The 115,343-nt window shown below is 33.5% G+C and carries 70 protein-coding genes and 1 pseudogene (2 of these 71 running past the window's edge); 13 read left to right on the plus strand and 58 right to left on the minus strand.

Features of this window, described 5'->3' with window-relative positions:
- The 53 genes and pseudogenes from R6X41_RS04735 to mnmE all read right to left on the minus strand — a co-directional run.
- Positions 1–224: the 5' end (the start) of a DUF2264 domain-containing protein gene (locus tag R6X41_RS04735; RefSeq protein WP_318497935.1), read on the minus strand. 1,006 nt of this gene lie to the left of the window's left edge; the window shows 224 of its 1,230 coding nt (coding positions 1–224); its start codon is at positions 222–224; the stop codon falls past the left edge of the window.
- 30 nt (positions 225–254) lie between these two features.
- A complete protein-coding gene (locus R6X41_RS04740) occupies positions 255–2,480 on the minus strand; it encodes a glycosyl hydrolase (RefSeq protein WP_318497937.1) in 2,226 nt (741 codons plus the stop codon).
- Between the two features lie 2 nt (positions 2,481–2,482).
- Positions 2,483–3,589: a Kelch repeat-containing protein gene (locus tag R6X41_RS04745; protein WP_318497938.1), complete on the minus strand. Its 1,107-nt coding sequence runs from the start codon at positions 3,587–3,589 to the stop codon at positions 2,483–2,485.
- Positions 3,576–3,911 (minus strand): L-rhamnose mutarotase, encoded by a 336-nt coding sequence (gene rhaM, locus R6X41_RS04750; RefSeq protein WP_318497940.1) that lies wholly within the window; start codon positions 3,909–3,911, stop codon positions 3,576–3,578. The genes R6X41_RS04745 and rhaM overlap by 14 nt, the downstream gene beginning before the upstream one ends.
- 6 nt (positions 3,912–3,917) lie before the next feature.
- Positions 3,918–5,291: a BNR repeat-containing protein gene (locus tag R6X41_RS04755; RefSeq protein WP_318497942.1), complete on the minus strand. Its 1,374-nt coding sequence runs from the start codon at positions 5,289–5,291 to the stop codon at positions 3,918–3,920.
- Positions 5,288–6,436 (minus strand): glycoside hydrolase family 88/105 protein, encoded by a 1,149-nt coding sequence (locus R6X41_RS04760; RefSeq protein ID WP_318497944.1) that lies wholly within the window; start codon positions 6,434–6,436, stop codon positions 5,288–5,290. Before R6X41_RS04760 ends, R6X41_RS04755 begins: the two co-directional genes overlap by 4 nt.
- 213 nt (positions 6,437–6,649) lie before the next feature.
- Positions 6,650–6,817, minus strand: coding sequence for a hypothetical protein (locus R6X41_RS04765; protein ID WP_318497946.1), 168 nt, complete (start codon positions 6,815–6,817; stop codon positions 6,650–6,652).
- 225 nt (positions 6,818–7,042) lie between these two features.
- Positions 7,043–10,033, minus strand: coding sequence for a glycoside hydrolase family 2 protein (locus R6X41_RS04770; protein ID WP_318497948.1), 2,991 nt, complete (start codon positions 10,031–10,033; stop codon positions 7,043–7,045).
- 342 nt (positions 10,034–10,375) lie between these two features.
- Positions 10,376–14,404: a two-component regulator propeller domain-containing protein gene (locus R6X41_RS04775; RefSeq protein ID WP_318497950.1), complete on the minus strand. Its 4,029-nt coding sequence runs from the start codon at positions 14,402–14,404 to the stop codon at positions 10,376–10,378.
- A gap of 916 nt (positions 14,405–15,320) precedes the next feature.
- Positions 15,321–19,349: a glycoside hydrolase family 2 protein gene (locus tag R6X41_RS04780; protein ID WP_318497952.1), complete on the minus strand. Its 4,029-nt coding sequence runs from the start codon at positions 19,347–19,349 to the stop codon at positions 15,321–15,323.
- 20 nt (positions 19,350–19,369) lie between these two features.
- Positions 19,370–21,514, minus strand: coding sequence for a polysaccharide lyase 8 family protein (locus R6X41_RS04785; protein WP_318497954.1), 2,145 nt, complete (start codon positions 21,512–21,514; stop codon positions 19,370–19,372).
- A gap of 159 nt (positions 21,515–21,673) precedes the next feature.
- Entirely contained in the window at positions 21,674–24,418 is a 2,745-nt protein-coding gene (locus R6X41_RS04790) for an alpha-L-rhamnosidase (protein WP_318497956.1), read from the minus strand.
- A gap of 166 nt (positions 24,419–24,584) precedes the next feature.
- On the minus strand, positions 24,585–25,391 hold the full coding sequence (gene budA / locus R6X41_RS04795; protein WP_318497958.1) for an acetolactate decarboxylase: 807 nt from the start codon (positions 25,389–25,391) through the stop codon (positions 24,585–24,587).
- A 115-nt stretch (positions 25,392–25,506) separates the two neighbouring features.
- Positions 25,507–27,873 carry a glycoside hydrolase family 3 N-terminal domain-containing protein gene (locus R6X41_RS04800; protein WP_318497960.1) on the minus strand — a complete coding sequence of 789 codons (2,367 nt, stop codon included), beginning with the start codon at positions 27,871–27,873 and terminating at the stop codon, positions 25,507–25,509.
- Positions 27,874–28,245: 372 nt separating this feature from the next.
- Positions 28,246–29,715: a nucleoside hydrolase-like domain-containing protein gene (locus tag R6X41_RS04805; protein ID WP_318497962.1), complete on the minus strand. Its 1,470-nt coding sequence runs from the start codon at positions 29,713–29,715 to the stop codon at positions 28,246–28,248.
- Between the two features lie 127 nt (positions 29,716–29,842).
- The gene (locus tag R6X41_RS04810; protein WP_318497964.1) at positions 29,843–30,652 is read right to left on the minus strand and encodes a 3-keto-disaccharide hydrolase; all 810 of its coding nucleotides are present in this window, start codon (positions 30,650–30,652) and stop codon (positions 29,843–29,845) included.
- Between the two features lie 5 nt (positions 30,653–30,657).
- Positions 30,658–32,049: a glycoside hydrolase family 43 protein gene (locus R6X41_RS04815; RefSeq protein WP_318497965.1), complete on the minus strand. Its 1,392-nt coding sequence runs from the start codon at positions 32,047–32,049 to the stop codon at positions 30,658–30,660.
- Positions 32,050–32,094: 45 nt separating this feature from the next.
- Positions 32,095–34,692 carry a carbohydrate-binding protein gene (locus R6X41_RS04820; RefSeq protein WP_318497967.1) on the minus strand — a complete coding sequence of 866 codons (2,598 nt, stop codon included), beginning with the start codon at positions 34,690–34,692 and terminating at the stop codon, positions 32,095–32,097.
- Positions 34,693–34,787: 95 nt separating this feature from the next.
- Positions 34,788–36,293, minus strand: a complete 1,506-nt coding sequence (locus R6X41_RS04825) for a hypothetical protein (protein WP_318497969.1) — start codon at positions 36,291–36,293, stop codon at positions 34,788–34,790.
- Positions 36,294–36,447: 154 nt separating this feature from the next.
- Positions 36,448–37,389: a T9SS type A sorting domain-containing protein gene (locus R6X41_RS04830; RefSeq protein ID WP_318497971.1), complete on the minus strand. Its 942-nt coding sequence runs from the start codon at positions 37,387–37,389 to the stop codon at positions 36,448–36,450.
- 537 nt (positions 37,390–37,926) lie between these two features.
- On the minus strand, positions 37,927–40,425 hold the full coding sequence (locus R6X41_RS04835) for a carbohydrate-binding protein (RefSeq protein ID WP_318497973.1): 2,499 nt from the start codon (positions 40,423–40,425) through the stop codon (positions 37,927–37,929).
- A 67-nt stretch (positions 40,426–40,492) separates the two neighbouring features.
- Entirely contained in the window at positions 40,493–42,628 is a 2,136-nt protein-coding gene (locus R6X41_RS04840) for a beta-xylosidase (RefSeq protein WP_318497975.1), read from the minus strand.
- Positions 42,629–42,801: 173 nt separating this feature from the next.
- On the minus strand, positions 42,802–44,580 hold the full coding sequence (locus R6X41_RS04845) for a RagB/SusD family nutrient uptake outer membrane protein (RefSeq protein WP_318497977.1): 1,779 nt from the start codon (positions 44,578–44,580) through the stop codon (positions 42,802–42,804).
- 26 nt (positions 44,581–44,606) lie between these two features.
- Positions 44,607–47,774 (minus strand): SusC/RagA family TonB-linked outer membrane protein, encoded by a 3,168-nt coding sequence (locus tag R6X41_RS04850; protein ID WP_318497979.1) that lies wholly within the window; start codon positions 47,772–47,774, stop codon positions 44,607–44,609.
- Between the two features lie 925 nt (positions 47,775–48,699).
- The gene (locus tag R6X41_RS04855; RefSeq protein WP_318497981.1) at positions 48,700–51,471 is read right to left on the minus strand and encodes a carbohydrate-binding protein; all 2,772 of its coding nucleotides are present in this window, start codon (positions 51,469–51,471) and stop codon (positions 48,700–48,702) included.
- Between the two features lie 450 nt (positions 51,472–51,921).
- The gene (locus tag R6X41_RS04860; protein ID WP_318497983.1) at positions 51,922–53,208 is read right to left on the minus strand and encodes a family 43 glycosylhydrolase; all 1,287 of its coding nucleotides are present in this window, start codon (positions 53,206–53,208) and stop codon (positions 51,922–51,924) included.
- A gap of 31 nt (positions 53,209–53,239) precedes the next feature.
- Positions 53,240–53,566, minus strand: coding sequence for an alpha-L-rhamnosidase C-terminal domain-containing protein (locus tag R6X41_RS04865; protein ID WP_318498257.1), 327 nt, complete (start codon positions 53,564–53,566; stop codon positions 53,240–53,242).
- A pseudogene (locus tag R6X41_RS04870) lies at positions 53,564–56,785 on the minus strand (alpha-L-rhamnosidase-related protein); the annotation flags it as partial. The gene R6X41_RS04865 and the pseudogene R6X41_RS04870, both read right to left, overlap by 3 nt.
- 121 nt (positions 56,786–56,906) lie before the next feature.
- Positions 56,907–58,211, minus strand: coding sequence for an alginate lyase family protein (locus R6X41_RS04875; RefSeq protein ID WP_318497985.1), 1,305 nt, complete (start codon positions 58,209–58,211; stop codon positions 56,907–56,909).
- 112 nt (positions 58,212–58,323) lie between these two features.
- Positions 58,324–59,973 (minus strand): GH39 family glycosyl hydrolase, encoded by a 1,650-nt coding sequence (locus tag R6X41_RS04880; RefSeq protein WP_318497987.1) that lies wholly within the window; start codon positions 59,971–59,973, stop codon positions 58,324–58,326.
- A gap of 13 nt (positions 59,974–59,986) precedes the next feature.
- Positions 59,987–62,347, minus strand: a complete 2,361-nt coding sequence (locus tag R6X41_RS04885; protein WP_318497989.1) for an alpha-L-rhamnosidase-related protein — start codon at positions 62,345–62,347, stop codon at positions 59,987–59,989.
- 21 nt (positions 62,348–62,368) lie between these two features.
- A complete protein-coding gene (locus R6X41_RS04890) occupies positions 62,369–62,986 on the minus strand; it encodes a carbohydrate-binding protein (protein WP_318498258.1) in 618 nt (205 codons plus the stop codon).
- A 6-nt stretch (positions 62,987–62,992) separates the two neighbouring features.
- Positions 62,993–64,552, minus strand: coding sequence for a GH39 family glycosyl hydrolase (locus tag R6X41_RS04895; protein ID WP_318497991.1), 1,560 nt, complete (start codon positions 64,550–64,552; stop codon positions 62,993–62,995).
- A 192-nt stretch (positions 64,553–64,744) separates the two neighbouring features.
- Positions 64,745–66,064: a family 43 glycosylhydrolase gene (locus tag R6X41_RS04900; protein WP_318497992.1), complete on the minus strand. Its 1,320-nt coding sequence runs from the start codon at positions 66,062–66,064 to the stop codon at positions 64,745–64,747.
- 82 nt (positions 66,065–66,146) lie between these two features.
- Positions 66,147–67,871 carry a sulfatase family protein gene (locus tag R6X41_RS04905; protein ID WP_318497993.1) on the minus strand — a complete coding sequence of 575 codons (1,725 nt, stop codon included), beginning with the start codon at positions 67,869–67,871 and terminating at the stop codon, positions 66,147–66,149.
- A gap of 260 nt (positions 67,872–68,131) precedes the next feature.
- Positions 68,132–69,322: a Gfo/Idh/MocA family protein gene (locus tag R6X41_RS04910; RefSeq protein WP_318497995.1), complete on the minus strand. Its 1,191-nt coding sequence runs from the start codon at positions 69,320–69,322 to the stop codon at positions 68,132–68,134.
- Between the two features lie 49 nt (positions 69,323–69,371).
- The gene (locus tag R6X41_RS04915) at positions 69,372–70,712 is read right to left on the minus strand and encodes a Gfo/Idh/MocA family protein (RefSeq protein ID WP_318497996.1); all 1,341 of its coding nucleotides are present in this window, start codon (positions 70,710–70,712) and stop codon (positions 69,372–69,374) included.
- Between the two features lie 5 nt (positions 70,713–70,717).
- Positions 70,718–72,085 carry a 3-keto-disaccharide hydrolase gene (locus R6X41_RS04920; RefSeq protein WP_318497998.1) on the minus strand — a complete coding sequence of 456 codons (1,368 nt, stop codon included), beginning with the start codon at positions 72,083–72,085 and terminating at the stop codon, positions 70,718–70,720.
- A 125-nt stretch (positions 72,086–72,210) separates the two neighbouring features.
- Positions 72,211–72,864 (minus strand): fasciclin domain-containing protein, encoded by a 654-nt coding sequence (locus R6X41_RS04925; RefSeq protein WP_318498000.1) that lies wholly within the window; start codon positions 72,862–72,864, stop codon positions 72,211–72,213.
- A gap of 31 nt (positions 72,865–72,895) precedes the next feature.
- Positions 72,896–74,398 (minus strand): RagB/SusD family nutrient uptake outer membrane protein, encoded by a 1,503-nt coding sequence (locus R6X41_RS04930; protein WP_318498002.1) that lies wholly within the window; start codon positions 74,396–74,398, stop codon positions 72,896–72,898.
- 25 nt (positions 74,399–74,423) lie between these two features.
- On the minus strand, positions 74,424–77,525 hold the full coding sequence (locus R6X41_RS04935; protein ID WP_318498004.1) for a SusC/RagA family TonB-linked outer membrane protein: 3,102 nt from the start codon (positions 77,523–77,525) through the stop codon (positions 74,424–74,426).
- Between the two features lie 211 nt (positions 77,526–77,736).
- Complete coding sequence (locus tag R6X41_RS04940; protein WP_318498260.1) at positions 77,737–78,777, minus strand: GntR family transcriptional regulator; 1,041 nt, start codon at positions 78,775–78,777, stop codon at positions 77,737–77,739.
- Positions 78,778–79,388: 611 nt separating this feature from the next.
- Positions 79,389–80,801: a purine-cytosine permease family protein gene (locus R6X41_RS04945; protein WP_318498006.1), complete on the minus strand. Its 1,413-nt coding sequence runs from the start codon at positions 80,799–80,801 to the stop codon at positions 79,389–79,391.
- Between the two features lie 76 nt (positions 80,802–80,877).
- Positions 80,878–82,317, minus strand: a complete 1,440-nt coding sequence (aldA, locus tag R6X41_RS04950) for an aldehyde dehydrogenase (RefSeq protein ID WP_318498008.1) — start codon at positions 82,315–82,317, stop codon at positions 80,878–80,880.
- Positions 82,318–82,338: 21 nt separating this feature from the next.
- Positions 82,339–83,487, minus strand: coding sequence for an alpha-hydroxy acid oxidase (locus tag R6X41_RS04955; protein WP_318498009.1), 1,149 nt, complete (start codon positions 83,485–83,487; stop codon positions 82,339–82,341).
- Positions 83,488–83,496: 9 nt separating this feature from the next.
- Positions 83,497–84,786, minus strand: coding sequence for a class II aldolase/adducin family protein (locus R6X41_RS04960; protein ID WP_318498011.1), 1,290 nt, complete (start codon positions 84,784–84,786; stop codon positions 83,497–83,499).
- A 33-nt stretch (positions 84,787–84,819) separates the two neighbouring features.
- On the minus strand, positions 84,820–86,193 hold the full coding sequence (locus tag R6X41_RS04965; RefSeq protein ID WP_318498013.1) for an FGGY-family carbohydrate kinase: 1,374 nt from the start codon (positions 86,191–86,193) through the stop codon (positions 84,820–84,822).
- Positions 86,194–86,198: 5 nt separating this feature from the next.
- Positions 86,199–87,479 carry a sugar isomerase gene (locus R6X41_RS04970; RefSeq protein WP_318498015.1) on the minus strand — a complete coding sequence of 427 codons (1,281 nt, stop codon included), beginning with the start codon at positions 87,477–87,479 and terminating at the stop codon, positions 86,199–86,201.
- Positions 87,480–87,605: 126 nt separating this feature from the next.
- Complete coding sequence (locus R6X41_RS04975; protein WP_318498017.1) at positions 87,606–89,711, minus strand: bifunctional aldolase/short-chain dehydrogenase; 2,106 nt, start codon at positions 89,709–89,711, stop codon at positions 87,606–87,608.
- 402 nt (positions 89,712–90,113) lie between these two features.
- Positions 90,114–90,347, minus strand: coding sequence for a substrate-binding domain-containing protein (locus tag R6X41_RS04980; protein ID WP_318498018.1), 234 nt, complete (start codon positions 90,345–90,347; stop codon positions 90,114–90,116).
- Positions 90,344–90,763 carry a phage integrase SAM-like domain-containing protein gene (locus R6X41_RS04985; RefSeq protein ID WP_318498020.1) on the minus strand — a complete coding sequence of 140 codons (420 nt, stop codon included), beginning with the start codon at positions 90,761–90,763 and terminating at the stop codon, positions 90,344–90,346. The genes R6X41_RS04980 and R6X41_RS04985 overlap by 4 nt, the downstream gene beginning before the upstream one ends.
- A gap of 38 nt (positions 90,764–90,801) precedes the next feature.
- A complete protein-coding gene (locus R6X41_RS04990; RefSeq protein WP_318498022.1) occupies positions 90,802–91,161 on the minus strand; it encodes a helix-turn-helix domain-containing protein in 360 nt (119 codons plus the stop codon).
- Between the two features lie 255 nt (positions 91,162–91,416).
- Entirely contained in the window at positions 91,417–92,811 is a 1,395-nt protein-coding gene (gene mnmE, locus R6X41_RS04995; protein ID WP_318498023.1) for a tRNA uridine-5-carboxymethylaminomethyl(34) synthesis GTPase MnmE, read from the minus strand.
- Positions 92,812–92,925: 114 nt separating this feature from the next.
- On the opposite strand from mnmE, the gene R6X41_RS05000 reads away from it, so the two are divergent.
- Positions 92,926–94,047: a redoxin domain-containing protein gene (locus R6X41_RS05000; RefSeq protein WP_318498024.1), complete on the plus strand. Its 1,122-nt coding sequence runs from the start codon at positions 92,926–92,928 to the stop codon at positions 94,045–94,047.
- Positions 94,048–94,269: 222 nt separating this feature from the next.
- Here R6X41_RS05000 and R6X41_RS05005 read toward each other — a convergent pair whose 3' ends face one another.
- Positions 94,270–94,923 carry a rhomboid family intramembrane serine protease gene (locus R6X41_RS05005; RefSeq protein WP_318498026.1) on the minus strand — a complete coding sequence of 218 codons (654 nt, stop codon included), beginning with the start codon at positions 94,921–94,923 and terminating at the stop codon, positions 94,270–94,272.
- A gap of 62 nt (positions 94,924–94,985) precedes the next feature.
- Here R6X41_RS05005 and R6X41_RS05010 point away from each other — a divergent pair, with 62 nt between their 5' ends.
- Positions 94,986–95,876: a lysophospholipid acyltransferase family protein gene (locus R6X41_RS05010; protein WP_318498028.1), complete on the plus strand. Its 891-nt coding sequence runs from the start codon at positions 94,986–94,988 to the stop codon at positions 95,874–95,876.
- Between the two features lie 314 nt (positions 95,877–96,190).
- On the opposite strand, the gene glmM is transcribed toward R6X41_RS05010, so the two are convergent.
- The gene (gene glmM, locus R6X41_RS05015) at positions 96,191–97,579 is read right to left on the minus strand and encodes a phosphoglucosamine mutase (RefSeq protein ID WP_318498030.1); all 1,389 of its coding nucleotides are present in this window, start codon (positions 97,577–97,579) and stop codon (positions 96,191–96,193) included.
- Positions 97,580–97,653: 74 nt separating this feature from the next.
- Here glmM and R6X41_RS05020 point away from each other — a divergent pair, with 74 nt between their 5' ends.
- From R6X41_RS05020 to R6X41_RS05030, 3 genes are read left to right on the plus strand one after another with little or no spacing between them, the layout of a single operon-like run.
- The gene (locus R6X41_RS05020; protein WP_318498032.1) at positions 97,654–98,256 is read left to right on the plus strand and encodes an acyl carrier protein phosphodiesterase; all 603 of its coding nucleotides are present in this window, start codon (positions 97,654–97,656) and stop codon (positions 98,254–98,256) included.
- Positions 98,253–99,950: a gamma-glutamyltransferase gene (ggt, locus tag R6X41_RS05025; protein ID WP_318498033.1), complete on the plus strand. Its 1,698-nt coding sequence runs from the start codon at positions 98,253–98,255 to the stop codon at positions 99,948–99,950. The genes R6X41_RS05020 and ggt overlap by 4 nt, the downstream gene beginning before the upstream one ends.
- Positions 99,951–99,980: 30 nt before the next feature.
- Positions 99,981–100,700 (plus strand): hypothetical protein, encoded by a 720-nt coding sequence (locus R6X41_RS05030; RefSeq protein ID WP_318498035.1) that lies wholly within the window; start codon positions 99,981–99,983, stop codon positions 100,698–100,700.
- Positions 100,701–101,085: 385 nt separating this feature from the next.
- Here R6X41_RS05030 and R6X41_RS05035 read toward each other — a convergent pair whose 3' ends face one another.
- Positions 101,086–101,613, minus strand: a complete 528-nt coding sequence (locus tag R6X41_RS05035; RefSeq protein ID WP_318498037.1) for a DUF8685 domain-containing protein — start codon at positions 101,611–101,613, stop codon at positions 101,086–101,088.
- A 174-nt stretch (positions 101,614–101,787) separates the two neighbouring features.
- On the opposite strand from R6X41_RS05035, the gene R6X41_RS05040 reads away from it, so the two are divergent.
- The 6 genes from R6X41_RS05040 (at position 101,788) to rlmH (ending at position 112,753) form a co-directional block, all read left to right on the plus strand.
- On the plus strand, positions 101,788–102,987 hold the full coding sequence (locus R6X41_RS05040; RefSeq protein ID WP_318498039.1) for an OmpA family protein: 1,200 nt from the start codon (positions 101,788–101,790) through the stop codon (positions 102,985–102,987).
- A 160-nt stretch (positions 102,988–103,147) separates the two neighbouring features.
- The gene (uvrA, locus tag R6X41_RS05045; protein ID WP_318498041.1) at positions 103,148–105,979 is read left to right on the plus strand and encodes an excinuclease ABC subunit UvrA; all 2,832 of its coding nucleotides are present in this window, start codon (positions 103,148–103,150) and stop codon (positions 105,977–105,979) included.
- A 16-nt stretch (positions 105,980–105,995) separates the two neighbouring features.
- Positions 105,996–106,685: an LOG family protein gene (locus R6X41_RS05050; RefSeq protein ID WP_318498042.1), complete on the plus strand. Its 690-nt coding sequence runs from the start codon at positions 105,996–105,998 to the stop codon at positions 106,683–106,685.
- 230 nt (positions 106,686–106,915) lie between these two features.
- Positions 106,916–109,654 carry a gluzincin family metallopeptidase gene (locus R6X41_RS05055; protein ID WP_318498044.1) on the plus strand — a complete coding sequence of 913 codons (2,739 nt, stop codon included), beginning with the start codon at positions 106,916–106,918 and terminating at the stop codon, positions 109,652–109,654.
- A gap of 177 nt (positions 109,655–109,831) precedes the next feature.
- Positions 109,832–112,243: an alpha-ketoacid dehydrogenase subunit alpha/beta gene (locus R6X41_RS05060; RefSeq protein ID WP_318498046.1), complete on the plus strand. Its 2,412-nt coding sequence runs from the start codon at positions 109,832–109,834 to the stop codon at positions 112,241–112,243.
- A gap of 36 nt (positions 112,244–112,279) precedes the next feature.
- Positions 112,280–112,753: a 23S rRNA (pseudouridine(1915)-N(3))-methyltransferase RlmH gene (rlmH, locus tag R6X41_RS05065; RefSeq protein ID WP_318498048.1), complete on the plus strand. Its 474-nt coding sequence runs from the start codon at positions 112,280–112,282 to the stop codon at positions 112,751–112,753.
- A 22-nt stretch (positions 112,754–112,775) separates the two neighbouring features.
- Here the strand turns inward: rlmH and R6X41_RS05070 are convergent, their stop codons facing one another.
- Positions 112,776–113,729 (minus strand): DUF4421 family protein, encoded by a 954-nt coding sequence (locus R6X41_RS05070; RefSeq protein ID WP_318498049.1) that lies wholly within the window; start codon positions 113,727–113,729, stop codon positions 112,776–112,778.
- A 238-nt stretch (positions 113,730–113,967) separates the two neighbouring features.
- A complete protein-coding gene (locus tag R6X41_RS05075) occupies positions 113,968–114,267 on the minus strand; it encodes an HPF/RaiA family ribosome-associated protein (protein WP_318498051.1) in 300 nt (99 codons plus the stop codon).
- Between the two features lie 257 nt (positions 114,268–114,524).
- Between R6X41_RS05075 and R6X41_RS05080 the strand changes: the two genes are divergently transcribed.
- Together R6X41_RS05080 and R6X41_RS05085 are read left to right on the plus strand one after the other, a co-directional pair.
- Positions 114,525–115,100, plus strand: a complete 576-nt coding sequence (locus R6X41_RS05080; protein WP_318498053.1) for a non-canonical purine NTP diphosphatase — start codon at positions 114,525–114,527, stop codon at positions 115,098–115,100.
- 185 nt (positions 115,101–115,285) lie between these two features.
- Positions 115,286–115,343, plus strand: the start of a protein-coding gene (locus tag R6X41_RS05085) for a DEAD/DEAH box helicase (protein ID WP_318498054.1). The gene runs 1,805 nt beyond the window's last position; the window shows 58 of its 1,863 coding nt (coding positions 1–58); it begins with the start codon at positions 115,286–115,288; the stop codon falls past the right edge of the window.

Consider the following 115,343-nt stretch of genomic DNA (forward strand, 5'->3'; position numbering starts at 1 on the left):
AAATACGTAAACTTTGATCTATCATTCACGGCATTAGAAGAAACCTCCACTGGCATCGTTTTTTTTAGCTCGTCTTTACTTAATGCCTCTAAAACAGGATCTGCTATTTTCACCAAAGCGTCTACATAAAACGCTCTATCGGATTTATTAGATTGAGCTTGTATGACATTAAACTTAGTTAAAAAGGCAATAAAACATAGGATTGCTATTTTCTTAATTTTCAAAACATTTTAGTTTTAGTTATACATTAATTACTACTTCTCCACATAGAACACACTACTTACAGGTTCTAGCTTTAGGTTAAATCTGGTGTAGTTTTCTCCTTTTCTTTTTATACTTCCAAGTTTTTCCAATGAAGAGATAGATCCATTATTTGGATTCCAAATTTGTACGCTTTCGATTTCTTTCAAATAAACAGTTGTATTAATTTTTTGATCGCTTGAATTAGCAAAATAGTAGATATTCTTACCGTCTTTTACTTTTTGCATATAAGAAAACAATCCCAAATCACTTGTTATTATAGGATTTGCGTCAAAATAAACCGTCGGATTTGGGTGAAGGTCTGCCAAAATTTTAGCTAAATTTGCTTTGGAAGGATTCGCAATAAAAACAGATTTTCCTCCTTTTTTATTGGTTTGAATCTGTGGAATTGTAACAGCAACTGTTCCAAATAATTCTTGAACCAGTTTAATTATTTCTGCATCTTTTCCTCTTTCTGAAGATTTTGATGGCAGCAGGGTGGTTGCTATAACTTGACCACCTTCATCATAAAATTTCTTGATTTTTTGAAGCGCCTTTACAGAGATGACTTTGCCTCCAGGAATAATCATGACTTTATACGCTTGATGATTTGTTTCATTATTCAATTGTAATGTTTCGTCCTGAATTGTATATTTATCTGCTATTAAGAATTCAGGATGTACAAACGTAAAATCTTGACGTATTTCATTGGTTAACATACTACCAATTTCTTGATAATCGGCTTCTGGATATGCCCAAGCTCCAGCTCGCTTTGTATTTTCAGATGCATCAAAATAATAACCTGCTTGCAAGCTTTCTATGGGATATAAAATAGCGATTTCTGAAACGCGTTTTCCGCCTTGCAGCATATAGCAAGAACGACCAACATAATTACTGAAATCTGGTAGAACGGGAGCTAACTTCTTGCTTTCCGCAGAAATTAAAGGTGGAATTCCAATTTTTTTAGGATTGTACCACATGCCGTGTGGCACGGTAAAATTAACACCTCGCACAAACAATTCCATTGTGGTCCGATACAACATATTTTTATCAACAATAGCTTCCTTAAAAGCTCCAAAAACCTCGGTTGAAACGATGGGTCTATCATAATAATCGGCAGCTGAACTGATGAGCTTAAAACCATCACGTCCATGACCATAATCAATAATAGCATCCGTTAAAGGAAGGTCGGTATATCTGAAAAACTTAAAAATATCGCCATGCATATCTACAGGTTGAATACCATAATTCCCTGGTGGATGTCCCGTGTTTTTTAATCCGTATTTTTCAGTCCAACCTTTAACTTGTTTCGGATAGCCTTCCGCTAGTAATTCAGAACGGGTGTTAAAAAAAGCAACACGAGCAGCTTCGGTTTCTTCTCCAATATCGTACCACAAGGCAGGATAGTATACCGTTGGTGAAAACCCATTGACTTCTTCAAATTTTTCATTGAATTTACCCGTCCAAGTTCGTTCTTTTCTCAAAAAACCGACGTCGTCAAAGAACGTGAGTTGAATGGTGTATTTAAAATAAGAGCTAAATCGTTTTGCATATTCATTATAAGTTAAGTCTATAAACTGATTCACCGCTTCTGGATTCATGGCATCTACAGGCATATAACTTTTCCAAAATGTTGCCGGTGTACACATGTAAAATTGAACCGTCCAATCTCCACCTTTTGGCACGTTCCATGTTAATAGTTTGTTTTCAATAAAAGGGGCAAGATCAATACGCTTTTTGGAATTCATTTCCATTGCTACAACAGCCATTAAATGACCTGCCGGAATAAAACTTTTAAAATACGGACGCTGTTTTATTTGAATTTCTATCTTCTCTAAACTTTTACGAACATATTGCGGAAAATCTCGTTCTATCTTTCCTCCTGCAGTACCGCTTGGAAACCCCACGTCATCATACATAACAATGTTCATATCCATTTTTTTTGCCGTTTCTAGAATGAGTTTATATTTTTCAAAATAAGATTCACTTAAAAATTCTGGCGTCATATTATACATCGGTAGAATGGCTAATCCGCTAAAATTCATTTTCTGCGAATCTTTCATTTGCCTCACAATTTCATCATCTTCTAAATCACCATTCATGTGCCAAAAGGGCATAGGCATAAATTCCTTTGAAGGGTCTTTAAAAGCTGCTATTTGAAGTGATTCTTTTGTTTGTGCTTTTGAAAAGCAACACACTATCAACATCAATAAAATGGCCAGTATGTTAGATTTCCTCATATTTAATGTTTTAAATTTTTAATTGAAAATTTTTCCATAGACTCTAATTCAGGTTTACCACCTCTACTTCCACTTCCTGCCACTATATAAATAGCATCCTTATAAACGATAGCTTGCGAGCCGTGTCTACCTCTATTTAGAGCACTAAGCTTTCGCCATGTTTTCGTTTTTATATTGTAAGCATCAACCTGATTATGTGCTTCTTTTTGCGACATACTCTCGCCTCCTATTAAAATTAAATCATCACCTAAAAACGCACAAGATGTTCCCGCACGTTGTATTTCAATATTATTTTCCTTTGGTAAAGAAGTCCAGCTATTAGATTCAATAGTATAAACATCCACTTCAGGAATGGTTAATTGAAAGGTTTGATTGGTTGCAAATGAAGAATTTCGTCCACCCGCAGCATAAATTTTTCCTCCTTTAATGGCCGCATGAAAATGATCTCTTGGCCTTGGCGCATCGGCTAAAATGGTCCATTTTTCAGTTTTAAAATCGTATGCATCCACCCAATGCACGTGCTTGCTGTTATGGCCATCAACAATACCACTAATTATATAAGCTTTGCTATCTTGAACAACCACCCCAGCAGAACCGCGTCGTCTTGCTTTTGGAATTTCTGAACCTTCACGCCATGCATCTGCTTTTGGATTATAAATTAGAATATTAGGCAATGGAATCTCATAAGGATATTTTCCTGTCATAGCCCCAAACATATATATTTCTCCTTGATAGGCTACTGCTTGAAAATGATGAATCTCTACTGGTGGTTTTGCGCCTTCGCTCCACATATTAGTATGAACATCATAAATAGAAACGGGTTTTATATGACGACCACCGAGTAAATAAAACTGATTTCCCACATTCACAAAACTAGATTCATGGCGTGCAATAGGACTATTTATAGTTTTTATGGCATCCCATTTGCCTTTTAAAAAATAATCTTCTGCAGCAGTGTCTTGCGCATAAAAAGTCTGTATTAGTGCAATAAAAAACATCCAACTCATTAAAAAATATCGTTTCATAGGTTCTTGTTTTTCAATTGGTTTTTTAGCGATTTTCAAATTATACTGAATAGTAATAACAATATCTACTTCAGTATATATCATTCTTATCTCCTTTTAAATAGAACACTTCTTCAAGAGGTTTTGACACTGGTGATTTGTCTGGGTTTACTTCCATTATATCTGCCATATAATCCCACCATTTGTTAATAATGGGATGTTGTGATAGTTCTTGAGAACTAACATTCCCATCCACTTTTTGAAAAGCAAAAAGCGTGTTGGTTTCTTCCTCTAAAAAAATAGAATATTCACTTATTCCCGATTCCTTAAGTAGTTGCTCTAACTCTGACCAAATAGCATTGTGTCTTTGGATATACACATCTTTTTGACCTTTTTTAAGTTGCATTCTAAAAGCTAATCTTTTCATTTATCTCTAAATATGTAACAAGTACAAAGCACTTAACGGTTTTTCAGGGATAACAGCTGGTGCATTCTTACGATGACTTTTAGGAGCACTTTCCCAACGAAGAATATATTTTATATTTTCATTGGGTGATTTATCATCCTCAATATTCACTGATAACTTCGGATTATTTGATTGCTTTTTAAAAACTGATTTCGGATATTTAGGCTTAATCGTCACTTCTTTTTTTGTTGGTTCAAAATCATCTAAACCGACTATATATCGACCATTATTCCCTGTTTCATTTTTCCAATCAATTACCAATACGTCTTTTTCTTCACAGGAAACAAAATCGAATCGCCCTCCAATACTCATTTTATCGCCACTACCATTAAATTCCCAACGAAAATCCCAATCACTAATCTGCTTTGTAAACCATTGTCCATTCTTAAATTGAGTGAGATATAACTGAGTTAACCCCTTCTCATCATATTTAATATAACCAATAATAGGCTTGTTATCAGATGTAAGCATTATATTATAAGCTCCGTTATGAAGCCCCCCTTCAGAGGGAACATTATCTACAATTATCTTTTTTATATCTGGTTTAAAAGGCAGATTTAGTAAATCTCCTGCTGCATTTTCCCAGTGCAATAAATCGCGACTAGTAGCATAAGATAATTGATGACAGGTTTCTACCATTGGCGTCCAACGCCACATCCATACATAATGAAAAACACCATTTTCATCTCTTACGTTTTTATAATAGGCCGATCTTGAGGTCTCTTTTTCTTTTCCCTCAAACAAACCTCCTTTGGTGTAACTTTTCCAAGACTTTGTATCTGTATCATATTTGTTCACATAAGTATTACCGCTACCAGAGCCACCATTTCTATAAGTAAAAAGGAGTTGACCATCTTGACCATTGAAAAATTCAGGGTATGTTGCCCGATCTTCATTTTTACCTGTCATGTAATTTACAGGTTTTAGGCTTTGAATATCGTAAGGTTTTTCACTTCTAAAATAAACAATAGGAATCGCATGCATATTTCCACTTACATGAATATATCCTTGATCGTCAAACCCCATAGTAACATAGTTATGAGAGTCCCAAATCAATTGATTTTTTAATATTTTTTTATCCCATTTCTTACTATCCAATTTGCGAGAAGCAATAGTCATAAACCGGTCTTTATTATAATAAGCGACGAATTGTTTGTTATTAATAGTATGTAAATCGAAAGACACTTTATTGGCTGCCCAAACTGAATCTATAAAAACCGTTTCGCTAATTTTTATTTTGGTTGAAGTTTCACTTTCCATACTTCGATTTACTTTTTGTGCATTACATGTTAAAAAAAGTAATATTGAAGACAGAAAACTAATTGCAACTATACTTTTCATTTTTGATACGTTTTCAGTTTTAAAACTTCACTCCCTGCTAACAAAAAGGCTCCTGTTCCATAGTTTTGCCAGCTATCAGCATCTGCAGGTCTAGGGTCGTAACCTATATTTTGTACCCAGCCTACCATACCGTTTTCTTTTTGACAAGTTTCCAATACGTTCCATGCTTTTAAAACTGCTGGTTGAAATTCATCTTTTGATAATAAACCGTTATTAATTCCCCAAGCCATAGCATAAGTAAAAAATCCGCTACCGCTTACTTCCCCATGATTAAAAGATTCTGGAGATAATAAACTCGTTCTCCATAAACCATCTTCTGGTTGCAATGCTTTAATACTTTTAGCCATCTCTACAAATAATTTTTCATAAAATGCACGATGCTTATAGTCTTTAGGCATGTCTTCTAATATCATAGCCAAGCCACCAATTACCCAACCATTACCGCGAGACCAAAATATTTTATTTCCATTTTTTTCTTTTCTATCTTTAGTATTCCCTTTCCATAAAAAACGGCTATCTCTAGCAAACAAATGTTCTTTTTGATCGTATAACAAATCATAGGTCTCCTTATAATACGGATACATTTCATCTAAATAAGAAGTATCACCAGTTACTTTCGCATAGCTCGTAATTACTGGTGGCGCCATAAATAAAGCATCACACCACCACCATAAGGTTTGCTCCATTTTATCTTTAGAAGCATGCTCTTTCCATGCATGAGAACCTTGTAAATGCTTTTGAAGAAAATCTTCTGTAGGCTTTAAATTAACTAAGTTTTTTCTTGTAGTACTAACATATAAATACGCATAAGAAATTGCAATATCATCAGCGTGATGTACTCTATTAAAAGGTTTCCATTCGTTTACATATCCCATGTTTTTTAAAGCTGCCAAAAATATTTGATTCTTTGTTGACTCATGTGCTTTAACAACTCCTGCATAATAAGCGCCATTGGTCCAATCTGTAGGTGCATAGGCATATATGGGATGTGCTTCTTGCCATTCTAGTGCTTTTACCATTTTAGACTCAATATCTTTAGAGGACTCTTGATTATTTTGAGCTATTAATTTACTTGCTTGCAATGCGAAAACTGACATTACAAAGACACCAATAATACTATGTTTTGCCATGAATTTTATTTTCATTATTCTTTAGTTTTTTTTTATAAAATGTTTAATTAATTGAGAAGAAAGCTTACATGATTTTCATTACCTATAAAACTTCTTATACCGAAGATGGATTTTTTTCTTTTACTGAAAAATATGCAAAATGTATACTGAATCATAGGTTGTTGCAGTTGCTCTGAATTTTTAAAAGAAAATCGTTCTTTCATAACTTCTCGATTCAACACCACTTCTTCACCGTAAAAAAAACGTAATGCTTCCCTTTTGTCCATGAATTGTATAACTATCTAACTGTTGATAATCAGATGTATTAAAATCCCAATCACCTTTAAAATTCACTCCATTAGCAAACTGAATTTCTCTTTTAACATAGATTTTTTCATCATTTATATTAAGACTCATTTTGTAATTGCTATCGTCCAATAAAAGATATAATACCACTCTAATTTTTGACTCAAAAAAACAATCAACTACTACCAACTGATAATCAACTTAAAAATCAAATAATAATCAGTCCTACTTTTTATATTAATTAAGTATCATAAAAAAAACAAAAGGTGAATAAAAACAGGCATGGTTATAATTGATTTCTTATTCCCCTTTATAGAATTAGGTGACATGTTCTTTTTAAATTTCCTTACCAATAACTATATACATACGACATTCTTTTGGCGCATCTCCATCACTATTACCTGCCATAATAATACTTTCTCCTGCTTTTGCAGTACGCTTAAAAAGTGACATGGTTACACCTCCCAATTTAACATCGTCTCCGGTATCTTTATAATCTTTAAGTAAAAAATCAGGTCTCGAAACACGGTCGTCATGACCTACATAAATATCCATATCTACTCCTGCAATAAATTGTAATTGGTCTCTTGCCCAATATCTTTTATCTGAATCTGGAGTTCTAATATATTCTGCTCCTCTTAAATAACCCGGAATTACGGTATAGTTATATTCTAAGTCTGTATATGCTTTTTTACCCCAATCCATAGTCGTTCTTAGCATCGCCTTGGCATCGCCTGTATAACTAAACTTAGAAAATAAATTACTTTTATTTTGTTTTTCAGGCTCATATACTGGCATCTCTGGAACGTGAACTGGCAATGGTTCGGCATCGCCTAAAGGTTCGTTATAAACTTGTGGTAGTTCAGTAGTTAAACCGTCCTTCAATAATATTTCCGTAGATGTAATATCTAAGGTTGCCGGTTCTAATCCTTCACGGTTTGCTGTAATAGTCACGGTTCCGGCTTCTAATAACGAACGTACTGCGATACGATTTATTCCTGCTTCTGTATCTAAATACAAATTATTAGTGCTTTTAGCTTTTCCACTATTGTAGCCCCCTCTCCAAATTCCAGGTCCAGAAATTGTAAAATCGACACGATCCGCATCTAATGGACATCTATTTCCTTCTTTATCTACAACTTCAAAATCTACTAGTGTCACATCAGACCCATCGGCTCTCCAACCTTGAGGTCCTGTTATAGGCGTCAATTTAATAGCTACAGGTGCTCCAACGGTGCTTTTTGTTTGAGACACTTGTAATTCATCTTTAATGTAACCTTCAACTTTAATATCTCCGGCTTGCCATGCCACATCAGAAAACTTATACACATAACCATTGTCTGGCTCATTATCTATTCCTATTAATTCACCATTCACATATAATTTTACCGAAGCACAGTTAGAAATAACATACATGTCTTTCTTCGTTCCTTTTTCATAGTTCCAATGCCCTACAACATGCACTTGGGGTTCTGGTCTCCACATCGCTTTTAATGCGTAAAAGGCTTCTTTAGGAAGTCGGACAGCATCTACCTCTCCACTGGCTCTGGTCACTTCTGTTGGACAACGTCCACCGTGCGGTCCATCAGAAAATATCCAATTAGCGCCACCACTATGGTACGATTTTTTACCCATTTTATTCCACCAGTGATCTGCTTGTCTTACCGCAAACTCTTCAGATCCAAACTTATACGTGTTTTTATATAAATTTGGGTTATCCCAAAAATTATCGTCTGGAGATTGTTTGTCCCAAATACGTCTTGGGGCTTCATCTCTCATATATTCACTTTCAATAATTGGAAGATCTGCATATTCACGTTCCCAACCTTCGGTACCAATTTCTATAGACACATAGCCTTCAGAATCATTTTTAACATCGGCCCGTCTGTTACCCATTAAACGTTTTCCATTCGGATCGTACGTATCAATAACCTCTAAAATCTCTTTATAATGTGCTTCCGTTTCTGCCCAGTTACCACCTTCCCAAATAAATATAGATGGGTGATTGCGATAATACACAATCATATCTCTAAAGGCTTTAATACGAATATCCCACGTTTCACCTTCATCTTGAGATTCACCTGAAACACCTGGCATTAACGTTACAAAACCATACTTATCTCCCATAGCGATTTCTGATGGAGAACCTGCAGAATGTCCCCAACGGATGAAATTCCCTCCGGCTTCATCCATAAGTTTATACGTATAATCTCTTAACCAGTCTGGCAAAGCGGCTCCTAAACCAGCCCAAGTATTTGTTGGTTTTTGCCCCCAACCATGTAATTTGGTATACTCACCATTATTCCAAAAACCGGTGTCTTTATTGAAATCGAAACTGCGAATACCCAAAGGTGTTTCGTAATTATCTAAAACAACTCCATTTTCTAAAACCTCGGTAATTACATTATACATATAAGGATGGCGCGTATACCAAAGTTGAGGATTCACGAGTTTCCCTATTGAAGTAAACATAAGTTTTTCACCAGCTGGAACGGTTTTTTCAGTATTCATAGTGTGGACAACTTCACCTTCATTATCCATGATTTTTGATATAACAGTTACGGTCTTCGCTTCTGTATACTCATTTTGGATTTCGGCATTAACTGTTACATCTGCATTAGTATCGCTAATATTTTCAGCATAAACATAAGTCCCGACTGTTTTTAAATTATCGTATAGTGGTAATGTAATGTGTAAAGGATCCATTGTATAAAGAAACACGTTTCTATAAATACCACCATGTGTTGGGTGCCAATGTTCGTGATTCCAAACCAAAGGGTCATTATCTCTAAAATCTTCACCACGATCGTTATTTACTTTAACCGCGATTACATTTTCAACATTGTCTCCAAATTTTAAATACGGGGTTAAATCGTATCCAAAAGGAATAAAACCAGTTTGATTTTGTCCTAAATGAATACCATTTATAAAAACATCTGCAATTTGACGAACAGATTCAAATTCGATAAACACTTTTTTTCCTGTATCCGATTCTGGTAACTTAAAATGCTTTCTATACCAAACGGTACCACGCCATTGATTAATTTCTCCAATGTGATGGCCAATGCTCATATCGTCGAAAGTATCGATGTCATTAAATGTATGCGGACAACTTATCGTGGCCCATTCTGTATCTACAAAACTGGTATCCTGAGCATTTTCAGGATTGTCTTTAATAAATTTCCAATCTGGATTAAAGTTATATTTTGTTCTAACTTCTTTTGAAGCATTCCCAATATCGCCATTTTCACTACCACAAGATGAAACCGCTAAAAGAAAAGCAATACAGTATATATATCGAAAAACACATAAAAAACAATTATTCATATTCGTTAAATCAATTAAATTATAGTCAATACAAGAATTATTTAGAATACTTTTTGTATTGATCTAGCTAAGTTATTAATTTGATATAATTAAGAGTTCTGTACTGTGCTGTTCAAACACCATAAAAGAAAAACATTGAAAATAAATTTTCAATTAAAATACAAGAAGAAACTACGCCATATTTAAATATAACCTCCGAAATAAATCGCAAAATAAAACTCGGGTTTTGATAGTTTCATAATATGAATTTAAAATTCTAGATTAAATTTTAAACCCAATAGATGGTTTTCAATAGTTTAAATAAGTAAAAAAAAGCATTTGGTTTCATCCAAATAAAAAAATTTAGACATCTTTTTCATCAATAAATTTATCGACAAATTGAGTAGGTGTTAAACCGTATTTTTTCTGAAAACATTTAGTGAAGTATTTAGGTCTTCGAAAACCAACCATATATCCTACTTGTGCAACATTTATTTTATTTTGTTCTAATAATTGTGCTGCGCTCTTCAGTCTAATTTCACGAATAAATTCGTTAGGTGTGAAGTTTGTCCATGCTTTTATTTTTGTAAATAGCATAGAACGACTAACACCTAACTCTGAATGAAACTGAGGGATATCAAAATCTTCATTTCCTAAATTATCTTCAACAATTTTAAACGCTTTTTTAAGTAAATCTTCATCTAAAGATGTTACAGCAATTTCACTTGGCACAAAGACATCTTCATTAGAGAACTTATCTTTTAAACGTTGTTTAGATTCTAATAGGTTTTTGATTCTTAATTTAAACTCCTTTAGATTAAATGGTTTACTAATATAATCGTCTGCTCCACTTTCTAAACCTTCGAACTTGTAGATTAAGGACGTTCTGGAAGTTAATAAAATAACAGGAATATGACTTGTTTTAAGATTATCCTTAATTGCAGAACATAATTCTGTCCCAACCATTTCGGGCATAACGACATCGCTGACGATTAAATCCGGAAGGTACTTTTTAGCTTTTTTTAGCGCAATTTTCCCATTTTCTGCTTGAAGAATATTATAATCCTTTTTAAGGAGTTCTTTCATAAAAGAACGAAGTGATTTATTGTCTTCTACGAGTAAAATAGTATATTTTTTTTCTTTAGAAACTAAATCTGATACATCGTCTTCAAACTGTATTTCTGTAGTTTCAAGTTGAGAAACATATTGAGTAACATCGTCACTCATTTTAAAATCCTTTAGAATTTCATTTTCAGAAAGATGTGTTCTACCTAACGGTAATACAACACTAAAAACAACACCTCCACTGTCTTTGTTAAGGACTGTAATAATCCCTTTATGAAGTTTTACAATATTATTTGCTATAGATAAGCCAATTCCGGTACCCTTATTGTAGTTTTTTTCAGGATTATTATGAATTGAAACTTCAAAAAAACGATCGAAAATTTTATCTATATTTTCTTCAGAAATACCAACTCCTGAATCTTCTACTTGTATAGAAATATTATTTTCACTCTTTGATATGCTTATAGAAATACAGCCCCCTTTTGGAGTGTATCTAAAGGCATTAGATATTAAATTATAAAAAACGCGTTCTAATTTATAGCGATCATAATACAGTAAAATTTGATCGTCAGAACTATTAAAATTATAACTATAATTACCATCTTTAGCATACTCTGTAAACGATAAAAATATTTCGTGTAAAAATTTCACTACATTACCTTCGGCTGTTTCTAAACTAGATTGATTATTTTCTAATTTTCTAAAGTCCATTAATCGATTAATGAGTTGTAGTAAATGATTAGCGCTACTTTCTATAACCAATAATTTCTTATACATAGCATTGGTTCCATTGTAACCTGCTAAAATTTGCTGTAAAGGACCTAAAATCAATGTTAAAGGGGTTCTAAATTCATGAGATATATTAGTAAAAAACTCAAGTTTAGCATTATGAATCTCCTTATTTCGTTCTTTTTCTACAGACTCCAAGTTTAACTCATGCTTTAACTCGGATTTAGATTTCAAAATCCAAAATAAAGCTAACAGTGACAATATTATTAAAGTGCCATAAATTAATAAAGCCCACCAACTTTTCCAAGGTGCTGCTTTTACTACAATTTTTAGAGTGGTAGGATCCGCATTCCAAACCTCATCTCCGTTCGCTCCTTTAACTTCGAAAGTATACGTTCCTGGATTTTGTATGGTATAAAATGCTTCTGTATTCTTTGTGTAAATCCAAGAATCATCCAAACCCTTAAGGCGATAAGCAAAATGATTACTCTCTGGGTTTATAAAATTTGGCATCGCATACTTAATCGAAAAATTTGAATTATTATGATCTAATACCACCTCCTTAGTCTTTGAAATGTTTTTTAATAAAATCTCATTCTTATCCCCAATTTCAACCGATTCATTTTTAATTTTCAAATCGGAAAGTATGACTTGTGGCACATAATTATTCTTTACCATCTTTCTTGAATTAAATGATGTGACACCATCTAAACCACCAAAATAAAAATAAAAATCATCTATTTGTATACCTGAGTTAGGGTTAAAACCATAAGTATTTGCCACATCTTTCTGACTATAAATGATTGATGTTTTATCATATGGATTGTAAGCGATTATACCTCTATCACTACTTATCCATAGAATCCCTTGATTGTCTTCTAAAATCGTTAAAATTGTGGTAACGGGATTTACTTTATCTATGATTACTTTTTCAAATTTACCCTCATTAAATTTATGTAATCCTTTTGTATTTGTACCAACCCAAATCGTTTGATTTACATCTTCATAAATCGTTTTAATGTTACTTCCTGTAAAATCATTTATAAAATAATTAGTTATCTTATGGGTACCATCATTATTAAATTGCAATTTATTAAGACCTCCTAAACCTCCTGCCCAAATGTCCTCGTTAGAATCTACTAATATTGTTTTTATAATATTAGTAGAAAGGTATGGTTCCTCGCCTATAGCATTCCCGAAAACAGTATACTTTTTTGATTTAAGATTATATTTAATTAATCCTTTACCAAATGTACCTATCCAAAGCCCACCATTATTATCTTCTTTAATTACATATACTCCTGTATTACTTAAGTAATCCTTTAATTCTTTAGAAATAATATCTTTCCGGATGGTTTTAGATTGAGAGTCATAAACAAACAAACCATAATTTAGGACTCCTACCCATAATAGATTTGGTTCAGTCCGCAATAAAGTCTGAACTGGATAAAAAGGAACCTCTCCATCTCCTTCTATTTTAAATCCATCCAACTTCTTAGTTTTTCTATTCCATATATTAATATCCCCACCTTCAGTTCCAAAATACAGATTTGAATTCCCGTCTGCAATAATCGTATTTACAACGTTATTATTATTGTTATGATTTTTCAGATTTACAAAATTCTCATTCGCTTCATTCCAGATATTGACACCACCACTATAGGTACCTAACCATATAGATTCATTGTTATCCTTAAAAATTGATTTAATAAAATTCTGGCTAAGACCACTAGAATTTACTTTATTCTTCTTAACATCTATAACTTTATTAAAGGGTGTAATTATTTTCACCCCATGGGCAGTTCCTAACCATATATTACCATCGCTAGCACTCTTCAAAACGCGAATATCTGAATTTGCAGAAATTTCGGGATATTCATTAATAATAAATTTTTCTTCAATGGTATTAAAAAGCACAAAACCATTATACTTGGTGGCTAAACCTAATAAATGAGGTTTAATTTCAATAACATCCTGGATAAATAAATCTTGAACTGATTGTTCCCATTTAAAATGTTTAAACACAAACTCAGTATCTTCCCTTTTTATTAATTTAGCAAAACCTGAAGCAGTTGCAACCCAAACCTGATTATTTGAATCCAAAAAAATACGTTGGATGTTTTTGTACGGCAAACCTGAACTGTTACCTTCTGAATAATTTATATTTATAAAATCATCTCTAATTTTACTATATATTGAAATACCATTTGCCGTACCAAACCAGATTTCTCCGTTAGGCATTTCTTTACTACAAATAATGACATTGTTACATAATGAATTAGGTTTTTCTGTCTGAAAATAGCGTTTAAAAACATTCTTAACGGGATCATATTTATTTAATCCATGATACGTTCCAACCCAAATATCTCCAGTTTTATCTTCTAAAACAGATAAAATATCACTATCGCTAATACTTGTAGAATCTGCAGGGTTATTTCGATAAACAACAAATTCGTTACCGTTATATTTATTAAGTCCGTTTCTTGTACCAAACCACATTTGTCCCTGATCATCCTGCTCCATTGCAATTACAGAAATATTAGAAAGTCCGTCTGGCACAGATAAATGTTTAAAATGAAAATCGTTTGCCTGCCCCAATAAACAAATGGGTAGCAAAATCAATATAATGTTAATGAAAAGATACCGCATATAACTCATGATACTTTTTATTCAAAAAAATAGTATACTAAAAAAATCTATAAAATTATATAAACCTAAATAAAAATATATTTAAATTCAACTATTCATAATTAAAAACCCAATAATCTTAATATAACCACTGAATGAGTGATATTCTAATAATAAACATTAGCCCTCATTAAAACTATAAAGACAATTCATCCATTGTATGGACTTTATTTTCTAATTTAATTAACATTTTTTCTTTTATATCTGTTGCTTTCGTTTCAAACGAATTAGTAGATCCTTAAAACCGAATAGAACATGTATTCACTTTTAATATTTCAACAAATCTTGTATACCACTAAACTATTTTTAGTTTTTTCAATAGGACCAGGTACAGGTTTTTCTAGTCTCTAGTGTATAAAAAATAAGGCGTTCCATCTGTTTTTTCAAATAGAGCCTCAAACAGAACCCTTAACTCGCAATTTTGGCAACCGTATATATGTTTCTAAAAAGCTCCTCCTAGGTGCATTTGTTAGAGTCATTTCCTGTTACTGACACATGATATTCACTCATGTCAGCCCTAATACAGAAAAATAATAAAAGTACACATAGTAAAATTTTCACTCTTTCATATTTTTAAAAAGTACTAGTTAATTATCTTTTTCTATTCTTTTTATATACGATTTCTATAGATACTCCTAAAAACAGATAATCTTAACAATCCTCTTTAAAGGCTCCTTCATAACAAATTAGAATATGATTAGACACTAACATTACTTAAACATTTTTATCAGCTTCTAATTCCTGATTCTACACATAGATTACCACTTAGAACCACCGATAGTAATAATATTTATGTACTAATTATTTCCTTTTTACTCTATATTAACTAGTTACTCTCCTTAATTTCTAAAGGCAACCAATTGGTTTTATCTATTTTATCCCCCTTTAATGGCATTTGAATTTTATTTTCTTTATTTTCTAACGTAATTAATGCTTGCCCTTTTATATCAGTCGGTTTTGTTTTTAATAAATCCCAAGGAATTTGCAACTCAAAAGTCTGTCCTTTCATTTTATTCCAAGTATTAATTTTACCACTGGCATGAATATAGTTGAATTGTAATTTAGTAGCATCCGTCATATCTTCTGCTTTAATAATTCCAGTTGCTATTAATAAATTCCCTGAGGATTTACCATTTATTAAAACAGTTGCTTTTCCGTTTATTACTTCAACAATAATCACATCATCGTTCCACAATATTTGTTGTTTATAATTTTTAGGTCTTGGATAATTTTCACCACCAAAAAACATCTCCTCCATAAAAACAACACCAGCAATATTCAATGTATTTTCGTTCCACATTATATAATCGATAGCCGATAAATTCAAATCAAAGATCTGTGGGCCTTCAATTGTATTTTCAGAAGTTAAATACATAGGTTCTGCATGAATATATTGTGTTACAAACTTATCTTCCATGTCCTCTATCCATTCTTCTAAATTCCCATCTACAGTAATTGGTACCGTTTTTTTAATGGAAACTTTAGTTAGTTCTGGTATTTCTAAAAAAGAAATAGACACGCCACAATTAGTTAAAATTTGAGCTAAAAATTCTTGTTGAGAAGCGATAGGTTTTTCAGAAAACTGTAGTGTTGACAACAATATGTCTTTGCCTTCAAAAGGAATCGAAACCATAATAGGATGTGCTTTTTCAACTTTCCAAAACGTAGAATTAGATTCAAAACCTTGTAAAACAACTTTGGCATTTTTTGGTAATGTGCTAAAATAACTTTGTGCTAAAGCTGTTTTGGTGGACATAAAATTTGCAGAGGAAACACCGTTTAAAATAGGTTCTTCATTAATTTTAGTCGCAAAAAAACCAATATCTGAATGACCAATATTCACATCGTTAAACTCATTTGCTACTGTAGGAGACATGACCAATACTTGCCCACCTTTTGTAACCCAAGCTTTTATTTCTTCTATAGTTGCCCCATCAAAAACCAACATATAATCGCCATCATCTGCTTTGGCTCCTTTAAAAACCGATGGTGTCGTTCCTAATAATTTCGACAAATCAGCAGTACTTTTATCTCCTGCAATTTGCACTTTCCCTTTCAGTAATTCTGGTTTTCTATTCGACAAATAATTAATCATATTTACAAACAATCCGCTCGCTTGCTTATTTTTTAAATTATCGATAACGTTTAACTGGCAGGTTAACAATATTCCCTTTCCATAAAACACTTCTGCTAAACTCACTTGTTCTCTTCGAGTACCTCCAGAAAGTGTTGTCCAATTTCCTTGTTCGTATTTATTGTTACTCGATGGACGTGCAAAAACATCATCTGCTACACGATTATCATAAGGACTCCAACCTTGTAATTTATCCGTATTTAAACCTTTAAAAACAGGATGGGACCGGTCATAAATAGGTGCTTCGGTAGAAAAAAACAAATCTTTATTCAATCCTTCCCATCCCATTTTAGCATAATTATGCAAGTTGGATTGATTTGCAGAACTAAACTGAAACTTAATAGGATACCAGTTAGGCGCTTGGTCTTGTTTTAGACTTAAAACAGCACCTCCATTTTTTAAATACGTCTCTATTTCTTTTTTATGCGTTGTTAATTCACGGTTATTAGCATGTTCTGGAAACAACCAAATAACATTATCTTTTACTGTTGGGATTTTTTCAGATGAAAAAGCATCTAATCCGGCTTCTTTCAACCTATCGACTAGTATATCATCTTTATAAACTTGAATTTTTTTAGATTGATGTAGAACGGGTTGAACAAAAGGTTGTATCAAAAGTGTATCTGCAGAAATTTGTTTATTACCCAAAGTTATAGAGGCAGTTAAAGTGCTATTCTTATTTGTTGATGCTAAATTTAAAGCAATACGTTCCTGGCTACCGGGTTTTAAAACCACTTGCTTTGTATATTTATTTTCTAACCAATTCCATGTCACCGTAAATGTATTTTCAGTTTCACTATCATTACAAACGACTAACTCTTTTTTTAATAACTCTGTTGTTGCAACATAGGTTTGTCTAGGCCAGAAGAATGTTGTTACAGGTTGTAAACCATGTCGCATTTTTTGAAGCACAACTTCTGGTTGTGCATATATTTTTGAATGATTAGAAAACTCAAAAACACTGCCATTTTCAATCGGATTCTTATCAAAAGCAAGTAAGCCTGTTCTAAAAGGCATAACTCCTGCAACACCAATATTTCGCATTTCTAAAAACTTCTCTTCGTATAGTTTTGCTTCCTCTATATTTCGATCTAAGACCGATGAAAACTCTGGGGAATTAGACAAACGTTGCTCCGATCTGCCTCCAACCCAAAATTCCCCCATAATTAACGGACGTGTTCCTTTAGATTTCCAGTCTTTCATAATTCTAGTATAATGCTCTTGCATATGAAGCGAAATCATCTCTTGCTCGTCATCAAACCAACCTGCTCCTGAATAATTAATTGGTCTTGAATTATCAAACTTTTTAATATAATCTGGTAAATATTGAATCCATTCGTATGTCCCAAAATTAAAACGCAACATTTCATTTTCTACATCCCAAATAACTACCGATGGATTATTTCTATCTCGCTTTACCCACTCTTCAAATTCTTTAGCGATATTTTTAGCAAACCAATCACCTCCACTAGAATAAAATGGTTTATTAACCGACCAAATAGCCGACTGATCTATTAATAAAATGCCTGCTTCATCGGCAGCATACATAATCTCATTGGGTGGCATGGTGGCATGAATTCTACAAGAATTTACCTCAAACACTTTTTTATGCATTAAAAATGTTTCCCGATGATAATCGATATCTTCAACACTACTTCTGTAATGCGATTGGCCTAGCAAACGCGCAGGAACTCCATTCAACACAAATTGCTTTTCTTCAATCCAAAACTCTCTAAATCCAAAACGTGTATCTACAACTTCCGTTTTTTTACCGTTTTTTAAAGTTGTTCTAAGCACATACAGATTAGGGTGATTGGGGCTCCATAATTTTGGGTTCTTCCAATTTACTTTTAAAGTTTGCTTACTTGTATCTTCTTTTTTAAGATGAACTTCGGGAATTTCTAACGCTACTCTTTCTCCATTAGGCCACTTGAACACTTCAAAACTCACCTTTGCAGTTGTTAGTTTTTTTGCTACTATATCATAATTAATTTCTAAAGTATTTTTTCTGGTCGATGTTTTTACAAATATATTATCTAAATGCACCTCTTCTTGTTCTTCTAAAACAATACTACTTTCTATACCTCCTTTTAATTTATTACCTCCATCTGGATTGTAATTTCCCAATCTTGTAACACCTACTTGGTTGTATATCTTACCACCATCTAAAGCAGCACTTTGATCGCGCACAAAAATAGCAATGGTGTTATTTCCTGATTCTAGAGCCGTTGTAATATCAAAATCAAAAGGTGTATACCCTCCAAAATGATGTCCTATAAGTTTACCGTTTACATAAACTTCACTGAATAACTGAATTCTATTAAGTTTTAAAACATAACGTTTGTTTTTGTGTTTTGAAAGTTTATAGTTTGACAGATACCATCCAGAAACATAATCTCTTTCTCCTCTATCAAAATCATGAGGCAAGGTTACTTTTTCTCCATCCGCAACAGGTTTACCATTTATGATGGGAAAAAAAATCCATGAGTTTTCTAAAACTGCTGAGTTACGTGCGTTTTCAGAAAGCATTTTAAACCCAGGTGCTGTTTGCAAATTCCACTCTAAAGTAGCAGGAGGAATATCATTCCCTATAGTAAGCAACCAAGACGTATCTACCTCGCCTCTTATTTTATTTATATAGGTCGAATCAGGCTGTGCAGACAGTGCCGTGACACAAAAAAAACATAGTAATTGAAAATACTGTTTAAAATCTGAGATCATATGGATATGTAATCTAATTTTTATTTATTCCTTAATAGAAATGTAGTTGATTTTCCTGCCTGATTATTTTGAGGAAATTGTAATGAAACAACAGTTTTATTTTGTTGATTTGTTGCAAATTCACCTTGATAATTTCCATTAAAAATAAGATTTATAGCTTTTATTTTATGTGTCGGGTCACTAACAGAAACTTCCAAACCTACATCTAGCTTTTTAAGCAAAATCACACAAGGTTTATCTACTGAAACACCTCCAAATATTTTTGAATTTCCTGGTTCATAAAAAACAACTCCTGCTAAATTTTCTTTGGTATTTACAACAGATTGTTGTCTTTTTAGATTTAGTATTTCAAAAGGATTGTTTTTATGCAAGTCTAGCATGTCATCTTTTGTAGCATGAGGAACCAAAACATAACTATAATTTTCATCCTTTGGGTTTTCACCATGATTGAACCACATTCTTAATATGCTTTCTGTTAAAATTTCTGGACGGTATCTTTTGGCGACTTTGTTCCAGCTGCCTTCTAGAAAACGAGTTTCAATGTTTACTTTTCCGCCTTCAGGAAAAAGGTAACCCGTTCCATCATGCATAATCCAATCTGGGGATAATGATTGATTTTTTTCTAATTGCCCACTAATCTTTTCATTCTGACTAACCATAAGATCTGGCTTTAAGAATACTTGATTTATAGTTGTAGCTACAGGAAAGTTAGTATTCGCCTGAATGCTGCTACCCAAACACACTATTTTATCTCCAAACATAAACCACGATTTGTGTGCTTTTAAACCATCGCGATCATAATCCATTACAGAAACACCATCTTCTCCATTAGTAACTCCCCCAACAAAAACACCATTCGTTTTAAAATCCCAAGCTTTGATAATTGGTAAAGCTGAAGTATCTTGAATAACTGTAGTTCCGGGAACTTTTTTCCAATTCCAAAAAGGAAACACATTGTTATATTCATCGCCATTAGCATATAGTAAAGTAGCACCATCGCCTAAATAATAGCCTTGAATATTTTCTTTATTTACCGATTCTGTACCAATAACACGTTCGGAACTCATCTTTACAGAAAAGTAAAAATCTGGACGACGGTGCACATGAAAATCGGACTCCCAAAAATGTTTATCTCCAGTTAGAACCTCGGAATTCATAGCATTTTTGTATGCTTCAGTATCATTAGAATCTATGGCTTCCATTTTCTCGATACAAGCCTTTAAACGCAAATATTTACTTTCTGGTTCATCTTTAAAAATTTGTCTACCTGAAGCGTTAACATCCATTTTCTCCTTAAAAATCACCCATTGCTGACCTTCTAAAACGAAATTACGTAAAACTTCAATTTTATTTTTATGGAATTGATAATCTGTATTATTAACTATGGAAAACCATTTTATCATATCTTCTAGATATGACAATCCGTAATTACCAAACTGCAATTGTGCCCCATGTTCGTGATACGAATAATCGGCTTTAATCCCTACACCATTGGCTATTTTCAATTCGTCTTGAATGGCTTTACTCGCAATAGCTACAGAATCTATATCACGCGATAATAAAGAGCGCATCAATACATTACCGGAAAGCCAAACTTTATTTTGTCCCGTCATTTTAATTTTAGCTCGACGTAATAGCACTAAAGATTGCTCTATTTGTTGTTGCGACAATTCATCCTCCATTAAAAAAAGCGTAGGTGCTAATAGTTCAGGAACACCAATATGCTGATCCCACCAATTGGTGCTTAAAAAATCGTGTTCCAGCCAATAATTTAATGATTTTTGAATCTGAGCTGATAAATTTGCATCATGATAAAATTTGGATTCTTTTGTTTGGTATGCCTTCGCTAAAGTTTGCACATGCTCTAAATGCTCTTTTACAGGCCAATTCCCTCTTGCAGTGTTGGTATAATCTATTAGAGTTGGCCAAGCCCCGTCGTCTTGTAATCGTAGCTGTAAATTTTCAACTTGCACAGTGTCAACAGGAAAACTAAGATAATAATCGATTATATTTTGATGAAGTGTTTGTAAGTTTTCAGGATAAGTAACAACTTGTTTTCCTGACTTAGTATGCGATTTATCACAGCTAAAAGTAGAACAAATAATCAGTAACACTAAAATGCTTTTAAAAATATTTCGGAGTGAAAATTTTGGAAAATTTGTCATATATATACTTTTTAAATATTCATTGATGCAAATGATTAAAACAATAACGACTTATATTTTTCGTTTTCAAACTGCATAGAAATTATATAAATAGCCCACAAAAAACTTCAATTAAGAAGAAATTCATGAGCTAAATTTGTTTATTAATCACTTGGTTTATTACTTTTTACTATCCATTTTATAACTAAAAACATAAGTCCCTGAACCTAATTCTGTCGTGGAAGTCGTATCACGTTGAATCAATTCAACACTTTTAATCATTTTTCCTTTTTCACTATTAACAGCTACATTTTTAGACGTTGCGTTTGGCAAAATAACAGTTGCTGTCGTATTTGCAGGAACTACAATCTTATAAGTCATGACTCCTTTTTCAATACTCCATTCTGAAGCTACAGTGCCGTAAAGCGATTCTGTTTCTGCTTTTGCATAGGTTAAACCTCCTCCTGGATGCGGACTTAAAATTGTATGTTTATAACCTGGATTTTTAGAATCTATCTGTAAGCCTGCAATGTGGCTGTACATCCATTCTCCAATAGCCCCATATGCGTAATGGTTAAAACTATTCATACCATCTATAATTGTTCCATCAGGTTTTTGAGTATCCCAACGTTCCCAAATAGTAGTTGCTCCCTGAGTTACAGGATACAACCATGACGGATATTCTTTTCGGTTTAATAACATAAACGCTAAATCGTCTCTTCCTATTTTAGATAATGTAGAACACAGTAATGGTGTTCCTAAAAAACCAGTGGTTAAATGACCAAATTTTTCAACATCGGCAGCAAAATAATCAGCCGATTTTTGAATTAGATTTTCTGGGACTAAATCAAAAGATAAAGCCAAAGCATAAGCTGTTTGCGTGTGCGACATTAACCTCCCGTTTGGTGTAATATATTCTTGAATGAAAGCTTCCTTTATTTTTTCTGCAAGAGCTGCATATGTTTTAGCATCCTCATTATGTCCTAACACCTCAGCTATCTGACTAAATAAAGTTGTTGAATATTTAAAATAGGCAGTCGCGATTAAATCTTTTTCGGTAACAGAACCTGCATAATCTGGATTTTCTGAATGAAACGCCAACCAATCTCCCCAATGCCATCGATCCTGATCCCATAAATAATTATTGCCTGCATTTTTTTTCATGTATTCTATCCACCCTTTCATACTCTCATATTGCTCTTCTAAAACTCTCGTATCTCCATATGTTTGATACACTGACCATGGTACGATAACGGCTGCATCTGCCCAACCTGTTGTGCCTCCCATTTTATTATTCCACATATCAGGAATAACATTTGGTACTTCTCCATTTGGTTGTTGATCTAAAGCCAGATCTTTTAACCATTTAGTATAAAATGATGCAACGTTAAAGTTAAACCCCGCAGTCATACTAAAGACTTGCGTATCTCCGGTCCACCCCACACGTTCATCACGTTGCGGGCAATCTGTCGGAATATCTAAAAAATTATCACGTTGTCCCCATTGAATGTTACTTTGCAATTGGTTAATTAAAGGATCTGAAGTTGTAAATGTTCCGGTTTCTTTCATATCTGAATGAATAACCATCCCTATAATATCGTTTGCTACAGGTGTTGCTCCTTCAACTTTTATAAAACGGAATCCATGAAAGGTAAAATGTGGTTGAAAAACTTCAACGTCATCTCCTTTCAAAATAAAACGATCTGTCGCCTCAGCAGCTCTTAAATTCTTAGTAAAAAAATTCCCTTCCTTGTCTAATACCTCAGCAAATTTTAAGGTAATGGTATCTCCTTTCTTTCCTTGAACTTTAATTTGTGCCCAACCAACTATATTTTGCCCCAAGTCGAAAACCAATTCTCCTGTTGGCGTTGTAATCGTTTTTACAGGTTTAATTTCTTGTGTTATTTTTACAGGCAATCCGTTTGAAGCAACTAAAATATCTTTTGAATGATTTAAAACGGTTGTTTGTTTCCATTTTGAATCATCAAAATTAGCAGTTGCCCATCCTGTCATTTCTAATCTTGCATCGTAGGTTTCTCCATTATAAATATCTGATTTTTGAATAGGTCCGTAACTCGATTTCCAGGTATCGTTTGTTGTAATTGTTTCACTTGTCCCATCCTTATAATTGACATGTAACTGTGCAAACAACCCCAAAGTATCGCCATAATAACTACGCAATCCGTCCCAACCTAAATACCCACGATACCAACCATCGCCAACAATAGCACCAATAGCATTGTCTTTTTTAAGCATTTTAGTGACATCGTAAGTCTGGTATTGAATACGTTTTTTATAACTTGTAAATCCTGGTGTAAATTCCTGATCACCAACTTTTTCCCCATTAATAAACATGTGGTACAATCCTAAAGAGGTAACATACACTCTTGCAGAGCTAACGTCTTTAGAAACCGAAAAATCTTTTCTGTAATATTGACTAGGCAAAGAAGTTTTAGATTTTTCTTCCCCCTTCATGGTAATCCAATCTGCTTTCCAAACGTTCTGATTAAGCACGCCCATTTCCCAAAAAGAAACAGCACTCCAAGCACTTGTTTTGTTTTTATTGTCCCAAACACGAACCTGCCAATACACACGTTCAGACGAATTTAAGTCTCGTCCTTCATAGCTTATATTAGTAGATTGGTCTGATTCTATCTTTCCAGAAGACCATATTAACTCCTTTTCTTTTTCTAATCCAGATTCTGCATTCGACACACGAATTTCGTAGGCAGTTTGAATAACATCATAGGTTTCAGAAACTAACTTCCAACTTAAACGTGGTTTTTCAACATCTATACCTATCGGATTTTTATGATACTCGGTCACCAAATCATCTACTTTAATGTGTTGTGCGAACGCTGAAGATGAGCTACTACAGATTATTAATAGTACATTTAGAAATGCTAATTTTTGAATGCTTTTCATGTAATTATATTTGTTTTTTATTTATTGAAACCAAAAAACTAAATATAATTATACGGTTTAACGTAACTGTTCTGTTCTCTACTGAAAAAGAACTTAAATTTCAAAATACCTGATATTGGCTTTTTTTACGAGTAATCCCATCAAACTAATAATTAAAACTGAACAGTTACTTTTTATTATACTGAAAGGACTTCTCCAAGTTAACGGCATCATACTCTGGAGTCTCAGGTAAATCAAATTGATATTTACTTATTTCATCAAAACCACCAGTTAAATTTGAGGCGTTTGAAAATTCCATTACATGACCTGCAGATTTTTTATCATCGGACACAAAATGCAAATGATATCCTGCCACATTAATTTTACCAATAAACTCCGGACAGAAAAAACCAACCATAGTTCCTGTGATATTTTCTTTATCAAAAACAGGACGATTGGGGATTAAAACATCCAAACCTTGGGTGTATGGTTTTTCTTGTTTTGGAACACCTCCCAATTTTAAGGTTTCAAACGTACCATGAATTTTAAAGGCATAAAAGTAATTTTTAGAGTTAATTTTTTCGTTAAGCTGCTTTCTAAGACTGTCGTAGTTAACGGTATTTTCTAATTTAAAGGATTTATCTTCATTATAAAAAACACTATTGGCATAGGCTATTTTAGCGTTGTCCTCTGCCACAATAACTGTCCCGTCGCCCAAAGCTTCATACAAAATACCATCTAACATGACTAACTCCCCATTTAAAGCATTATAAGATCCTAAACCGATATCTCCTTTTTGTTTTAATTCTGAAGCTGTTAACGTACCATCGTAAATTTTATTTACAAAAGCTTCCCAAATAGAATAATGATAAAACACATTGGTTTCGTTTTTTTGCTGTTGCATGGTTTCTGATTTTACTATAATTTCAGGTTCTTTCTCTTTGCAGCTAAATACAAATATAGAAATGGTCAAGAGGTACATTAGATTTTTCATAAGTTGATTTTATTAAGATTTATTATTAGTTAACAAAAGTAAAACCAATTATCTATTAAAATAAGTCTCAAAATTATCGAGCTATCTGGAATTGGTACATTCCAAAGATTTTAAATTATTTTAAACTAAACGTTTGCTCTAATCGTATATCGTCTGAAGCAGCTCCTACCATCAAATTAAAATCACCGGGTTCAACTACCTTTTTTAAATCTATTCCGGTAAATGACAAATCTTTTTCTGGATTTAGAGTAAACGTCAATGTTTTTTCTTCACCTGCTTTTAACCATACTTTCTCGAATCGCACTAACAATTGTGCAGGGCGTGTTACAGAAGCCACTTTATCTCTAAAATATATTTGTGTAACTTCAGCACCATCTATTTTTCCTGTATTTTTCACTTTTACAGAAAATGTAACTGCTTCGTTTATTCCAAAGATTTCTTTTTCAATGTTTAAATCTGAGTACTCAAACGATGTATACGACAACCCATGACCAAATGCATACACTGGAGTTGGTGGTGTTTCCCAGTATCCTTTATAGAAAGAGTTTGCTTTCATAGAATAATAAAATGGAATCTGACCCGCAGAATGTAGCATGCTAACGGTTAGTTTTCCGGATGGATTTACATCCCCGAAAATCACTTTTGCCAAAGCATCTCCATTCGTTTGTCCTAGGTAAAAGGTATTTACAATGGTAGAGGCTTTTTCTGCAATTTCTGGAATTGCGTAAGGTCTTCCTCCCATTAATACAACGATTACGGGCTTTCCTGTAGCTATAGCATCCATTACTAATTTATTCTGGTTGCTCAGCAAATCTATTGAAGATCGATCTCCTGCAATTCCAGGCCTGTAAAATGCTTCTCGACTCGTTTTTTCATTTCCACCAACACAAACAATGGCAACATCTGATTCTTTAACAAGATCAATGGCTTTGTTTATCGATTCCTTTTCTTCTGCTTCTGTATATTCTATTAAAGCATCCTGTCCATTTATGCTTTCAAATTTGGCAATCTTGCCTCCTTCAGCGTAATTAACTTTAGCCGATTTACCTACGTAATTCGTTATCCCCTTCAAAATATTAACAACATCATCATTTATCATAGAATATGTTCCCATTTCATCCGATTTGGCATTTGGACCAATAACAGCTATGTTTTTAATGGCTTTTAAATTTAAAGGAAGAAGGTTATTGGCATTTTTTAATAAAACGATAGATTCTGTCGCCATTTTTTCTGCCAGCGCCACATGTTTTTCATTACCAATAAAATCACTAACACCTTTTGTTTCAGTAAATGGATTTTCAAATAAACCCAACATAAACTTTAAGCGTAATATTCTTTTCACACTCGCATCAAGTTGTTTCTCAAGCTCTGGGTTTTCCTCTACCACTTCTTTTAGGTATTTAAAAGCCGATGAAGAAGGTAGATCAATATCCATACCTGCAATAAGTCCTAACTTTGCTGCATCTTGAGTTGTTGCTGCTATATGATGGAATTCTTCAAGACGTTTTATGTCATTATAGTCAGATACCACAATACCGTTAAACCCCCAGGTTTCTCTTAACAAATCGGTTAAGAGCCATTTATTCCCATGAGCTGGAACGCCGTCAACTTCGCAATGCGATGCCATCATTCCCAAAGCATTAGTTTGTTCTACAACCGCTTTAAAAGGTGGTAATATTTCATCAAAAAGCACTTTACTTTCAATAGGTGTTGCTGCAAAATTTCTACCACCTTCTACTTGTCCATAACCTGCAAAATGTTTAGGTGATGCAATAACATGGGTTAACCCTGGATTTCCTGAAGTACCTCCTTGTAAACCTGAAATAATTGAAAGTCCCATTTGCGTTGTCAAATAGGTGTCTTCCCCATATGTTTCTTCAATACGCCCCCATCGTGGATCTCTGCCAATATCTAAAACTGGAGTGTGAGCTTCATGTCCACCTCTTGCTCTTGATTCTCGACCTATAACATCAAAGACTTCATTTACAAGCTCTGTATTCCAACTTGATGCCATGGCTAAAGGTGTTGGAAAAACCGTAGAATTACGTCCTGCATGACCATGTAAGCATTCTGTTCCAATAATTGCGGGTATCCCAAGACGTGTTTTGTCTTTTAAATAGTGCTGAAGACTGTTAACCATATCCACACTTTGATCTGGCATGCGTTGATCGAATGTGTTTTCGATAAAACCGATTCCGTTTTTTATCTGCTCTTCAATCGAACTTTCAATAGGCTCTACGCCTTCCTCTACGGCCGCAGATTTACGTATAGATGCCGAATTAAGTTGCATAGTCTTTTCTTCCAAAGTCATCTTTGAAAGAAGGTCATTAACTCTATCATTAATGTCTGCATTCGGATCTTTATAGATCGCTTGATCTTTGTTTGGTTGTTTATCATCAAAACTGTTTTGCTTTTTACAAGAAGTAAATAGTACAGAACTAAATGCTAGGCCTATAAAAATATATAAATACTTTTTTTTCATATGTTTATAATATTTTAATTTCAACTAATTTTAATTTTTTAATTAAAAACAAGACACAATACTGTTAAGGAAAATATCAAAATGAGACTCAATAAGTACTGCGTACTTTGTTGTATAATTTTAATCAATAGCCAAAAAGTGGTTAATATTAATTTACCCGGAGATCAACCGGTTATTCAACTTTTTATTTAATCAATTATTATTGTTTTTTTCAAACCTATATCTTGATTAGAGGCACCCAATTAACACCTCAAAATCACCACTTTCAAGAACCCAATCATGTTTTGTAACACTCAAAAAAAAGAAGGCTCTTTTTTACTTTATTCATGTTTACTTATTTTATATTTAGATATCTACTATTATTATTGATTCTCATTTTACAGAATAAACGATTCTCCGATAACTATACATACTACTTATTTTATTATTGTCTTTAACTTCTAATATCAAATGAATGCTCTTACCACTTGCATTCTCAGGCACTTTTAAGTAGATATTTGGATTATTAAAATTAGGCAAACTTATTTCTTCGTTATAAGTACCTGCTTCTTTATAAATCCACCAATTAAAATCTAGTTGGTCATTATCAGGATCTGAAGATGCCGAAGCATCTACATAAATAGTTTCCCCAGCTTGAACGTCCATCATATGAATTTTTTCTTCAGTATTGCCATTGATTGCTACCACTGGTGGATGATTTGCATTTTTAAAAGGTTCTACACACCAATCCATTCTGCATTTTAAATCATTCCACATCGCTTGCCTCCAACGCCAAACGGCCGTATATTTACCATCGTACATTATACCATCTTCTGGGTTTAACCATTTGTCGGATACCCCATCACCATCAGTGAAAGCCGAATAAGGATAATATTGCAACTCATCTGGTACAACAATTGAATAACCAGGCACGTTTTTAATTTTCTCCATAGAATATCTTCCACTCCATCCTCCCCACCATGGGTTTGAAATATCTGAGAGTCCAGGAACTAAAGCTCCCATCCAAGGTATAGCACCTCCACCTTCCAAAAAATGAAATGTATTATCTACGTTACGATCGGGATACAATGCACCAAGTGCACCATGATTTGTTTGAATGTTTTCATTAGCCCAATTATGTTGCCCTTTTGGACTATATTCATAAGGCTGCCACGTTATTGGTCCTAATTCATTATTAGCAGGACCACCAAAACATCTTGTTTGATAATTACTTCTTATCCAAAATATTTCTGGAAATTGTTGACATATCCAAGCGCCACATTCATCTTGTCCTCCATTATCAAAAACTCTCAATTTTGACACAAAAGCATCTAACTCCTTTTTGGTATGTGATGTTCTATAATCATACAACGCCTGCGCAAGGGTATTGGTCCCTGCATTAGCGATTATGGTTAGAGGTCTGTCATCATTTTTTAGCACTGAATTAATAATTAAATTAGATCCAGCGGTTGCTCTCCCTTCACCAACATCTTGCATACCATTACCAGCTTGTCCGTTAGCAACAATACTCTTTAAATATTCAGGTGTTTTCCAACCATCAGCATGCAATTTTAAATTTGGATATACTTTTTCGTAACCCTCTATAATTTCATAAAAAAGTTCGGGCCTTAAATCTTTTACTGTTTCTGTAGGATTCTTTCGAAAAAACCGACCTGTGACTGTAATTAATCCTTCCAAATCAAATTTATAAGACCCCATCAATAAATGAACAATTTGCTGTTCATCATCTGGATCATGTCCCATATCTGCTAATATAATTAAGCGTTGTCTTGACGATTGAGCCTGTAATATATTTGGAAGAGATATTAATAAAAGCAGTACAATTATTCTTATTTTCTTCATGTATTACGAATTTTAATTTAGTGATTTAAAACTATCAGCTTTATTCTCTTTTTACTGATATTAATACTTAAGCATACTTTTTTTGAGTATTTATATTTTCTCTGAATACCTAAACAATTTAGTTCAATTATCTTTTTTTAGTAAAATTATCAGCAGGTATGAATTCATCAAATTCTTTAATTTGTATGTTACGATAATATATTTCTGCAGTTTCTGATTGGAATCCAATCTTACCTTCACTAACTACAAAATTAGTCGCCATGTTAACAATTTCTCCGTTTAATTTATGGATGGAATATTTACCACCCATAACAATAACTTCGCATTGATTCCACTTATCGTTTAAACCGTTAAAATTTCTGGTTGAACTTGCTAGATGCTCATAAGCCCTTGGTGGTTGTGGTTTTCCGCCATCTTCAATAAACGCAAATTGATTGTTTTCGTTCGCAGTCCAATTATAAGGTGCTAGTCCCCAATAATCACCAGTATGATTTTTATCTGTTTCTGGATTATAACGTACTTGATACTCTATCCCTTTTGGCCAAATTTTATCATCTATAACATGATAATATAATCCCGCATCATATTGAAACTGCGCATAGTTGTTTGCTTTATTCTTCCCCCATTTGTATTCAAACTTAAGGATGTATTTGCTATAGGTTTTGTCTGTGTAAAATAACCCATGCGTTGGGTTATTACCATTTTCAATTTCAGAACCTTCAGGAACATCTTTAAATACATGAATCATATCATTTTCAATCTGAAATACTTCATGTGCTAAATCGGCATCATTGTTCCTGATTTTTATATACCATCCATCCCAGTTTTCACCATTGAATAAGGTAACGAATCCGTCTTTATCAGTATTGGTTTGTTGCGTTTTACAAGCGCAGATTGTAATAGCAATAACACAGAATAATCCTAATTTAAATTTCATAATTTCTATTTTTCAAATTGCCACCAGTTATAGTTGAGCATATTGGCGCCTTGTCCAGAAAACTTAAAATAAACATCGTGTACTCCTTTTACCTTTTTAACAGAAGAATCAACAGTTTTCCAGTTATCTAAGCCTCCAGTTGATGAAATTTCACAACGTCCTATTAATTCACCTTTATCGCTATCCAATCTAATTTCAATTACACCACTATTTTGGGCTGCAATTCTTGCTTGAAAATTATTCGCTCCATTTTCAAAATCGACCCCTGAAACTTTTATCCAATCTCCACTTTCAATATCCGTTACCATTCTACCTCCGTCTTTATCTTTACACACTCCAGTTTCTATCCCTGGTAATAAATAAGATTGTGCGGCCATAGTTTCTGCTTCATTTTTTTCAAATGGATTTACAGACTTTATTTGTTTAGGTCCTTCTTGAGTTGGCACCACTTCTTTTATCGTACCATCTTCATTAAAGAACAATTCATCTATACAAACAGAACGTTGTCTCATTGCTATCTGTTTCTCTACATTCCTATCTGTTGCAACTTTTCTTGTATGGTAACCCAAATACCACTTGTCTTTAAATGAAAACACACTAGCGTGAGAATTGTTATAATTATCTGCCGGTTGTTTTAAAACGGTTCCTTTATATTCCCAACCTTTCATAGGGTTGTCACTCATCATATAATCAATATTCATTCCGTCACCAATATTGGTAAAGTATGAGAAATAATATTTCGTTTTCCCTTTAACTGTACGCTTACTAATAAACCCACCTTCATAAAAACCAGGAGCATCAATTAATACAGCTTCTCCAACAGTACTTACCAAATCATCACCTAATTTAATAATTCTTCCATTTTTTCTTCGCTTTCCATCTTCTTGAATTTTAGTAGGTCCTCCTCCAAAAACACAATAGGCTTGTCCATCATTATCGATAAACACGGTAGGATCAAACAACCATTCTACATTGGAATTTGGTGTGTCTTTAGTAATCAATGGTTTTCCTCCAACACCTACAAAAGGACCTGTAGGGCTATCGCTTACAGACACATTTACACTTCTATTCCCATCACCTGTGTATAAATAAAATTTACCATTTCTTTCTATCACGGAAGGTGCCCATGCTTGTGTTACCCATGGCATATCGTCTGGTGCTTTAAACACTTCTCCATGATCTGTCCAATTCTGTAAATCGTCTGTAGATACACAAGTAATATCATTCATCCAATAACGTTTTTGTTCATCTATATCATGAGACGTCCATAAATACAAACGTCCATTATATTCTAACCCTGTAGGATCTGCGGTATAACGCTGTGATATAACTGGGTTTTGTGCACTACTTATTGTCAATCCTAAAGCGAATACGACTAGAGCTAAACTATTTTTCATTCCTTTGTTATTATTTTGATTCAAAATCATTACTAAAAATTCTATTTAATTAAAAAGCACTTTTCTAGTACCGTATTTTGTTTTAATAAAATACATGCCTTTTGAAAAATTTGAAATATTTACATTATTGCTTTCTCCATCTGAAATCTTAACACCTAAAACTGAATAAACTTGCCATTTACAAGTTTCACTTAAATGGAATTGACCATCAAAGCTTGGAACTGGAAAAACTTTTAAAGTGTTTTTAAACGTGTTGTTATTAATTGATAAACTCTCCGTTTTTCGAAATTCCATTTTATCTAAGTTGAAACCTCGTGCTAAGACATTTATTCTTAAAATATGGATACCTTTCGTTAAAGCGACACTTGATTTTGTAATTGTTTGATATGTATTCCAATCAGATGTGGTTACTAAGTCTAGATCATTAAAGAGCATAATACTTTCATCAAAAAACTCCATACCAATAACACCTTCTATTTTAGATGCATATATAAAGTCGACATCGTACATGGCGTCTTCAAGAACATTAACCGTATATTCTACCCATTCTCCAGTAACAACGCCTACAATACTATATTCATCAGTATTAATTAAACCTACATCTACACCATCTGTCCGGTACTGACCATAATTATTAGTATCGTCGGAATCATGATAACTTAAGCCCTCATCTCCTTCATCGTAATCCTCAGCCTCAACAACACCTGGAATTTCCCTCACTATATCTAGATATGGTTTCTGAATTACTGGAGGATTAGACACAAATTTGAATTCAATTTTATCAATTTCACAACCACCTTCTTCTATATTTAAACGAAATTTAAACACTCCTTTTTCCAATAAAATAGCATCAATAGTTTGAGTTTCGAAATCTGTTAAATTCGCTGTTTTCGTTAAGTTTATATTAGAAAACAATACAGTCTTAGCGTTAATAAATAAACCTCCTATTTTTGAATTTGAAGTTGCTGCCGTATATTGAATATCACAGGCGTAAATCCCTGGTTTATCAACATAAACACTATACTCTAGCCATTCTCCATTTTCGGTATCTGTTAAAACAAATTGCCCTATAGCTTTTTCTGAAATATCTACACCATCTGTGCGGTAAACCTCGCCACTATTTGCTGTATTTATATCGTGATATGCGATAGCTTCTCCTCCTAAATCATAATTTTCAGCCTCAATAATCCCTGGAATTTTTGTTAATTCATTATACGGTAATTGTCCATTTGAAACTAAAGAGCATTCCCACCAATTAAAATCAAATAAAAAACCATCTGCAGTGCCTACAAATTTCAAATAGACATCATGCACACCTGTTGCTCCAGAAAGTGTAGCATTTACTGTTTGCCAAATATTATTGCTACCTGTTACGGGAACCACACAACTGCCTGCTAATATTCCAGTTTCACTATCTAATAAAATCTGGATACTACCTCCATTTACTGCACTAGAAACCCTTGCCGAAAATGTTTCTGCACCATCTCCAAAATTAACATTACCAATTTTTATCCAATCTCCGTTATCTATTTCAGTAACTGCTCTCCCATTATCAGTATCTGTACTTGGGGCTGTTTCTATTCCCGGTAACAAATAAGATTGTGTTGCCATAGTTTCTGCTTCAATTCGCATAAACGGATTTACATACCCAATGTTTTTTGATCCAGTAGAAGTTGAGACCATTCGCTTAATTGAATAATCATCATTAAAATACAATTCATCTACACATACTGAACGTTGCCTTAAATCTTGGACATCCCTATCTCTTGCTATTTGTCTTGTATGATAAGCGATATACCATTTGGATTGAAATTCAAAAAGACTAGCGTGTAAATTATTACCTCCATTTGTCGTACCTAATTGGCCTTGAATTCTTCCTCCATATTCCCAACCACTCATGGGGTTGTCACTAATCATATAATCAATCCCTTGCTGACCATCGTTTCTAAAATAGGAGTAGTAATATTTACTCACACCATTTACAGTGCGTTTATTAAGATATGCACCTTCAAAAAACCCTTCAGCAAGAACTGAAATTGCTGCGCCGTTAACACTAATCATATCATCATTTAACTTTATGATTCTAGCATTATCTCCACCATTATTTCCACCACCAAATACACAATACGCTTGTCCATCATCATCTATAAAAACAGAAGGATCAAAAACCCAACTTACATTTGCTCCTGGTGTCGATTTCGTAATTAAGGCACTTCCTATGGCATCTACAAAAGGCCCAGTAGGACTATCGCTTACCGCCACTCCTATACCACGATTTCCATCTCCAAAATACAAATAGAATTTATTGTTTCTATACACCACACTTGGTGCCCAAGCATGAGTTGCCCACGAAGCCTTTTCTGGTGTTTTAAAAACCTCACCATGATCTGTCCAATTCACCATATCGGCCGAAGACATACACGTAATGTCGTTCATTTGATAAGGGTTCTGACCATCTACATCGTGTGATGCCCAGATATAAACTCGCCCGTTATGTGCTAAAGCTGTCGGATCTGCGGTATATCGTTGCGTAAAAACAGGGTTTTGACATAAACCACTATGCCCTAAAAGAATAAAGATAATGCCAATAAGATTTTTAATACTTTCAAAAATCACATTGTTATTCAATACTCTTTTTATCATGATCTACAATTAGGTTATAACAAAAGCCAATAAAATATCAACCATTACATTTGATGTTTTATTGGCCCCTATCTTAATTATTTCTTTTTAAATAATTACAAAGTAATTTTACTCACAGAAAAAGGTGGTAATACTATCGTTTCGGTACCTTCGCTAACTAAAGTTAATGGGTTTTCGTCTGTGCTTAAATATTTATTGTCTTGAAGACTATTGAAAGACATGGCTTCATGTTTTTGAGAGCCTTCATAAAAATTACCGTCAAGCTCTACTCTAAATGGGACACTTCTAACTGTTTTATTAAGAACAAATATTTCTGTTTTACCATCTTTAGTCACTGCTTTTGCTTCTACAGCATTAACCCCTTCCGCTAATATTCTTGTAGAAACTGTAGTTTCTAAAATCTCGCTATCTTCAAAGACATCACGCAAAATTTCATATACGGCACCATGCCCCGTTTTTCTCATATTACGTAACGATCTTTCAGGACGTCCAAGATTATCCAAAATTTCATCAGAGAAACTGTACATTGGATTTAAAGCAGTTGTTAACCCATACCATTCCGCACGCTCATATATATCTTGATTGTCGAATAAATACAAATAAGCATCTGCTTGACCTAAAAAAGATGCTGCATTTAAACCACAACTCACACCCCATTCCGTTAACCAAATTGGTTTCCCAGGTGCAAATCGCAATACAAAATCGCTAGATTCTTTTAGACCTATACGACTTGAAAGAACTTCTTTGTACGCATCTGAACTCTTAACTTCTGATTCAGAATTTTTTTCTGGATCGATATATTTATGCAATGAAATCGCATCGAAGTAATCTTTTGTTAATGATACCTGTGCATTATAACCTGCTTGACTTTCTCTCCAGCCAAAAGGCACTGATAATTTTAAACTTGGTTTTTCTGCCTTTAAGGAGTCTGCGATTGGCTTAACTGTAAAATAATATTGTATTGGAGTGGCCACTCTACTACTTCTCTGGTCTTCCCAAAAAAGCTCGTTACCCAATTCAATATACTTGACATCAAAACCTTTGGCATCACTATCTCTTAATCTTGCTATAGATTTTTTTGCAGTATCGTAATTAATATTATATGTAAAAAGTGTATTAAAATTTAATTCGTTATGTAACTCTGTCATTCCAGGGAAACCAGTTTTAGTTCCTGCTAAAGCCCAAGTATCCATAACACGTCTATGAAATTCTCCAATATCGTAAGGATCGTTAGGATCGTATTCTGAAATGTCATCTTCCCAATTATACCAATTAGACCAAACACCACTAGGAAAACGCACAGTAACGGGGTCTAAAAATCGAATTATTTCTTGATCGTCTGCCGTCGTAAAATTCCCAAAGTTAGTTCCTAACAGCAAATTATTGGCCAACATTTTAGAACTTGAATTTATACTTAGGGTTGCCGTTATCATTTTGCTGCTATCATACGGGTAACCTGTAGCATCCGCTAAAGGCAAATCTAAATCATCGTACCAATGTGGACCATTATCACTATCATCATCTGTTGGCAAACCGTCATCTGGTCCTGAACATGCACAAATAACAACGCATAGTAACCATATGTAAGGAATATTCTTCATTTTATTAGTTTTAGTTATACTTAATTTTATATAATCAATCGAATTTATTTCATGCATTTGGATACATTAAACAGGAGCATTTTTATAGAAATCTGTCTAAAATAAATTAGACAGATTTATCAATAAAAAATCAAACACGAGACTTTTAAAAATTTTATTTAGAAATCAACATTTTAGAGATATTGTTTTCTGCTTTTAAAATATAGGCACCTTTTGCATAAGTAGATAAATCTACCGATTTACCTTCACCACTTAAAACTTTAACACCTAACATAGAATACACATCCCACTTCCCATCTAAACTCAAGTTAAAACGACCATCGATTGCTGGATTTGGATATGCTTTCATTGTTTTAACTTCTAATTTTTCATCTTCTACGCCCAACACAGATTCCATGGTAATTGTGAAATAATCAAAATTTGGACCTCCATCTAACATTTTGTTCATAATTACATAAGTTCCTGCATTCACTTCAAATGTTTTTCCTGGTTGCGATTCTTGGAATGTTACTCCAGTAGCTCCATCGTTATCCGATTTTGGCAAAACACCAACCTCTTCGTCAAACGTATTAAACAATACTTTACTTACTACATCAAAATTATTTGTATTATAAATAAATGCTTGATGATTCTTACCTGCAGCGGCAAAAGACATATAATTAACTCTGTAAGTATATGTTCCTGACTTAGCAAATTCTACTGTAAAACACTGAAATTCGCCAGATTGATTTCCCGTTACAAATATTCTAGGGTTTCCATCTTCATCTGTATCCTCTTCTAAATCAACATCGGAACCGGCTCTTAACTCTACACTACCTGAATTTCCTACACTTTTATCCCAATAGGTACCAAATGTATTACTACCCGCTGTTGGTTTTCCTGGCTCCCCACCGGTATTAAAACCATTTGGGAATGCATCTCCAAGAGAATCAAAATTTTCAAGTTGGATTTTTGTTGAAGATCCTACTTTCTCTCCTACAACAGTAGCTTTACCACCATAAGGTGTTCCTGAATAAGGAGTTTGTGCATTTACTGTTTGTAGTCCTATAAATGCAAATGCACTTATGAATAATGTTTTGTGTAATTTTGTTTTCATATCTAATTAGTTAAATTTGGTTATCAATATTCCAAAGCTAAGAATAGGAGTTAGTTAAAGTGTTCTGAACTGTACTGATAGATCTATTGAATAGTATAGCCCGTTATAAGTTCGGAGTGATATTTTAAATTTCAATTAATACCTTTGAGATATGAAATACAAGAAATGGAGTTTAGATGAAAAGCTAGAAATTCTATCGCTAGGCTTTGTAAAAACTAGCCGTAAATACCGAGTTAGTACAGGTACTTTTTACAATTGACGAAAGAAACATGATAAGCACAATGAAGTCCTGATAGTTTAGCTTTTATAATTAGTTAAAGGGTTTGAATCTATTTTACTCTAATTTATTATTGAATGGACTGCCTATTATAAGAATAATATATTGTTAGAAATTCACCTTAATGCACTGAACTGTGCTAAAAAACAAGCATTAGCACAAAAAACAACTAGCCGATTAACTCAAAATTAACCGACTAGTTGTTTATGCTTCCAATTCTAATTTTAGAGGCCTTATTTTATAATTGCTAACCTATTTATTTAGTGGAAAACTAATTTCTTAATTAATCCAGATTCGGTTTTTAGAACGTATAATCCTTTAGCAAATTTAGATACATCAACTAAAACGCCTTTGCCTTCTATAAGTTTTATACCATTCACGCTAAACACGGTCCAATTTAATGATTCAGACAATGTAAATTGACCTGATTTACTTGGGTTTGGAAATACCTTAAACTGAGTAATAACATGGTCGTCTATTGACAAAGTACTAGACTTGAATTCCAAATAATCTAAATTATACCCCCCACTATTTATAGTAAGTCTTAAAATCTGTTCACCTTGTTTTAAATCTATATTTTTTAATGTTACTGTTTGATAATCGGTCCATGAGGTTGTTTGTGGTAATGAATACCCATTAAACACATCATCACCTTCTAAACTTGCATCTAACGTTCCTCCTCCATTTTTTCCTGAAGAATAATTAATTACAATATTGTATTTTCCAGCTTCTTGTACATCTACAGTATACTCTATCCATTCACCGATTGCCACGTAACCAACACTAAAACCACCACTGCTTGTAAGACCAATATCTACTCCTTCACCCAAACGAAACGCACCCCCTCTATTCTCTGAGTCGTTATCGTTATAAGCTAAATCTTGACCACCAAAGTCATAATTTTCGGCCTCTACACGTCCTGGAATTGAAACAGCTTCGCCTAAATAAGGCTCTTGTTTTGTCACATAAATAAGTGAGTTCACTTCTTTCGTATTTCCATCATTATCTGTCGCCACAGCTGTTATTTTATAAGTACCTGTCTCTATGGGTGTAAAATTATCTTCATAGGGCGCAGTTTTATCTGTAACATTATAAAGTATATCATTTATCCTAAACTCTACTTTACTAATTGTCCCATCAGGATCGGAAGCTTTAGCCTGTATTTTAATCAATTTTCCTGTATTGTGAGTTGAATACGGCAAAGGTGAAGTCAATGCAATTGTTGGCATAGTATCTTCTTTATCAGTTCCTAAAACAATCGTATTTATGGATAAGGCTGGTAAAGTAATCTCACCTGAACCTTCCTTTATTGTGTCCATAGGATCTGCCTCGAATGGTAAACTACGCTCTTGACCTAAATTATCGAAATGCATGGCTTTATGTATGAAATTTTCTGTGTATTTTTCACCATCTAAGTGTAATGTAAATGGCACCGATTTATCTGTTAGGTTTAATACAAGTACTGTCGTTTTTCCATTTTTGGTAACTACGCGAGCTGTAACCGCTTTCACACCTTCTTCAAGATTTTCTGTTGTCATTATACTTGACAACATCGTACTGTTTTCAAATACATTTTTTAAAATATTGTGAGTTAAGCCGTAAGCTGTTTTCTCTAAGGGATATTTAATATTGTTTCCATCAAATTCGACAAAAGAATTTAATTTCCCATTCACACTAAACCAATTCGCACGTTGATAGATATTTTGATTCTCAGACATAAACAAATAGCAATCTGCCATTCCTAACACAGAAGCAGCATTTGGCCCTCCCGATTTCACCCCCCATTCGGTTAACCAAATCGGTTTATCTCCTGTATATACTCTTACAAAATCATTGGTTGAGGTTTCTAAACTTTTTCTTGCTGTTAATGCAGTGCTATATGCATGATCACTATTTTCTGAATTATCAGGGTCTGATCCAATATAAGTATGTACCGTAACGGCATCAAAATAAGTCAAATCCTGCGTTAATTTAGAATTCCAATTTGGATCAACCCAAGATCCTCTTCTTAGCAAAGGAATAGATACTTTAATATTAGGATCTTTTGCTTTTAAATCTTTTGCCATTGATTTTGCTCTGGCAATATAATCACTTGCATTAGGGATAAAAGAACTGCGCTGGCCAGGATAAAAATTCTCATTTCCAAGCTCTATATCTTTTACCTCAAAACCACGCGCTTTTAAATCCTCATAACGTGTTACGGTTTCAGGACTTTCAGTAGTATCTGCTCCTGCTTCGCTATCGGCACTCATATTAAAAGTCCAAATAACATCAAAGCCTGTACCTTGGGCTATTTCACGTTCTGCATTTAATTGTGTCATACCATCAATACCTACTTTAATGTTATTATTATCAAAAGTATTTATGGCATCTATATGATCTATAGTTGTTTCTTTCGGCTCGTCATCTCTATGTATATAATCAAAAGTTTCCTCTCCAAAAACTCTTGTTTTATCTGCTCTCCAGTCGTACCAATTCGCAAACAAACCATGCGGAAACCTTATTGTTGTAGGATCAAATTCTCTTATAAGATCTTTATCCTTTTCCGAATTAAATCCAAAAATATTGTAGCCTAATAATGGGTTTCTAAATGGCTCTTTATTTTCTGTCTGCACCTCTAAAGTGGCCGTTATATTTTCACTAATTTCGAACGGATAGCTTTGCGCCTGTATCTTAAAGCTAAAAACAACTAGAAACATTAATAAAGCAAAGTGGTTCTTAGGGCTAAGAAAAAGCTTAAATTGAGTAGTTTTAGTCATAATTTTGAAGTTTTTGAAATTTATTTTATCCTAATTTATTTTTTGATAATTACGTAAAAAACGAAACTTATTTTACACTTAATGTTATCGTTTTTAAATCTTTATCTAATGAAGATTTACCAACTGAAATCGTAAAATCGCCAGATTCTACGACCTTTATTAGATTTTTATCTAGAAGAGCTAAATGTTCTGAATTCAATTCAAAAGATATAGTTTTTGTTTCTCCCGGTTTTAAGCTAATACGCTCAAACCCCTTCAGCATTTTATTATAACGCCCTACCGATGCAAAATTATCTCTCACGTACATTTGCACGATTTCATCTCCGAGAACGTCTCCAGTATTTGTAACATCTACAGAAACAGTTGTTTCTCCATCACGATTAATTTTTTGATTTTGTAATTTTAGATTAGAATACTCAAATGTGGTATAACTCAGTCCAAAGCCAAATGGAAACAAAGGGGTTTTATCTGAAAATTTATACAATCCTTTCCCCGAGCCTATAAAATCCGGACGTTCTAAATAGGTTACTGGAATTTGGCCAACAGAACGTGGGAAAGACACCGTTAATTTTCCACCAGGATTATTATCTCCGAATATCGTTTCTGCTATTGCCGTTCCAGAATCCATACCTAAATACCATGTTTCTAAAATTGAAGGAATATGTTCTGCTATGTAATTTATGGCTAACGGTCTTCCATTTATTAAAACCACAACAATAGGTTTTCCTGTTTTATAAATGGCTTCAACCAATTCGTTTTGAACTCCAAATAAATCAATATCATTTCTATCATAACCTTCACCGCATGTTTCTGTAGATCCACCGATTGCTAAAATAACTACATCCGATTTTTCTGCAGCTTCAATAGCTTTTGCAAAACCATCTGTAGATTCACTTTTTAAAGGTGCACCTTCAGCATAATTAATCTGAATCTTTTCACCTAATTTATCTTGAAGTCCTTCTAAAACAGAAGTATAATATGGAGGTATCCCAGCATACCCACCCAATTGGGGATACTTCCCATTTTGATCACGCACTTCTGCTGCATTAGGCCCTATAACAGCAATGCTTTTAATTTTATCTCTATCAAGCGGTAATAAACCACCATCATTCTTTAATAAAGTAATCGCCTTTTTAGCAATTTTTAATGCTACAGCTTGACTTTCTGGTTTACTTACAATAGAATCTGGAAACACCTTACCCATAGATTCAAATAAACCTAATTTATATTTTGCAGTTAAAATACGAGATACACTTTGGTCTACATATTTTACCAATGACGCATCGTTTTTTAAAGTATCTAATAACACGTAATTGATATATGCGGAATTATCAGGGCTTTTACCAATAACTAGATCCATATCTACGCCTGCTTTTAAACCTAAAATAGCAGCTTCTGTTCTGTTCTCAGCAATAAAGTGCATTAAATTTAAACGAGAAACATCGTTATTATCTGACACTATAACTCCATCGAAACCAAGTTCGTCACGTAAAATATCTTTAAGCAACCACTCGTTCATATGACAAGGAATTCCATTAAAATCCTGATGACCTGGCATAATAGACCCAACATTTGCTTCTTTTATTGCAGCCTCAAAAGGAGGTAAAAACACTTCACGCAATCTACGCTCAGACATATCGCTAAAACCTCCATTAATTCCTCTTCTGTTTTCAGGATAACCAACAAAATGTTTTGCAGTTGCCAGAATGTGATTCTCATCTAAATATTCATCACCAGTACCTTGTAAGCCTTGAATAAATGCAACCCCCATTCTAGACACCAAATATGGATCTTCTCCATAAGATTCTTCAACACGACCGTAACGTGCATCTCCAGAGATAACATCTAAATTAGGAGAATAACAGTGGGTTAAATTTGCAGCTCTAGCCTCTTTAGCTATTTGTGTAGTCATTTCTCGTAAAAGTTCTGGATCCCAAGTTCCTCCTAGAGCAATAGCCTGTGGATAAACGGTCGCCCCTTCTAACCAAAGTCCATGTAAACATTCGCTGTAATTCATTATAGGAATTCCTAGGCGTTCGTTTGTTGGAGCATCCTGTGTTAATTCTGCTATTTTTTCTTCAAGTGTCATTTCACTTAACAGAAAAGCTACCTTATCTTGAACTTCATCGTTTTGTGAATTTGAATTGTTTTTACAACCAACGAATAGGAGAACAACTAAACTATAGAGGTATATTTTAAGCATATTAAATTAGATTAATTGAATTAAAATGACTCTCAAAACTAACTTTTTTAATAGTTAATAGAGTACTGAACTGTACTGAAAGCATGTTCTACACTTTTTCTGTTTAACAGAAAAAGCCAAAATCTATACTGTTATAGATTTTGGCTTTTTAAATTCGCTTACTTTAGTTTTGGTTACCAGCCTGGATTTTGTCCTAAGTTTGGATTTTCACTTAAATCTGTTAATGGTATTGGCCATAAATAATCTTTACTTTCATCAAATGAAGGAGTCCCCCAACTTGTATCTTTATAAGGGTCTACATATGCTTTTCCATCCACAGTAGTTATTTTAGGTTCTGCAGTTGGATATCTTGCTATTGCAGCTTCATTCCAACGAAGGCCTAAATCTGGTTGATTTAATTTGCTACCTTGCTTCCATCTTCTGATATCTTCATATCTAAAGCCTTCACTAAACAATTCAACTCTACGTTCACGTCTAATTTCAACGAGTAACGATGAAATACCTTCATTAGCGTATCTTGGATCCATTGGAGGATTCATTGTTAAATGTACCAAATCAACTCTATCACGTAATAAATTAATACTCACATCTAAATCTTCTTGTGTAATTGTTCCTAATTCAGCTAAAGCTTCTGCATAAATTAAGAAGGTTTCTCCTAATCTGAATACAACACCTGGAGTTGAACCACTGTTATGCGCTCCCGCATGAACACTTGCTACATAGGTTTTGATCATATGATATCCTGTACCTGAAGATTTACCTCCTGACATATTCATATTCGCAAACCTTGGATACGGATTTACATCCCATTTATTATATTCATAATAGTCTTTATCTGCTGGAGCCAAAACGGTTTGTCTTAAACGTGGATCACGATTGATAAATACATCTTCAATTTCTTCATCTCCTGCATATTGTGGAGACAATGAAATTGGTAAACCATCTAAACATAAATAATCTTCAACAGCACTTTTTGTTGCGCCTCCAGAATTATAAACATAATATTTCATAATATTATTATTCCGTATTCCCGTTTCATATTTTACCCAATGAATGATCTCTGGATTTCCTGTTAAATCTTGAGAACGGTGTAAATCATTATAAGCAGTAGCTGGATCTCCTGTATCATTTAAGGTAAACCCACCATTATTCATCAATGTTTTTGCCGCATCTGCAGCTTGTTGTAACCACATATTAGCATTAGAACCGCCATGGTATTTTTGCCAAGTACCTTCAAATAAACAAATTCTAGCTTTTAAAGCCAATGCATCCCAATAATTTAATCTACCAGGATCTTCTCCAAGCCCCCAGTCTGTAGGGATATTAGCAACTGCAAAATTAATATCCTCTAATACTTTTTCCATTACAAAGTCACGTGGATCTCTTTCTCCAAATAACTCAGGAGACTCTGTTGTTAATTCAGTATCAATCCATTGGTTATCCCCAAATAAGGATACTTTATTATAATAAAACCAAGCTCTAAACATACGTGCTTCAGCAGCATATTTATTAATTACAGTTTGATCTAAAGAAGTTGCATTTTGGTAGTTGTCTAAACCTACATTTACAGCCCTTAAAAAATCCCATCCTTGATACCCAAATGAATTTCTACCTCCAGGAATTTGTATTCCTGCACGTACATCTTTAGCTCTATTTGCACTTCCTTCTCCCGCTGGAGGTGCTAAATTATCTGTATAAGCATCTAAGTATTGGTAACTTGCAAGGCTACTTCTCCATAAATTATCATGCCCAAATAACACGGTATTTTCACTATCCTTTTTTGAAAGATCATAGATACTGTTGTTGTATACAAGTAAATCATTTTCCGTTTTCCAAAACGTTTCATTACTTAACTCATCTAGCGGATATCTATCCAAGAAATCTTCATTACAACTAATTAAGATAAACGTTGCAAAAAATAGAATTCCTATTTTTTTAATATATATTTTCATTATTAAATGTTTTTTTAAATGATTGATTAAAATGAAACTTTTAAACCTAAACTATAGGTTCTATCAAAGTAATATTGCTGATTTAAACTAGTGTATGTGTTTTCAGGATCTAATGGTTCGTGTATACTTGATGCTTCCCATAAGTTTTGACCTGCTACATAAACTGATACTTTGGTTAAACCAATTTTTTCAACTAAATCTTGTGATAAGTTATAATTCAAGGTTAGATTTTTCAATCGTATATAAGAGGCGTTTTGAACAAAACGAGATTGTGAAACAATATTCTTATTGTTTTCTGTAGAAACCATTGGTCTAGAGAAATAAGCATCTGGATTCTCTGGACTCCAAGTTTCAGTTAAAAAATACTGATCAACATATCCTGTATTGTAAGGATAAAAAGCTGCCCAAGGTGTATTTGGCGGTAAATAATCTCTTGTTAAACCTTGGAAAAACATATCCAAACTAAATGATTTATAAGCTATATTCCCATTTATACCAAAAGAATATCTCGGAGTAGAATTACCAATAATCTTCATATCTCCAGGATTATCAAGTGTTTGATCTCCTCTATCAATTACTCCGTCACCATTTAAATCTGCATATTTCATATCACCTGCTTGCCATACGCCACTATTAATTTGTGTTTGACTTGGAGAGTTAGCAACTTCTTCATTTGTTTGAAAAATACCGGCAGTTTCAAGTCCCCAAATTTCACCAATTTTTTTACCCACGTAGTAATTTGTATAATTACCAGTTGGGTTATCATATTTAGTAATCTCTGTTTGATTATCAGACAATGCTACCGTAACCCCATATTTCCAATCCTGATTAATTTGATCTCTCCAAGAAGCAGAAAATTCCCAACCTCTAGTTCTAAGGTCTGCTCCATTTTCTTGTGGTGCAGAGGCTCCTAAAATTGCTGGTTTAGATACACCTAAAAGCATATCATAGGTATCTCTTTGATATAAATCAAGGGAAAAATTTAATTTATTTTGTAACATATCTACATCTAAACCAAAGTTTGTAGTTGCAACTGTTTCCCAAGTTAATGTTGGACTTACCAAACCTGCTGCTTGTATCATTGGTGTTTGTCCAGAATTCATTATATAATCTGAAGAAGATGCTGACATTGAAGCTATATATGGATAGTAGTTTTGAGACCCATCACTATTCTGTATAACTTGATTTCCTAATTGGCCATAAGAAGCACGTATTTTTAAATTATCTAACCAATCTTCCGTGCTTTCCATAAATGGTTCTTTTGAAATTCTCCAACCTGCAGAAACTGAAGGAAAGAAACCAAATCTATCGTCAGAAGGAAATCTACTAGTTCCATCATAACGACCATTTACTTCTAAAAAATATTTTTCTTTAAAATTATAATTGAATCTAAAAAACATTCCACGTAAAGCATAATGTGCTTGACCACCACCAGTAAATTGCTCTCCGGTAGTTGCATCTAAATCTGTAATACCAGGAGTAATTAAATTATTAGCTCTTGCCAAAACTTGTTGCGTTTTACCATTTTCTTGGTTATAACCCACCATCATTTTGAAATAATTATTTTCTAACTTATCATACTCATATTCTGCATACACATTTGTAGTAAAATATTGACTGTAATTAGTACGGTTTTGAATATAATCATTAGCACTATATCCATTACCAATAATAAGTGAAGAAAGATTTCTATTTTCTAAAAGTTGAATTCTGCTTTTTACATTTTGTTGAGTTCTAAAAGCAACATTGTATGAGAAATCTCCTTTAACGGCAAATCCTTCTGCCAATGTAAGCTCTACACCTTGTGTTAAAACCAAATTTTGATTGGTCCAAGTTTGGCGTCCTCCTTGCTCAATATATGGTAATGAAGAATACGAATCTCCAAAATCCATCCCAATATATTGTTCATATTGATCATGGTCTCCGGGAGTTAAATAATATGGTAAATCAGGAAAGTCTAATGCTGCAATAGGCGACATTCTAGCCACAGAATTTAAACCCGCATCAAATGAATAACCTTGAGGTGAATCATCAGATTGATTAATATAAACCATTCTTTCAGATAATTTTATCCATTTATTTACTTTTATTTCTGCACTTATTAAGGCATTATAACGTTGAAATTTTTGATTTTTTTCCTCATTTGCTAAAAAACCTTCTTTACCAAAATACCCAAATGATGCATAAATAGAAGTTTTTTCAGTTGCCCCTGAAATTCCTAAATTGAATTTTTGTTGTGGTGAACTATTTGTTACAATTTGTTTTTGATAATCATTAAAACCATAAAAACGTAATTCATCATTATATACACCCCACTCATTTTCTTGTGTTGGGTTTTCAGACCATCTTTTTGTACCTTCAATATAATTCTGATCATAAGCTGGTTGCCCCCCTGCATTCACTGCTGCTTCATTCCAAGCAGTAACAAATGTATAGGGATCATTCACTGGGTTTAAATGAAAAATTGGAGTAGCAGTAGACAACTCTGTACTTAAAGTTACTTGTACTTTTCCTTGTTTTCCTTTTTTAGTGGTTACCAAAACAACACCAAATGCAGCACGCGCACCATAAACGGCAGACGCAGCAGCATCCTTTAACACAGAAATACTTTCAATATCTTCAGGGTTTAGCGAGTTAATATCCATTGGAATATTATCAACTAAAATCAATGGCGAACCACCATTAATAGATTCCAAACCACGAATATTAAAGGCTACACTTTGTGAAGGGTCACCATTTTGAACTGTAATATTTAAACCTGCTACAACACCTTGCAAACCCTGTCCTACAGTTGCAATTGGCCTATCTTCTAACACATCACCATTTACCATACCTACGGCACCTGTTATGTTTACTTTTTTCTGAGTACCATACCCTACAATAACGACTTCGTCTAAATTCTCTGAATTTTCTAATAAAGTGATGTTCATTGTTGAGTCTCCTCCTATAGCCTGCTCCACTGTAGTATAACCTACATACGAAAACACAAGAATATCAGATCCTTGCTTTAATGTTAAGTTATAATTACCATCAAAATCGGTAACTGCTCCATTTGATGTTCCTTTTTGAAGAATATTTACACCTGCTATGGGCATACCATCTTCTGAAATTACTGCTCCTGAAACCGACTTCTGCTGTCCTATAGCTGTAACGCTATACAAGGCCATAAAAATGGTAACAAGAAAACAATTCATCTTTTTTAAAATAAATCGATTTTTAATTTTTTGTTTCATACTTAATACAGTTCTTTTGAATTAATAGTTGTTTGATTGTTGGCGACAATTAACAACTATTTAACAATTATAGTATACTGAACAGTACTGATATCATAAAATAATATATACATTTTACGAGAATAAACCTAAACCATTAAACCTCAGTATTTATGCTAAAATATTAGCGTCTTAAAAGAAAAAAACCAATCGTGTCCTAAATAATATTAAATGCTCATTTTTTTCATTGATAAAAAAACGAACCAAAAAAATCTAGGCTTACGAACTTTTATCTAAATTTTTCGTTCACAATCTAAATTTAAAGAACTCGCAACTGAAATTCAGATATGTAGATACATTCGTTTAGCTCAAACAGCTTTAAATTTTACGATACTTTCTCTTCAAATTTTAAGATAAATTTTCGATAGGCCAACAAAAAAAACAAAATTCAACTTACATAGAAAAAGTATCCCCTCAGTACAAGTAATTCTATAAAGTCAACATCGGTATATCTTTTTTGAAAAAAAGACTAATCGTTTAGGACGCTATTAGAAAAAAACTAAACATTCTAAATATTAATTTTGAATGAAGACTATTTAAAATTAAAATAATCCAATTTAACTTCAATTTTATCATCCCCGTTTAACTGAAAGTCAAAGAGGCATTTTTTCTTAAATTATTTTAATAAGGTAGTAGACTCCTCATTTTTAGTATTGATTTCATCTAATTATTCCACTCCAAACGGTTTCACTTCATAAGACAATCTCTCAAAAATTGTTTTTTTTTATTTTACGAACTAACGGAAATATTCTAAAAACGATTCATAACAAAGCCATCTAAAAATATACTTTTCAGACGGCTTTAAAGATTAAAATCAATTCCTGAGAATTGTAATTACGTTTTTATTTTATTTGAAAATTAATTTTTTAGTAGTATGCTTTGATTTTAAGAAATACAAACCTGTCGAAAATTTAGACAAGTCCACTTCATTCCCTTCCCCCTCTAAAACACGCACTCCAAACACATTATAAACATGCCAAACACTAGGTGTACTCAAATTAAATAATCCTGTCCTACTCGGATTAGGGTAAGCAATCAATTCTATTTTAGTTTCTGTAAGAGTCTCTTTTGTAACAGTAAGTAAATTTTTATTAGCAGAGATTTTTGAACCATAAGGTTTAAAAACTCTAATTTTATCTAAATTAAATCCACCACCATCAATATTGAAACGTAATACATGAATACCTGCTGTTAAGTTTAAACCGTATTTAGTGGCTGTTTTATAATCTGTCCAACCCGCTGTTTGCTCTAGTGAATAGTTGGTAAATAGCGGTAGGTTTTCATCTGGAAAAGATGCACCTATTTTAGCGGTATCACTATTGGCAGCATATGTAAATTCAAAGTTATAAGCACCTGTATCCGGAACATTTATGGTATATTCTAACCATTCGCCAGTATCTATCCAACCCACATTATAACCATTTGCATTTGATTGTACATCTACATCATCAGTCCTGTATGTACCTCCAGTATTTCCTAAAGTTAGGTCGTGGAAGCTAATTCCCTCACCACCAACATCATAATTTTCGGCTTCTATAATGCCTGGTACATTTACAATTCCATGGTATGGATTTTGGTTTGAGGCAGAAACTATATTGATTTTATCTAAATTAAAACTCGTACCTTCTATATTTACCAAAAGCGTTTGAAAACCTTGTGCTAAAGTCACACTATTTAAAGAGGTGTCTGTTTGAAAATCTCCCCAACCCGCAGTCTGTGGTAAATTATGACCCGTAAAAATAACAGATTCATTTATTTTTGCACCAATAGTACCTCCTCCAGATTTTCCAGAAGCGTAAACAAATTTAAAATCATAATCTCCAGCTTGCTGCACATTAATAGTGTATTTTAACCATTCTCCTGCTGCGGTGTACCCTATAAATTTCCCACCATTATCTAACCCAATATCTACACCATCTCCAGGTCTTCCAGCTCCTAGTTTATCTTGTGAGTCTGAATCTGAATAGCCAACGCCCTGTCCGCCATAATTATAATTTTCAACTTCTAAAATACCAGGAATTGAAGTTACAGGGTTATTAATTATACTGCCATTTAGTGCAATAGTATTTATTGACAAAGGCGGCAAAGTAATAGCTCCACTACCATCCTTTATAAGCGTTTGAGGATCTTCATTAATTGGAAGATTACGTTCTTGAGCCACATTATCAAACTGCATTGCTTTATGCATAAATGCACCATTATAAGTTGTACCGTCCATTTTTAAGGTAAACGGTACCGATTTATTTGTTAGATTAATAACAAAGACCGTCGTTTTTCCGTTTTTAGTTACAACACGAGCACTTACAGCTTTAACATCGTCTTCAAGTATGGTTGTATTCATACTACTTTCTAACAGCATACTATTTTCAAACACAGATCTTAAAATTTCATGTGTTGCCCCGTAAACGGTTTTCTCTAAAGGATATTTAATTCTAGAGCGTGTGTTTCCATTTACAACGTAATCTTCGAATGTAACAAAAGAATTTAGTTTACCGTTCACACTAAACCAATTTGCTCTTTGGTATATGTTCTGATTTTCCGACATAAACAAATAACAATCTGCCATACCAAGTGCAGACACCGCATTAGGACCGCCAGATTTCACACCCCATTCGGTTAACCAAATAGGTTTGTTTCCTGTATAGATTCTTACAAAAGCATCTGTTGATGTTTCTAAACTCTTTCTCGCTGTTAATGCCGTACTAAAAGCATCATCGGTATTTGCAGCATTATCTGGATCAGAGCCAATATAGGTATGCACGGTAACGGCATCAAAATAAGTTAAGTCTTGGGTGACATCGTCATTCCAATCTGGATTTACCCATGACCCTCTTCTTAATAAAGGAATAGACACTTGAATATTTGGGTCTCTTGCTTTTAAAGCTTGAGACATAGATTTTGCTCTTGCTATGTATTCTGTGGCATTTGGAATGATAGAACTACGCTGGCCAGGGTAAAAACATTCGTTACCCAATTCTATATCTTTTACCTCAAATCCTCGGGCAATTAAATCATCATAACGCGCAACGGTCTCTGGACTTCCATTATTAAAATTAGTGCCATCAGCACTCATATTGAACGTCCAAACAACGTTGTATCCTTGGCCTTGATTAGCTGCCTTTTTATCACTATTTAGTTGCGCTAGACCATCAATACCTACTTTCATATTATTAGTATCAAATATGTTAATGGCATGCAGTTCATCAATCTCAGTCGTTCTTGTTTCTTGCTTTCTAAAAATATAGTCAAAAGTTTCCGTTCCAAAAACCCTTGATTTATCTTGACGCCAATCGTACCAATTGGCAAACAAACCATGTGGAAATCTTATTGTATTTGGATTGAAGGTGTTTATAAAATCTTTATCGGTAGATGAATTAAATCCAAATATATTATATCCTAAAAGCGGGTTTCTAAAAGCTTCTTGTAAATTTGTTTCCACGTTTAAAGTGGCTGTTACCGTATTCGGCAAATCAAACGGATACGATTGGGAGAAACACAGTGTTGGTAACAAAAAGCCTGTAACACATAGAGTTCTTAATGATGAAATAAACAAAAAAGGATTTCCTCTTGTTTTTGTGCACAGTAAAACACGTAATGCTTTAAAATTTAATTTACTCATAATTTAAAAAAATTAGATAGGTTAATGTATTTAATTTCAAATTCTAAAACAGGATACACGTTGTCGTTATTATTTTCAAGAATGCTTAAAAAATTAATAAAAGCTTGCGTAAACTCGAAAACATTGGGGGTAATCTGTTCTCATACTAACACTATAAGTATTAAACCTGTTTAAAAAAACAAATTTTATAAATCAAATACAATCAGAAAGTTAGCACACAAAAACATGTCAAGTGTTATGCACTGTACTGATGTTAAAAAAATAATTATCTTATGTAAGCGTTCCATAACTTTTAGATGCGCTTAAATCCTTAGACAACAAATCTCCTAAAAAAGGTAAGTCCCAACTGGATGAAGGTTATAAACGCTTCATACAATTGGGACTCAACAATAAACTCGAAAATGACTTAAATTCGAACCGTAATGTTTATTTATAAAACGGGAATTTTTTTTATTTAAATTTTAAATAATCTAATTCTGTCTGTAACTTATGATCTCCAGCAAACAAAATATAGATATCTTTTTTTCCTAAAACCTTTTGTAAGGGAATGGAGATTAAACCATTTGACGTTTTATCTAGTTTTACTTCACCAATAATAGGTCCTGTTTGACTATCAATTCTTATTTCTAATTTTCCTTTGCCCACAGTGTTTTTAAGAAAAACATCTAAATCCTTTGATACAGTTTCAAAATTTACATTTGCAAATCTAACACAACTTTCATCCTTTAAATTAGAGACCACAAAACCGTCTTTTTTAGTACCTTTCTTTTTTACATCGGGTGATATTTCATAAAACCATTCGGCTTCAATTTTATCCCAAGACGCATTGTATTGTCCTACTCCATTTTTAAAATGTTGGTCTAAAAAAGCTGTATCTGTAACTATTTTTCCATTATCATCCATATGGCAATAGGTCATTATAGTTTCTCTGTATTTAAAACCATTCTTAAGATAATAACACCAGACGTGATAGAATTGTCCTTTCCAGTTGAAAAAACTTCCATGCGCAAACTGATCTAATTGATGTCCTTTTCCTACAGCTCCAACACTTTCAAACGGACCATAGATATTTTTTGAAATGGCATAATCTCGTCCCCAACTTAAATAATAAGTGTCATTATGTTTGAATAGATAATTTTTATCCATCCATTTAGGTGCTTTTTCCCAGGCTTCTCCATTTATAGTAATTTTCTTAGGCGTTTCGGCAATAGAAATCATATTCTCATTCAGTTTGGCAACGTAATACGAATCAGATTTATCACCATATATGATATATGGCGTCTTGAGCTTGTCGTCGTCCATAAAAATAGTTGGATCATGTAATGGCGCAACCAATGGTACTCCTAAGGCATCGCTATACGGCCCATCTGGAGTATTTGCAGACATAACCCCAATGCCTCTTTTTTGATCGGAAAAATAGAAATAATACTTCCCATTTCTAGTAGCGGCATCGCTTGCCCAACAGTCACCACTACTATCTGACATATAATTATCTTTTGGCGAAATCGTTTCTATTTGCGTCCAATCTAGAAGATTTGTTGTCTTAAAAACACGCCAATCTCTCATATCCCACAATTTATCTTTCGGGCTTGTATCATGACCAGTAAACAAGTAAACCGTATCTTTAAACACGCGAATATGAGGATCTGAAACTCCGTTAACCTTAGTTATTGGATTTTGAGAAAAAACGAATTGAAAGCAGAAAGTTGATAGTAATAAAAAAAGAAATAATTTCAATTTAAGCATGTTTTAAAGTTTTATTTTTACTTTAGAAAGAATTCACGACCAGTTCTATTTGGTTTTTACCGGGTGTTAAACGAATCGTATCGAACTGCGTATTTACTTTTTTTCCATTTAAAATCACTTCTTTTTCTAAAAAAGATTCTAATTTAAATTCTGCGACCATATTTGCTGGTAATTCGATTATATATTCTTCTTTACGTGCATTCACATAAGAATACATGGCTTTAATTTCTCCTCTTATGGTAGGCACTCTAATACTACTATTTTTAAGAGAAGCCAATTGCGGTTGTATGCTTGCGATAGAATAACCCGCTGTTTTAGGCTGAATACCCCATAAATTTCGAGAAATAATATTTGCAGGAACAGCTCCCCAAGCATGATTCCAATCCGAATTTGGTTTATATTTCATATCCCAGGCTTCTAATGTCATTGTTGCTCCAATTCTTATCATATTATACCAACTTCTATCACTTGTAGAAGTCATTAATTGCAACGCATATTCTGCTTCGTTAGCATGATACAAAGCTTCCAATAAATATTGTGAGCCATAAACACTACATGACATTCCTCTAGACTTTATAAATTTTGAAACCGCCGCAACATGTGTTTTGGGAACAATCTGAAAAGCTAACGCCATCATATTAGCATGCAAGGACGCATGGCTTGTACCCTCCCCATCTACATAAATACGCTTTTCTTTATCCCATAATTTTGTATTTATAGCAAGTTTGGTTTGTAAGGCCATCAATTTAAACTTTTCGGCTTCATCCGTTTTATGTAAAATATTGGCGAATTCTGCCATAATTTCTATGTTTTTATAATGAAAACAATTCACAACGGTATTAATGGGTTTAAAAACATAACCATCACGTTCGCCTTCTGCAGTAGCTAATTCCCAACCTGTATTTTTTTGTGCCGGTGGCCAATCTACAATATCTTTTAGTTTTGCTTTTGGGTCTGTAAAACCCAAATCTTTCATAGTCTCTGGCGTTGCTTTTGAGGAACTGATTAAACCATCCTCACGGCGCAAATTTAATAGTGTTTTATGTTTTAATTGCTCATAGTATTTTTCAATTAATTCAGTATCCCCTGTATACATATAATCTGCCTGAACCATTAATACCATATGCAATTGCCATTCGGTTGGCCAAGTAGGATGTTCCATAAAATATTCTATGGTTTGACGTGCAATTGCATATTCACGATCTGTTGTATAATGACTTAATTAATTGAGATACGCATCGGCCTCATAAGGAATCCGCTCACGATCGCCATCTACATAAAGTCCAGCAAAAGTTGTTGCTTTAATAGTGTACTTGCATAAATCCCAAATCTGATTTAGAATTGAATCAGAGCTTTTAAAATCACTTTGTTCGTCTTCCCAATAGCTATGATATGCCAGCTGTTTGAATGCATTAGAATCTAAATCCCCTTTAGCATTCTCAATTTCTGCATACCGGAATGGCATAAGAACAGGAACGTTTTTTGGCAGCGCAACTGCTCCCTTTTTTGTATTGCGCTTATCTGCTCTAATAGGCAAAATATACATCTTTTGATCCGTAGTTACTGGAACTTTAATGTCTTGAAAACGGATACTTCCTTGCGGATTTTGTTTGATTACACCCGCTTCTAGTTGTTCGCCAATACGAATGGTAAGCGTATCATTTTGATTGGTTTGATATTTAAATTGTAGGGTTGCAAAAGCATCTTTACCAAAATCTATAAAATAAGCGTTTCCTTTATTCTGAAATAGTTTTGGTGCTATCGTATCGACTTGAAAACTATTAGACGTAGTCATCCCTGTTACTACATTTTTCATTGTAAAATATTGCATATCAGAATATTTAACCAATCGATTACTTTCATCCCAAACTCTCACTTTCCAGAAATAGGTTTCTCCAGGTTCTAGAGTTTTTCCTTGATGTTCTATATTAATAGATTGTATGCTTTTTACTCTACCACTATCCCAAACATCTCCATTATTATTATCAATATTCATTTTAGAAGATGAAACTAAAATTTGATAAGCCGATTGAGATTCTAACGTATTTGGTAACGTCCAACCATATTTTGGTCTAGAATTATTTATAAAAACACTTTCCGCTTTTCTGATATATTCTACTGTTAAATTATTTGGAGGATTCGAAAACACATCACTATTCTCTTGAATAAGCAACTCACATTTTTGTTTTAATTGATACAATACATCTGCATATTTTTTATTCTTGGCCAGATTCTGAATTTCTTTAGGATCTTTTTTTAGATTGTAAAGAAACTCCAAAGACTTATCGTTTACGTAACGAAAATATTTCCAAGTGTCTGTTCGAACGCCTTCACTTGGTGGGATTTCAGCAAAATCCCATAAATGCTCTATTAAAATTGTATCTCTTTTTATAGATTTAGTTTCCCCATCGACTATTGATTTTAAACTTTTACCTTGCCAAGACTCTGGTCTTTCAATACCTGCTAAATCTAAAATGGTTGCTGGGACATCTGTATTTAGGGCCATGGCTTCAATATCTTGATGCTTTTCAACTCTTGGATCAAAAATAATTAGTGGTACTCTTAGTGAGTTATCATACATGAGCCATTTCCCTGCAAATTGCCGTTCGCCCAAAAAGTACCCATTATCACCCATAAAAATAATGACTGTATTATCTGCTAAACCTTTTTCATCTAATTTTTTTCTGATTTTTGAAATTTCTAAATCAATCCCAGAAATCATGCGATAATAGCCTTTAACACTTTGTTGGTATTTTTCTGGTGTATCGTAACGCCAAGTCCAACGCAACCTATTAAATCCTGCTTTTACAATTTCTGGCTGTTCATTAAAATACTTCGCATCGCCTAATTCAGGCTTCGGCATTATTGTGTTTTGTAAAAGTGAATTCGTTTCTTCTTGCCAAAAATACTGATCTACAGCATTGTCATGTGCATGGGGTGCACTAAAACTTAATTGCAAACAAAATGGTTTCTCTGTACTTATTTCTTCTAAAAAATCAAGTCCTTTTTGTCCTGTGTAACGTGTTAAATGGACTGTATCTTTATTTATCTTTTTGTAATAATAACCACGTTTATCTACATATTTATTATTTCTGTCATAAGTTTCGTAAGCGTCAAATAGTTTGTATTCATCATTATAAATAATACCATATTTACCATAAAAACCCATGTAATATCCATTGTCTTTTAAAAGCTTTGGATACGAATTTTGCATATATTCTTCTCGTACAGCTCCAGTTTGAAAATTGAAATTATGCGTTCGTTCTTGAAGACCTGTTAGAATACTAGCTCTACTTGCTGCGCAAATTGGTGTGGTTACAATTGCATTTTCAAAATAGGTTCCTTCTTTTGCCAATTTATCCATTTCTGGTGTATGGATTAATGTATTCCCTTGATAACCTAAAGCATCAAAACGCTGATCATCTGTTAAAATAAAAATAATGTTTGGCCTTTTAATCGTCTCTTTTTTTACTTTCTGATTTTGGGCATGGACTCCATTACATAGTATTACTACTATAAACGCAGTTAGTAGGATCGTATTAAAAGATATTCTTATATTTTTTTTCATTATTTACTTTTATACTTTTTAATACGTTTAAACCTAGTAAAGTCAAATATCGTATTCCTTCTAAAAGATAGTGTCCTGCACTATACTGATTTTTAAAACTTATAACCTATACCAAACTTTCTTATTTTTTTATCTGTGGTAGTTTTTCTTGTGGTGGATATAACAAGACATCTAACGGATTAAGATTAAGATACGCCTTAAGTTCTTGATCAAGCAACGAAACTTCTAACGCTGTGGATGCTTTTGAAAACAGTGGTTTGGTTCCGTTTTCTAAAGTTTTTGCTGGCCCACCTTTACTAATCTGTTTTTCTGGCCACTCGTCAGGATTTAAGACGTAGTAAGCCAAAAATGTATAGGCTTTTTTAAGGCTTCTACCATCTTCAGTTTCATATTGCCATAAATCCACATCTAATTTTTGCCCCATAAGGGCAATCTCGGTCATTAGCCATAAATTTGTATTTGAATAACTTACCGATTTAGTTCTACCCAGTTCTCTTGGCTGACCGCCATCTGGTCTTATTTGATCTGCAATTCGTGATTGCTTAGCATCTTCTACAACGGCTTTAGCTTCTTCATTTTTTCCTAAGTACATCATTAGTCCAACCACCTGAAACGTGTAATGATTGGCGTGATTTTGTCTAGTATATCCTGCATCTATCGCCATGGGATTTGTAATGAGCCAGTTCAAATATTCACTAAACCAAGTGTACATACCGTGTTTCATTTCTGGAGATAAAACCCCATTGAATTCAAACATTTGAAGAGCCGTAATCACAAAAGACTGATCATCCCATTCATGAACTCCCGCCTTAGTTCCACTCGCAATACCAGGATGTCCCTGACCAAAATTCAGGTTAGGATTTACCCTAGTTTCTGGATTGAGATACCACACTTTTATTAATGCCATGGCTTTTTTAGAATATTTCTCATCTCCAGAAAAATAATAAGACCAAGATAATATATCTATCGCATCGAAGAAATCATCTTTTCTTCTAAAGTCAGTTCCTGCACCTCGCGATATAGGGTTAATGATACCATCTCTAGGAACCCATGGTAAACCATCTACTTTTGTAGAATCTGGCCAGCGGTATGGAGCATAAGAAATATAATCGTGCATATCTTTACTTGGCGGAATCTCTGTTTTGTTTGTTACTGGATCTGCCTTATAATTCATAGCGGTATTACCAGCCTTTATAACAGCTTCATAATTTTCAATAAAATAAGGATCATTGGCTTTAATTTTTTCTTTAACTAAGGCTACGTTCCTATTATTATAATACACAAACTCTTTAGATGCATTGAAAGATGCCTCACTCACTTTTTCAATTGACAAGAGGGCTTTTTTCTTGGAAGAACTACAGGACGTCATGGATAAAGAAACTATAACCAGAAGTAGATACAGACATTTTCGTATTAAATATTTCATTGTATTCATTTTATGGGTTCTTATATTTGACATCTTTTTCTTTTAATTCAATTGATTTGGCATTTCTATTCTCTAATTTATAGCCACCTATAAACATTACTCCGCAACTTTACTAGTCTGCAACCGGAGTTAACTTTATAAAATGAAACCCGCTCCCATGAATATCAACTTTCATCTCTAATTTATTGTTTACCGTTTTTATGAATTCTTCAGATTTCACTACTTTCATCTTCCCTATGTCTTGATATTTCTGTAAATTCTTCTCGATAATAGCTGTCGTTGTTTCTTGATTTTCATCACCATATCGTCGTGCAATATTACGCTGTAAATAGAATTTGGTGTCTTTAGGTGCAATGCCAGCTGCTTCAATGTCTTTATATAATTGGTGTATATAAACGCCGTGATCTTTATCCAATAACTGCTCCTTTATGGACCAGGTTTTAGAGCTTCCAATACGATCTCCAACAAAGGTGAGTTCCATAGTATTCTCTGTTTCTTGATTGGCATCATCATGATGAGAATACACCAAGGCATACAGATTTCCATCTTTCCATGCGGCAATGGTTCCAAATTTTATTTGTTTTTGTGCATCTTTTAAAACAGCTACCCGCTCGCCATTTTCCATTAAACTCAAACAATCCATGATGTTTACCCAAGGTTGAAACAAGCCTTCTACAATTTGATCGTAAGTGGTTATCATCCCTAAATGTTGGTCCCAGTTGTAAATGCGACGCACATTGTATTTATAAGCCACATCGATAGTATGCGCATACAAACCAACAAAGAACTCTGTATTACTTAGGGCATCTCCACGACTCAAGCATTCATTTAATTCACCATATTCATGAATCTCAAGTTCTATATTTTTAAGTGACGGATATTTAGCAATTTCCGCTCTTACCTTTTTCATATTTTCTTCATAGAGAAAAGGCTTGGGAGACCATGCATATACAGATTGGGAAAAGTAATCTATTCGTGTTCCGGTTTCTTCTGTGTAATAATTGGTTCCTTCGGCACAATGTTTCAAGATCTCAAATCCCCAACGGCCACCTTTCTGTCCTTCCTGAGTACCATTCCACATGAGCATATTCCCTGGCCCTATCCAAGGATTTTCGATGATGCTTTCTACAGCTGCGACGGTATAATCATAATGTTTAAAAAATTGTTCTTTGGTTCCCGACCAATGCCCTGGGAATAAATCGGGTTCTGTGCCTACTCTAAAACGCCAAGTACTCACTTCATCCATTCCAAATTCATCCACAAGTGCAGAAACAAATTGTTGAATGTATTTAAACCAAACATCATAATCGTCGGGCGGACTTGTATTCCCGTATTGATGTTTGTAGTTGTTACTCATTTTATTTGGCACATTATCCAGTACAATCCAAGGTGTAAAGCCAACGGAGCGTTGTGCTTTTATATACGCGATAAACGGCTCAAAATCACAAATGGGTTCTCCTTTATCATCAACACCTTTAAACCATTCGCATTCTCCGTTATGTTTTCCACCTAGAGCACGGATGCTGTTGATATAGTTGATGTGTTTTGTGGTCGCTTTTATTTTTTCGGCAAACCCTGGTTTTCCCCATAATTCGGGTGCATTAATAACCCGAACATCCCAAAGATTGTAGACTTCTCCAAGAGGATTATCAGCATCTACTGTGATGGTGTGCATTTCGCTAATCATATTATCCTCCGGTTTTTGCCCAAACACAAAAAGCTGTGATACACTAAAAAGAACTGCTATTATGATTTTTTTCATGTGTTAAAAACGCTTATTTTATCTGTTTACCTTCTGCTACAAAAGTCCAATTTCCGGGAGCCACTTTAAATTTTAAGAAATCAGCATCTTCACTATTCCATGAAACCCCTTTTTGTCCATTAATAAACTTTCCATTTTTCCAAATGACCTGACCTCCAACTTTAACTTGTTTAATATTTCTATTAATTTTCGGAATTCCAATAATAGCTTCTGTTCCATTTGGAGAATTAATAGCTAGTTTAAAAACTTCTTTTTGAGAGTCTATTCTAACTTTTATAGCACCTTTTATACTTGGCACTACGAATTTCACCATACTTAAATGCCCTAAATTAGGGCACACTTGAAATTGACTCCACCCCACTTTGGTTGGCTCAATACCGGCTATATATTTACTAAGTACTGTATTTGAGGCATTCCAAGCATGGTTATAACTTCCTCCCCTTGGAAACATTTCGTATAAAGTGGTTAATCCCTTTTGATTAACTTGTGTTTTGTATTGATCGTGCATTCTTTGTAAAGCGGCTTCATAATATCCTGCTTCACACATGGCTGCTTCGACCATCCACTCAAAATGTGGACTAGAATTCTTAATGGGAATGAGTACATTCTTTACGACAGCTTTTTGTTTATCATCCTCTGCAATTCCTGACAAAACAGCTAATGTATTGGCACGATCATCTTTAAATTTTGTAGTGTCACTACTATAAAACCCCTCTTGCCAAAACACTTGATTATACGCGTTTTTAGTACTTTTCATTCTGTCTTCATACCACGCGATATTAGAAGTTTCACCCAATACCTCTGCCATTTCTTTAGCACTTGCTAAAGCCATATAATACAAAGCGGCCTGAATAGGTTCTTTATCTGCAGTTTCTTTAACGCCCCAATCATTCCAATCCCAACTATCGGGACTGGCACGCACTCTATATTTAGGTAACCCATTTGCTTCCATTTCGAATAAGGAAAGATAATCGTGTACATAAGGATAGGCATGCTCTAAAGTTTCTAAATCTGCTGTATTTTGGTAATACGGCCAAATAGTTTGTGCTATAAACTGTAAACTCTGACTTGGTAATTCTCGAACTCTTAAAGGGCCTAAAGCGCCTATAACTTCATCTTGACTAAAATTTACAGTATTTAAAATGGCTTTTTTAAGGAGTTGTCGTCCCGCATTATCCATAGAATAAAATAAGTATCCCGTTTGGTCTGCCACATCACCTATCCATAATGCACGTTCTCTATCTGGACAATCCATAAAATTATCTCGGGCGCACACAAATAAGGTGTTTCTTCCCATTTCCCAAAGGCGATTGTAAAAGGCATCGTTAGTTTCAAAAGTCCCTGCCATTTCGCCAACGCTCATCCAACGGTATTTTAATGCTTTCACTTTGATTCCTGCCGGAATGGTATAGATAACATCATGTCCATTCATCCAAGAAAAGGATTCAAAAAGTTGATTGCCTGTTTTAGTTGTATATTCTGCGGAAATTTTATTCAACCGATTATCTGTGGTGATATGAATAATTTTGCCTGCTTCACTTTCTACTTCTAAATAAGGGGTGATTTGCTTGTTAAAAGGAAGTTTGCAAACAATCGGTTTTCCATCACTTACAAAAGGAAAATTTAAAGCCTCATTATTCTCATAATTTTGCAATCCATGATCAAATAAACGTGGTACATAATTTTGCTCTAACTGATACCAAGGCCCTGCTGAAACAGCTCCTTTTTCGACTGCTGAATCCCAGTTTTCATCCTTATAATTATTGGTGTACCAAGCTGAATCTGACCAATCGTTTAAATCGTTTCTAGCATTATATTTTACATTGTATTGTACAATTGATTTTCCTGTGTCACCACTTTCTAATGCATAGGCTGGATGTTGTTTTACTTTCCAACTCCTATTGGAATCGAAATGCTGATCTCCTATACCACATTGAAATAAAAGACCTCCTTTTCCGCTATCAATATAAGTTCCTTTATGGGTTTCTCTCCCCCAATACCAAACTAAAATGGCGATGGTATTTTCACCTTCCTTTAAATAACAAGCAATATCTAATTCTTCATACCATGTATTTGTAGGTGTGAAATGATTTTTTCGATCCCAAGTACCTGCTTGACTTGGGCCGCTTGAAGAGCCTCCTTCAAAAACAACCAGTTCCCCGTTTATCCAAAGCCAAAATCTACTATCTACTGCTATATTGGCTAAAACAGTTTCTGGGACAGCATCTATTTGAACCGTTTTTCTAAAACTAACCCAACTATTAGACGGGCCGTCTTGGTGTTGCCAAATCCAATGGGCATTTTGCCAATTTTGGGCATAATTAAACGAAAAACACAATATTGCCAACATTAAAATTACCTGTGCTTTTTTCATATTTTTTTGTTTGATGTAAAACTATTTTTTCAATAATTTAAATGAATGTTTTTCTGTTTTAAGAAGATATAACCCTTGAGCAAACTCCGATAAGTTTATTTGCTTTCCTTCGCCTTCACTAATTTTAACTCCATTAATGGCATATACCTCCCATTTTTGATTCTGACTTAAATTGAATAGTCCAGTGGGACTAGGGTTAGGAAACACCTGAAGCCTATACACTTCATTTTCAACACTTCCAATACTCAAGCTATTTGATTCAGATATAGTAATCTTATCTAAATTAAATCCACTTTGTTCTGTATTTATTCTAAGGATACTTTCTCCTGCTGGCAACTGGACATCATGTTTTATATGCGTTTCAAATGTTGTCCATCCTGCTGTTTGTACAAGGTCAAAATTTGAAAACATATTGCTTCCATCTATATCAATCCCTATTTGAGCACCTGTATTTGCTGCTGCATAGGTAAATTCAAAATCATACGATCCTTCTTTTTCTACATTTACTGTGTATTCTTGCCATTCAGTATTAGCTGTCCATCCTATTGTATAATTAGTTCCTGAAATTAATTGTAAGTCTACATCATCTGTTCTATATACATGTCCTGAATTTCCAGTAGTTGGATCATGGTAACTAATTCCTTCTCATCCTAAATCATAATTTTCGGCTTCTAAAATACCTGGTAAATTTATGGCTCCGTTATAAGCTGTTTGTACTTCCTCCAAGGTTGATTCTTGCCTAAATTCAAATTTTTTAAATTCAAACGGTCCTATTTTTGTGTTTAAGATAACTACCGACCCTAAACCTCCATCTGAACGAGATGTTGTTATTATTTCCTTAGTTTCATTAAACTCAAAGGCCGAGAAGTCAGTAAAATTTTTGTAAGCATTATAGCTAGCTGTAGTTAACGTCCTAGATGGGGTTCCCTTTCTATCAAATCCTGATTTCAACGAGACCAAATCAGGCTTCTTTATTAAATATTGATCTAATTTATTTGTTGATGTAGCAGGTATACCTAATATTTCGGTCTCGTATCGTGTTTTTCCAACCATGGACTTCACGGTCTCTATGCTAGGTGGATCGATCGTATTTGGTCTTTGTCCCCATCTAAATATACCATCTAACCTGTGCTTCTCATTCTTATAAAACATATGCGTAAAAGCTAGGTTCATAGCCGTTGTATGTGCCGTATTACATGTCAGGTAACCACCATCAGGTGATGTCATAGTTGTTACCACAGAATACTCCATAAGATCCAACGTCGCATTGGTATTCCATTTGGGATGATTTAACAGCGGTGCATATAACTTATTATACTTACCCGATATATCTCGAAACTTTGCAATGTTAATTAAAATATAATCTGATACACCCCAAAAATCGTAACGCACATCATTATCGTAACTATACTCAATTAATTCTTTAGCAAAGGAAGCGAAAGGCTCGCCTTTATAGTTTTTTTCTATACCATTTTTATATAAAAACTCTGGATCTCTAGTATGCACACCTATAGTAGCGTTGAGTAATACAGCGCGTACTGCTTTTTCTGTATTCGCATAATGGTCTATAAAATCTTGCTTAGTTCCTCTCCAATGATCTGGCGTTTCAATTTCTGATCCTACTCTAAAACGCCAAGAAAGTACTAAGGCTTCACCATAAGTATCAATTAATTTTTGCATCATGGCTTTAATAAATTCACTATAAGCAATTTTATCTTTTGGAGGTAAAGCATTACCGTAAATTGTTATTCTTTCACTTTCCTTAAAGTCTATGCCATTATAAGGTTGACCGTCTGGAATAAAATTATAACCCTGCTGAAAAGCCCAAGGTACCTGATCGAGTACCAACTGATGAATTTTAGTATGTGAATTTACAATGTTATCCAGCCGAGATATTAAAGGCATCCAATTGTAAACATAAGTACGAGTATCCTCGTCATAAGTCACGGTATCAAATGCTAAGTCTGGCACGTTTACACCATTAACCTTTTTTTTAACACCACCAATCATCCGTACTAGATTAACGTCTACATCAGGTCGTACACCTGCTCCATTTGTAGGGCTTATTCTGTTTGCTACAGACCATATATTATGAAGCGTTTCTTTTTTGTTACCGCCATCAGTGAAATCAGTAAACAGTGTTACTTGAGCTTGAGTAAACGTCAAGAAGAATAAACAAAGCCCATAGAGTAGTTTTTTTTTCATAGTCCATATTATTACAACCACTAACAAATGGAATAAAATCATCCACTTATAAGAACTCGTAAAATAATATTACTTTAAACTATAACTATTCTGAAGTGTACTGAGGTTAATAAATACCATTGAATTTTTATACAAAAAAAACACCATCGAGATCGATGATGTTTTTCATATTCATTGGTATTGAATCGCAATCTATTTAAATTTAAACCCGTCTAGATGTAAAATATCTGCTCCTTTTCCTTCAAAAACAATACTAATATTTTTTACATTATTTAGATTATTTAAATCACACGTAAATGTTTTATAAGTTAAAAAGCCACCTGTATTTGTAATTCTACATGTTCCTAAAAGCTTTCCTTTTTCCTTTTTATTATAGATTTTTATAGTCCCCTCGCTTTCTGATGAAACCTGAAATTCGATTGCTTTTTTATCCGAAAGATTTGACACGTTGGGAAAATATAATTTTGCATTATTTTGAACATTTTGAATCTCAAACCCACCATTAGGGGATTCTTTCTTTTCTAAATTCTGAGACTCCATGAACCATTCTGCCTCAATTTTATCCCAATTGGAATCGTAACGACCAACTCCTGTAGCAAAGTGTTTCTTTAGAAAGTTTGTATCATCTACCATTTCACCATTATCTTTATAATGCAAATACGTTATATACGACTCTCTAAATTTCAATTTCGGATCGATATGAAATTTACACCACGTATGAAACCATTGATTATTCCATGTAAAATAATTACCGTGTGCTTGACCTGTTAACCCATAATTCCCATCTCCTGAATTTCCTACAAAATTATAAGGCCCATAAATAGTCTTAGATGTTGCATACAGAGATCCTGCAGATAAATAATAGATACCATTGCGTTTATGTAAGTTTGGCTTGTCGTTATAAAAACCATCTTTTTTATTAAAAACCACCACTTTGGGTGCTTCATTTAAAGACATCATATCCTCTCCCAGTTCTGCTATATAATATCTTAAATCTTTTTCTTCTGAAGCTAAATGACCAAAAATAACATAGGCATTTCCGTCATCTTCTACTAATACCGTTGGATCATACTCACTACCCGGCGTTAAGTTTTTTTCTAATAAAGGTTTTCCTAAAACATCTTTATAAGGTCCTTCTGGTTTATCTGCAACCATAACCCCTGTATCGTCGTTTCCATTAGAAAAATAGAAATAATATTTTCCGTTTTTAGTTACCGTTTCTGTTGCCCAACATCGAGTAGAACCCGCTCCCATGTACGTTTCTGAAGGATTAATTTCTCGCTCGTAATCCCAAGTCACTAAATCCTCTGAGGACCAAATATGCCAATCAGGCATTATAAAATGATTCGCTTTAGGATCTTCATCACGAGTTGAAAATAGATAAGCTTTATCATTAAAAATATAAATATGCGGATCTGCCATCCCAAAATCTTTAATAATTGGGTTTTGAGCATTAATAATTGAAACGGTACTCAAGAGAGCAAACGTAAAAATGTGTTTTAAAACTTTCATATAAAATGACTTATTTATTGTTAAAGAAAAGACTCGGAAACAACTTATTTTCGAACCTTTTAAATTTGATTTCTATTATTAATTAATTATTTACTTTTTGAGCTTTGCTATAACGCCCTGTTCTATTTATCTCGTCCCATACACGCAATTTCCAGTAATAATCATGATTTGATTTTAAAGGCTTCCCGGCATAGGCTACTCCATTGCTTATCTCGCTTTCTACTTTATCACTATTCCAAACATCACCAATATTATTATCTATATTTTGTATAGACGAAGCTACCAAAATTTGATATGCCGATTGTTTTTCTGAATCGTTTGAAACGTCCCAACTAAATGTCTTATTATTAAAATTAATGTGATTTGGATTTAAAGTATACGGATCTTTATATTCTTCAATAAGCGCATCACATTTATTACGTAAAGCATTTAAAACAGTACGGTGTTCTTCATCTTTTATTAGGTTATTTATCTCTTTAGGATCTGCATTTAAATCATACAATTCTTCAATAGATTTATCTTCTACATATCTAAAATATTTCCAATCTTTGGTGCGTACACCTTCACTTGCGGGAATATCTTTAAAATGCCATAAATGTTCAATAAGGATTGTATCTCTATTTACAGTTAGATCTTCAGAATCTACAAAATGCTTTAAACTTTTTCCTTGCCATGTAGAAGGGGCGGTTATGCCTGCAAAATCTAAAATAGTAGACGGAATATCTATATTTAAGGCCATGGCATCAATATCTTTATGATTATTGACTCTTGGATCATAGATAATTAAAGGTACTTTTATTGAGTTTTCATACATTAACCACTTTCCTGAAATTTGTCTTTCTCCTAAGAAAAACCCATTATCTCCCATAAGAACTATAATGGTATTATCTGAAATACCTTTAACTTCTAATTCTTTACGGATTTTCGCAATTTCATTATCTATACCAGCAATCATACGATAATACCCTTTTACACTATGCTGATATTTTTCTGGTGTGTCATCTCTCCAATACCAACGTAGTCGATTAAAACCATCTTTAACAGATTGTGGTAAACGCTCGTAATATTCATCATCTGAAATTTCTGCATTTGGAACCGTTATATTTTCTAGAACATGGTTATTTTCTTCTTGCCAAAAATATTGTTCTACGGTATTATCGCTTGCATGTGGAGCACTAAAACTTAATTGTAAACAAAAGGGTTTATCTGTTGGTGCATTCTTAATAAATTCAACCCCTTTATGTCCCGTATATCTGGTTAAATGCACAGTATCTTTGTCTATCGTTTTATAGTAATAACTACTTTTATCTGTACGATCGTAACGTAAATCATAATCTTCATGTTCATTATATAAAGAATCTAAATGATTGTATTTTACACCAAATTTACCATACAAACCCGTGTAATACCCCGCCTCTTTAAGTACACGTGGATAGGCCTCCTTCATATATTCTTCTTTTATCTCGCCAGTGGTGAAACTGTAATTGTGTGTACGTTCATGCAAACCACTAAAAATACTTGCTCGACTAGCCGAACAAATAGGCGTTGTTGCCATAGTATTCTTAAAAAACACCCCTTCTTCTGCCAGCTTATCCATTTCTGGAGTATAGGCCAACTCATTTCCAGCATATCCCAGAGCATCCCATCTCTGATCATCTGTTAGAATAAAAATAATATTAGGCTTCTTTTCAACTACGATTTCTTCTACCTTCGTTTTGTTTTTACAGCCTAAAAGAAACATACAGGTAAAACTAAATAACACTAGTTGCTTTACTCCTTTTCTTATGATTTCGAATTTCTCACTCATCCTTATTTTATTAATTTTAATACACTTAATATGCTACACAAGCAGCAACACTGTTTCAATGTAGAACACTTACTATTTATACTTCAATCACATTATGATTTGAAATTTTATGTTGTGAAAAAATATTTTGAATTACTATTAGATAAAACACGACTTAGATTGGTTTTTTATAAAAACCAATCCAAAAGTCCTGTCTAACCAATCTTAAAAACAAACACTTATTCTTTATTGATATTTACTTAATAAAGAATTTTAAATTCCTATATATCAAACCCCGGGTTCCAATTTACAATCTCGTTATTATACATCGCATCCAAGCCCATTTGGATACAAACCGCGGCTCTCGCTCCTGTATACACATTAGACTCGGGCTGTTTATTGTTTAAAATACTTGTTTTAAAGTCTACAAGAGCTTGCTTACTAGGGTCTAAATGGCTTACTTTAATTTCTTCACCATTTTGATACTTAAATTTAGCAGTAGCTCCAGAAACACCGTCAACATCTGTATTTACTATTTTTTTACTTCCTTCAGGATAAAACCAAGCCGTATCATAATCTATTAATAACGTACCTTTATCCCCTAAAACTTTTATTTGATAGCCTTCGTTAGCATTGGTTGTTAAGCATATAAAACTGGCTTTAACACCATCGGGATAACTGTACATAACGTGTATATTATCATAGGTTTCTCGTCCATCTTTCCAATAATTAACACCTCCGAAACCTGTTACTTTTTCAGGGTGTGCATCTAAAACCCAATTCACAAACTCTATTTGATGTGAGGATAATTCAGCCAAAAGACCACCTGAATATTCCTTATACATTCGCCAATTAATTTGACGCTCTAAATCTGGTTTAGAAACAGACCTTCTCCAATCTCCATGTCTATTCCATTGGCATTCGAAAGCAGAAATAGTTCCCACTTTTCCTTCTTTTAGTAATTCTACAACATGTGTATATAACCTTGAACTATGATATTGATGACCCACTTGAAAAATTCTATCACTATTTTTCACTTTAGAAACAAGTGTGTTAATCCCTTCATAGCCTTTTGCAAGTGTTTTTTCACAATACACATGTTTCCCAGCATCTAAAGCTGCTATAGATATTTGGGTATGTAAATAAAATGGTGCTGTAACCAATACAGCATCAACATTTTTATCTTTTAATAATTCATGATAATCACTATACCCTATTGCTAAGCCATTTGTAAGTTTTAAAGATTCGTCTAAATGAAAAGGAATAGTATCGCAGCATGCAACAACATCCATATTATCGATTGTATTTATAGTTTTCAATAACCCTTTTCCGCGAACACCAGTACCAATAATTCCAATATTAATTTTTCGGTCCGTATTAATCCCGTAACTAATACTTCCTAAAACAGAACTACTAACTACTAATGCTGCAGATACAGCTCCTCCTTTTTTTATAAAATCCCTACGTTGCACTTAGCTCTTAATTTTTATTATGAAATCATTTTTATATCCAAAAACAGCCTTATAGTTTTACTTCCCAACCTGGTTCATAACTACGTGACCATAACTTCATAGCCTCACGGTTATACATAACACCTGTTGCCTCATCAATATCAAATTCACTATGTATTCTATAAGCAATGTTAGCATAATGCACTAAAGCCATACTATGACTCGCATCGTCTATTGGCGCTGTTAATTTTGATTTTCCACGAATGGCATCGAAAAAATTCTGTGTATGTGCTGTAGACATATCACCACCACCACCTAACGCTGTTCCAGATTCTATAGATGCCGATGTGTTCTCTTTGACAAGTACTCCATTACGATCGTATAACATATATTTACCTCTATCTACAAATACAACGCCTTCGGTACCATAAATTAATGTCCCACGACCGGCTCCATAGGTATTGTATTTATTCCTAGATTTACCATCCCACTTAATCTCTTTATTATCGGAGAATTTAAAGGTTGCATCCATAGTGTCATACATTTCCCATCCATCATTTAAAAAATGATTCTTTTCTGCATTAACTTGTGTATGTATTGGTGTATTAACCTGTAATGCCCAACGTGCTACGTCTAACTCATGTGTGCCGTTATTACCGGCTTCGGCAGTTCCATAGTCCCATCCGTACCAATGCCAATTATAATTCCATGTTTCAGACGTGTAATCTCTACGCGGTGCTGGGCCTTGCCATAAATCCCAATCTAATCCTTCTGGAATTGCTGCTTTTTTCTGCAATGGCACTTCTCCTCGACCGTTATTATAAAAAGCAACTGCCTTATACGGTGTCCCTATAATACCATTATGAATTTCATTAACAATTTCGATTGTATGTCCCGAAGAACGCTGTTGATTACCCATTTGCACAACCTTATTAAATTGTTTAGACGCAGCAACCAACTGTTCATTTTCATACATATTATGACTACATGGCTTTTCTACATAGACATGTTTCCCTGCTTTCATTGCCATGATAGAACCTGGTGCATGCCAATGATCTGGGGTTGCATTAATTAGTAAATCAACATTTTTATCATCCAAAACTTTTCTAATGTCATTTTCTAATGCTGGATTATAATCGATATGTTTTTTAAATTCTTTTAATCCGTTTATACGCTGACTCTCCATGACATCGCATAAATAAATCAATTCCACATTACTTTGTTTTGATGCAATTGGGGCTGTAAATGCACCCATTCTTCTTCCTAAACCTGCAATAGCAACATTTAAACGTTCGTTTGCACCAATAATATTGTTATAACTTTTTGCAGACATTGCCATTGCAGAGTTTACAACTGTTAATCCTGCACCTGCTAACACTGTTTTTTTAAGAAAATTTCTTCTTGAGGTCATAGCTATTAAAGGGATATAATTTTAATGTTTTTAAATGACACGTGATCACCATGATCTTGTAGAAGAATTTGACCTTGCTCTAATAAGCCAAAGTCGGGCCATTTAGCATATTTACTTTCAGAAACTAATTTTAGAAATTCATCACCTCCTCTTTCATATTCTAAAACCTTCATCCCATTTATCCAATGTTCGACATGGTTATTTTGTGAAATAATATAGGCTGTATTCCATTCTCCAATAGGATGTATTGGTTTCTCTGGATTTGCTTGAATTAGATCGTATAATGAACACACTGTCCTACTTCCTTCATGACTACCTAGTTTGGCATCTGGATGTAAATTATCATCTAGAATTTGATACTCTAAACCTATAGACGAACCTTCACCTTTATTAATATTTGTGTCTACATAATATTTAATACCACTATTAGCACCTGCTGTAAGTTTAAAATCAACTTTCAATTCAAAATCACCATATAATGTTTCAGTTACTATATCTCCTCCAGCAGCAGATTCTGCACCTCCAGAAGATAAAACAGTTAGTTCTCCATCTTTAATTTTCCAACCTTTTTCTGGAAAAACATCTAGTTTAGCACCTTTCCATCCCGTGGTAGTTTCTCCATCCCATAACATTTTCCATCCTTTTTTCGCTTCATCGATGGTTAAATTATTTTTTGTAAGTACGGGTTGTAATGGGGATTTTGCAGTGTATTTATCTAGGTTCTCGGTTAAAATATTTATATTCTTCCAAGAAATAGTTGTCCCTTCTTTTTGATTGCCGTGAATACTATGCACTTGTAAAGCAATAAATCCTGATGCCGTTTTATCGTCTACCAGATAAGTTGCCGGTACACCATTAATCCAAGTTTTAATGGTATCGTTAATCGCTTCTATTCTATAATGGTTCCAGTCATTTTGTTTAAAAGCATTTTGTGCTGCTGGATTATCTTCTAAAGTTGTTAACCATTTTCTTCGACCTTCATCAAAAATCCCTCCACTCCATGCTCGTTTTGAAGGATCTATTTCTATTTGATACCCGTGAACTCTACCATTTTGGTAAAAAGGAAAGCTGTTACTCCTTATTTGAATTCCAGAATTCATAGTTGAATCGACCTTAAAATCTAGTTCAAGTATAAAATTATCGTAGTGTTTAATAGTCGTTAAGAATGTATTAGGCGTATGTGCTACGGTTGTTCCTATTATAACGCCGTTTTCAACTCTATAAGACGCTTCACCTCCTTTTATATCCCAACCGTTTAAGGTATTACCTTCTATTAAGTTGGTCCATGGGAAATTTTTAGTTTTTTCTTGTGAATAACCAGATAAAAAAACAAATATGAATAGGTGTACTACTAAAAAATTAGTTTGTTTCATTGCTTTAATTATTTCTAATTTAATTTTACTCTAGACAATACCCCAAATACTTATTAATCAAAAATGAGCTAACTAATACTTGGGGTATGTACTTCTTTTAGAAGATTTTAATCTATAAATTAAATTTAATCTTCGAAAGGTTCTACCCTAGCGTAACCTTCGGTTAAATGAGCTACAGAGTTACCATTAGAAAATATATAATTATGTAGTTTAACGTCTGTAGTTAATTTACTACCTGTTCCTAAATTAGGATCTTGATTTAATTGCATTACATAATTCCAATCTCTATTAATTGTCATATTTGGATTTCCAAGGTCTTTTGTTAACGTTGGAAAACTATAATTAAAATCTAAAGTAAGAAGGTTATCAGGGCCTTGATCTACATATTGAGGTAGGATATGGTACATTAAAATTTTACGTAACTTTACAGGATCAACTTCTGTTAATTCTAAAGTATCAGACCCAAACTCTCGTTTTAGAATACCGTTAAACTTAGTAAACCCCTCGTCTTTAATTAAGAAATAGGTTCGCTTGTCTGTTTTATTGCTATACTCTTCTACCAAATCAGATAACTCTACAGCTTGAATCATTAAAGAGAATTCGTCATTAGGATTCGTTTTCAACCATTCCCAAGGTGTCTTTTCTCCAAACGTATATTGTGGTACCGTTTCTGGGTTAAATCTAAATTTGTCCTGAGGCTCTAAATCACAACTTGTAAATACAAATGCGATGCAAATTGCTAGAGCGATATGAAGTCTATATTTTATTATTTTTTTCATTTGATTTTTATTTTATCTGAATAATTTAGAATTACCTGTAGGCTTCGTTCTGTGTCAATTTTGGATTATCTACTAAATGTCTGAAGTAAATTGGCCATATAATTGTCTCTTTAGTTTGGCCATTAATAGGTCCCATAACCTCTACAGCTTTATCTGTTCTAACTAGATCCCACCAACGGCTACCTTCGGCGATTAATTCTAATTGTCTTTCATCTAAAATGAAGTCTTCTAAAGCATCCATATTATTAATATTAACATCTGGAAGTGCTCCTGAATTTACTTTAGGTAGTCCACGAGAAATACGAACTTCATCCAATAAGGCTAATGCAGCCTCTGGGTTTCCTAATTTATTTTCAGCTTCAGCTTTTAACAATAACATGTCTGCATAACGAAACAATACAATATCGGTATCATCTTCTGCTGGACTGTAATTTGTTTTAGCATATTTAGAAATTCTTAAATCTTGCTCGTCTGCGACCTCCGTAATACTTTCATAATAGCGGTAATCTCCATACACTAGTTCTTCTTCTCCACTTGCCGGATTTACATTCATAACGTGAGGTGGCACACCTGGATATTTATCTGCCCAAGATGTAGAATCTGTAGGAAATCTTGTTGTCCACAATTCTGTTACCTTAGGTGAAACCCACACTGAAGGCACACCTTGAAAAAATAATTCGTAGATTCCTGAAGCTCTTCTTCCATCTTCAGCAAACGTATATTTAAGAGACATAATTAATTCTGGACCTTCTTCACCTTCGCCTGGAAAAGCAATATCGTTTAAGAATAAGTTTCTCCAAGACGTTCGATCTGTAGTTAGCTGGTATTGATTTAAGGCAATTAACTCGTTTAAGGCCGTATTTGCCTCTTCATATCTATTTAGATACATATATACTTTTGCTTTAAAAGCTAAAATACTTGCCACAGAAAAACGTGTTGGACTTGTTGGCTTTGCAATAAGACGACTCGCTTCTTCTAAATCTGAAAGTGCTAAAGCAAGGACTTCCTCTGGTGTTGATTTTTCTTTAAATGAGTTATCTGAAAAGGTCAAGGCTGCATCTTTAAATAAAGGAACACCACCCCAAACTCTATATGCATCAAAATACGCATATGCACGACAAGCATAGGCTTCACCTAATAAATTCTCATCATATTGAGGAATTTGTGGAATTTTATCGATAGCTGTATTGGCTCTAAAAATAACCTTGTAAAATTCATTCCATCTTAAATAATCTTCGGTTTCGGGAGTTAATGCATTATTGATTAAATCTTCGGTCTGTCCAGAGGGTTGATTTGAAACCACATAATTATCGGCTCTGTACTCTCCCCAATAAAAATGGTTGGTTCTATATGTTTTCTGTAAGGCATCATAAATAGAAATAACACCTAAATCTGCATCTTCATTTGTTTTCCAAAACGTGCCATCAGACACTTCACTTATTGGAGTTTCGTCTAATATATCTTCACATGAAACACCCAACACCATTAGCGTGCTTAAGGCAAATATGGATAGCGTATGTTTATATCTTTTCATCTTAAATATTTTTATTATTAATTAATTAGAAACGGGCATTTAAACTAAAGATAATTTCCGTTTTATTAGGATATCTTAGGTTATCCCAACCTGGTCTAAGTGGGTTACCTTGCCATCCTAATTCTGGATTGTAACCTTCGTAATTTGTAAAAGTTACTAGATTATTTACCACTACACTTAACGATAACATGTCTGCAATTTTTAAGGCATCTAATGTTTCTTTATTAAAATTATAACCTATTCTAATGTTTTGAAGTTTTATAAAATCTGCTTTGCTTACGTAGTTAGACTCATAACCACTTCTGTTTTGGGACCTGCTTGATTCTAAACTAGGATACTTAGCAATATCACCTGGATTCACCCATGCTCCTTCAATTCTATATGGCCCTGGTGTATAAACACTATTGGAAGCTTTATCTCTAGTATGGTCATATCCTCTATAAATATCGTTCCCAAAATTAAAGTTAAAAAGCATTGTAAATGAAAATTCTTTATATGTGAAGCTGTTTCTAAATCCACCTGAATAATCAGATAACCCATTACCTATTATTGTTCTATCATTAGCGTTATCTATAACAAAATCGTTATTTTGATCTTCAAAAATAATATCTCCACCTCCTAATTCTCTGTTACCAAACATCAGTTTATTTACAGTTCCGTTATACGCTTCACCTTTTAATGTGTAGTTAACAAAATTATCGTTTTCATCAAAATTGGCTTTTAACCTAACACCATCATTTGTATAAGCGTTAGACTCATCATACCTGTAAACACCAAGGTTTTTATACCCATACATATTTCCTATCGATTTACCTTCTTCAATATAATATCCATCAACTTCAAAACCATCTTCATCTGCTAACTCTAGCACAGTATTTTCGTTATAAGCAAGATTGAAACTTGAAAACCAACTAAAATTCTTTGTTTGAATAGGTGTTCCTGAAATTTGAAATTCTAAACCTTTATTCTCTACTGAACCAATATTTGCCCTCACAGAAGAAAATCCAGTTTCTTCAGGGATTGGTCTGTCGTATAATAAATCTGTGGTTGTTTTAATGTATCCATCCACAGAAATACTTAAACGTCTTTTAAATAATCCTAAATCCACACCATAATTTTGTTGTGCCGTTTGTTCCCAACCTAAATTTGGATTTCCTAATTGAAAAGCCGCAAATCCATTTGTTCCATCGTAATAATTACCTGGGGCGTATAATGCCTGGTTATCGTAATTCCCAATACGTTCATTACCTGTAATAGCATAACTCGCTCTTAATTTAAATTCTGAAATAAAGTCTACAGATTTCATAAAATTTTCTCCAGAAATTCTCCAACCTGCAGAAACTCCAGGAAAATTACCCCAACGTTTGTCATCTCCAAATCTTGATGATCCGTCTCTACGAAACGTCGCTCCAAGTAAATATTTATCTTTATAATTGTAAGTTGCTCTTGCATATACAGAAGATAAAGAATGTCTAAACCAGTAGGTACCTGTATTATCTAAATTTAATTCTGCTACATTATTAAACGTTTCTATATAATCGTTATTAAATTCGTTCGCTACTAAATCAGAATTTTCTTGTTCCCATTTTTGAACAGATAACCCTAATAAACCTGTAACGGAATGCCCACCTTTAAACTCTTTATTATAAGAAAAGTAATTTTCGTTTTGAATATCGTAAGATAATCGTTGTCTTTCACTTCCTGTAATTCTACCACTTGTAGCATCTACAGTTTGTGAAGGTCTAAATTCATTTAATTTTTGTTGTCGGTAATTAAAACCTAAAGTACTTCTAAACGATAACCCCGGAATTATTTGAAAATTGATATAGTTAAAAGACGACCCTCTAAACTGTCTGTTATTTTGAGTTGCCAAATCTGCCCTTGCAATTGGATTACTTCTTGCAAAACGCTCTCTAACATAAGATCCATCAAAATCAATTAATAATACATCAGGTTGTCTATAAGATAGTTCTCTAAATACTGTAGCTTCAGGAATTCCATCTTGAAATTGGTATGAAAAGGACATCCTAGTTCCTGCTGTAACGACTTTACTAATATCGAAATCAAGATTTAAATTCGAATTCATTCTTTTAAAACTACTTCCTATAATAATACCTTCTTCTGTTAAGAATCCAGAATTCCAATAATATTTAGCTCCTTCACTACCCCCACTAAAAGCAACATTTATTTGGTTCTTGTTTCCTAGTTGTTTTATTTCTTCTTGAATATCGACCACCAATGATGTGCGTATACCTAAAGAGTCTTGTACGGCTCCAGAATTGTCAGTAGATCCTGTTCTTAAACTAATAAATTTATTACGTTGAAGCGTATTAGACACCGGCACTTTATTACTTAAAAAGCTAATACCACTTTGAATACTTACATCTATTTTAGGTTTTCCTAATTTTCCTTTTTTAGTTGTAATTATTACGACTCCATTTGCAGATTTTGATCCGTATATAGCTGCAGATGCCCCGTCTTTTAAGACATCCATCGACTCGATATCGCTCGGGTTTAAGTTATCAATATCATCTACTTGTTGTCCATCAACAACATACAAAGGACCTGTACCTCCTGAAAGTGTAGATATACCCCTAATTAAAATTTCTGAGCCACCTCCTGGTGCTCCATTTGTAATAATTTGCACACCTGCCACACGACCTTGTATCCCTTGTAAGGCGTCTTCTGGAATTGATTCGTTTAATTCTTTTGATTTTACTGAAGCTACAGAACCCAAAACATCACGTTTCTTCACTGTACCATATCCAATAACTACAACTTCATCTAATTGCTCATTGTCTTCTATTAAGCTTACATTAATTGTACTTTTACTTGTTACAGAAATTTCCTTATCTTCAAAACCTAAGTAAGAAAAGACTAAAATTCTAGATCCCGTTTTTAAGTTAAGATTATAGTTACCATCAAAATCACTTACTACTCCGTTATTTGTTCCTTTTTGTATAATATTAACTCCCAACAAAGGTGTTCCGTCTACTGAAGTAACTTTACCAGAAACTGTATTTACCTGAGCTTGTGCCGAGAAACAACATATTCCTAAAAAGAATAACATTACAAGTAAATAAGAATGACTTACCCTAGTGTGATGTATTTTTGATTTTTTTTTCATATTGGATGATTTAATTAAAAATTATTAGTCCTGTTGTTTTTAGCCAAGAACCATAAAAGCTGAAATCGTTTTAACGTTATATTAACAAAGAAATAATTTAAATAAGTCAATACTATTCTGAACAGTACTGATTGATATAAAAAGTTTGATTTGTTAATTTGGTTAATAGACATACTTATACGACAGGTAGAATTCAGCCATTTAAATTCTATTAAACAGAATCTCTATCGATAAAATGAAAAGGGACTTTTATTCCAGTTCTTTCTTTGTTATTAATCATATGGGCAGTCAATTGACCCATAATTTTAAAATCTGTAGATACTACAGCAATACCCAAAAGTTCTTTCAAAGGTGTGTCGTTGTAGGAGATGATACCTATGTCTTTTCCTAATGCCCAATTCTCATCTCTAACTTGTTTGGTTAATTTAACTAGATCATCCTCTTCTATTGTTATAAACAAATCACCCTCTTTTAAAATCATATGCTCATATACTTCCTCCAAAACCTCAAAGTCCATATTTTCGTGAACACAAAATTTTCTGAAACCATGTAAAATTCTTTTGGGATAAGGGTAAGCAGATTTTTGAGGAAATACAAAAACAACTTTCTTGTATTTCGAAATTTTATCTATACCAGACTTTAAGGCATCGTAAATATCATTTTCAAAATCCTGATAAATTGTTGCAAATTCTCCTTCTATTTGATGTTGTTTATTATCTAATATTACAAGTTTCTCTTTAGGTATTTCATTTAAAACCTTAGTTACTTCATCTGTAAAACTTATGTGTTGTAATTTTTCAGTTTTAAAATGAGGCATTATTACATAGTAATCGTAGGCTAGTTTAAACTTTTTCATCAATTCCAAAAACAACATTTCATCACAATGGTAAAAATGTAGATCGGTATGAGTATTTGGAGCAATATTATCTAGAAAGGATTTATAGATTCTCATCTTATAGGAACTTAATTTATTAACTAAAAATAAAACATTCACTTTAGAAATTATTTTAGTTCGGGTAATGTAATTACCCTTTCCATGAATAGATATAATAATTTTCCTTTCTTTTAAAATATTATAAGCTCTTGCCACCGTATCCCTAGACAAATAAAACTCTTCACTCAGAGAATTAATTGAAGGAATTTTATCGCCAGAAGTAACATTTCCCACGGATATATTATGAACAACAGAATTTACTATTTGAATGTATTTTGGAACTCTAGAATTTTCATCAATACTTAAAAACTTCAACATTAAAGAATCACACATAGTAGTTTAGTTTAAATAGTTAGTTTAGTTTATCTGTTCACAAACTTAAGTCTAGACAAGTAACCAAAAATTCAAAATAGGGTAACCGATTGTCCAGACCCCCTGTAAAATAAGGGTTTCAATATTTAAATTATAAAATACTATTGTTGAAATAGGGAAAGTGTATTTATTTTATCTCATTATCATAAATCAAAAAAATGCAGTTATAATTTCAACTTAACACAAAAAAGAGTGTCTAATAATTCCATTTACTTAAAATCACACCCTTTTTCACACTTCATAAAAAAAAAAAAAAAAAAAATGAAATAAACATAAATAAGAAAGTTTTTACTCTAAATAAAACATCTGTTTTTACTTTTCTTGAAGACTATAAAGCAAGTTGAAATCACTATAAAGTAGAGAGAAATTAGTAATCTTATTTTTACACCCAGACACTATTAATATAAGCTTAATTAAACCAAAAATTAAATGAACCACTATAGACTTTAAATCTATAATGGTTCATGTTTAAATTATGATTTACACTTAATACACATACAATAATGTAGCTAAAAAGTGAGAAGTATTATATACAGACGATACTATTAAAATATAAATTACAATTGCTTCTGAGAATATTTACTAAAAACTAAAAACAGCACACCACATAATAACCAAGCAGGAAGTGTTACAAATGATAAGAACACATCAAACTGTACAGATATAAAGTAAAACAATCCAAAACTAATAGCCCAAGCCCAAAATACTGATTTGTTAAATGAGAGCTTCGCGATTTCTGCATAGTTTTTCACTATTCCAACCTTTTTATGGAAGAAATGCTCAAAGACAATTATCGCACCGAAAGGAGCAAGTATAAAACCATAAAGTGCCACAAAACCTAATAATTTCATTGCAAATGCCGGAAATAATCCTGCAATAGTTGCAATTGCACCTGCCAATATAGTCACCTTTGCAGTAGATAATTTAGGTAAGATGGCTTGAAAAGCCAACCCGGCTCTATAAATGGTTGGATTTGCAGTTGTCCATCCTGCTAATACTACGGCTATAATTCCAAATACACCTATGGCATTATGGGCCATAGGACCAGGTGCCACTGGAGGTGCATCTCCATTATTTAAAAAAGTCATAGCTTCAGGTGATTTTAAATATACTGCATATAGTAGTGCTGCAGATATCCAAGCCATATAATGACCTACATACATTCCTGCGGCAGTTGCCCATCCTGCCTTTGCTTCCTTCGCAAAACGAAAAACAGACAAATCAGACATTCCAATGTGCATCGCACCGTTAGCAAACCACGACCAAAGAACTACATGCCAAAATGTAAATTTTGTTTGACCTGGAAATGGATCTGAACCTTCTCCCCAAATATTCCAAAAATCAGAGAAGCTACCTACTTCTAATTGATTTAGCGCAACAATTCCACATGCTATAAAAGCTAGAACAATAAAAGGAGACATCCAGTTTGCGGCTTTCGTAACGGTATCATAACCACGTGCTGCTATAATTGAAATCACAGCGCCTATAATAATAACGATAATCACCCATGTTGAACCATTAGGCATAGTATCGGTTAATTTTGGCATTGGCATATCGAACGGAATGCCTACCGCAGTTGCTGAGACTGTAATCATAGAACCTGCTAAAAAACAAAAAAGAATTCCGTTAGCTAAGTTATATCCAGTCACTAATTTTTTACCACAAATTTTTTCTAATTGATAGTATAGCGTCAATCTATTTTTAACAGCTATTTCTGCAGTTAAAAAACGCCAGCTTAAAACTGCCAGTAAATTTCCTATTAATAATCCAACAATTAAGTCGAAAGCGCTTACCCCAGCGGTTAAAAACAGAGGTCCAATCATAAATTCGGTTCCAGCAGCGTGTTCTCCCGCATACATTCCTATAAAGTTTTTCCACCCTTTAAGTTTGGATTGCGGTACAGGTTCTCTTTCGAATTCCCCTCCATTAGACTGCACTATTACTTCCTCTTCTATACTATGTTGTGTCATGTTTAGTTAGTTTGTTTGTGTTTAATTGGGATACTATAAATTCGGTTACAATTTTTGAAGTTATCCCTATAACTATTTAATAATATTTAGCGTAAACAACACGAGTATGCAAGTATTCTTCCATACCATGCTTACCGTCTGCTCCACCTACTCCTGATTTTTTCCAACCTGCATGAAATCCTTGAATCGCTTCAAAATGCTCTCTATTTACATAAGTTTCCCCAAAATGTAGCCCATTAGTTGCACGCATTATGTTATTGAAATTTTCTGAAAAAATAGATGAGGTTAGTCCAAACTGACAATCGTTAGATAAAGCAATCGCTTCTTCTAAAGTATTAAATTTCATGACAGGTAATACGGGTCCAAAAACTTCTTCTTGAACAATTTCCATATCTTGACTACAGTTTGTTAAAAGTGTTGGTTCGTAATAATATCCACGATCAAATTGTTCTGGTCGCTTACCTCCAACTAAAACTTCTGCTCCTTCTTTCTTAGCAAACTCTACCATTTCAGAGATTTTGTCGACTTGAGATTTAGATACTAAACTACTCATATCTGCATCTGTCCCTGTAAGTGCATCACCAATACTAACCGCACTCATCTTTTTTGTTAATTTATCAACAAATTCTTCATAAATACTGTCATCTACATACACACGTTCTGCACAGTTACATACTTGTCCGCTAAAAATCACTTTAGAAGACACTATAGAGTTTACAGCCAATTCTAAATTAGCATCGGCACAAACTATTGCAGGTGCTTTCCCTCCTAATTCTAAAGAAACTTTGGTAATATTTTCAGCCGCAGCTTCCATAATTTTTTGACCAGCTCCAACACTACCCGTTAGACTAATTATTCCGGTAATAGGGCTTCTCGATAATGCATTCCCTACAGTTCTCCCTGCTCCACAAACGAAATTTAAAACACCGTCTGGCAATTCAATTTTTTGAATAAAATCTGCGAACTCCATAATTGTATTTGGCGCTTCAGAACTTGGCTTAATCACACATGTATTCCCTGTTATTAACGAAGCGGCAACCTTACGTGCCATAACGAAAAATGGAAAATTCCAAGAACAAATACCTACAGCAACTCCAATTGGCACTTTATGAAGGTAGATGTGTTCTTTTTCACGATCACTTTGAATGATTTCACCTTCAATACGTCTTGCCCAACCGGCATTATAATCGAAGTAATCTGCAGTAACGTCTATTTCTACTTGTGCTAAACCAATTACTTTCGCTTGTTCTTTAGATAGTGTTTCTGCTAAAAACACTCTATTTTCTCTAATTACGGTAGCCATTTTATGTAAATACGCTGCACGCTGTATAGCTGGCAATGCTTCCCAAGCAGGTTGTGCCGATTGAGCAGCTTCTAAAGCATTATTAGCATCTTCAACAGTTCCCGAGGAAATTGTACTTATAATTTCTTCTGTACATGGATTTACAATTTCTATAACCGAAGTGGCTTTAGAATCTACAAATTGTCCGTTTATATATTGTTTATAATGTTTCATTCTGTGTTTTTTTATTTTTATTTATTTGACTAAATGATATGGAAAGTCCGAAGTCGTTTCACAACACAATTGATCCATGACCTGTTGTAATTCCGTTTTCAATAATGAAATGGTATGGTCTCCTCCTTGACTTCCAAGTGCAGAAACACCATACATAAACGAGCGTCCCATAAACGTAAATTTAGCACCGCTAGCCATAGCCCGAGCTACATCTGGACCTGAACGAATTCCTGAATCCATCATGACTTCAATTTTATCTCCATATTTTTCGGCAATTGTAGATAATGGTTTAATAGTAGATTCTCCTGCATCTAATTGACGTCCTCCATGATTAGAAACAATAATGCCGTCTAGCCCTAAACGAATAGCTTCTTCGGCATCATATTCTGAAGCCACACCTTTAAGCACTAATTTTCCTTTCCACATATCGCGAATTGGCTTTATTTTTTCTTCATTTAAACGTCCACTAAACGTTTGATCCATAAATTTCCCCAATTGCTTTAAATCTAAACCTTTTGGCATATAAGGTTTTAAAGTTTCAAAATTAGGTTGACCATGTCGTAAAGTTTGCATCGCCCAATGAGGTTTACCTAGAACCTGCAATATGTTTTTAACAGACATTTTAGGCGGCATCGCTAATCCGTTTCTAATATCTCTAGGACGAAAACCAAACGTAGGCACGTCGCATAAAATCACTAAAACAGGACATTCTGCCGCGGCTGCACGATTAATAATATCGTCTCTTAATTTGTTTTCTGCAGGGTGATATAATTGAAACCATGACTTTCCTTCGGTTAATTCACTAGCACGTTCAATGCTTGTAGTAGTAACCGTACTTAATACAAATGGAATATTATGTTCGTGCGCTGCTTTCGCTAAAATTTCTGGTGCATTGGGCCACATTAAGCCTTGCAAACCGACTGGTGCAATACCGAATGGTGCATCGTATTCGATCCCAAATAATTTGGTTTTAAGCGAAGAACCATGATGTTGTCTTAAATAATTTGGCTTTAGCTGAACATCTCTTAATTCGGATGTATTTCTATGTAAATTCACATCTTCATTACAACCACCGTCCAAATATTCGAAAGCAAATTTTGGTATTTTTTCTTGTGCTCTCGCTCTTAAATCATCTATTGAAGGATAGCGTGTATCAAACTTTAAAGCCATAATATGTATTTAGGATAAAAACTTTTTTCTTAATTCTTCTACTTGCTCATCGTTAATTGGAACCATATTCCCTAAAGAATTCCCTAAAACAATTGACTTAGCACTAAACTCGGCCACCTCTAAATAATCGAAAGTCTGAAGGAGTTTGTCTCCTGTAATAACCACAGAATCATTCTCTATAATTAGAGCAGTTGCACAGTCTTCAACCATTTCAGAATTATTATTTTCTTTAAAATGTGATCCGTATTTCACTGTTCTAATATCTTGTAAAAAGATCCAACTCTCTGGAATCGTCCTTACATTTAAATAAGACCCCGTAACTCCAAATGCCATTAAATAAGGTGATTGTGTCATAATAATAGAATTTACCTTTGGGTTGTTTTTATAAATTTCTTGATGAATCCAAGAGGCACGACTAGGTTTTTTACCTGCTTCGCGTTTACCGTCTTTAATTTGAACAATGTCATCTATATCTAAATCCCAACGGTTCACACCCGTTGGTGTAATTAAAAAATCATTGTCGTTCCAACGCATAGATACTGTTCCATATGAACTAATCATTAATCCTTGTTCGCAAGAACGTTGTACTATTTTTTTAATTTCTAAACGCTTTTCAACTTCATCGGAAGGATATGTAGTAACTACCATTTCAGCTAAAACACCAGTTGCTTGAGCTTCAAACGTATCAATCTGAGCATCGGTTAAATAATTTGGTGTTCCTATTTGTGAACCATATAAAATGGTACTTGCACAAAACTCTAAAGCTTCAAAACGTTCAAAAGCATCTGTTAAATCACTACCACCTAAAACGGTACCATGATTTTCCATAATTATTGCTTTGAATCCTTTTTTAAATTCTTCTCCAATAACATCTCCTAATTTTTCACTTCCTGGTAATTCATATTTAGCGTAACCAATCGGTCCACAAACATGTTTTGCTTGAGAAATAATATTAGTATTAGGAATTTGACGTACGATACTAAAAGACACTAATGCCGGCGGATGCGCATGTATAACCGATTTTATATCTGGTCTGGATTCATAAATTGCTTTGTGAAAAGGAAACTCTGAAGAGGGCTTATGTTTACCTATAACCGTTCCGTCTTTTTTAACACATATTATATCCGATGCTCTTAAAGATCCTTTATCTACAGCCGAAGGTGTAACCCAAATGTCACCATTTTCATCAATAACAGAAATATTTCCCCCAGATGTGGTAGTCATTCCTCGTTTATAAATTCTACTTATTATAGTTGTAATCTCATCGCGAGGATGAATTAGTTTTATTTTCTTTGTCATTTTTTTTGAATTAAAAATCAGAATTTAAGGTTTTTAACTTATTATAAAAGGTGTATGCTTTTTAAGTGCGTAATTCTTTTTAAGAAACTTTGAATTTAATTTACTGTCAGATATTGAAATTGCAGAGCCTAATGCAGATCCCATTGAAGCATTTGTAGTCCTTAACTTTTTATCGTTAAAATGATGGGCTAACAACTTAATATAAACGTCGTTATCACTAAAACCTCCGTCTACATATATTCTAGATATATCATCTGAACCGATTGCTTTCTTTATACTTTTAATTTGCAATAAAACCAGTTCTGTCATGAGCTGATGATAAGACTTCTCATAAGAATCATGGACAATTTCAGTTTTATTTGGCATGTTTTCAGCTGCAATACTTTTCCATTTAAAATGATTCTTAAAGTCTATATTTATATCTACATACGTGTCATAATCAAACTTAACCGAACGGTGATAATCATCATCTACACCAAAATAACTATCTAATTCTTCAACTTGTAATTTATACTCATTTCCTAGAAAAAGTCTTGATGCTTTTACAGCTTTACCATTAATTCGCATATAATTTATAACATCTCCGCCATCAGCTTCTGTAGCAATCGGATTGTCGGTAAACGGATTAAAAACAATACTCCATGTACCCGTAGACACCAATACAAATTTTTTCTTAATGCTTCTTACATAAGGCAACAGTGCTGAAGAACTATCATGAATACCAACGCCTATTTTAATACGTTTCCCATTATAATTCATATTTATACTGGTTTCTGTAGATACAATTGGAGGCAATATTTTGTGTAATTCTTCCTTATAAACCCACTCGTGATAATCTTTTTCTTTATAATTCCAAAGTGCCGTATGGCAACCAATACTTGTGTATTCGCTTAATGGCACCCCTGTAAAAATGTAACTTAAGTATTGCGGTAAATGCAAAGAATATTTAATTTTCTTAAAGACCTCTGGTTGTTTATGCTTTAACCAATATAACTGTAACCCAGAATTAAGCATACTTAAATCTGTACAACCCGTAGTTTTTAAAAATTCATCTTTTGGACCATAAGTTTCAAAAAACGAATCAACAACCTCCTGATCTAAAGTCTTCGTATAATTATACAATGGAGTTAAAGGCTTTCCTTTCTCGTCTATATGAACAAAACTTGCCCCATATGTAGAAAAATTAATGGCTTTAACGTCATACGCTTCTGATTCTAAAATCCGATTAAACACTGTTTTTAACCAACTTTGAAGTGCTTCTAGATTTTCTGAAGGATGACCATCTTCATCTTGTATCTCATCAAAACGCGCATATTCTTTATGAACTTCTTTAAAATCGGCATTAAACAGAAAAAACTTTTTATTCGTCTTTCCTATATCAAATACTGCTGTTACTTTTTGTTTCATAACTGTTATAATCCTGAAGCAATAGTATGTTTTCCTCTTTCTTCTATTAAAGTTTCTCTAACATGCAACCCTCTATATAGTGCCAAAGGATCTAATGCTCCGCCAGATTGTAACCTTGCTTGAGCTAATAATGGACGTACATCTGTGCGATAAGCGTTTTGTAATATTTCTTGGCAAGCCACAACATCGTGAGCAATTTGAGCTTGTTTTAATGCTGCTTGATCTACCAATAAAGCTTTTGCATAAGCCTCCTGAATAGCTTCTAAAGACTGCATTAAATCTTCTAAAGGATCTTTAAGATTATGACTTGCATCTATCATCCAAGATAATTCTGGATTCTGAGGATTATTTTGCATTCCATATACCAATTCATTAAAAATCAAGAACAAAGCATACGGCTTAACACTTCCTACAGTAACATCGTCGTCGCCATATTTACTATCATTAAAATGAAATCCTCCTAATTTACCTTTCAGCATTAAGGTTGACACAATTTGCTCGATATTCGTATTTGGTAAGTGATGACCTAAATCTACAAGCGTAAATGCTTTTTCACCACAGGCATTTGCTAACATAAATGAAGTTCCCCAATCTTGAATTACTGTGCTGTAAAAATTAGGCTCGTAAGGTTTGTATTCGATAAACAATTTCCAGTCGTCTGGAAGTGTTTTATAAATGGCTTTTAAACTGTTTTCTGTATTTGAAAGAGCAGTTTGAAAATTATTTTGACCAGGGAAATTAGCGCCATCGGCCAACCAAACGCTTAAACTTTTTGAACCTAGTTTTTCACCAATTTTAATAACCTCCTGATTGTGAGCAATAGCTTGAGCTCTTATCGCTTCACTAGTATTGCAAAGAGAACCAAACTTATAGCTTTCTTTAGCATTAGCCTGATCTTGAAATGTATTGGAATTAACAGCGTCGAACTTTAAATTTAAAGCTTTAGCCTGTTCTTTAATTGCATTATAATCTTCAGGAACATCCCATGGAATATGTAACGAAATAGCACCTGCAGTTTGTGTAAGTGAATGAAGCAATCCTACATCGTCTAATTTCTGAGTTAGATTTGAAGGTTCTCCATAATAAGAAAAACGTCCAAAACGTGTCCCTCCAGCCCCTAACGCCCAACTCGGTATAGCGACCTGAAATTTAGCCAACGCATTGACTACATTCTGAGTATTTATATTCTTTTTATCTAACGAATGGCCTAAGAAATCAAATTGATTTTGATGGTCTTCGATATATTTATTATTGAAATCTGATATTTGTGATTCTTGTAATCTCATGTCTTTTATTTTTTTAAAAAAACCTTTCATTAATATCTTACAACCAATGAAAGGTTCAAAACAAACTCTAAAACAAACTAATTAGTAACTAACAAAAACTAACTAATTGTACTGTACTGCATCTATTTATCTTACAAACGCATTTGCCATTCCACCGTCGACATTTAAAATGTTTCCGGTTGATTTATCTAATAAGCCAACAAAAGAAAACACGCCATTTGCGATATCTGCTGGGGTAATAATTTCATTTAATAAATTACGTTTTGCATAAAATGCAGGTAATTCTTCTACGGTTATTCCATTTGCTTTAGCACGACCTTCGGCCCATGCACCTTCCCAAATTTTACTTCCTACAATAACACCATCTGGATTTACTGTATTCACTCTAATTTTATCTTTTGCTAATTCGGCAGCAAGTAATCTAACCATATGTTGTTGAGCAGCTTTTGCTGTTCCATAAGCTACATTATTTGGACCTGCCACTAAACCATTTTTACTAGCAATAGCAATGTAATCACCACCTAGACCTTGCTTACGCATAATAGCAGTTGCTTGTTTAGCCAAATCGAATTGTCCTTTTACTAAAATACTTTGTAGAATATTCCAATCTTTATCTGTTGTATCTTCTAACGCTTTTGAAATCGCCAACCCTGCACTATGTACAATAATATCGACACCTCCAAACTCAACTATTGCTTTCTTAAAGGCATCTGCAATAGATGTAGTATTAGTAACATCGCAGATTGCATAAGTAGACACGTCTCTTTTGTAAGTATTATGTGCCTCAATAAGACTATCTTCATTAATATCGGTAAGTACAACATTAGCACCTTCTGCCGCTAATTTATCGGCTATAGCTTTACCTATACCACCACCTGCTCCAGTAACAAAGGCTACTTTTCTAGATAACGGTTGCTCTTTAGGCATACGTTGTAATTTAGCCTCTTCTAACAACCAATATTCAATATCAAAAGCCTCTTGTCTTGGTAAAGACGTGTATGCCGTGATTGCTTCTGCTCCACGCATAACGTTAATGGCATTGATATAAAATTCACTTGCTACTCGTGTGGTTTGTTTGTTTTTTGCAAAACTAAACATCCCTACACCTGGATAAATAATTATTACAGGATTAGAATCACGAATCGCTGGACTATTATCTTTTTTACACGTATTATAATAGTCAACATATTCTTGTCTATACGCTTCAAAAGCTGGTTCTAATTTTTTAAGAATAGCAGCTGCATCCGATAAATCTTCATTTTTATCTAATATTAATACTAAAGGTTGAATTTTTGTACGTAAAAAATGATCTGGACAAGACGTTCCCATAGGAGCCAATCGTTCTAAATCATTACTATTTATATATTCTAAAACGACGTCGCTATCTGAGAAATGACCAATCATTCCGTTTTCTGAAGAGCACAACCCTCTTAATAACGGCATGATTTGAGCGGCTTTCTCTAAACGTTCTGATGCTTCTAAGCTTTCTACTTTTTGTCCGCCAAAAACCGTCCCTTTTTCTTTCGTTTTCTTTTCAATATACTCTGAGGCCATTTCAATAACCTCTAAACTATTAATATATGATTCGTAGGAAGTGTCTCCCCATGTAAATAAACCATGAGAACCTAAAACGATACCACGAATTCCGGGGTTATCTGCAAGACATTTTTCTAGTTGAAGTCCTAAATCGAAACCTGGTTTTTGCCAAGGCACCCACCCCATTGTATCTCCCCAAATATCTTTAGTGACTTGCTCGCTATCTTTAGCTGCAGCTACAGCGATAAGTGCATCTGGATGTAAATGATCTATATGTTTAAAAGGTAACAAACCGTGTAATGGTGTATCAATTGAAGGTGCTTTGCTATTTAAATCGTAAATACAATGATTAAATAACCCGACCATACGATCTTCATCTTCTAGTCCGCCGTATACATTCTTTAAGTCACGTAAACGTTTAGTATACAAACCTGCAATCCCTGCTCTTGTTAATGTTCCGATATCTCCTCCAGAACCTTTTACCCACATGACTTCTACATCTTCATTTGTTAAAGGGTCTTTTTCTATTGTTTTACAGCTCGTATTACCTCCTCCATAATTAGTAATTCTTAAATCGGCTCCTAAGATATTAGATCTGTATAGAAATAAACCAACTTGATCGTCTCCGAATTCTGCAGCTTTCTTTTCATCCCAGAGGTAATCTACGTGGTTAAATTGTTTTATCAGGTTTTCCATATTTATTGTGATATATACCGCTAATTTATAATACCATTAATAATTAGCAATCCTGAACTGTACTGATATCTAAATTATTTTATAAAAAATATCAATATCACGAATAAACATAGAAGACAATCATGCCATAAATTTATTTAATTAAAAAAAATTAACCATGGATTGGTATATTGAATCTACGGATTAATGGTATTCTTTGTAGAGAAATTTCTTTCAGAAACTAAAGGAAAAACTTGAGAAAAAATGATTGATTTATCAACTAATAAAGAAAAAAAAGAGGTGATAATTAATCAAATCTAATACTACAAAACGTTTTAGATTTCATTAAATTACGATTTTTAATCCTTACTCCCTGTTTTCAGAAAGATTCAATGATAAAAATAAATTAGAAGCATTAGCAATCTATTTTATAAGTAACGGTTTTGTACTGTTCCTTTCGATAAGCGTGGTTTTAATTATTTTAGTTTCAAAAACATATTCCGAAGTGATAGGCTGTTCGATTTTTGTAATTAAGATTTCAACAGCCGTTTTCCCCATAAACACAATATGCTGATTTATACAGGTTATAGACGGTTTTGTATATTTAAAAAAAGGTGTTTTGGCAACCTTATCAAGGTACTTTTTATACCCTTTCACAACCCTTCATCTATATCCTTAATAGCTAAACTAGGCGAGCAAAATCGCTCAAGATGTTTCAAAGCTGCATCCCAATTATCATAATTCCCTTTACTTTCGTATCGTTCTTCTTTTAACTTATTATAATAATCTAAGAACAACACTTTACCCTTATTACTATCAGCCATGTTGAATTCTCCTTTTATAAGCTCTGCATTTTTTAGAGTAAGTATATTTTTGGCCAGGTTTAAGGTTTCCTTATTTTCGTTTTTCTCTTGAGTTGTTGAGGGGTTTTCATATAAATATAGCTTCAAATACTCAAAACTTCTATCATGCTTCTTTCTCCCATTACTATCTATAGAATATCCTTTATAATACTCTAAGTACAAACTCAATCTTCCTGAAGTAAGTTTCTTTTTTTTAAGACTAATTTTCATAATAATATTTTTTTAAGAAGAATGATATCTAACTAAAGTCACTTTCTATTGAAATAATCTTCCAAATCTACCCGTCTAATTCTGAGTAATCTTTGTCCGAAATTATTTGAAATGATACTGTCAGATTTAATATAACTGTACACACTACGTTTTGAGCAATTAAGTAGAACTGAAGCTTCTTTAACTGTCAAAAATTCTTTCAACTTTAAAATCTGTAATTCTATAGTTGCAGTTTTAACACTTTCTTTATTACTAATTGTAATTTTTTGTGAACGTGTTTTTTCTTTGTAATGTCTGCTATTACATCTTAATGAACAGTATTTTGTCTTAGTCGTTTTTGCTATAAAAACCACTTTATAGGATTCACAAATGCGCTGTACTTCTAAATTAATACTCATGAAATTTTAAGAATTATCTCAGTAATTTGGCCGCATTAAGTGTCGTTAAGTGTAATTAAGAGTCGTTAAGTGCCATTTTGGCCAAATTACCACCAATTAGGTGTAAAAAATTACACCTCTTATAAGCTTAAAGAAAAAAGGTGTAATAATATAGAAAATAAAAGCTTGAATAAGAAAAGTTAAGAAATCACCTATTCACACAAACAACTGATTACTAGCTAAATAAAAACAAATAAAGACATGTAAGAATAATTATTACTTACCGATGCAAAAATTCGCAAATATATTACCTAACAATTCATCGTTAGTAACCTGACCGGTAATTACTCCAAAATGATACAAGGCTTCACGGATATCTATGGCCATTAAATCGCTAGACAAATCAGTATCTAATCCGTGTTGTACTTTTTGAATTTCTTCAAATGCTTTTAATAGGGCATCGTAATGTCTGGTGTTCGTAACAATCGTTTCGTTGTTTCTTAAAGCTCCAGTATTTACAAACTCTAGAAGTTTTGTTTTTAATTCTTCTACACCCAAACCTGTTTTAGCCGATAATAAGTGAAGTTCTGGAAGCACTTCTTTTAAATGAGAAATAGTCGCTTCAGATAATTGATCGACTTTATTTACGATAATCACCATTGGTTTTAACGGATACTTATTTTTGACTTTTTCAATTTCAATTTTAAAGACATGAATCTTTGTTTCGGAGTCTAATTTGGTTCCGTCGGCTAAAAACACCACAACCTGAGATTGTTCAATTTTTTCGAAGGTTTTCTTAATTCCTAAACCTTCAACAATATCTGTAGTTTCTCGAATCCCAGCTGTATCTATAAATCGGAAACCAATTCCTCCAATACTTAATTCATCTTCAATAGTATCACGCGTTGTTCCTGCTATTTCACTAACTATGGCGCGTTCTTCGTTTAAAAGGGCATTCAGTAACGTCGATTTTCCAACATTAGGTTCTCCTACGATGGCGACTGGAATTCCGTTTTTAATCACATTTCCAACAGCAAACGAATCGATTAAACGTTTCAATACAAATGTAATTCGAGTTATGAGTTCTCTGAATTGTGAACGATCGGCAAAAGCGACATCTTCTTCTGCAAAATCTAATTCTAATTCTATTAACGATGCAAAGTTTAAAAGCTCTTCACGAAGTTTAGCAATTTCCGAAGAAAATCCACCACGCATTTGTTGCATAGCAATTTGGTGAGACGCTTCATTATCACTCGAAATTAAATCAGCCACAGCTTCCGCCTGACTTAAATCTAATTTCCCATTTAAAAAGGCGCGTAAGGTAAATTCTCCTGCATCTGCCATCCGGCATCCTTTTCTAAGGAATAATTGAATGATTTCTTGTTGAATATATTGCGAGCCATGACATGATATTTCGATAACATCTTCGCCTGTATACGATTTGGGATTCTTGAAAATAGATACCAAAACCTCATCGATTACCCTTTTCCCATCTAAAACATGTCCTAAATGAATGGTATGTGTAAGCTGATTTTCTAATTTTTTTCCGCTAACTGATTTAAAGGCATTGCTAGCTAAACTGATGGCATCTTTACCAGATAATCGCATAACCGCAATAGCTCCCGCTCCAGAAGGTGTTGCTAATGCAATAATTGTATCGTTATAATTCATGTTACAAAAGTAAACATATTCATTAAAAATATATAGATATAGTCTTATCTAAATCTTAACAGAAATTCAGCTTTTATTCTATTATATTTGCCATAAATTATAAAACAACTCAATATGTTTAAAAAGATTGCTCTACTAGGTTTAGTAGCTTTAGCATTTTCTTGTGCTAAGGAAAAAGATGGATTTACTCTTAACACCACATTTAACGATGCTGTAAACGGTAAAACTGTAAAATTATTTAAAGCAGAAGGTCAAACTCAAGTGGTAATTGATTCAACAGTTATTACCGATGGTAAAGCCCATTTTGAAGGATCGGTTACATCTCCAGACATATATTTTATGGCAATTGAAACTGTTCGTGGAAATATTCCTTTAATTTTAGAAAATGAAGATTTAACTGCTAGCATTAATTCAGATAGTATTTTTAATACACGTTTTAAAGGAAGTAAAGAAAATGATGCCTTTAATGTCTTTCAGGATTATATGATAGACTTACAAAAAACGAATCAAGCTTTAAGTGAAGAGTTTAGAACAGCTCAACAAACTCAAGATTCTGTTTTAGCTGTAGATATTCAAAACCGTTACAAAACTATGGTTGATGCTAACTTAGAACACGATATCGATTTTATGAAATTAAACAACGATGCTGTAGTATCTGCTTTAATTTTAGAACGTCATTTAGCAAATACGAATATAACATTTGAACAAAAACAAGCTATCTACGATAATTTTACTCCACGATTAAAAGAAACTCGTGCTGGAATAACAGTAGGTGATGCTTTAAAAGCTGAAGGTTCTACTGCAATAGGAAGTGTTGTTGAAGACTTCTCTGCTCCTAACCCTGAAGGAAAAACAATCTCTTTAAACGAGGTTAAAGGAAAAGTAACAATCATCGATTTTTGGGCTGCATGGTGTGGACCTTGTAGAAAAGAAAATCCGAACTTAGTGAACGTTTATAATAAATATCACGATAAAGGTTTAGAAATTTTAGGTGTATCTTTAGACGGAACTCCAAGACAAAAAGATCCTAAAGCCGAATGGATTGCTGCTATCGAAAAAGATGGTTTAACATGGCCCCAAATATCTAACTTAGACTATTTTAACGATCCTATCGTAAAGCAATTCAATATCCGTTCTATTCCAGCAACGTATATTCTTGATGCTCAAGGTAAAATTGTTGCTTCAGGTTTAAGAGGACAAGCTTTAGAGGCTAAAATTGCTGAATTATTAAACTAAATTTATAATTCAATTTATTAAACAAAAAAGCCTTCATATTAAATGTAATATGAAGGCTTTTTTAAGTTTTAGGTAAAAATTAATTCTAGATATCAATAGCAATATAAACCTAGTCTCCTGCCTCTCAATCCCCAATTCTCTCTTGAATCCTGATTATTGATTCTATCCTCTATTTTATATTCTCTATTCTCTATTCTCTCTTGAATCCTGTCTCCTAAATAATTAACTCAGCTTCCCTGTTTTATGCATTACAAAGAGAATAACAATAGGAATAGCCAATAAACCAATCATAAATAAATCGGTTTTAAACAACATAGGTAATAATATTAAAGTGGTAATATAGCCACCTATCGCACCCCCAAAATGGGCATCGTGACCAATATTTCCAATACGATTTTTCATACCATAAATAGAATACAGTAAATAACCAATACCAAACACATAAGCAGGAATTGGGATGGGAATAAAGAACATATATAAACTCATATTAGGTTCTAATAATATTGCAGAATATAATATTCCCGTTACCGCACCACTTGCACCTACTGCACTATACTCATATTCGTTTTTATGAAGATATAAAGACAATAAACTCCCTAAAACTAAACTAACTAAATACACGACTATAAAATTGAAATTGCCTAAATAAGACACTACAACATCGGCAAAAAAGTAAAGCGTAAACATATTAAAAAATAAATGTGTGGTATCTACATGTAAAAATCCTGAGCTAAATATTCTGATTTTTTCACCACGATTTATGGCTCCAACATTGAATTTATATTTTTCGAAAAACGAGAAATCGTTAAACCCTTTCAACGAGATAATCACGTTGGCTGCAATAATTACAATAGTCACTAAACTTAAATTACCCATAAACTCTAATCTTATCTTTCAAATATACTATATATTTGTTTTTGCAAAACTAAAACTAAATAATGCAATTCCTCGCTTATATTATTGTTTATCCATTTATTTGGCTCATTTCCATACTTCCGTTTAGATTGTTATACGCTTTCTCAGATTTTTTATATCTCTTACTATACTATGTTGTTGGTTATAGAAGAAAAACAGTTAAGTATAATTTAGATTTGGTTTTTCCTAATACATCCGAAGCCGAGAAAAAACGCATCACTAAAGCCTTTTATCATCACTTATGCGACATGACTGTTGAAGCCATGAAATCCTTATCTATTTCTGAAGATGAAATGAAAAAACGTTTTCAATTTCAAGGATTAGATGTCATACAGGGTTTATTAGACAAAGATAAAAGTATTGCTTTAATGTGTGCTCATTATGGAAGTTGGGAATGGATTTTTGTACTTCAATCCTATGTCGATGTTAAAGGGTACGCCGTTTATAAAAAATTAAGAAATCCTTACTTTGATAAATTGTTCAAAAGAATCCGGGCAAGATATAACAGCTATTTAATTACCACAAAAGAAACCGTACCTACACTTATGAGGGCTAAGGTTAATGGTAATTTAACTATTTGCGGATTTGTTTCAGATCAATCACCTAAAATACAGGGTGCTCATTATTGGACAGAGTTTATGGGGATTAAAGTACCCGTTTATACGGGAGCCGAAATGCTTTCTAAACGTTTAGATATGTCAGTTGTTTTTTTTAGGGTGAAACGATTAAAACGTGGACATTACGAAACAACCTTTGAATTGTTGGCTGAAAATGCTAAAGAATATAAAAATTACGAGATTACAGATTTATTCTTAAGAAAGGTTGAAGCACAAATTGAAGACGCTCCTGAATATTATTTATGGACACATAAACGCTGGAAACACAAAGACAAAGTTCCTACTGAATTTAAATAACAAAAAAGACACCCCAATAAGGTGTCTTTTTTGTTTTAGTAATTGTACTGAATGAATAATTGGATATTATAAATGCTCTTTTAAAACAATTAAGATACTGAAATCGTAGATTAAACGTAGTTAAACAACTCCCTTACGACCTAATTCTAATCTTAACGTCACCCTGAATTTAGTTCAGGGTCTCACACAAATTCACCAAATCCTTCATTTATCCTAGAACTATTTTCTTTACCAAAATCAAATCTAGATTCTTGACTCTTGATTCCCATTTCTCCATTCTAAACCCAAAGCCCTCTTAAATATTCCAGATTTAATTACAAACCTGCAATTTTAGAAATCTCTGCAATAAAACGATCTGCCAAAGTATCTGCCTCTGTTTGCGAACCTGCTTCTGTATACACACGAATAATAGGTTCTGTATTACTTTTACGTAAATGCACCCAGTTGGTAGGGAAATCAATTTTCACACCATCTATAGTGGTAATATTTTCCGAAGCATATTTCTCTTCCATTGCTTTTAAAATACCATCAACATCTAACTGAGGCGTTAAAGCAATTTTCTTTTTACTCATATAATACTGCGGATATGATGCTTTCAATTCACTAACCGACATTTTTTTCTCGGCTAATAAACTTAAAAATAACGCCACTCCAACAAAAGCATCGCGACCGTAGTGGGACGCTGGGTAAATAATGCCTCCGTTACCTTCACCTCCAATAACCACGTTATTCTTCTTCATTAAGGTTACCACATTCACTTCTCCAACAGCACTCGCTTCATAAGTTCCACCATGTTTTTCGGTAACATCCCTCAATGCACGTGTAGAACTCATATTACTTACCGTGTTCCCCGGATTTTTACTCAAAACATAATCTGCACAAGCTACAAGCGTATATTCTTCTCCAAACATTTCACCAGTCTCATCCATAAAAGCTAAACGGTCTACGTCTGGATCGACTACAATTCCAAAATCGGCATGTTCTTTCACAACAGCTTCAGATAAATCTGTTAAATGTTCTTTTAAGGGTTCTGGGTTGTGCGGAAAATGTCCGTTTGGCTCACAAAATAACTTCACTGCTTCTACACCTAATCGTTCTAAAAGTAACGGTATGGCAATACCTCCTGTAGAATTCACACCATCAACCACCACCTTAAATTTAGCCTTCTTAATGGCGTCTAAATTCACTAATGGCAAATCTAAAACTTCATCGATATGTATATCTATATATGCATCATTTATAGTGATTTCACCTAAACTATCAACATCTGCAAACTGAACGGTATCTGCTTCAGCATATTCTAAGATTTTAGCACCTTCTTCAGCATTTAAAAACTCACCCTTAGCATCTAATAATTTTAAAGCATTCCATTCTTTTGGGTTGTGGCTTGCTGTTAAAATAATACCCCCATCGGCATGCTCTAAAGGCACAGCAATCTCAACGGTTGGGGTTGTAGACAGACCTAAATCTATCACGTGAATGCCCATTCCTATTAAGGTATTCATAACTAGACTCTGAATCATTTCTCCCGAAATTCTAGCATCACGACCAACAACTACACGGTAGTCTTCTTTAGTACGTTGTTTCTTGATCCAAGTTCCATAAGCTGCCGCAAATTTAACAGCATCAATTGGGGTTAAATTATCTCCAACAGCACCACCAATGGTACCGCGTATTCCTGAAATTGATTTGATTAATGTCATAAATTAATTAAAGTTTCAACAAATATAATATTTCAATACGGTATTCTTATATTTTGAATTTGTAAATTACCCAAATGAATTATTTGGCGCATATTTATCTTTCAGAAAATCAAGAAAAAATCACCATCGGAAATTTTATTGCTGATGGTAATGGTATAACAGGAAAGTCTTATTTAAAATTCCCAAAAGCCATTCAAATTGGAATTTTACTACACAGACAAATTGATACGTTTACAGATGCACATCCTACCGTAAGACAGAGTACCAAACGCTTACACGGAAATTACGGCCATTATTCGGGTATAATAATCGATATTTTTTATGATCATTTTTTGGCTAAAAACTGGGCGAATTATTCCGATACACCTTTAGCAGATTATGCGCAGTGGTTTTATACACTATTACAAAATAATTATGACGATTTACCCGAACGTACCCAGCAGCTATTACCGTATATGGTTAAAGCCAATTGGCTGCTAAGTTATGCGACTATTGAAGGTATCGAAGACGTACTTATTGGCATGAATAAACGCACAAAAAACAAATCTCAAATGCATCTAGCGGTTAATGAATTAGAAATGTATTATGACGAATTTGAAGCTGAATTCACTTCGTTTTTTGAAGACCTTCGCCACTTTTCTCACACAAAACTAAACACCTTTTTGAAAACTATATGAAGTCCATTTTCTATACTCTTATTTTCTTTCTAGTTTTTTATTCTTGTAAAGAAACACCAATACAAAACCCAGAAATAGTTACAGGCCTTATTGCTGAACATGCCATGGTTGTTTCAGCAAGAGAAGAAGCCTCTTTAATTGGAATCTCTATTTTAAAACAAGGTGGAAATGTATTCGATGCCATGATGGCCACAGAACTAGCGCTGGCCGTGGCCTACCCGTATGCCGGCAATTTAGGTGGTGGCGGATTTATGGTGTACCGATTAAACACTGGTGATATTGGAGCTTTAGACTACAGAGAAAAAGCTCCAATGGCTGCGACAAAAACCATGTATTTAGACGATAATGGGAATGTTATTCCAAAAAAAAGCACATTAGGAAGTATGGCTATTGGCGTTCCTGGAACCATAGCTGGCGTGTTTGCTGCTCATGAAAAATTTGGCACTTTACCCATAGCAACTATTCTAGAACCTGTAATTGCTTTAGCAAAACGCGGCGTAATTGTGACAGAAAAACAAGCCAAACGTATTCAGTCGTATCGTAAATTATTTCAAGAAGTAAATACAGATACTATTATTTTAGATGCCGATTGGAAAGCCAACGACACTATAAAATATCCCGCTTTAGCACAAACTTTGGAGACCATTTTAGAAGAAGGTAAAGATGGGTTTTATAAAGGTGAAACCGCAAAAACCTTAGCCACTTTTATTCAAGATAATGGTGGTATTATTACCGAAGAAGATTTAGCGAATTATGAAGCAAAATGGAGAGACCCGGTCGTTTTTAATTACGACGATTTAAAGATTATCTCCATGTCTCCACCGTCTAGCGGAGGAATTTGTTTAGGTCAAATTATGACTATGATAGAACCATACGATTTAAATGAATATGGGCATAACAGCACAAAAGCCATTCAAGTAATCACAGAAGCAGAACGTCGTGCATATGCCGACAGAAGTTACTATTTGGGCGATCCTGATTTTGTAGACATACCTACAGAAAAATTATTAAGCGATACGTATCTTAAAGACCGAATGTCTAATATGTCTTTCGATAAAGCAACACTCTCTTCGTCTTTAACTCATGGTAATGTAGAACTTATTGAAAGCGATGAAACCACACACTACTCAATAGTCGACCAATTTGGAAATGCAATTGCAGTTACCACCACTTTAAATGGCGCCTACGGATCTAAATTATACTGTTCAGAATTAGGGTTCTTTTTAAATAATGAAATGGACGATTTTAGCAGCAAACCTGGAGAACCAAATATGTTCGGCCTTATTGGTGCCGAAGCGAATAGCATTGCGCCTCAAAAACGTATGCTAAGTTCTATGACGCCAACTATTGTAGAAAAAGATGGCGAGTTGTTTATGACCGTTGGGACGCCCGGAGGTTCAACCATAATTACGTGCGTATTACAAACCATTTTAAATATTCACGAGTTTAATATGGGAATGCAAGAAGCCGTAAATGCGCCACGTTTTCATCACCAATGGCTTCCAGACCAGGTATTAATGGAGCCAAATAAATTTAGTAGAGAAACGATATCTGAATTAGAAGCAAAAGGCTACCTCATAAACGAAGAAGATTCCCCTATTATTGGTCGTGTAGATGGTATTTTAAAATTGAAAAATGGCGATTTAGAAGCAGGAGCAGATTATCGTGGAGACGATACTGCATTTGGATTTTAATCCGTAATTTCGCAACATTAAAACATACGTATGTCTCCAAAGAAAATTCTAAAAATATGTGGTGGAATTATTGTCTTCCTCACCTTACCAAGTTTGTTGTTTTTCGGATATCTATATTATAAAAACAATGAAGATTTACCTATAGGAACGCCAACCGAAGTAGCTGACGAAGTCGCGAGTAAAATGCTGGAGGCACTAGATTACAAGGCTTACGAAAATACAAATTATATTGAATGGACCTTTGCGAATCGGCATCATTACAAATGGAAAAAAAATGAAAATTTCTGTGCCGTCTATTGGAAATATGTGCAAGTAGATTTACTAATAAACACACCTGAATTAAGTACAGTTATCGTAGACAAAGACACCTTGAATACTAAAGTTGCTATGGAATATATTGATAAAGCTGTAGACTATTTCAACAACGATTCCTTCTGGCTAGTCGCACCTTATAAAGTGTTTGATGCAGGCACTACACGAAGTTTAATTCCATTAGAAAATAACACACAAGGACTTTTAATTTCCTATGCTTCGGGCGGAAGTACACCTGGCGACTCGTATATGTGGCTTTTAGATGCTGATTATAAACCAACCGCTTTTAAAATGTGGGTGTCCATTTTACCAATAGATGGTTTGGAAGCCTCTTGGAGCAATTGGGTCACTACAGAAAGTGGAGCACAACTCCCAACATTCCATCAATTGTTATTTATGGGATTAGAAATCACAAATTTAAAAACAATAGCATTATAAACGATTACTCTCTATTTTTTAAAAAGATGTACAGCTGTTGAATTTACGAAATTACTTGTGCTGTGCGAGGTGCTATTTCTATATAAGTTAGATTATGTTTTTTGGCTGGCCTATCGAAAATTTATTGTAAAATTTGAAGTGAAAGTATCATAAAATTTAAAGCTGTTTGAGCTAATCGAATGTATTTATCCCTGTTGATTTTTAATAGCGAGTTCTTTAAATTTAGATGGTGAACGAAAAATTTAGATAAAAGTTCGTAAGCCTAGATTTTTTTTGGCTTGGTTTATCCAGAGCGAAGTCGAAGGATCTTTTTATCAATGAAAAAAATGAACATATAATTATATTTATGACACGATTGATTTAAAAACTGAAATCTAGTCTACTTCTATTTACTTTTTTGACCAACAAACTGTTGGTTTTTAGACTTAAATAACACATTAAACGTCGTTAAACTGCCGTATATTCTTGTAATATATTGTTGTAAATCTACTTTTTCTTGAGCATCTAAATTACTAGAATTCACTTTTTGCTCCATAACACGCAAGCGATCCCTAACCATTATTATTTTACTAAAAAAAGAATCAATTGGAATTTCCTTTTCTTGAAGATTACGATCTCCGGGTTGTAAGACCAAAGTTCCCCCTTTCCATTTATCTGCAATTGGTATAATCTCACTCACATCGCTATATGTTTTCAAAATATGTTTCAAGGAACGCTCTACATCATAAAAACTAACGGTATCTAAATCTTGTGAGTCGGCGGCTTCTATAATATCAAATTCAGCATCAAGGGAAATTGTTTCCAATCCGTTTTCAATAAAAGTCACCCAATACGCTGTAGAAGTCACGTTTGTAATTACACCTTTTCCAAATTCAGAATGATTGATTCTTGATCCAATTGCTAGTAATTTCATAAGTCGATATTTTAAACAAGTGTAGTGAAAATTTCAGAAAAACGAATAGGAATTGATATCAATTTAAACTTCTAAATGAAATAATTTTCTTACATATTAATTTAAAATCCTTGTGAAATTCAAATTCAAATGATAATATTTACTAATTTTGATTAAACAACTAACTTAATTAACATGGATGACAATTTATTAAAATCTTTGAGCAATTATATCACTCCAGACTTAATTACACAGGCCTCAGAAACTTTAGGAGAATCAGAAACTGGTGTTTTTAATGCCATCTCTATATCTATACCTACACTTTTAAACGGATTGCTTAATAATGTAAACGATACCACTGTAATTGATAACGTTATAAATCTTGCCAACCACAAGAATTTTGACGCTTCAGCTACCCTTTCAAGTTTACCAACATTACTTACAGACAAAAGAAATGAATCTACATTAGAAGCTGGAACCAGCATGTTAAACCTCCTTTTCGGAAGTCAACAATCTAAATTATTTGATATTTTAGGAAATGAATCAGGAGTAAAAAAGACATCCATTTCCCGTTTATTACTAATGGCTGCACCTCTATTTCTAGCTTATATTCGGAAATCTGGCTATGATTCTAGTCGCTTAATAAAAACGTTGAATGCCGAAAAAGACGACATACAAAAAAACGTCCCTACTGGATTAAACGCCTTATTTGCTAAAAATAAAATGTTAAAAACTGAAGTTAAAGCTAAAATTAAAACGCCTAAAAAGAAGTCTGTAGAGTCTGCTAAACCTAGATGGATTTTACCATTCTTAATTTTTGTTGCCGCCTTACTCTTATTTTACTTAATGAGAGAGGGTGATGGAGAGCCTAATATGCCAATCATTCCAGAGCACATTCCGACAACATTACAAGAACCTATTGAGCCTTTAATTAAGGATACAAAAACTAAAATAACGTTACCTAATGGCACTACTTTTAAAGTCTATAATTTAGGTTTAGAAAGTAGTTTAAGCACTTGGTTGGCTAACCCAGAAAATGTAATAGACAAAAACACTTTGTTTGATTTCGATGGATTATTATTCCCTGTTGCAGAAGCTAAACTTTTACCTGAATCTCAAGTTCAGCTAAAAAACTTGGTAGATATTTTAAATGCGTATCCAAATACTACCATTAGAATTGAAGGGTATACAGATAATACTAGAGATCCAGACTTCAATTTAAAATTATCTGAGGACCGTGCACAAAACGTAGTAACAGAAATAATAGTTATGGGAATAGATCCTAAACGTTTATCTGCAGAAGGTTATGGAGAACAACATCCTGTAGCTACTAACGATACTGAAGAAGGACAAGCGCAAAACAGAAGAATTGTAATGCGTGTAACAAATAAATAACCTTTCTTATAAATATATATTTAAGCTGATGTGAACTGCATCAGCTTTTTTTGTGCGCTATACCCAAGTTAAAATAGGGTTCTATATTTAACAATTTACTAAGACCACACACGCTTCCTTTTTAAACTGAAAATCTGTATATTTGAAACTTTGCATTTCTATGAGCAATTTCGAAGAACATATTGAAGTTAAAGGTGCCCGCGTGCACAACTTAAAAAACATTGACGTTTCTATTCCTAGAAACAAACTGGTTGTAATTACTGGTTTATCGGGAAGTGGAAAATCGTCTTTAGCTTTCGACACTATTTATGCCGAAGGCCAACGGCGTTATATTGAAACGTTTTCTTCTTATGCGCGTCAGTTTTTAGGTGGATTAGAACGTCCTGATGTCGATAAAATAGATGGTCTTTCTCCTGTAATTGCCATAGAACAAAAAACGACAAGCAAATCGCCACGATCTACCGTAGGAACGATTACTGAGATTTACGATTTTTTACGTTTGTTATATGCTAGAGCTAGTGATGCTTACAGTTATAACACTGGCGAACAAATGGTAAGTTATAGCGACGAGCAGATTAAAAATTTAATTACTGAAGAGTATCAGGGAAAACGGATAAACATTCTTTCACCTGTAATACGATCTAGAAAAGGACACTATCGCGAATTATTCGAACACATCGCTAAACAAGGCTTTGTAAAAGTAAGAACCGATGGCGAAATTCGCGACCTTGTGAAAGGCATGAAGTTAGATCGTTATAAAATGCATGATATTGAAATTGTTATCGATCGTTTAAAAATTGATAATAATGCAGATAATGATAAACGCCTGTCCGAAACTATTAACACAGCCATGTATCATGGCGATGATGTTTTAATGGTTATCGATCAAGACACGAATGAAGCTCGCTATTTTAGTCGTTTACTTATGTGCCCATCGACAGGGATTTCTTATCCAAATCCTGAGCCTAATAATTTCTCATTCAATTCACCAAAAGGAGCTTGTCCGAAATGTAATGGAATTGGGCAACTATATCAGGTAAACGAAAATAAAATAATTCCTGATCCTAAGCTTTCAATTAAAGCAGGCGCTTTAGCACCACACGGACCAGAAAAAAATAGCTGGATTTTTAAGCAATTACAACTGATTGCTCAGCATTTCAATTTTAATTTAACAGACCCTTACAAGGATATTCCTGAGGCTGCTAAGCAAATGATTTTATACGGCGGAAAAGAGAAGTTTTCTGTTGAAAGTAAAACCTTAGGCATCACCCGAGATTACAAAATAGATTTTGAAGGTGTAGCTAATTTTATCGAAAGTCAGTATGAAAATGCACAGACAACAACTTTAAAACGATGGGCTAAGGAATACATGGACAAGGTAGATTGCGAGGTTTGTGAAGGCACACGACTTAGAAAGGAATCCTTATATTTTAAAGTAAATAGTCTAAACATAGCCGAATTAGCGAACAAGGACATTAGTGATTTATCTGTTTGGTTTAAAGACTTAAGCTCACATTTATCGTCTAAACAGCTTCAAATTGGAGAAGAAATAATAAAAGAAATTAGTACGCGACTTCAGTTTTTATTAGATGTAGGTTTAGATTATTTATCGTTAAATCGAGGTTCTAAATCGCTCTCTGGTGGTGAAGCTCAACGTATCCGATTGGCGACACAAATTGGATCGCAATTAGTTGGTGTACTTTATATATTAGACGAACCAAGTATTGGATTACACCAGCGAGACAACGAAAAATTAATAAATTCGCTATTAGCACTTCGCGATGTTGGGAATTCTGTTATTGTGGTAGAGCACGATAAAGACATGATAGAACGAGCCGATTATGTTATAGATATTGGTCCAAAAGCAGGACGTTATGGTGGCGAAATTATCAGTGAAGGCACACCTGCAGAATTACTAAAACAACATACTTTAACAGCTGATTATTTAAACGGTACCAAAAAAATTGAAATTCCCGAGAAACGTCGTGAAGGTAACGGCTTAACCTTAACCTTGAAAGGCTGTACCGGAAATAATTTAAAAAATGTAAGTGTTTCATTTCCGTTAGGAAAAATGATAGGAGTAACTGGCGTATCAGGAAGTGGAAAATCTACTTTGATAAATGAAACCCTCTACCCTATTCTAAACGCATATTATTTTAATGGCGTAAAAAAACCAATGCCCTATAAAAGCATAAAAGGTTTAGAGAATTTAGACAAAGTTATAGACATTAACCAATCCCCAATAGGAAGAACACCTAGAAGTAATCCAGCAACATATACAGGTGTTTTTGGAGAAATTAGAAGTCTTTTTGCTAAGATTCCTGAAGCTATGATTCGTGGTTATAAACCAGGAAGGTTTAGTTTTAATGTAAAAGGCGGACGTTGTGAAACCTGCCAAGGAGGCGGTTTGCGTGTCATAGAAATGAACTTTTTACCAGATGTTTATGTAGAATGCGAAACTTGCCAAGGAAAGCGATTTAACAGAGAAACATTGGAAATTAGATATAAAGGGAAATCGATTAGCGATGTGTTAAACATGACTATTAATGAAGCCGTTCCATTTTTCGAGCTTATTCCTAAAATTCATAAGAAAGTAAAAACCATTCAAGATGTTGGATTGGGTTATATTACACTCGGACAACAAAGCACAACGCTTTCGGGAGGAGAAGCACAACGCATAAAATTAGCGACAGAATTAAGTAAACGCGACACAGGAAATACATTTTATATTTTAGACGAACCTACAACTGGACTTCATTTTGAAGACATTCGTGTACTTATGATAGTCCTTAACAAATTAGTAAACAAAGGTAATACGGTATTGATTATTGAGCATAATTTGGATGTTATAAAAACCGTAGACCATATTATAGATATTGGTTATGAAGGCGGAAAAGGCGGTGGAAAAGTTATCGTTGAAGGCACACCAGAAGAGGTCGCAAAACACAAAAAAAGTTATACAGCACAATTCCTTAAAAAAGAATTAAATTAGACTAGAAGATTATATTATGAAAAAAGAACAACATCCAAAAGGTTGGAATGAAATAAAAACAAACGATTCATGGGCTATTTTTAAAATCATGGGCGAGTTTGTAAATGGTTTTGAAAAAATGAGTACAATTGGTCCTTGCGTTTCTATTTTCGGTTCTGCAAGAACTAAACCCGATGATAAATATTACCAATTAGCAGAACGTGTTGCAACTAAAATTGTAAACGAAGGTTATGGCGTTATTACTGGCGGTGGTCCTGGAATTATGGAAGCCGGAAATAAAGGAGCCCATTTAGGTGGTGGTACATCGGTTGGATTAAATATTGTATTACCTTTCGAACAACACGACAATCCGTATATAGATCCTGATAAAAGCTTAGATTTCGATTACTTTTTTGTTAGGAAATTAATGTTTGTTAAATACTCTCAAGGCTTCGTAGTTCTTCCTGGAGGTTTCGGAACTTTAGATGAATTGTTCGAATCTATCACTTTAATTCAAACAGGAAAAATTGAACGTTTCCCAATTATATTGGTCGGAAAAGAATATTGGGAAGGTTTATTCGACTGGATTAAATCTACTATGTTAGAAAATCACGGTACAATTAGTGCTAAAGATTTAGATTTAATTAATATAGTTGACACTGAAGATGAAGTAGTTGTAGTTCTAAACGAATTCTACAATAACTCTAATCATAGCCTGAATTTTTAACATAAATAACTGCATTAACTTCGTTTAAAAATATATCTTTCAAACAGTATCAATTTATGAAACTCTTAGAGAGCCATCAACTAAATTATACTATAAAAAAAAAGAAGATTGTAGAATTAAAAAATTAAAAAAGTAGCTTGAGATTTCGAAGTATTTGCTTTACCCTATTCCTTTTAACGAATTTGGCTGCTTACTGTCAAAATAAAATTGACGTTAAGGCATACTTTGATGTGGCGACTAAACAAATACACATTTCTCAAACTATTCAATATAAAAACACAACACAAGATACGCTTCATGCGATATATTTAAATGATTGGGCCAATAGTTATTCTACAAAAACAACGCCTTTAGCGAAGCGTTTTACACAAGAATACAAGACCAATTTTCATTTTGCTAAAAATCACGATCGTGGTTTTACTGCTGTAACAAGCGTAACTCAAAACAACCACGATCTTGAATTTAATCGCGTTAAAAATCATCCTGACGTATTAAAAATAAAACTTCCGGAACCTTTACAAGGTGGTGAAACCTACACTCTAAATTTGCATTATATTGTTCAAGTTCCTAGCGATAATTTTACGCGTTATGGTTGGACTAATACTGATGATTTTAACTTAAGATATTGGTACATGACGCCTGCCGTTTATAACGGAAAATGGAATTATTACAGTAACAAAGATCTGGATGATTTGTATATTCCTCCATCTGATTTGCATTTAGAAATTAAATTTCCGAGTTATTATACTTTAATATCGCAATTAGAAACTACAAATACTCAGATAAAAAATGAGTACACTACTATTTCTTTAGAAAGTAAAAACAGTATTGATTCAAAATTATTTCTAAAAAAAGTATCCGATTTTAATATCACTGGAAACGAATCTTTTTCTGTAATCACAAACATTAATGACGACAATATAAATGAAATTGAAAGGATTATAATTACCGATAAGATTATAACTTTTATAACTGATAATTTTGGTGATTATCCGCATGAAAAATTACTGCTTTCGGAAATAGATTATAAAAAAAATCCTATTTACGGTCTGAATCAATTACCCAATTTCATTAGACCTTTTCCTAATAATTTTCATTACGAGCTTAAACTTATTAAAACAGCTTTAAACAATTATTTTGAAAATATTTTATTGATAAACCCAAGAGAAGATTATTGGTTAAATGATGGCTTACAAATCTATTATTTAATGAAATATGTAGATGCATATTACCCAAATATGAAGCTTTTCGGAACACTTTCAAATATTTGGGGAATTCGATCTTTTCATGCAACTCAACTTCAATTTAACGATCAATATACCTTTTTGTATATGCATATGGCACGTTCAAATCTAGATCAGCCATTAACAATGCCTAAAGATTCTTTATTAAAATTCAACTCTAATATTGCGAGTAAATATAAGGCTGGTTTGGGTTTAAAGTATTTAAGCGATTATTTAAATAACGATATTGTTCAAGGATCTATAGATAGTTATATCTCTTTATACAAGCAAAAATTATCGTCTACAAAAGATTTTGAAACCCTTTTACGTTGTAGTACAAACAAAAATGTCGATTGGTTTTTTAACGATTATGTCTCTACTCGAGAAAAAATAGATTATAAAATTAAAGGCTACGATATTGTTGGAGATTCTATAGAAGTAACGATTAAAAACAAGAGACATAACAGCATGCCTATTCCTTTATTTGGAATAAAAAACGATAGTATTGTTTACAAAACATGGATAGACAATATAACAGAAACCGATAAAGTTACCATTCCAAAAGACAGTATAGATAAACTGGTTTTAAACTACGATATGGTTGTACCTGAATATAATTTAAGAGACGATTGGAAATCCTTAAAAGGCTTTTTATTCAACAACAAACCGGTACAATTTAGACTCTTTAAAGACATTGAAGATCCGTATTACAATCAGGTGTTTTTTATACCAGAGTTCTCTTATAATTATTATGATGGTTTCTCCCCTGGAATACGTTTATACAACAAAACTGCTCTCCCTAAAGCCTTTTTATACAGTGTTAGTCCGAGGTATGCGATTAAAAGTAAACAAGTTGTTGGAAACTTAAGTTTAAATTACACCCATCGTTTAGAAGATAAAGATCTGTATTATATTAAGTATGGCTTCTCTGGTGCCTATTCTCATTATGCACCCGATTTATCCTATACATCCTTTACGCCATACATAAATTTAAGGATTAGAAATAATGATGATTTCAGAGATAATGAATACCAATATTTAACTTTTAGATATGTTAGTATTGCAAGAGAAGACGATCCTTCTTACCAATACAACCAGGAAGGTGTACCAGATTACAACGTGTTTAATATACGTTACGGAAATGTAGACCCGAATTTAAAAAACTTTTTCTCAGGTTATACAGATTTTCAATTGGCTGAAGGATTTGGAAAAATCGCTGTGAATTTTGAATACCGAAAACTAACAGAAAATAATAGATACTATAATCTTCGCCTCTTTGCAGGAACCTTTTTATACAATAATACTTACGAAACATCCGACTATTTTAGTTTCGCCTTAGATCGACCAACCGATTATTTATTTGACTATAATTATTTAGGAAGATCAGAAGAAACGGGAGTTTTAAGTCAACAATTAATAATTGCTGAAGGTGGATTTAAATCGAAATTAAATCCAGCATTTGCTAATCAATGGATTACAACCTTAAATGCGGGAACAACAATTTGGAAATATCTTGAAGTTTATGGAGATGTTGGTTTTGTTAAAAACCATAATCAATCTGCGAAATTTGTCTACGATACTGGTTTTCGTTTAAATATTATTACCGATTACTTCGAATTATACTTCCCTGTATATTCTAATTTAGGGTGGGAAATTACACAACCTCAGTACAACGAGAAAATTAGATTTATAGTCACTTTATCTCCTAAAACATTATTCGGATTATTCAAGAGGCGTTGGTATTAAATTGCTGAACTTAATTAATAGATTGTCAGTAAATTTTCGATATTCTATGAATTCAACATTAAAACAATTATAAACGCTCAGTTTACTAGAAATACTATATTCTATTAAGTCGTGTTTGAATTGTAATAATCATTTTATTTGCATAAATTTGTACTTCATTCCAATCCCAAAAACAACATGCAGATAGAACCTAAAACTATGAAAGGACTTTCTTTTGAAGATTTTAAAGCCGAAGTTTTAAATGATTACAAAATTGCAGTTACCTCTCGTGAGTGTAGTTTACTAGGTAGACGAGAAGTGCTTACCGGTAAAGCGAAATTCGGAATATTTGGTGGAGGAAAAGAAGTTGCTCAATTAGCAATGGCTAAAGCATTTAAAAACGGGGACTTCCGTTCTGGTTATTATCGTGACCAAACCTTTATGATGGCTATTGGACAACTCACTATCGAGCAGTTCTTCTCTGGATTATATGCCAACACCAATATAGAAAAAGAACCCATGTCTGCAGGTAGACAAATGGGTGGGCATTTTGCCACACATAGTTTAGATGAAAATGGGAATTGGAAAAATCTAACAAAACAAAAAAATTCAAGCGCAGATATATCTCCTACTGCTGGTCAAATGCCACGTCTATTAGGATTGGCTCAAGCCTCTAAAATTTACAGACATGTAAAAGGTATATATACCAAGAATTTTTCAGACAACGGAAATGAAGTTGCATGGGGAACTATTGGAAATGCCAGTACAAGTGAAGGTGTGTTTTTCGAAACTATAAACGCTGCAGGCGTTCTGCAAGTCCCTATGATTGTTAGTGTATGGGACGATGATTATGGTATATCTGTACATGCTAAACATCAAACTACAAAAGAAAATATATCTGAAATTCTAAAAGGATTTCAACGTGACGAAAACAGTAACGGTTTAGAAATTTTTCGTGTTCATGGTTGGGATTACCCTAACCTAGTTGAAACGTATCAAAAAGCGAGTAAAATTTCTAGAGAACAACATGTTCCTGTTTTAATTCATGTAAACGAATTAACACAACCTCAAGGACACTCGACTTCAGGATCTCACGAACGTTATAAAGATGGAGATCGTTTAGCGTGGGAAATCACTAACGATTGTAATACCAAAATGAGAAAATGGGTTATTTCTAACAGTTTTGCGACTGATGAAGAACTAACAGAACTTGAAAAAGGTGTTAAAAGAGAGGTTCGAGAAGGCAGAAAAACCTCTTGGGCGCAATTTGTTGGCCCGATTAATAAAGATAAAGCAGAAGCTTTAAACATATTAAGACAAGTCGCAAATAAAAGCACAAATAAAGTTTTTATACTTAAAATCATACAAGATCTTGATGTTATTGAAGAGCCTGTTAAACGTGATATTATAGTTGCTGCTCGTAAAACATTACGATATATAATCGATGATGAAACGCCAGAAAAAGAGAGACTTTTGCAATGGATCGATAAATATTTCGAAAAAGTACAGCCTCTTTACAGTTCGCATTTATACAGTGAAGGAAATAAGTCTGTAAAATATATTGCAGAAGTAAAACCTATTTATGCAGAAGATGCTGAAAATGTAGATGGACGTTTAATTATTAGAGATAATTTTGATGCAATACTTAGTAAATATCCTGAGACCTTAATTTTTGGAGAAGATTCTGGAAATATCGGAGATGTTAACCAAGGTCTAGAGGGTATGCAAGAAAAATATGGCGAATTACGTGTTGCCGATGTTGGTATTCGTGAAGCCACTATTCTTGGACAAGGTATAGGTATGGCAATGCGCGGACTTAGACCAATAGCAGAAATTCAGTATTTAGATTACTTATTGTACGCGATTCAAATTATTAGTGATGACTTAGCAACGTTACAATACAGAACAAAAGGACGCCAAAAAGCACCTTTAATTATACGTACTCGTGGACACCGTTTAGAGGGTGTTTGGCACTCTGGTTCTCCAATGGGAGGTATTATTAACCTAGTACGTGGTATTCATGTTTTGGTTCCTAGAAACATGACTAAAGCTGCAGGATTCTACAATACTTTATTAGAATCGGACGAGCCTGCATTAATTGTAGAATGTTTAAATGGTTACCGTTTAAAAGAGAAAAAACCTTCAAATTTCGGATTGTTTAAAACACCGCTTGGTGTGGTAGAAACACTACGTGAAGGTGAAGACATTACATTAGTATCTTACGGTTCTACATTGCGAATTGTGGAGCAAGCAGCTAAAGATTTAATGGAAGTTGGTATTCAAGCAGAAGTTATTGATGTGCAATCGCTTTTACCTTTCGATTTAAATCACGATATCGTAAAAAGTGTTGAAAAAACAAATCGTTTATTAATTATAGACGAAGATGTTCCTGGTGGTGCTTCTGCATATATTTTAAATGAAGTTTTGAATACTCAAAACGCATATGATTATTTAGATAGTAAGCCAAAAACATTAACGTCTAAACCACACCGTCCCGCATATGGTACAGATGGCGATTACTTCTCTAAACCTTCATTAGAAGATATTTTTGAAACTGTTTACCAGATCATGCACGAATCAAACCCTAGTAAATATCACAAATTAAGATAGTTTTAAATATTCATTTTAATTCCTTTTTTAAGCATTATGACCATTAAATTATTGGCCATTGGAAAAACAGACAATAAACTTTTACAAGGTTTAATTGATGATTACCAAAAACGTCTCGGATTTTATATAAAGTTTGAATTTGAAATCATTCCTGATTTAAAAAAGGTTAAAAACCTAAGTGAGGAGCAACAAAAACAAAAGGAAGGCGAGCTTATTCTAGGAAAGCTAAATGCTACCGATGTGCTTATTCTTTTAGATGAAAATGGGAAACAAATGGATTCTGTTGGATTTTCAAACTATCTTCAAAAACACATGAATTCGGGGATTAAACAATTGGTTTTTGTAATTGGTGGTCCTTATGGATTTTCTGCAGACGTATATGCTAAGGCATTAGGAAAAATTTCACTTTCAAAAATGACTTTTTCTCATCAAATGATTCGTTTATTTATTATCGAACAAGTTTACAGAGCATTCACTATTCTTAAAAACGAACCGTATCATCACCGTTGATTTTTTTTTAAATAGCTTTCTTTTAGTTCTTATTTAGTTTTCTAGCACCTATTTTATAACCAATAGCTAATTTGGCTTTTGTTAGGTTAAAACTATAATTATTACCAAAACCTAAATCTGTTGAATATACTCCTCCACCGTAAATTAAACTCACATAATACAGCTTAACGTTATACCCTAATGCAAAGGTGTAATCTACCTTATAAATCATAGGATTAGACGGTTTATAAGTATCATCTTGCAACGTAACATGTTTATACATCAGACCAATTCCAGGCATTAAGTTACATGAAGCCATAAAATTATATGGTAATTTAAACACAGACATAAGACCTCCTAAAACACCTATAGCAGCACTATTATAACGTTTAATATGAGCTTGTTCATTAAAATAATCATCATCATAAGGTTCGTCTAAAATATTTCCTTCTGCAGAAAAATAATCGTAAAAAGCAAAAGCACCTAAACCACCGGTTATATAAACTTTTCGATCTAACTTGTCTAATCCTGCCTTTAACATGGAATAAGAAAATTCTATATCTGGCACAGTGTGCAAAACATTAAAACCAACGGTTACCGATTTAATATCGTCCCTAAACACAAAAGGTTCATCGAAATTATTTCTAACATTATACCCTTTATAAGTCTGAACATAGAAATTAACGTAGTTCTTTTTTGCTAAAATACTGGTTCCTTGCATATCGAACCTATTTGTAATGTTCTCTTTGTTTGTTTTTAAATTAAAGGCAATATCTATTAACAACTTGCTACTTGCAAATCCAAAACCAATTCCGTATTTGTTATTTGGAACATATCGCGATTTAAAATCGTCTTCATTACCTATTCTAAATTGTTTTAATTTATAATTAGAAAATAAACGAATGGAGTAATTATCAATATTATGGTCTATAAACAGTTTGTCTACTAGCTGATAAAAATTTAACGTATCAAGTTCTTTCAAAATCTGAGATTGCATAGACATTGAACTCGATATGAGTAACAGTAATATGATAAGCCGTTTAATCATAAATGAAATGCACTTAATTTAGAAGTCCTGTTTAGTGTTTTTTTGTAGGAGGTAAAAATACATTATTTATAGGAAGAAACAACTGTAGTTTTAAATGAAACTTAAACCCGTTTTTTGTTAAAGCACATAAAAAAACGGATGATAAAATAGAAAATTTTATCATCCGTAATATGGTATTCCTTGTTGTTTATGAATTCGCAAAAGTATGCTTGCGTTTTTTAAGCTGAGTTTCTAAATCACTAATCGTATTTTTAACCGCTAATTCGTAAGTTCGTTCTTGAGAAGACGCAAAAATTCTTGGCCCTGGAGCACTCAATTCAATTTTACAAATTTTACCATCCTCCTTTTCTTTTTGTATATTCTCGAAAGTCACTTCTGCAGAAATGATCCAATCGTATTTTAAAGCTAATTTATTCAGTTTTTCGGTTACGTGAACATCCATTGCCTCACTAGTAGTCATATGAATGTATTGAATGTTTATAGTCATAGATAGTATTTTAATGTTCTATCTCAAATTTAAAAATAAACACGGTCTTTTCATATGATTTACATCATAAATAAATGTGAAATAATCAGTTTTACACATTATAATTTCAGTATATAAATATATTTAACTAAAAATCAAACAATTAATTAATTTTACGCAAAACAACTAAACTTATTTTAAGAGGAAACTGCTAGAACATTTAATTAAAACTCATTTTAAAAGATTAATTTAGCTCTTTTAAAAGTTATAATTGAAGTATGAAACTCGTATTTGCCACCAATAATAAAAATAAAATTAAGGAAGTACAATCGTTAATTCCAAGTCATATCACACTTTTAAGTCTAGCGGATATTGAGTGTTTTGAAGATATACCTGAAACACAACCAACTATTAAAGGTAATGCCATTCAAAAAGCCGAATATGTAAAAGCAAAGTATGGTTTCGATTGTTTTGCAGACGATACGGGTTTAGAAGTCGTTGCTTTAGATGGTGCACCTGGTGTATATTCTGCACGTTATGCAGGACCACAACGCGATGCAACAGATAATATGAATAAACTATTAGAAGATTTAAACGAATCTCCTAATAGAGACGCTCAATTTAAAACAGTTGTTGCGCTATCACTTCAAAATAAAATGAAAACATTTACAGGCATTTGTAAAGGAGAAATTACAAAAACAAAACACGGAAACGAGGGTTTTGGATACGACCCTATTTTTAGACCAAATGGACTAAATCAAACTTTCGCTGAAATGCCACTAAGCGAAAAAAACACCATCGGGCATCGGGGAAAAGCCGTTTCTTTGTTAGTTACCTATTTAAACACACTTTAATACTTAAATTAAACCACTGATTTACAATAAATTAATAAAATTAGTTTATTCCAAATAAAACATTACCTTTGCACCTTTGAAATTCCTCAGAGAGAGGATGTGTTACTTGGAAGTTTAAGGTTAAGTATGTCGATTCCCTTCTTGTGTAACACTTACATACTTTAATCGAAATACTTATTACAAGAATGAACACATTCAAAGATTTAGGTCTTAATGACGACCTATTACGTGCAATCACAGATA

Origin of the sequence: Formosa sejongensis (assembly GCF_033447105.1) — a bacterium.
In the GTDB taxonomy this organism is placed as follows: Bacteria; Bacteroidota; Bacteroidia; order Flavobacteriales; family Flavobacteriaceae; genus Formosa.

Coding starts and splice junctions, on each gene's coding strand:
- R6X41_RS04925 (WP_318498000.1), bottom strand. CDS start 72,864: ATGAAAAAAATAATAAAATATAGACTTCATATCGCTCTAGCAATTTGC.
- glmM (WP_318498030.1), bottom strand. CDS start 97,579: ATGACATTAATCAAATCAATTTCAGGAATACGCGGTACCATTGGTGGT.
- R6X41_RS05010 (WP_318498028.1), top strand. CDS start 94,986: ATGCAATTCCTCGCTTATATTATTGTTTATCCATTTATTTGGCTCATT.
- R6X41_RS04955 (WP_318498009.1), bottom strand. CDS start 83,487: ATGGCTTTAAAGTTTGATACACGCTATCCTTCAATAGATGATTTAAGA.
- R6X41_RS04825 (WP_318497969.1), bottom strand. CDS start 36,293: ATGAAGAATATTCCTTACATATGGTTACTATGCGTTGTTATTTGTGCA.
- R6X41_RS04805 (WP_318497962.1), bottom strand. CDS start 29,715: ATGAAGAAAATAAGAATAATTGTACTGCTTTTATTAATATCTCTTCCA.
- R6X41_RS04760 (WP_318497944.1), bottom strand. CDS start 6,436: ATGAAAATAAAATTCATGGCAAAACATAGTATTATTGGTGTCTTTGTA.
- rlmH (WP_318498048.1), top strand. CDS start 112,280: ATGACCATTAAATTATTGGCCATTGGAAAAACAGACAATAAACTTTTA.
- R6X41_RS04840 (WP_318497975.1), bottom strand. CDS start 42,628: ATGCTTAAAATATACCTCTATAGTTTAGTTGTTCTCCTATTCGTTGGT.
- budA (WP_318497958.1), bottom strand. CDS start 25,391: ATGAAAAATCTAATGTACCTCTTGACCATTTCTATATTTGTATTTAGC.
- R6X41_RS04765 (WP_318497946.1), bottom strand. CDS start 6,817: ATGAGTCTTAATATAAATGATGAAAAAATCTATGTTAAAAGAGAAATT.
- R6X41_RS05030 (WP_318498035.1), top strand. CDS start 99,981: ATGTCTCCAAAGAAAATTCTAAAAATATGTGGTGGAATTATTGTCTTC.
- R6X41_RS04755 (WP_318497942.1), bottom strand. CDS start 5,291: ATGAAAAGTATAGTTGCAATTAGTTTTCTGTCTTCAATATTACTTTTT.
- R6X41_RS04790 (WP_318497956.1), bottom strand. CDS start 24,418: ATGAAAAGCATTCAAAAATTAGCATTTCTAAATGTACTATTAATAATC.
- R6X41_RS04855 (WP_318497981.1), bottom strand. CDS start 51,471: ATGAGTAAATTAAATTTTAAAGCATTACGTGTTTTACTGTGCACAAAA.
- R6X41_RS04945 (WP_318498006.1), bottom strand. CDS start 80,801: ATGACACAACATAGTATAGAAGAGGAAGTAATAGTGCAGTCTAATGGA.
- R6X41_RS04850 (WP_318497979.1), bottom strand. CDS start 47,774: ATGAATTGTTTTCTTGTTACCATTTTTATGGCCTTGTATAGCGTTACA.
- R6X41_RS04770 (WP_318497948.1), bottom strand. CDS start 10,033: ATGAATAATTGTTTTTTATGTGTTTTTCGATATATATACTGTATTGCT.
- R6X41_RS04820 (WP_318497967.1), bottom strand. CDS start 34,692: ATGATAAAAAGAGTATTGAATAACAATGTGATTTTTGAAAGTATTAAA.
- R6X41_RS05075 (WP_318498051.1), bottom strand. CDS start 114,267: ATGACTATAAACATTCAATACATTCATATGACTACTAGTGAGGCAATG.
- R6X41_RS04880 (WP_318497987.1), bottom strand. CDS start 59,973: ATGAAAAAAATCATAATAGCAGTTCTTTTTAGTGTATCACAGCTTTTT.
- R6X41_RS04940 (WP_318498260.1), bottom strand. CDS start 78,777: ATGTTGAAGTTTTTAAGTATTGATGAAAATTCTAGAGTTCCAAAATAC.
- R6X41_RS04915 (WP_318497996.1), bottom strand. CDS start 70,712: ATGACCTCAAGAAGAAATTTTCTTAAAAAAACAGTGTTAGCAGGTGCA.
- R6X41_RS04845 (WP_318497977.1), bottom strand. CDS start 44,580: ATGAAAATATATATTAAAAAAATAGGAATTCTATTTTTTGCAACGTTT.
- R6X41_RS04905 (WP_318497993.1), bottom strand. CDS start 67,871: ATGAGTGAGAAATTCGAAATCATAAGAAAAGGAGTAAAGCAACTAGTG.
- R6X41_RS05040 (WP_318498039.1), top strand. CDS start 101,788: ATGGATGACAATTTATTAAAATCTTTGAGCAATTATATCACTCCAGAC.
- R6X41_RS05070 (WP_318498049.1), bottom strand. CDS start 113,729: ATGCAATCTCAGATTTTGAAAGAACTTGATACGTTAAATTTTTATCAG.
- R6X41_RS04970 (WP_318498015.1), bottom strand. CDS start 87,479: ATGAGATTACAAGAATCACAAATATCAGATTTCAATAATAAATATATC.
- R6X41_RS04895 (WP_318497991.1), bottom strand. CDS start 64,552: ATGAAAAAAAAACTACTCTATGGGCTTTGTTTATTCTTCTTGACGTTT.
- aldA (WP_318498008.1), bottom strand. CDS start 82,317: ATGAAACATTATAAACAATATATAAACGGACAATTTGTAGATTCTAAA.
- R6X41_RS05080 (WP_318498053.1), top strand. CDS start 114,525: ATGAAACTCGTATTTGCCACCAATAATAAAAATAAAATTAAGGAAGTA.
- mnmE (WP_318498023.1), bottom strand. CDS start 92,811: ATGAATTATAACGATACAATTATTGCATTAGCAACACCTTCTGGAGCG.
- R6X41_RS04935 (WP_318498004.1), bottom strand. CDS start 77,525: ATGAAAAAAAAATCAAAAATACATCACACTAGGGTAAGTCATTCTTAT.
- R6X41_RS04785 (WP_318497954.1), bottom strand. CDS start 21,514: ATGACAAATTTTCCAAAATTTTCACTCCGAAATATTTTTAAAAGCATT.
- R6X41_RS05035 (WP_318498037.1), bottom strand. CDS start 101,613: ATGAAATTACTAGCAATTGGATCAAGAATCAATCATTCTGAATTTGGA.
- R6X41_RS04810 (WP_318497964.1), bottom strand. CDS start 30,652: ATGAAATTTAAATTAGGATTATTCTGTGTTATTGCTATTACAATCTGC.
- R6X41_RS05005 (WP_318498026.1), bottom strand. CDS start 94,923: ATGGGTAATTTAAGTTTAGTGACTATTGTAATTATTGCAGCCAACGTG.
- R6X41_RS04800 (WP_318497960.1), bottom strand. CDS start 27,873: ATGAAAAAAAAGTATTTATATATTTTTATAGGCCTAGCATTTAGTTCT.
- R6X41_RS04830 (WP_318497971.1), bottom strand. CDS start 37,389: ATGAAAACAAAATTACACAAAACATTATTCATAAGTGCATTTGCATTT.
- R6X41_RS05060 (WP_318498046.1), top strand. CDS start 109,832: ATGCAGATAGAACCTAAAACTATGAAAGGACTTTCTTTTGAAGATTTT.
- R6X41_RS04990 (WP_318498022.1), bottom strand. CDS start 91,161: ATGAGTATTAATTTAGAAGTACAGCGCATTTGTGAATCCTATAAAGTG.
- R6X41_RS04975 (WP_318498017.1), bottom strand. CDS start 89,711: ATGGAAAACCTGATAAAACAATTTAACCACGTAGATTACCTCTGGGAT.
- R6X41_RS05000 (WP_318498024.1), top strand. CDS start 92,926: ATGTTTAAAAAGATTGCTCTACTAGGTTTAGTAGCTTTAGCATTTTCT.
- R6X41_RS04930 (WP_318498002.1), bottom strand. CDS start 74,398: ATGAAAAGATATAAACATACGCTATCCATATTTGCCTTAAGCACGCTA.
- R6X41_RS04900 (WP_318497992.1), bottom strand. CDS start 66,064: ATGAAAGTTTTAAAACACATTTTTACGTTTGCTCTCTTGAGTACCGTT.
- R6X41_RS04920 (WP_318497998.1), bottom strand. CDS start 72,085: ATGAAACAAACTAATTTTTTAGTAGTACACCTATTCATATTTGTTTTT.
- R6X41_RS04835 (WP_318497973.1), bottom strand. CDS start 40,425: ATGACTAAAACTACTCAATTTAAGCTTTTTCTTAGCCCTAAGAACCAC.
- rhaM (WP_318497940.1), bottom strand. CDS start 3,911: ATGAAAAGATTAGCTTTTAGAATGCAACTTAAAAAAGGTCAAAAAGAT.
- R6X41_RS04740 (WP_318497937.1), bottom strand. CDS start 2,480: ATGAGGAAATCTAACATACTGGCCATTTTATTGATGTTGATAGTGTGT.
- R6X41_RS04745 (WP_318497938.1), bottom strand. CDS start 3,589: ATGATATATACTGAAGTAGATATTGTTATTACTATTCAGTATAATTTG.
- uvrA (WP_318498041.1), top strand. CDS start 103,148: ATGAGCAATTTCGAAGAACATATTGAAGTTAAAGGTGCCCGCGTGCAC.
- R6X41_RS04965 (WP_318498013.1), bottom strand. CDS start 86,193: ATGAAACAAAAAGTAACAGCAGTATTTGATATAGGAAAGACGAATAAA.
- R6X41_RS04815 (WP_318497965.1), bottom strand. CDS start 32,049: ATGAAAAATAGTTTAGCTCTAGTCGTATTCGCTTTAGGATTGACAATA.
- R6X41_RS05020 (WP_318498032.1), top strand. CDS start 97,654: ATGAATTATTTGGCGCATATTTATCTTTCAGAAAATCAAGAAAAAATC.
- R6X41_RS04960 (WP_318498011.1), bottom strand. CDS start 84,786: ATGACAAAGAAAATAAAACTAATTCATCCTCGCGATGAGATTACAACT.
- R6X41_RS04985 (WP_318498020.1), bottom strand. CDS start 90,763: ATGAAAATTAGTCTTAAAAAAAAGAAACTTACTTCAGGAAGATTGAGT.
- R6X41_RS04875 (WP_318497985.1), bottom strand. CDS start 58,211: ATGAAATATTTAATACGAAAATGTCTGTATCTACTTCTGGTTATAGTT.
- ggt (WP_318498033.1), top strand. CDS start 98,253: ATGAAGTCCATTTTCTATACTCTTATTTTCTTTCTAGTTTTTTATTCT.
- R6X41_RS04885 (WP_318497989.1), bottom strand. CDS start 62,347: ATGAAAAAAGCACAGGTAATTTTAATGTTGGCAATATTGTGTTTTTCG.
- R6X41_RS05050 (WP_318498042.1), top strand. CDS start 105,996: ATGAAAAAAGAACAACATCCAAAAGGTTGGAATGAAATAAAAACAAAC.
- R6X41_RS04780 (WP_318497952.1), bottom strand. CDS start 19,349: ATGATCTCAGATTTTAAACAGTATTTTCAATTACTATGTTTTTTTTGT.